The organism is Mesorhizobium shonense (genome assembly GCF_040545255.1).
GTDB classification, from domain to species: domain Bacteria; phylum Pseudomonadota; class Alphaproteobacteria; order Rhizobiales; family Rhizobiaceae; genus Mesorhizobium; species Mesorhizobium shonense.
Map to the genome: position 1 here is coordinate 1 of NZ_JBEPLM010000005.1, position 112,606 is coordinate 112,606.

The window sequence follows — 112,606 nt, forward strand, 5'->3', positions numbered from 1 at the left end:
AGCCGCAAAAGCCAAAATCCAGCCCGATCAGACAAAACCAATCCGATAAATGTCATCAAAATCGAAAAGGGCGCGACTTTTGCAGCGGCCTGTTAGAGGGGAGTTTGGTGCGGTCGAGAAGACTCGAACTTCCACGGGTTGCCCCACAGCGACCTCAACGCTGCGCGTCTACCAATTCCGCCACGACCGCACGTGGTAGGAGCCGGAACCGTCCGGCCCGGGGCCTGTAGCAAATCGTTTCCGGCGAAACAAGTGCGCCGTGCGGAATATTCGCTAATGCGTGTCGCCCAAAAGTGCGTGGCGGTTTTGCAAGAACGACATGCATCAGATAAAGGCGCTGCCACTAGGGTCCACAGCCTCGCCGCGAGCTGGCGGAACTGGACGTTTTTGTCGATTGCCGCCATATGAAGGGCAATTGCATGTCGCCCGAAGCCGTTGACGGATTTTTGGGGCACAATACACATCTGAGCCCGCCTGGATCCGGTTCCGGTCATGGCGCGCCTCAGGAGAGACGCGCCATGACAGAACGCAGCCAGATCGCCACGTCGTTCCTGCCCCTTCCCGGTTCGGCGCCGGTCGAATGGGTGATCGAGCCAGGCCTCACCTCCTATCCCGACGCGCTTGCCTTCATGGAGGCGCGCGCCGAGGCGATCCGCAGCGGTGCCGCCGGCGAGATGGTCTGGCTGGTCGAGCATCCGCCGCTCTATACCGCCGGCACCAGCGCGCGTATCGAGGACCTGATCGAGCCAGACCGTTTCCCGGTCTTTGCCGCCGGCCGCGGCGGCGAATACACCTATCACGGCCCCGGCCAGCGTGTGGCCTATGTGATGCTCGACTTGAAGCGCCGGGGCGAGGATGTCCGCGCCTTCGTCGCCGCGCTCGAGCAATGGATCATCGAAACACTCGCCGCCTTCAACGTGCGCGGCGAGCGGCGCGAGGACCGCGTCGGCGTCTGGGTGGTGCGGCCGGATCGCCCTGCCCTGCCCGACGGCTCGCCCGCCGAGGACAAGATCGCGGCAATAGGCATCAGGCTCAGGCGCTGGGTGAGTTTTCACGGCATCGCCATCAACGTCGAGCCGGAGCTTTCCCATTTCAGCGGCATCGTGCCGTGCGGCGTCTCGGACCACGGCGTCACCAGCCTCGTCGACCTCGGCCTGCCGGTCACCATGGCCGACCTCGACCTTGCGCTGAAATCCGCCTTCGAGGATGTGTTCGGACCGGCCGCCGTCCCGGTCGCCGAACTGGCCCGAAAGGCAGGCTGACACCCTAGGGTGTGCTGAGATTCAGGTCAGGCCGAGTCGGAGTCGAAGACGGGCGCGAAGCGACCAAACAAGTTGGGTTCCGAGAACCGGAGCGGAGCGTACTTAAGTACGTGAGCACCGGCCTACGCCGGCCGTAGCCTCAACTGTGATGCCACTCATGAGTGCTTCGGCCGGCGAAGGCCGGAAGCGCAGGAACCCCAGCGTTTGCAGGCCGGCATCACCTGAATCTCAACACGCCCTACATCAGCTTCGCCGAAGCCCAGAGCACGCCATAGCCATGAATGGAAAAGACCGCGAGCAGCGCGCCGGCCATGGCCAGGCGATCGAAGGCTCGGATCGGCTTCAGCTCATGACGCGGCTTCACGCCGTTTCCCACGGTGAGCAAGCTGAGGATCGAGAACACCGCGCCGGCGATGAGCAGGAAGCTGGGCGGGAAACCGGTACGCCAGCCGAGCGCCAGCAGGGCCGACAGCAGCAGGAAGGAGGCCAGCGCCAGCGCAATCGGCCCCGGGCAGATCTGGCGCAGCACCTGGCCGCCGTCGAACTTCCATACCGGCACCAGATTGGCGATGTTGAACAGTGAGGCGCAGCCGGCAAGCGTCGCCAGCAGCATTGCCGCAAGGCGATGGCCCTCGCTGCCGGCAAGGCCGCTGGCGGCGATCAGGAGAGGCACCAGGAAGGCGGAGAAGCCCGCGCCCATCAGCGCCACGAAGGCGACCTCGAAACGGCTGTCATAGGGCCTGCCGCCCATGGCGATGCCGCCGAGCAGCGGGATGAAGATCATGCGCGCCCGGCGATGCCCCGTCAGCCGGAAGGCTGCCATATGCCCAAGCTCGTGCAACGCCACCACCGAGGTCAGGATGGCGGCCAGCGCCAGCCCGCCGAGGTTCAGCCCGAAGAACGGCCACAGGATGAAGGCCGAAAGCACGGCAAAGCCGATCTGGCTCACCGGATGCTCGAACCAACCGCCCTTGCGATAGGTTCCGGTTCTCGCCCAGACCTGCAGCTTGGCGAGCTCGCGGCGCATGGCGAAGTAGCGGAAGATCAGGAAAGCGACGCCGCGATAACGGTCGGTCTGCCTGAACGTGACCCGCGTCGCGCCGCCTTCGGGCGCGAGTTCGGTGGTTTCGCGATAATCGGCCCAGAACGAAGGATCGAGCGCCGTGTCCTCGATGACGCGCATCGAGAAGCGGCTGCCTTCCACCACATCGTCGAACCGCGCCTTGCGTTCGATCGGCCGGCCATCCCGCCCTTCCCAGGACAGTCTGATCAGCGCCGCCCCCTCGCCGTCCAGCGGTTCGGCTGACAGGATTTCGCCCGACCAGCCGGCGTCGCCGCCGAATGGCCAGAGCGCCTGCCAGAGGCGTTTGCGATCGGCCTCTATCACACGGCTGACCGTAACCGTGCGCGACCCGAGCGGCACAGTCATCAGCAAAAAAATCAGTCCGAGATTTCCGGCCACGAGGGTGACCGTGGCGATGACCGACACTGCCTTTTGCTCCCTTCTTCGGGAAGCAGCCTAGCGGCGGCGCGGCCAAGAAAGACTTAACAATGGGCGGGGCCTTGCCCGTCCCAAACAGAGGGCGGGCCTTTTGCCCACCCGAGGAAGCGGCGGCGAACCGCCTGATCACATGGCGCCAATCCAGATCGCCATGGAAATGAGAAAGGTGCTCATGCAAACCAGCGAGACGACATCCTGAACCAGATCGGCCATAACTCTCTCCTGTTGTTGGTATGTTCGTAATTTGTTCTAATTTTGTTCGAATGTCAACGGATCAGGGAGCGGCGCGCCAGGCGAATCCGGACGGTCCGTTTGAGCACGGTTAAGGAAAGGTTGACGGGCGAAAAACTGCGACGGCCAAATGCCGAAGGCGACCAGACAATCGCAGGCCGGGGTGTACCGAGATTCAGGTCAGGCCGAGTCGAAAATGGTGGTTTCCGAGAACCGGAGCGGAGCGTACTTAAAGTACGTGAGCACCGGAAGCGCAGGAAGCCGCCATTTGCAGGCCGGCCTCATCTGAATCTCGGTACACCCTACAGCGGCACCACCTTGCCCTCGGCCAACGTCACACGTCGGTCCATACGGGCGGCCAGCTCGTGATTGTGGGTGGCGATCAACGCCGCCAGCCCCGACTGCCTGACAAGCGCTTCGAGCGCGTCGAAGACGTAGTGAGCCGTCGCGGGATCGAGATTGCCGGTCGGCTCGTCGGCCAGAAGCACCAGCGGCGCATTGGCGACGGCGCGTGCGATTGCCACGCGCTGCTGCTCGCCGCCGGAAAGCTCCGATGGCCGATGCTGCGCGCGCTTGCCGATCTGCATGTAGTCGAGAAGCTGCGCCGCCCGTTCGGACGCCTCCTTGGCGGGAAGCCCCTTGATCAGCTGCGGCATCATGATGTTTTCGAGTGCGGAAAACTCCGGCAGCAGATGATGGAATTGATAGACGAAGCCGACATCGTTGCGGCGGATCGCGGTGCGTTCATCATCCGAGAGCCGGCCGCAGGCGCGGCCGTTAAGAACGACGTCGCCGGCGTCCGGCCGCTCGAGCAGGCCAGCCGTATGCAGCAGTGTCGACTTGCCGGTGCCAGACGGCGCCACCAGCGCCACCATCTCGCCACGACGAAGCGAGAAGTCGGCGCCGTTCAGGATGGTGAGCTTGCGCGGCCCCTGGACATAATGCCGCTCGACGCCCTTCAGCTCGATAATGGCGTCGGCCATCACTCGTACCTCAAGGCTTCGACCGGATCGAGCCGGGCCGCCCGCCAGGCCGGAAACACCGTCGCCAGGAAGGACAGGGCCAGCGCCATGATGACGACATAGGTGGTCTCGCGCGGATCCATTTTCGCCGGCAGCTGGCTAAGGAAATAGAGCTCGGGATTGAACAGGATCCTGCCTGTCATCCAGGAGAAGAACTGGCGGATCGATTCGATGTTGAGGCAGATGACGACTCCGAGCAGCACGCCGGCGATGGTGCCGGTGACGCCGATCGCGGCCCCGGTCATCAGGAAGATGCGCAGGATTGCGCCGCGCGACGCGCCCATGGTGCGCAGGATGGCGATGTCGTGGCCCTTGTCCTTCACCAGCATGATGAGGCCGGAAATGATATTGAGCGCCGCCACCAGCACGATCAGCGTCAGGATCATGAACATGACGTTGCGCTCGACCTGCAGCGCCGAGAAGAAGGTTTCGTTGCGCTGGCGCCAGTCGACGAGATCGACCGGCCGTTGTGCCGCCTGCTCGACCAGCGGCTTCAGCGCATCGACATTGTCGGGATTGTCGACATAGATCTCGATGGTCTGCGCCCGCCCGTCCATGTTGAAATAGAGCTGCGCCTCGGAAAACGGCATGTAGACGATCGAGCTGTCATATTCCGACATGCCGACCTCGAAGATCGCCGCCACCTTGTAGCCCTTCATGCGCGGCGTCGTGCCGAGCGGAGTGACATCGCCTTCGGGCGAGATCAGCGTGATGGTGTCGCCGAGGACGAGGCCGAGATTCTCGGCCATGCGCTTGCCGATCGCCACGCCCTCGCCGGCATCGAAGCCGTCAAGCGTTCCCTGCTTGATGTTGCTGGAGACGATTGCGATCTTGGCAAGGTCCTCGCCGCGGATGCCGCGCACCAGCGCGCCGGTTCCGCCGCCGACATTGCCTTGCGCCAGCACCTGGCCGTCGATCAGCGGTATGGCGTATTTGACGCCGGCAACGCCATTGATGCGGCTCGCTACCTGCGCATAGTCCTCCAGCGGCGAATCCAGCGGCTGCGCGATGAGATGGCCGTTGACGCCGAGGATGCGGGTCAGCAGCTCGGCGCGAAAACCGTTCATCACCGCCATGACGACGATCAGCGTCGCGACGCCCAGCATGATGCCGAGGAAGGAGATCGAGGCGATCACCGAGATCACCGTCTCCTTGCGCCGCGAACGCAGGTAGCGCCACGCCACCATGCGCTCGAAGCCTGAAAAGGCGCCCGCCGGCGATCTGGCCGCTGCCGCCGCTTCGCTCATCAGGCGATACCCAAGCGTTTCCTGGCCTCCGCGATCGGCAGCGTCTCGCGTTCGCCCGACTTGCGGTTCTTGATCTCGACCTCGCCGGCGGCAACGCCCCGCGGTCCGACGATCACCTGCCAGGGCAGGCCGATCAGGTCAGCGGTGGCGAACTTGCCGCCCGGCCGCTGGTCGGTGTCGTCATAGAGCACGTCCTTGCCGGCTGAACTCAGCGCCGCGTAGAGCTCGTCGCAGACGCGGTCGCACTCGGCGTCGCCCACCTTCATGTTGATCAAGCCGACATCGAACGGCGCCACTGCTTCCGGCCAGATGATGCCGTTCTCGTCATGGCTGGCCTCGATGATCGCCGCGACCAGCCGCGACGGGCCGATGCCGTAGGAGCCGCCCGAGGCGAAATGGTCCTTGCCGTCGGGCCCGGTCACCTTGGCGCCCATCGGCTTCGAATACTTCTCGCCGAAATGGAAGATGTGGCCGACCTCGATGCCGCGCGCCGAGAGCCTGTCGCCTTCAGCGACATTCGCCCAGGCCGCTTCGTCATGCATCTCGTCGGTGGCGGCGTAAGGCGTCGTCCATTTCTTCACGATGCCGCCGATCTCGCCATCGTTGGAAAAGTTCGTGTCCGCGCCGGGCACGTCGAGCGACAGATAGGCGCGGTCGCAGAACACCTGGCTCTCGCCGGTTTCGGCCAGGATGATGAACTCATGGCTGAGGTCGCCGCCGATCGGGCCGGTGTCGGCGCGCATCGGGATGGCCTGCAGGCCCATGCGCGTGAACGTCCTGAGATAGGAGACGAACATGCGGTTGTAGGCGGCTCTCGCGCCTTCGAAATCGAGGTCGAAGGAGTAAGCGTCCTTCATCAGGAATTCTCGGCTGCGCATGACGCCGAAGCGGGGGCGCACCTCGTCGCGGAACTTCCACTGGATGTGGTAGAGGTTGAGCGGCAGGTCCTTGTAGGATTTGACGTAGGCGCGGAAGATCTCGGTGACCATTTCCTCGTTGGTCGGGCCGTAGAGCATGTCGCGGTCCTGGCGATCCTTGATGCGCAGCATCTCCTTGCCGTAGTCGTTGTAACGGCCGCTCTCGCGCCAGAGGTCCGCCGACTGGATGGTCGGCATCAGGATTTCCAGCGCGCCTGCCCGGTTCTGCTCCTCGCGGATGATCTGGCAGACCTTGTCCAGCACGCGCTTGCCGAGCGGCAGCCAGGAGAAGCTGCCCTGCCCCTGCTGGCGGATCATGCCGGCGCGCAGCATCAGCCGGTGCGAGACGATTTCGGCCTCGCGAGGGTTTTCTTTGAGAATGGGCAGGAAGTAGCGCGACAAACGCATGGACTGGTCCGTGACTGAAAAATGGCGGCGCGGGAATCGGCGCAACCGAGGCTGCTTGCCCGGGCTTCATAGCCATTTCATGACCGAATGGAAACCCGAGCGCCCCAAAGTATCGGGGCCTTCTGCACCTTACCAAAAACGCCGTTTTTGATCACAAAGTGCCGCATCCGGCTTTTTGATCGATTCACAAGCAAGCCCTGCCGCACTATTGTGCAGTGCAGCACGATATTGCCCGTTTGAAGGCAAAATTCTTCGTGACATTTTCACCTGCCTTGGTCTAGTGTGCGCCGATAACCGAGAGGGCGGAGAAAAATCTGCTCTCCTACGCGGTCAAAGTCTTGGGAGGATGCGATCTAGGCGCGGTAACTCGCTGCCGCCGGACACCGGAAACGGATCGGACGCGTTTAAATTGCAAGGCCTCGTGCCTTGCATTTTTTTTGTGCAATCATCTGCTTAGCACGACAAGCTGCCAAACGGCATTACGCTGCGTCGGCCGTTGAAATCGGAAGCCGGGTTCCGATTTCAACCACCGCGCGTGGCTGCTGCTTAATACTTGCAGAAACCTCGCCAGGGACTTTAGTTTTAGATTTAGTGGCCGTCGATATGACTAAAGTCCGGTACGATGTGCGGAATGTCGTCGAAGCCGAGGCCGAGCCCCCTCGTCAGGCCGTAGAAAATACCGATCACGATGGCGGTGACGATGGTCGTGCGGATCGCCGCGCGCAGCATATGCGGCCCGCGTGGCGCGCTCGAAACCGTTCCCAGCGTCACGTCCTTGTCCTCGTCCTGCGTGCGCAGGCTGAACGGCAGCACGGCAAACAGCACCAGCCACCAGGTGACGAAGAACAGCGCTATAAACGAAACCCAGTTCATGCCTGCTCCAGTTCGACCAGCGTGCCGAAGAAGTCCTTGGGGTGCAGGAACAGCACCGGCTTGCCGTGCGCGCCGATCTTTGGATTGCCGTCGCCGAGCACGCGCGCGCCGCTCGCCTTCAGATGATCGCGCGCGGCGAGGATATCGTCGACCTCGTAGCAGACGTGATGCATGCCGCCCGACGGATTCTTCTCCAGGAAGGCGGCGATCGGCGAGGCATCGCCCAGCGGCTCCAGCAGCTCGATCTTGGTGTTGCCGACATCGACGAACACCACCGTCACGCCATGTTCCGGCAGCGCCCGCGGTTCGCTCAACCGCGCGCCCAGCGTATCGCGATAGGCCACGGTCGCCGCCGCCAGATCCGGCACGGCAAGCGCGACATGGTTCAGGCGTCCAAGCATGTCATTTTCCTCAAGGCAGTAGGCAATAGGCAGTAGGCATTAGGGAAGAACAAAGTGGGCGAGTTACAAAGCCATCACCTTTCCCTACTGCCTACCTCCTACTCCCTCATCTGGTGACGAATACAGTCACCAGCGGCTTCTTGCCCCAGGCTTCGTTGGCGGCGCCACGCACGGCACGGCGTACGGCCTCCTGCACCAGGTCGAGGTCTTTTCGGCGCTGGCGGGGGATCGAGTCCACCGCGCCGATTGCCGCATCGAGCATCAGGTCTTCCAGCGTCTCGCCGCTGGCATCCGCCTCGGCGACGCCGATCGCCACCAGGTCGGGGTCGCCGGCAAGCTCGTATTTGTCGTCGAGCACGACATTGACCGCGACATGGCCGGCGAAGGACAGCTTGCGCCGGTCGCGTATTCCCATCGCCTGGTCGGTGCCGATCAGAAAGCCGTCCTTGTAGAGACGGCCGAACGGCACCTGGTCGATGATCGTGGCGGGACCGGGCCAGAGCCTCAGCATGTCGCCGTCGCGCACCTGCGCCACCTGCCCGATGCCCGACATCGACATAAGCGAACCCTGCGCCACCAGATGCGCCGCCTCGCCATGCACCGGCACGCCGATTTGCGGCCGCACCCACTGATACATCTTGCGCAATTCGCTGCGGCGCGGATGGCCGGAGACATGCACCAGCGCGTCGCCGTCCTCGATGATCTTCATGCCGAGGTCGATCAGCCGGTTCTTGATCTCGAGGATCGCCTTTTCGTTGCCGGGAATGGTGCGCGAGGAAAACACGACCGTGTCGCCGGCCGTCAGCGCCACCGACTTCATCTCGTCGCGCGACAGCTTCGCCAATGCTGCCAGCGGCTCGCCCTGACTGCCGGTGCAGATGATCACCAGGTTTTCCCGTGGGATGAAGCCGTAATCCTCTTCGGTGATGAATTCCGGCAACCCGTCCATATAGCCGAGCTCGCCCGCGACATCGATGACGCGCTTCAGCGAGCGGCCGAGCACCAGGCATTGGCGGCCCGCATCGCGCGCCGCCCTGGCGATCGAGACGATGCGCCCGACATTGGAGGAAAACGTGGTGACCGCGACCCGGCCCTTGGCGTTCTCGATGACGCCCTTGAGGCCCTCGCCGACCGCCACTTCCGAGGGCGAGTCCCCTTCCCTCAGCGCATTGGTGGAATCGCAGACCAGCGCCAGCACGCCCTTGTCGCCATAGGCGCGGAAGCGCGCCTCGTCGGTCTTCGGCCCGATCGTCGGCGCCGGGTCGATCTTCCAGTCGCCAGTGTGGATCACCGTGCCGGCCGCCGTGGTGATCGCCAGCGACATCGGCTCGGGGATCGAGTGCGCGACCGGGATGGCCTCGATCTCGAACGGCCCGATGGTGAACTTCTCGCCCGCCCGATAGATCGACGCCGGGATCTTCGGCGCGCCCTGCTCGCCCTGCCGCTTGGCCTCGAGCAGGCCGGCTGTGAACGGCGTCATCCAGACCGGCACCTTGAGCCTCGGCCAGATGTCGAGCAGCGCCCCGTAATGGTCCTCATGCGCGTGGGTGATGACGATGCCGCGCAAACCGTCGATATTCTCCTCGATGAAGCGCGTGTCGGGCAGGATGAGATCGACGCCCGGATGCGCGGTGTCGGGAAAGGTGACGCCGACATCGACGACGATCCACTCGCGCGCGTTTGCCGGCCCGTAGCCGTAGAGGGCGAAGTTCATGCCGATCTCGCCGACACCGCCGAGCGGCGCGAACACAAGTTCGGCGTTTTCTCTATCCGCCATGAATTCTTTCCTTCCTGGCCGGTCAGGCCAAGCCGTTAGAGCAATTCCAGGAAAAGTGTGTCACCGTTCTCCGTCCGGAATAGCGCAAAAACAAAACTATATCCGCGCCGACGCGACCGCGCCGAAATGCACGTCGCCGGCCGCGATCGTCAAAACAGATCCGTCATCGTCGCGGATCACGAAACGGCAGTCCTCGTCAATGGTCTCGAAGACGCCGCGCACCACATTGCCGTCAATTCTGACAGCAACCTCGCCGCCGAGCCCGGCCGCGCGCGCCAGCCAGCGCTTCCTGATTGCGGTGAGCCCGCGACCGTCATCCCACAATCTGAAATTCTCGCTCCAGGCATCCGAAAGCGCCAGGAACAGCGTCTCGGCATCGCAACTGGCACCCAGTGCCTTGAGCGATGTCGCCGGATACGGCAAATCCTGCGGGTAAGCCACGACATTGACGCCGATGCCGACAGCGACGGCAAAGCGGCCGCCTTCGAGCATCGCCGATTCCAGCAAGATGCCGGCAAGCTTGGCGCCGGAGGCAAGAACGTCGTTCGGCCATTTCAGCTCGAAGCGGTTACGGCCTTCGCTGCCGCCGTCCAAGCCGACGGCAATCCGCCCTTTCGGGACTATGGCGTCGAGCGCGTCCGCCAGGGCGAGCCCGGCGACGAAGCTGAGCGTCGCGGCGAGCCGTAGCTCGCCGCCAGGAACCAGGAGCAGCGTTGCCGCCAGGTTGCCTTCAGGCGTCGCCCAGGCGCGGCCACGCCGCCCGCGCCCGCTTTCCTGCTTCTTCGAGACCACCCAGAGTTTCCCCGGATCGCCGGCCCGCGCATGCTCCAGCGCCAGCGCGTTGGTCGAGCCGACGCTGTCATGGGCCTCGAGCCGGAACCCTTCCGAAGCCGCGGTTGGAGCCAGCCGAAATGCCATCCGGTCAGAAGAAGGTTTTTGCGGCGGCTTCGGCATAGCTGCCGATCGGGCCGCCGATCAGCACGTAGAACAGCACGAAGGCGCCGCTGACGCCGAGCACGAGGCGCAACTCGCTCGCCATCGGCACAAAGCCGCCGACAGGTTCGTCGAACCACATGATCTTGATGATGCGCAGGTAATAATAGGCGCCCACCACCGAAGCCAGCACGCCGATGATCGCCAGCGCATAGAGATGCGCGTTGATGGCGGCGAGGAACACGTACCACTTCCCCCAGAAGCCCGCGAGCGGCGGAATGCCGGCCAGCGAGAACATCAGGATGGTGAGGATGGTGGCCATGATCGGGTTGGTCGAGGCAAGGCCGGCGAGGTCGCCGATCTGTTCGACATTGCCTTCCTTGCGCCGCATGGCGAGGATGAAGGCGAAGGTGCCGAGCGTCATCACCAGATAGATCAGCATGTAGATCGCGACGCCGCGCACGCCGGCCTGGCTGTTCGCGGCAAGGCCGACCAGTGCGTATCCCATATGGCCGATCGAGGAATAGGCCATCAGGCGCTTGATGTTGGTCTGGCCGATGGCCGCGAAGGCGCCGAGCGCCATCGAGGCGATCGAGATGAAGACGACGATCTGCTGCCAGTCGGCGGCGATCGGCTTGAAGGCGCCCATGGTGACGCGCACGATCAGCGCCATCGCCGCCATTTTCGGCGCCGCCGCCAGGAAGGCGGTGATCGGCGTCGGCGCGCCTTCGTAGACGTCCGGCGTCCACATGTGGAACGGCACGGCCGAGATTTTGAAGGCAAGCCCGGCGAGCACGAAGACCAGGCCGAAGACGAGGCCGAGCTGGCGCTCGCCGCCGCCCAGTGCCGTCGCGATCTCGTGGAAACCGGTATTGCCGGTGTAACCGTAGACTAGGCTGATGCCGTAAAGCAGCATGCCCGACGACAGCGCGCCGAGGACGAAATACTTCAGGCCCGCTTCGGTCGAGCGGAGATTGTCGCGATTGATCGCCGCCAGCACATAGATCGCCAGCGACTGCAGCTCGAGCCCGAGATAGAGCCCGATCATGCCGTTGGCCGAGATCATCAGCATCATCCCGAGCGTGCAGAGCACGATCAGCACCGGATATTCGAACTTGTCGAAATGCTCCTGCCTGGCGAAGCGCATCGACATGACGAGCGTCACCGCCGAGCCGATCAGCGCCAGCATCTTCATGAAGCGGCCGAAGGAATCCTGAACGAAGGCGCTGCCATAGGCGGTCCCTTGGCCAGCGGAGAAGGCCAGCCACAGGCCGGCGATCACAAGCACCGCGACCGCGAGGCCGGTTACCGTCATGGTGTTGTTGGAGCGCGAATAGGCGCCAACCATCAAAAGCGCCAGCGCGCCGATAGCGAGGATCAGCTCCGGTGTCGAGAGCGAAAGGCTGGAGAGAAGGTCCGGCGTCATGGTATTTCCCCAGTCAGTTCGCCGCCGCGGTCTGCGCGGAATTGATGGATGCGGTGACGTTGGTGACGAGCGCCTTCACCGACTGCGTCGTGACGTCGAACACCGGCGCCGGATAGACGCCGAAGAAGATGACCAGCGCCACCAGCGGGTAGATGATGACCTTCTCGCGGGTCGAGAGATCGAGCAGGTTCTTCAGGCTCTCCTTGGTCAGCGCGCCGAAGATCACCCGGCGGTAGAGCCAGAGCGCGTAAGCCGCCGACAGGATCACGCCGGTGGCTGCGAAGAAGGCCACCCAGGTGTTGACCCGGAACACGCCGAGCATGGTCAGGAACTCGCCGACGAAGCCGCTGGTGCCCGGCAGGCCGACATTGGCCATTGTGAAGATCATGAACACGGTGGCGTATTTCGGCATGTTGTTGACCAGCCCGCCATAGGCGTCGATCTCACGCGTATGCATGCGGTCGTAGATGACGCCGACGCACAGGAACAGCGCTCCGGAGACGAGGCCGTGGCTGAGCATCTGGTAGATCGCCCCCTGCACGCCTTCCTGGTTCATCGCGAAGGTGCCCATGGTGACGAAGCCCATGTGGGCCACCGACGAATAGGCGATCAGCTTCTTCATGTCCTCCTGCATCAGCGCCACCAGCGAGGTGTAGATGATGGCGACGACCGAGAGCGTGAAGATCAGCGGCGCGAACATCTCGGACGCCAGCGGGAACATCGGCAGCGAGAAGCGCAGGAAGCCATACCCGCCCATCTTCAGGAGGATGGCGGCCAGGATGACCGAGCCCGCCGTCGGCGCCTCCACGTGCGCATCGGGCAGCCAGGTGTGCACCGGCCACATCGGCATCTTCACCGCGAAGGAGGCGAAGAAGGCGAGCCACAGCCAGGTCTGCATGCTGGCCGGGAAGTTGTGCGTCAGAAGCGTGGTGATGTCGGTCGTGCCGGACTGGAAGAACATCGCCATGATGGCGAGCAGCATCAGCACCGAGCCGGCGAGCGTATAGAGGAAGAATTTGAACGAGGCATAGACGCGCCGCTTGCCGCCCCAGACGCCGATGATGATGAACATCGGGATCAGGCCCGCCTCGAAGAAGACGTAGAACAGCACGATGTCGAGCGCACAGAACACGCCGATCATCAGCGTCTCGAGGATCAGGAAGGCGATCATGTAGGCCTTGACCCGCTTCTCGATCGCATCCCAGGAGGCGAGGATGCAAAGCGGCATCAGGAACGTGGTCAGGATGACGAACAGCATCGAGATGCCGTCGACGCCCATGTGGTAGGAGATGCCCGAATCCAGCCAGGCGAATTTCTCGACGAACTGGAAGCCGGCTTGCGAATTGTCAAAACCCTTCCAGATGAACAGCGACACCACGAAGGTGAACGCCGTGGTGATGAAGGCGATCGAGCGGATGTTGCGGCGCGCGTTTTCGCTGTCGTCGCTGATCGGCAGAATGAGCAGAACACCAACCAGCGGCAGGAAGGTGACCAGCGAGAGGATTGGCCAGTCGGTCATCAGAGCATCATCCAGGTGACGAGAGCGGCCACGCCGATCAGCATGGCGAAAGCATAGTGATAGAGATAGCCGGTCTGCAGCTTGACGACCCGGTTGGTGACGTCGACGACGCGCGCCGAGATGCCGTCGGGGCCGAGCCCGTCGATGACGGCGCCGTCACCGGTCTTCCACAGGAACCGGCCGAGGCGTTTCGCCGGCCGCACGAACAGGAAGTCGTAGAGCTCGTCGAAATACCACTTGTTGAGCAGGAAGCCGTAGAGCAGGCGGTGGTTGGCGGCGACGCTCCGTGGCAGTTCCGGCGAGCGGATGTAGAACTTCCAGGCAACCGCGAAGCCGATGACCATGGCGATGAACGGCGCCAGTTCCACCCATAGCGGCAGTTCGTGGATCTCGTGCAGGATATGGTTGTCCTGCAGCGTGAACAGCGAAGCCTTCCAGAACTCGGCATAGCCCTCGCCGATGAAGGCGCCGTGGAAGAGGATGCCGGCAAACAGCGCGCCGGCGGCCAGCAGATAGAGCGGCACCAGCATCACCGGCGGCGATTCATGCACGTGATGCATGATCTCGTGGCTCGCCCGCGGCTCGCCATGGAAGGTCATGAAGATCAGCCGCCAGGAATAGAAGCTGGTGAAGCAGGCGGCGATGACGAGCAGCACGAAGGCGAAGACCGCGACCGCGTTGTGGCTGGCAAAGGATGCCTCGATGATGGCGTCCTTGGAGAAGAAGCCGGCGGTGCCGATCACCGTCGCCGGGATACCGACGCCGGTCAGCGCCAGCGTGCCGATCACCATCATCCAGTAGGTCTTGGGAACGAGCGTCCTCAACCCGCCCATCTGGCGCATGTCCTGCTCGTCGGAAACGGCATGGATGACCGAGCCCGAGCCGAGGAACAGCAGCGCCTTGAAGAAGGCATGCGTGAACAGGTGGAAGATCGCCGCGCCATAGGCGCCGACGCCGAGCGCCACGAACATGTAGCCGAGCTGCGAGCAGGTCGAATAGGCGATGACGCGCTTGATGTCGTTCTGCACCAGGCCGACGGTCGCCGCGAAGAAGGCGGTGAAGGCGCCGATGAAGGTGACGACGGTCAGCGCCGAATGCGACAGCTCGAACAGCGGCGAGAGCCTCGCCAGCATGAACACGCCGGCCGTCACCATGGTCGCGGCATGGATCAGCGCCGAGACGGGCGTCGGACCTTCCATGGCGTCGGGCAGCCAGGTGTGCAGCGGCACCTGCGCCGACTTGCCCATGGCGCCCATGAAGAGCAGCAGGCAGACCACCGTCAGCGCGATATGCTTGTCCAGCGCATGGCCGAGGAAGTTGAGCACCGCGGCGCCTTCCGGCGCGCCTTCGGCCGGCAGGAAGGAGGCTGCGTTGGCAAAGACTGTGCCGAGATTGACCGAGCCGAACAGCACGAAGACGCCGAAGATGCCGAGTGCGAAGCCGAAGTCGCCGACGCGATTGACGACGAAGGCCTTGATTGCGGCGGCGTTGGCGGACGGCTTCTTGTACCAGAAGCCGATCAGCAGGTAGGAGGCGAGGCCGACGCCTTCCCAGCCGAAGTACATCTGCACCAGGTTGTCCGCCGTCACCAGCATCAGCATCGCGAAGGTGAACAGCGACAGATAGGCGAAGAAGCGCGGCCGGTTCGGATCGTGGTGCATGTAGCCGATCGAATAGATATGGACCAGCGCCGACACCGTGTTGACGACGACCAGCATCACGACCGTGAGGGTGTCGATCCTGAGCGCCCAGGCGGCGTCGAGCCCGCCGGCCTGGATCCAGCGCAGCACCGGCACGGTAAACACCTCGCCATGGCCGAAGCCGACGGTGAAGAAGACGATCCAAGACAGCACCGCCGAGATGACCAGGAAGCCGGAGGTGATGTATTCGGAAGCCTTGGCGCCGAGCGAATTGCCGAACAGGCCGACAATCAGGAAGCCAAGCAGCGGAAGGAAGACGATGGCCTGGTACATGGTTGTTCCCGTCAACCCTTCATCTGGTTCACGTCTTCGACCGCGATCGAGCCCCGGTTGCGGAAGAAGACGACAAGAATGGCAAGTCCGATCGCGGCCTCGGCCGCGGCGACCGTCAGCACGAAGAGCGCGAACACCTGTCCGACGAGGTCATGCAGCGCCGCCGAGAAGGCGACGAAATTGATGTTGACCGCAAGTAGGATCAGCTCGATCGACATCAGGATGACGATGATGTTGCGGCGGTTCAAGAAGATGCCGAACACGCCGAGCGTGAACAGGACCGCCGATACGGTCAGATAATGCGCGATGCCGACGACCATCTCAGATACCCTCGCCCGACTTGACCTTGCGGATTTCCATGCCCGTCGCAGCCGTGCGGCCGACCTGGGCGGCGATTGACTGCCGCTTGACGCCTTCCTTGTGGCGCAGCGTCAAGACGATGGCGCCAATCATGGCGACCAGCAGCACGAGGCCGGCGATCTGGAAGTAATAGAGGTAGTCCGTGTAGAGGATGTCGCCGAGCGCTGCCGTGTTGGAGCGCGTGGCGATATCCGGCGTTGCCTTCGCCACCGTCGAGGCAAGCTGCGGCGCGAAGCTGTAGCCGCCGAGCACGACGATCAGTTCCGCCGCCAGGACCAGCCCGACCAGCGCGCCGATCGGCGCGTATTGCAACGCGCCCTGCTTCATCTCGGCAAAGTCGACGTCGAGCATCATGACGACGAACAGGAACAGCACCATCACCGCGCCGACATAGACCACGAGCAGAATCAGTGCCAGGAATTCGGCGCCGGTCAGCAGGAAGAGCCCTGCGGCGTTGAAGAAGGTCAGGATCAGGAACAGCACGGAATGCACGGGGTTGCGTGACGAAATGACCATGAAGGCCGACGCCACGGCAATAAAGGCGAAGAGGTAGAAAAAGACCGCCTCTAGTCCACTCAGCATGGGGTTCCCCCGGGTTCCTGTCCGAACACTGGGCTCAGCGCCCCTGCTCGATATCGCCGCCGCCTCCGGCTGGCAAAGTTGGTGTTCCATTAGACGAGGCTCTTCGCCCCGTCCATGCGTCAAATGTCAGCGATAGGGCGCGTCCAGCGCGATGTTGCGCGCCAGTTCACGTTCCCAGCGATCGCCGTTCGCGAGCAGCTTTTCCTTGTTGTAGTAAAGCTCCTCGCGCGTTTCGGTCGCGAATTCGAAGTTCGGCCCCTCGACGATGGCGTCGACCGGGCAGGCTTCCTGGCAGAAGCCGCAATAGATGCACTTCACCATGTCGATGTCGTAGCGCACCGTGCGGCGTGTGCCGTCATTGCGGCGCGGGCCGGCCTCGATGGTGATCGCCTGAGCCGGGCAGATCGCTTCGCAGAGCTTGCAGGCAATGCAGCGCTCCTCGCCGTTGGGATAGCGGCGCAGCGCATGCTCGCCACGGAAGCGCGGGCTGATCGGCCCCTTCTCGTGCGGATAATTGATCGTCTCCTTCGGCGCGAAGAACTGGCGCATCGACAGGAAAAAGGCGCTGACGAAATCCTTCAGCAGCAGGGCCTTTGCGGCTTGGGCAAGAGCAGACATCACGCAAATCCCGTGATCTTGAGGAAGGCCGCGGTGGCGACGACCATGAACAGCGAGATCGGCAGGAAGACCTTCCAGCCCAACCGCATCAACTGGTCGTAGCGGTAGCGCGGCACGAACGCCTTCACCATCGAGAACATGAAGAACACCAGGCAGACCTTGAGCACGAACCAGATCAGCCCCGGCACCCAGGTGAAGGGCGCGAAGTCGAACGGTGGCAACCAGCCGCCGAGGAAAAGGATGGTGGCCAACGCGCACATCAAGACGACGGCGACATACTCACCAAGGAAGAAGAGCAGGAACGGCGTCGACGAGTATTCAACCATATGGCCGGCGACGAGTTCCGATTCCGCTTCCACCAGGTCGAACGGCGGGCGGTTCGTCTCGGCCAGCGCCGAGATGAAGAACACGATGAACATCGGGAACAGCGACAGCCAGTGCCAGTCGAGGAAGGTGTTGGGCAGGCCGAGCCGCGTACCCAGGCCATCCTGCTGCGCGAGCACGATGTCGGAGAGGTTGAGCGAGCCGACGGTGAGCAGAACGGTGACGATGACGAAGCCGATCGAGACCTCGTAGGACACCATCTGCGCCGCCGAGCGCAGCGCGCCGAGGAACGGATATTTCGAGTTCGATGCCCAGCCGCCCATGATCACGCCATAGACCTCGAGCGAGGAGATGGCGAAGACATAGAGGATGCCGACATTGATGTTGGCGATCGCCCAGCCTTGACTGACCGGGATGACGGCCCAGGCCGAGATCGCCAGCACCGCCGACACCAGTGGCGCGAGCAGGAAGACGCCCTTGTTGGCGCCGGACGGGATCACCGGTTCCTTGAAGACGAATTTCAACAGGTCGGCGAAGGCCTGCAGCGTGCCCCACGGACCGACGACGTTCGGACCGCGACGCAATTGCACCGCCGCCCAGATCTTGCGGTCGGCATAGAGCACATAAGCCACGAAGATCAGAAGAACGACGATCAGCACGACCGACTTCAACAGGATCAGCAGCGCCGGCAGCACGTAGAAGGAGAAGAAGGTGTCCATGCTTATTCCGCCGCCTGCTTGAAGCCGCTCTTGGCCAACGCCGAGCATTCGGCCATCACGGCCGAGGCCCGCGCGATCGGGTTGGTCAGATAGAAGTCCTTCACCGGCGAGGTGAAGGTGCCCTTGTTCAACCGCCCGCCGAGCTTCGCCGCCTTGGCGACGTCGTCGGCGCTGCCGGCCAGGACCTGGTCGATACGGGCCAGATGCGGATATTCGCCATAGAGCTTGGCGCGCAGTTGCGCCAGCGAATCGAAGGGCAGTTTCTTGCCGAGCACATCCGACAGCGCCCGCAGGATCGCCCAGTCCTCGCGCGCCTCGCCTGGAGCGAAACCGGCGCGGTTTGTCTGTTGGACACGGCCTTCCGTGTTGACATAGGTGCCGGACTTTTCGGTGTAGGCGGCGGCCGGCAGGATGACGTTGGCGCGGTGCGCGCCGGCATCGCCATGCGTGCCGATATAGACGACGAAGGCGCCGCCGGTCTTGGCCATGTCGATCTCGTCGGCGCCAAGCAGGAACAGCAGATCCGTCTCGCCCAGCATGCCGGCGACATTCTTGCCGCCCTCGCCCGGCACGAAGCCGACGTCGAGGCCGCCGACGCGGCCGGCGGCGTTGTGTAGCACCGCAAAGCCGTTCCAGTCGGCCGTCACGGCATCGACGGCCGTGGCGAGTTTGGCCGCCTGGCCGAGCACCGCCGCGCCGTCCGCACGCGCCAGCGCGCCCTGGCCGACGATGATCAGCGGATGCGTCGCCTTCTTCAGCACCTCGAAGAACTTGCCGTTGCCGTCGGCGAGGTCCTTCAAGGATTCGGGGCCGGCGCCGATGAGCTCATAGTCGTAACGCGTGTCGCCGATCTCGCCGATGACGCCGACCGGCAGGTTGCCGACGCGCCAGCGCTTGCGGATGCGGGCGTTGAGCACCGAGGCCTCGAAGCGCGGATTGGCGCCGATGATCAGCACCGCATCGGCCTGCTCGATGCCCTCGATAGTCGGGTTGAAGATGTAGCTCGCGCGGCCGAGCGACGGATCGAGCGCTGCGCCATCCTGGCGGCAGTCGATGTTCTTCGAGCCGAGCGCGCCCATCAGAAGCTTGAGCGCATAGATCTCCTCGACCGCGGCGAGGTCGCCGGCGATGGCGCCGATGCGCTCAGGCGCGGTCTTGCCCACCTCGTCCTTGATCGCCGCGAAGGCCTCCGCCCAGCTTGCCGGGGCGAGCTTGCCGTTCTTGCGAACGTAAGGGCGATCGAGGCGCTGCGTGCGCAGGCCGTCCCAGATGAAGCGGGTTTTGTCGGAAATCCACTCCTCGTTCACCGCTTCGTTGACGCGCGGCAGGATACGCATCACCTCACGGCCTCTCGAATCGACGCGGATCGCCGAGCCGACAGCGTCCATGACGTCGATCGATTCCGTCTTGGTCAGTTCCCACGGCCGCGCCTGGAAGGCGAACGGCTTGGAGGTCAGCGCGCCGACCGGGCAAAGGTCGATGACGTTGCCCTGGAGCTCCGACGTCATCGCCTGTTCGAGATAGGTGGTGATCTCGGCGTCCTCGCCACGGCCGATCAGGCCGAGCTCGGAAATGCCGGCGACCTCGGTGGTGAAGCGGACGCAGCGCGTGCAATGGATGCAGCGGTTCATCACCGTCTTCACCAACGGGCCGATATACTTGTCTTCGACCGCGCGCTTGTTCTCGTGATAGCGCGAGGAGTCGACGCCGAAGGCCATCGCCTGGTCCTGCAGGTCGCATTCGCCGCCCTGGTCGCAGATCGGGCAGTCGAGCGGATGGTTGATCAGCAGGAACTCCATCACGCCTTCGCGCGCCTTCTTGACCATCGGCGTGTTGGTGAAGATCTCCGGCGGCTCGCCGTTCGGGCCGGGGCGCAGGTCGCGCACGCCCATGGCGCAGGAAGCCTGCGGCTTGGGCGGACCGCCCTTCACCTCGATCAGGCACATGCGGCAGTTGCCGGCGATCGACAGCCGCTCGTGGAAGCAGAAGCGCGGCACTTCCGCGCCGGCGTCCTCAGCCGCCTGCAGCAGCGTGTAATGGTCGGGTACCGTGATCTCTTTCCCGTCGACCTTGAGCTTTGCCATTCGCCTCAAACCCTCGCGGATTTCCCGCAATCTCTCATTCCGGGCGCGACTGGTGCCGCGCCCGGCATTTCATCTCACTACTTGGCGGCCAGCGCCGCCGCCTGACCGGTCCAGTCGTCGCGGCCGATGCGGCCGGCGAGCGACAGGTAATCCTCGACCCAGGCGATCTCTTCCGACGTCCAGGCAGCGATCTGGCCATAAGTCCAGATGCCAAGACCGTTCAGCACTTTCTCGAGCTTCGGCCCGATGCCCGAGATCGCCTTCAGGTCGGAAGGCTTCCCCGGCTTGTCGATCGCCTTGGGCTGCCTGAAATCCTCCGGCATCAGCCCGGTCGCGGCCGTTCCGGCAACCGTGTCGGCGCCTGAAGTGTCGAGCGCCTTCTCGGTGGCGTTGGCCGCGATGTCGGTCACGTCCCTGGCGAAGGTCTGCGCCTCGGCGATCAGCGTCTCGGTCGCCTTGCGCGCCTTGGACGAATTGTTGGCGGCTTCGGTCCGCGCCTCGAGATCGTCGAGGAACGGTTGGAACATGCGCTGCGAGGCTTCGACCGCGCCGGAGAGCGCGCCCATCCAGACGCCCATTGCCTGATTGGCAAATCCGATGCCCAGCGCCGACATCGCGGCTGCGCCCGCGACAGGATGCGCCATGAGGTTGACGGCGCTAGCCATCTCCCTCGGCATCATCTTTGTCAGGTCCTGGTTCATCTTCTCGAGTTGGTCCCAATAAGGCATCAGCGGGTAGGCTATCGAATACGGCGCCATAGACATCTCCTGGTCGTTTCTTCGTACGCCCCGCCCCTGCTTTTCCGTCCCGGGCAATGCCCGTCTTACAAATCTTATTCCGCCGCCACCATCACCGGCTCGACCCGGTGGGCGTTGCGCGAAAACTCGTCGATGCGGCGCTCCACCTCGCCGCGGAAGTGTCGCATCAGGCCCTGGATCGGCCAGGCCGCCGCGTCGCCCAGCGCGCAGATCGTGTGGCCCTCGACCTGCTTGGTGACGTCGAGCAGCATGTCGATCTCGCGCTTCTGCGCTTCGCCGCGCACCAAGCGCTCCATGACCCGCCACATCCAGCCGGTGCCTTCACGGCACGGCGTGCACTGGCCGCAGCTCTCGTGCTTATAGAAGTAGGACAGCCTGGCGATCGCCTTCACGACATCGGTCGACTTGTCCATGACGATGACAGCCGCCGTGCCGAGGCCGGATTTGAGGTCGCGCAGCGCGTCGAAGTCCATCGGCGCGTCGATGATCTGCTCCGCAGGCACCAGCGGCACCGAGGCGCCGCCAGGGATGACCGCGAGCAGATTGTCCCAGCCGCCGCGAATGCCGCCGCAATGCGTCTCGATCAGCTCGCGGAACGGGATCGACATCGCTTCTTCGAAAGTGCACGGATTGTTGACGTGGCCGGAGACGCAGAACAGCTTGGTGCCGGCATTGTTCGGCCGGCCGAAGGACGAGAACCAGGCAGCGCCTCGGCGCAGAATGGTCGGCGCCACCGCGATCGACTCGACGTTGTTGACCGTCGTCGGGCAGCCGTAAAGGCCGACATTGGCCGGGAATGGCGGCTTCAGCCGCGGCTGGCCCTTCTTGCCTTCGAGGCTTTCGAGCAGCGCCGTCTCCTCGCCGCAGATATAGGCGCCGGCGCCATGGTGCATATAGACGTCGAAGTCGTAGCCGGACGTGTTGTTCTTGCCGATGAGCTTGGCTGCGTAAGCCTCGTCGATGGCGCGCTGCAGCGCCTCGCGCTCGCGGATGAACTCGCCGCGCACATATATGTAGGCCGCGACCGCGCCCATGGCGAAGCCGGCGACCAGCGCGCCCTCGACCAGCGTGTGCGGATCGTTGCGCAGGATGTCGCGGTCCTTGCAGGTGCCGGGCTCGGATTCGTCGGCATTGATGACCAGATAGCTCGGCCGGCCGTCGCTCTGCTTGGGCATGAACGACCATTTCAGGCCGGTCGGGAAGCCGGCGCCGCCGCGGCCGCGCAGGCCGCTTGCCTTCATCTCGTTGACGATCCAGTCGCGCCCCTTGGCGATGAGGCCGGGCGTGTCGTCCCAGATGCCGCGCGCCTGCGCTCCGGCCAGCGACTTGTCGAACAGGCCGTAGATGTTGGTGAAGATGCGGTCTTTGTCCTGGAGCATGGTTCGTCCCTCAGACCGGCTTCTTGCCGAAGACGCGGATGTATTCGGCGACGCCGCCCTTGGCGAGCGCCTTGGCCTGCTTCACCCAGTCGTCGCGCTCGATGCGGCCGCGGAAATTGAGATAGCCGTCGACCCATTCACGCTCGGCCCTCTTCCACGCGGCGATCTGGACGAAGGTGTAGATGCCCAATGAATGCAAGGTGCTCTCGATCTTCGGTCCGACGCCCGAGATCAGCTTGAGATCGTCGACCGTTGCCGGGCGCTCGATGCCGGCCGGGCGGTTCTTATCCTCGAGCGAAGGTTTCGCCGTTTTGGCGGCGGGCTGCTTGGTCTCGGGTGACTTGAAGGCGGAAGCGGGTTCGGCCTTGATCGTCGGCCCGCTGCGCGGCTTTGAAACCCCTTCGACTTCCGGAGAAGCCTGGTTGGCGTTGGCGGCGGAGTGACGCGGCGCCCTGACGCTGGCCGCCTTCTCGGTGGCCGGCGAAACCTTTACCGGCGACGGCGTCTTCAGGGCCGGGCTGGTCTCGGGCGCATCCGTCTTCGGCTTGCTGGATTTCGACGGCCCGACCGGAGCCGATGGCGCCGGCGCGGCGGGTGCCTGCGAGACGACGGCGGCTGGCGCGGCTGCCGGTGCGGCAGCGGCGGCCTCTCTGGCCGCCTTCGCCGCAGCCTTGGCTTCCTTGTCGCGGGTCGACTTCAGAATTGCCTTCTCGCTCTTCAGCGTCGTCAGCCCAGTCGCCGGCTCGGAGCCGGTGCGGCCATTCTGGGGGCCGGGCTTTACAGTGGCGCCTTTGCCGGCCTCATAGAGATCGATGATCTCGGCCAGCCGCTCCGGCGTCAGGTCTTCAAAAGTGTCCTTGAAGATCATGACCATCGGCGCGTTGACGCAGGCGCCGAGGCACTCGACCTCCTCCCACGACAGCGTGCCCTTGTCATTGGTGTGGAACTGGTCGTGATGGATCTTCGAGCGGCAGACATCCATCAGCGCTTCCGAGCCGCGCAGCATGCAGGGCGTAGTACCGCAAACCTGGATATGGGCGCGCGTGCCGACCGGATTGAGCTGGTATTGCGTGTAGAAGGTCGCGACCTCGAGGCCGCGGATGCGCGGCATGCCGAGCATGTCGGAGATCGTCTCGATCGCCGCCTTCGTGACCCAGCCTTCTTGTTCCTGCGCGATCATCAGCAACGGGATGATGGCCGACTGCTCGCGTCCCTTGGGATATTTGGCGATCCACTGCTTGGCCGCCGCCGTGTTCGCCTTGTTGAAGGCGAAGGAGGCTGGCTGGACGCTGGCTTCTGCGAGACGGCGGACTGACATTTTAGCGATCGACCTCACCAAACACGATGTCGAGGGAGCCAAGCACGGCGGTGACGTCGGCCAGCATGTGGCCACGGCACAGGAAATCCATGGCCTGCAGATGCGCGAAGCCTGGCGCGCGCAGCTTGCAGCGATAGGGCTTGTTGGTGCCGTCGGAGACGAGATAGACGCCGAACTCGCCCTTCGGAGCTTCCACTGCCGCATAGACCTCGCCGGCCGGCACGCGATAACCCTCGGTGTAGAGCTTGAAGTGATGGATCAGCGCTTCCATCGAGCGCTTCATCGCCGCGCGCTTCGGCGGCACCACCTTGCCGTCGAGGTTCGACACCGGACCGCTGCTCTCCTTGCCGAGCAGAAGATCGACGCACTGGCGCATGATCTTCGCCGACTGACGCATCTCTTCCATGCGCACGAGATAACGGTCGAAGCAGTCGCCGTTCTTGCCGATCGGGATGTCGAAATCCATCTCGGAGTAGCATTCATAAGGCTGCGCCTTGCGCAGGTCCCAGGCAGCGCCCGAGCCGCGCACCATCACGCCCGAGAAACCCCAGGCCCAGGCGTCCGCCAGCGACACCGTGCCGATGTCGACGTTACGCTGCTTGAAGATGCGGTTGGGCGTGAGCAGCGCGTCGAGATCGTCGATCGACTTCAGGAACGGGTCGATCCACTCGCCGATGTCCTCGACCAGCTTCTGCGGCAGGTCCTGGTGCACGCCGCCCGGCCGGAAATAGGCCGCGTGCATGCGCGAGCCGGAGGCGCGCTCATAGAACACCATCAACTTCTCGCGCTCGACGAAGCCCCACAGCGGCGGGGTCAGCGCGCCGACGTCCATCGCCTGCGTCGTCACATTGAGGATGTGCGACATGATGCGGCCCATCTCGGAATAGAGCACGCGGATCAGCTGGCCGCGCTTCGGCACCTCGATGCCAAGCAGCCGCTCGGCTGCGAGCGCGAAGGCATGCTCCTGGTTCATAGGCGCGCAATAGTCGAGCCGGTCGAGATAAGGCACGGCCTGCAGGTAGGTCTTGGCCTCGATCAGCTTCTCGGTGCCGCGATGGAGCAGGCCGATATGCGGATCGACGCGGTCGACCACCTCGCCGTCCAGCTCGAGAACCAACCTCAAAACACCGTGCGCCGCAGGGTGTTGAGGCCCAAAGTTAATGTTGAAATTGCGGACGGAGGTTTCAGCCATTCTGGCGCCTCAATTTGCCTTCGCTTTCTCGTCGCCCGGCAGCACGTAGTCGGTGCCTTCCCAGGGCGAGAGGAAATCGAAATTGCGGAATTCCTGCTTGAGCTCGACCGGCTCGTAGATCACGCGCTTGGCCTCGTCGTCGTAACGCACCTCAACGAAGCCAGTCAGGGGGAAATCCTTACGCAGCGGATGCCCATCGAAACCGTAGTCGGTCAAAATGCGCCGCAGATCCGGATGGTCGGAGAACAGCACGCCGTAGAGGTCGTAGGTCTCGCGCTCGTACCAGTCGGCGCCGGGATAGACGGCGGTCAGCGACGGCACCAGCGTTTCCTCGTCGGCCTGAACCTTGAGCCGGATGCGGACATTCTGCTTCGGCGACAGCAAGTGGTAGACGACGTCGAAGCGCCTGGCGCGCGACGGGTAGTCGGCACCGCAGATGTCGATGATCGAGATGAACTGGCAGCGCGGATCGTCGCGCAGGAAGGTCGCCACCGCGATCAAATTGTCCGGCTCGACGGAAACCGTCAGTTCGCCATAGGCAAGCACGGCTTCGCCGATGCGGCCGGAGAGCTTCTCGCCCAGATAGATGGAGAGTTCGTTCAACGCCAGGGTCATCGGCTCACCGTTCGATTGTGCCGGTGCGGCGGATCTTCTTCTGCAAGAGAAGAATGCCGTAGAGCAGCGCTTCCGCGCTCGGCGGGCAGCCGGGCACATAGATGTCGACCGGCACGATGCGGTCGCAGCCGCGCACCACCGAATAGGAATAGTGGTAGTAACCACCACCATTGGCGCAAGAGCCCATCGAGATGACGTAGCGCGGCTCCGGCATCTGGTCGTAGACCTTGCGCAGCGCCGGCGCCATCTTGTTGGTCAGCGTGCCGGCGACGATCATGATGTCGGACTGGCGCGGAGACGCGCGCGGGGCGACGCCGAAACGCTCGCTGTCATAGCGCGGCATCGAGGTGTGGATCATCTCGACCGCGCAGCAGGCGAGGCCGAAGGTCATGAACATCAGCGAGCCGCTGCGCGCCCAGGTAATCAGCGCTTCAGTCGAGGTGACGAGGAAACCCTTGTCTGCCAGCTCATTGTTGATTTCGAGGAAGAAGGGATCGTCCTCCCCCACCGGCCTGCCGGTGTTGGGATCGATGATGCCCTTGGGCTTCGGCGCGACGAGGGTGCCTGAACTGTCGTTCAATCCCATTCCAGCGCTCCTTTTTTCCATTCATAGGCAAAGCCGATGGTCAGCACCGCCAGGAACACCATCATCGACCAGAAGCCGAGCATGCCGACCTTCGAAAAGGACACCGCCCACGGGAACAGGAAGGCGACCTCGAGATCGAAAATGATGAACAGGATCGACACCAGGTAGAAGCGGATGTCGAATTTCATGCGGGCGTCGTCGAACGAGTTGAACCCGCATTCATAGGCGGAAAGCTTTTCGGGGTCGGGATTGCGGTAGGCCACCAGGAACGGCGCGACGATAAGCGCAAGACCGACGACCATCGCCACCGCGATGAAGAGGACGATGGGCAGATACGAACTCAGGAGTGCGCTCATGCGGCGACTTTCCTTTGGCGGGCCAGTTCACTTTGATTACAGCAACGGACTCTAATGCGGAAGCGTGACAGTTTAACCTGCTGAACCGTTTTAAGGGCCCTATGCTGCGACGCGGCGAGGGTTAGCGCAGCGGTTTCGGCGAAGCAAGTCAAACCTTGTTCAAAATCCGGCCCTGGACGCCATATCGGAAGAAACTGGTCCGATCCGCTCCTGTTTGATTTCCTTCACTTTTTACTCCACTTTTCTCTCCTGACATATCTCCCGCCATTTGCCTGCTAGCATGGCTGGAATCACCGGCTGGAAATCAGGTAAACGGATCGAGGCAAAGGCTCCTTGATGAAGGAAAAAATCTCGCTTCGCATGGCCAGGCGCATCGCGCTCGGTGCGCAGGGTTTCACGGACCCCCGCCCCGGCGGCGAGCCCAACCGCCGGCACCTCGCCCGCGTGCTCTTCCGAACCGGGCTGCTGCAGATCGATTCCGTCAGCGCGGTGGTGCGCGCCCACTACATGCCGCTTTATTCGCGTCTCGGCCCCTACCCGCTTGCGCTGCTCGACAACGCCGCGGTCACCCGCAAACGCGCCGTCTTTGAATATTGGGCGCACGAGGCGTCCTTCTTGCCGGTCGAGACCTACCCGCTGATGCGCTGGCGCATGCAGCGCGCCGAACGCGGCGAGGAAATGTATCTCGGCCTCGCCAAATGGGGCCGTGAACGCAAGGAGATGATCGACGAGATATACGGCCAGGTCGCCGAACGCGGGCCGATCGCCGCTTCCGACATCGAAGGCCACAAGGGCAATGGCGGCTGGTGGGGCTGGAGCGAGGCCAAGCACGCCTTCGAATGGCTGTTCTGGGCCGGGCGCATCACCACCGCCTACCGGCGCGGCTTCGAACGCTACTACGACCTGCCGGCGCGTGTTCTGCCGCAGGCTATCCTGGACCTGCCTGTACCTTCGGTCGAGGACTCGCATCGCGAATTGCTGCGCATTTCCGCCCGCGCCCACGGCATCGCCACTTATGGCGACCTGCGCGATTATTTTCGCCTGGCGCCGGGCGACACGAAGGATCGCATCGAAGAGCTTGTTGAAATGGGCGAATTGCTGCCGGTTAAGGTCGAGAGCTGGGATAAGGCCGCTTATCTGCACAAGGACGCCCGCATTCCGCGCCGGATCGAGGCGCGCGCCCTGCTAGCGCCGTTCGATCCCGTGGTCTTCGAGCGCACTCGCACCGAAAAGCTCTTCGGCTTCCGTTACCGCATCGAGATCTACACGCCGGCCGAAAAGCGCCAATACGGCTACTATGTGCTGCCCTTCCTGCTCGGCGACCGGATCGTCGCTCGCGTCGACCTGAGGGCCGATCGCCCAGCAAGCATCTTGCGCGTCCACGCAGCCTATGCCGAGGCCGACGCCCCGTCCGAAACGGTCGCGCAGCTCTTCGAGGAATTGAAGCAGATGCAGGCGTGGCTCGGACTGGAGGCTATCGAAGTGACGCCGGCCGGCGACCTCGGGCCGGCGCTGGCCGACATCTCGGCGTCGCACCCTGCGTTGACAGGCGCATAGCCGTAAGCCTAAATCCGAGCCAGACGGTCTTCTCCCGGCAAAGGGAGGAGCTGAGAGGGAATGCGGTGCGGGATAATTTCCCAAATCCGCGGCTGTCCCCGCAACTGTAAGCGACGAGCCTCAGCCGAAAACCACTGGGATGTTCCCGGGAAGGCGGCATTCAAGGCGATGACCCGCGAGCCAGGAGACCTGCCGTCTGAGACTTTAAGTATCCGAATGCCTGGCGGGTTTTCCGGGCAAGGAGCCTGGTTTTGGATCGTAACGGCAGTTTCCCGGCAAACATCGCGGACATTTCGTCCGAGCCCGACGCGTTGGCGGACGTGACGGTCATCGTCTGCTCGTCCTGCCGCGACGAAACCGGTTCGGATGCCAACCCGCGCGCCGGCGCCCTGCTTGCTGAAGACACGCGCCGCGCCGCATCGGGCGAAAACATCCGCATCCGTACCGTCGAATGCCTTGGCAATTGCAAGCGCCGCTTGAGCGCGGCGCTTCTGCGCGACGGCTGCTGGAGCTACGTCTTCGGCGATCTGGATGCGACCAGCGGCGCCGACCTCGTCGCCGGCGCAAAGCTCTTTGCAACTTCCACTGACGGCCTCATCCCCTGGCGCGGCCGGCCCGATTCCCTCAAGCGCGGCCTGGTTGCCCGCATCCCTCCCCTCGACCTCCTGAAGGACCGATCATGAACGCCTCCGTTTCTCGTGTTCCCTGCACCGTCGTCACCGGCTTTCTCGGCGCCGGGAAGACGACGCTGATCCGCAACCTGCTCGAAAACGCCAAGGGCAAGCGGCTGGCGATCATCGTCAACGAGTTCGGCGATGTCGGCATCGACGGCGAGATCCTGAAAGGCTGCGGCATCGACACCTGCCCGGAGGAAAACATCGTCGAGCTCGCCAATGGCTGCATCTGCTGCACCGTCGCCGACGACTTCGTGCCGGCGCTCGACCAGATCCTGTCGCGCACGCCGAAGGTCGACCACATCCTGATCGAGACCTCCGGCCTCGCTTTGCCGAAGCCGCTCGTCCAAGCCTTCCAGTGGCCGACGGTGAAGAGCCGCGTAACGGTCGACGGCGTCATCGCCGTGGTCGATGGCCCGGCTTTGGCCGATGGCCGCGTCGCTTCCGACATGGATGCGCTGCAGGCGCAGCGCGCCGCGGACGATTCGCTCGACCACGACGATCCGGTCGAGGAGGTGTTCGAGGACCAGATCGCCTGTGCCGACCTGATCATCCTGTCGAAGAGCGACCTGATGGATGCGGCCGGCTCGGCCCGCGCCAATGCCGTGATCGGCGAGCATGTGGCGCGCGCCGTGAAAGTCGTGCCGACCGCGCAGGGCAAGGTCGATGCGTCGGTGCTGCTCGGCCTCGGCCTCGCCGTCGAGGACGACATCGAGAACCGCAAGACCCACCACGACGACGAGCTCGACCATGAGCACGACGATTTTGACTCCTTCGTCATCGATATCCCGTCGATCGCCAATCCGGATGAGCTGGCCAAGCGCGTCGCTCTCGCTGCCGAGCATGAAAACGTGCTGCGCGTCAAAGGCTTCGTCGAGGTCGGCGGCAAGCCGATGCGGCTCTTGCTCCAGGCCGTCGGCCCGCGCGTCAATCATTATTATGACCGATCCTGGACGGCGGAGGACGACCGCCGCTCGCGGTTGGTCGTCATCGGCCTCAAAGGGCTGAATCGCCCGGCGATCGAGCGTATCCTCGCCGGCTGAGGCAACACGAAAAGCCCAAACACGAAAAGCAATGCATATCCTCACCACGACATCCGCCTCGCTCGACGATCTCGCCGAGCCGATCGACCTCAGGCAGACGCCTGCGGATGTCGTGGCCCTGTCCTTCACCGACAGCGATCTTTCGGGACTGGCTACCGCCTGGAAAGCCGACACAGAGCGGCTGCCATCGATGCGGCTCGCCGCACTTCGCGACCTTCGCCACCCGATGTCGGTCGACCTCTGGGTCGATAGCGTCGCGCGCCATGCCAAAGTAATCCTCGTCCGCATCCTCGGCGGCTATGACTGGTGGCGCTATGGCTGCGACCAGCTCGTGGCGGTCGCGCGCGAGCGCGGCATCAAGCTGGCGCTGCTGCCGGGCGAAAGCCATGACGAGGACCAGCGCCTGATCGAAGGCTCGACCCTGCCGCGCACCGAGCTCGACGCCCTGCTCGGCTATTTCCGCGAGGGCGGCCCGGCCAATATGAGCGCGCTGGTGAAAAGGTTGGCGAGGCTTGCGGGGTCGGACGCGGCGGTTGCTGAGCCTGTGGGCGTGCCGAAGGTGGGTTATTATCAACCTAGAATTGGAGTCGTAGAGAAGCCTGGACTTTCAAAGGTCGGCGATCCTTCACACCCCCCTCTGTCCTGCCGGACATCTCCCCCGCAAGGGGGGAGATCAGCTATCACCAACCCCGGCGCCAATTCTTCCACGTCAGCAGCAGAGCCATCTGCAACATCTCCGATTGGCGAAATCGTCGGCGACAGCTCAATCTCCCCCCTTGCGGGGGAGATGTCCGGCAGGACAGAGGGGGGTGTGACGGGACTCGACGCCGACAATTTCGCCGCGCCCGTCATCCCTATCCTCTTCTACCGATCGATGCTGCTGGCAGCCGACGTGGCACCGATCGACGCGTTGGCCGAGGCGCTGCACTTGCAAGGCATTACGCCGGTGCCGATCTTCGTCTCCAGCCTCAAGGATCCGGCGTCTCTGACGTTCGTCGAAAACGCCATTGCTTCTCTGAACCCATCAGCCATCGCCACCGCCACCGCCTTTGCCTCCGGCGCAGAACCAGGCGCCGAGACGCTCTTTGACCGCGCCGGCGTACCCGTCTTCCAGGTCATCGTCGCGACGACGCGGCGCGAGGTCTGGGAAAAAAACCAGCGCGGCCTGGCGCCCGCCGATCTCGCCATGCATGTCGTGCTGCCGGAGCTCGACGGCCGCATCCTGGCCGGCGCGATTTCCTTCAAGGGCGAGGTCGAAACCGATCCGGCGCTGGCCTTCCGCGCCTTCGCCAACCGGCCAGAGCCCGACCGCGTCGCGCAGGTCGCCGCCCGCATCGCGGCGTTCGTTCGCCTGCAACAGACCGAGCGCGCTAAGCGCAAGCTGGCGATCCTGATCCCGGATTACCCGAGCGCGCCCGGCCGTACCGGCTACGCCGTCGGGCTTGATGTTCCGTCGAGCGTGCTCGCCATGCTGCACGACCTGAAGGAACAGGGCTATGCGGTTGAGAGGATTCCGCAATCGGCACGGGGGCTGCTGGATGCACTGGAGATGGGTGGGCATGGTCTGAGCCTTAACGACTATCGGCGCCTGTCGATGGAGCTGCCGGAAGGCGCGCGCGATGCGGTTGAGGCTGCGTGGGGTAAGGCCGGGAGCGAGATAGGGTTGCGCGAGGCACCCCCCTCTGTCCTGCCGGACATCTCCCCCTCAAGGGGGGAGATTGCCCCGTCACCACCGCTTTCGCCAATCGCCAGCGTTGTAGGTGGAGCGCCGTCGCCCGAACTGCCAATCTCCCCCCTAGAGGGGGAGATGTCCGGCAGGACAGAGGGGGGCGTGACAGAACGCCAGCATTCGCAAGTGGCGGGCGAAGGACTCTTCCCCTTCCGCGCCGCCACCTTCGGCAACATCACAGTGGCGCTGGCCCCCGATCGCGGCCGCTCGGCCGACCGCCGCGCCGACTACCACGATCCGACGCTGCCGCCGCGCCACGAACTCATCGCCTTCGGCCTCTGGCTGCAGAAATCCCTCGGCGTGCACGCCATTATCCATGTCGGTGCGCACGGCACGCTGGAATGGCTGCCGGGCAAGACGGTCGCCCTCTCGGATAACTGCTTCCCCGAGATCGTCACCGGCTCGCTGCCGGTCGTCTATCCCTTCATCGTCTCCAATCCCGGCGAGGCGGCGCAGGCCAAGCGCCGTATTGCGGCCGTGACACTCGGTCATCTGCCGCCGCCGCTGACCGGTGCCGGCCTGGACGAGGCACAGCAGAAGCTCGAGCGGCTGGTGGATGAATATGCGCAGGCCGACGGGCTCGACCGTCGCCGCCGCGACCGGCTGGCGAGGCTCATCGTCGAGACCGCGCAGAAGACCGGTCTTGCCGCAGAAGCCGGCCTTGCTGGCACCGATGCGCCGGACGAGGCGCTGCGCCGCATCGATGCCTGGCTTTGCGATCTCAAGGATTTCGCCGTCAAGGACGGTCTGCATGTCTACGGCCGCGCGCCGGAAAACGAGGCCGACTCGCTGCGCCGGCAAAGCGCCGAGGCCGAAAAAACTGCCCTCCTCGCCGCGCTCGACGGCCGCCACATCAAAGCCGGGCCGGCCGGCGCACCGGCGCGCGGCCGCTCCGACGTGCTGCCCACGGGGCGCAACCTCTTCACCTCGGATCCGCGCACCATGCCGACCCCGACCGCTTACGACCTCGGCCAGACGGCGGCGGAGGAAGTGGTGCGCAGCTACATGCAAAGCCATGGCGACTGGCCGCGTTCGCTGGTCATCGACCTTTGGGGCTCAGCCTCATTGCGCACCGGCGGAGAGGAGATCGCCCAAGGCCTGGCGCTGATGGGATGCCGGCCGCAATGGGATGCCGCGACGGGTCGCGTCACCGGCATCGAGGTGCTGCCGCCGGCAGCACTCGGCCGCCCGCGCGTCGACGTCACCTGGCGCATCTCGGGCCTGTTCCGCGACATGTTCCCGACCCAGATCGCGTTGATCGACGCCGCCGCCAGCGCCGTCGCCGGCCGTGACGAGGACGATTCGGAAAATCCCCTCGCAGCCGCGACTCGCGCCGCTGGCAAGGTCGGGCCCCGCATTTTCGGCACCTCGCCCGGCACCTATGGCGCTGGCGTCGAGGATCTGCTTTCGCGCGGCGAATGGGGCGCACGCGAGGAGATCGGCCGCGCCTATCTCGAGGCCACCTCGCACGCCTATGGCGGCGCAGAAGGAGAAGCGATCTCGGCGCCCGGCGCCTTCGAGGGCCGCATCGCCGAAGCCGATCTTCTCGTCCATACCGGCGACGATCCGGGCCGCGACATCCTCGAAGGCTCGGCCGACGTCGCCTTCATCGGCGGGTTCTCGGCGGCGCTTGCAGCACTTGGCCGGAATGCCGATGTCATCGTGCTCGACACGACCGATCCGAAGAAGCCGAAGCCGCGCTCGGTCGGCGAAGCCGTCGCCCGCGTGGTGCGGGCCCGCGCCGTCAACCCGCGCTTCATCGCCGGCCAGATGCGTCACGGCCCACGCGGTGCCTCGGAATTCGCCGAGACGGTCGACCGTCTCGTCGGCTTCGCCGAGACCACGCATGCCATATCCGGCGCGCTGATCGAGGCCGTGCATGATGCCTATGTTGGCGATCCGGACGTCCGCGCCTTCCTTCTGCGCGAGAATCCGGCCGCAGCAAAGGTTATCGCCGAGCGGTTTCTCTCCGCACGGCGGCGCGGACTTTGGCATCCGCTTCGCAACTCCATCGACGATGATCTCGCGGCTTTGATCGCCGAGGCGCAGAGGGTAGCGGCATGAACGCCTTCTCGCGCCGCGGCGCCTGTCCCGCTTTGTCCGCGCCGATGCAGACCGGCGACGGGCTGCTGGTGCGGCTCAACCCTATCGCTGGAGGACTTGCTCCCAAGTCGCTGATCGGACTCTGCGAATCCGCCTTGCGCCACGGCAATGGCATCATGGAGGTGACAGCGCGCGGCAGCCTGCAGATCCGCGGCCTGACAGCGGAGAGCGCACGGCTGTTGGCGGCTGAGGTGGATGCGCTGGGGATCGCGGTGCGCACCGGAGTGCCGGTTGAGACCGGGCCACTGGCGGGGATCGATCCGCAGGAGATTGCAGACCCCCGCCCGTTGGCTGAACGGATCAGGGCGGCGATTGAAGAGGCCGGGCTGACGGCGCGGCTGGGGCCGAAGGTGTCGGTGGTTATCGACGGCGGCGGGCAGTTGGCCATGGATGCGCTGACGGCTGACGTGCGGCTGAAGGCGGTGCGGGCCGGCGCAGCCATTCAATGGCGGGTGTCGATTGCAGGTGATGCGCGCAGTGCAAAGCCGCTCGCGACGGTCGATGGAGATGCTGCCCGCGACATTGCTGTGGCGGCACTACGGATGGTGGCCGAAAAAGGCCGCGAGGCGCACACGCGCGATTTGACCAAGCGACAGTTGGCCTCGCTCGCAGGCTGGCATTCCTTCGCGCCCCCCTCTGTCCTGCCGGACATCTCCCCCTCTAGGGGGGAGATTGAGCTGTCGCCATCGGTTTCGCCAATTTCCAACGCCGAAAGCGAAGAGCCGGCGCGCGAACTGCCAATCTCCCCCCTAGAGGGGGAGATGTCCGGCAGGACAGAGGGGGGCGCCGTAGAGCGCCCTCGCTCGACGCTTGGCCTTTTCAACCTTAACAACGGTCACGCCATCGGCATTGCCCTGCCCTTCGGCAGCATGCCGGCGCAAAACCTTATCGACTTGGCCTCGCAAGCCTCGAACCTCGACGTCATTGAAATCCGACTAGCTCCAGGGCGCGCCCTGCTCCTACTTGGCCTCTCCCCGTCCGCTTGCCTCTCGCTGCAAGCCACTGCGTCCACCCTCGGCTTCGTCACCTCCCCCGCCGACCCCCGCACCCGCATCGCCGCCTGCCCAGGCACGCCCGCCTGCGCTTCCGGCCGCATCGCCACCCGCGCCATCGCCGAGACAGTCGCTGCCGAGAGCGCCGAGCTTCTCGACGCCTCGCTGACCCTCCACATTTCCGGCTGCGCCAAGGGCTGCGCCCATCCCGGTCCGGCGGCGCTCACTTTGGTCGGCGACGAAAACGGAGCCGGACTTGTCGTGGACGGGACGGCAAAGGCCCTTCCTGCCGGATACAGGCCGGGCTATGACGCCGCGCGCGGCGTCGGCGGCGTCCTTGCCGCGATGCGCGCGCAAAGACATCCCGGCGAGACCGCCGCTGCCTGCCTCACAAGGCTTGGCACGGCCGGCATCGCCGAACTCTATCGACGGAACTAAAGAATGGCCGCCTACGACTATATTCATGACGGGATGGCGATCTACGAGCGCTCTTTCGCCATCATCCGCGCCGAGGCCGACCTGTCGCGCTTCTCCGAGGCGGAAGCCGATGTCGCGATCCGCATGATCCATGCCTGCGGCCAGGTGGAAGCCGCCGCCCATTTCGTCTTCTCCAGCGATTTCGTTGCCGCGGCCCGCGCCGCGCTTGCCGCCGGCGCGCCGATCTTCTGCGATGCTGAGATGGTCGCGCATGGCGTCACCCGCGCCCGACTGCCTGCCGGCAACGAGGTGATCTGCACGTTGCGCGACCCGCGCACCGCCGAGATTGCCAAGGCGATCGGCAACACGCGCTCGGCCGCGGCGATCGATCTCTGGGGCGAGCGCATGGCTGGCTCCGTTGTTGCGATCGGCAATGCGCCGACCGCGCTCTTCTATCTGCTCGAGAAGCTGCGCGACGGCGCGCCGAAGCCGGCGGCGATCATCGGCATGCCGGTCGGCTTCGTCGGTGCCGCCGAATCCAAGGATGCGCTGGCCAAGAATTCCTACGGCGTGCCTTACGCCATCGTGCGCGGCAGGCTGGGCGGCAGCGCCATGACTGCCGCCGCGCTCAACGCATTGGCGAGGCCGGGTCTGTGAACGCTCTTCTCAAAGGACGCCTGGTCGGCGTCGGCACCGGCCCCGGCGATCCGGAGCTTTTGACGCTGAAGGCTGCACGCGCGCTGGCCGAGGCCGACGTCATCGCCTATTTCGCCAAGCGCGGCAACAACAGCAATGCGCGCACCATCGTCGAGGCGCGTTTCCGGCCGGACATGATCGAGCTGCCGCTGCTCTATCCCGTGACGACGGAGATCGACAAGGATCACGACGACTACCGTTCGCAGATCACCGAATTCTATGAGCAGTCGGCCGAGCGGGTCGCCGAGCATCTCGGTGCCGGCAGGATGGTTGCGGTGCTGTCGGAGGGCGACCCTCTCTTCTATGGCTCCTACATGCACCTGCACGTCCGGCTGGCACATCGCTTCCCGACCGAGGTCATCCCTGGCATCACGGCCATGTCCGGCTGCTGGTCGGCGACCGGCCTGCCGATCGTCCAGGGCGATGACGTGCTGACCGTGCTGCCGGGCACGATGAGCGAGTTCGAGCTGACGCGCCGCCTCGCCGACACCGATGCCGCCGTCATCATGAAGGTCGGCCGCAACCTGCCGAAAATCCGCCGCGCGCTGGAGGCGACCGGCAAGCTGGCGAAGGCCGTCTATGTCGAGCGCGGCACCATGCCGGGCAGCGTTTCGATGCGGCTTGCCGAAAAACCGGACGACAAGGCACCCTATTTCGCCATCGTTCTGGTTGCCGGCTGGTCCGCTCGCCCCGGAGCCCCCGGAGCAAAGCCATGAGCGGCCACCTCACCGTCATCGGCCTCGGTCCCGGCAACGCCGACCAGGTCACGCCGCAAGCAAGCCGCGCCGTGGCCGAGGCTACCTTCTTCTATGGCTACAAGCCCTATCTCGACCGGCTCGAGCTGCGGGAGGACCAGACCCGCATCGCCTCCGACAACCGCGAGGAGCTCGCCCGTTCCAACGAGGCACTCGCCAAGGCGGCCGAAGGCTACAACGTCGCCGTCGTTTCCGGCGGCGATCCCGGTGTCTTCGCCATGGCGGCTGCCGTCTGCGAGGCGATCGAGGCCGGCCCACAAGAATGGCGGGCGATCGACCTTTCCGTGGTCCCCGGCGTCACCGCCATGCTCGCGGTCGCCGCCCGCATCGGCGCGCCGCTCGGTCACGACTTCTGCGCCATTTCGCTGTCCGACAATCTGAAGCCGTGGGACCTGATCGAGCTGCGTCTCTTGGCGGCGGCCGGGGCCGGCTTCGTCATCGCGCTCTACAACCCGATCAGCAAGGCCAGGCCCTGGCAGCTCGGCCGCGCCTTCGAATGCCTGAAAGCGATCCTGCCCGGCACCACGCCGGTGATCTTCGGCCGCGCCGCCGGCCGGCCGGACGAGCGCATCGAGGTGTACCTGCTGGCCGATGCAGATGCGTCGAAGGCGGATATGGCCACCTGCATCATCATCGGCTCGCCCGAGACCCGCATCATCAAGCGAGGCGACCAGCCTGCGCTGGTCTACACGCCGCGTTCGGCAACCGGTTCGAAAAAATGATCGACGATTGCCGCCAGCTGATCGACGGTTTCAGCCGAGCGAATGTCCGGCAAGGGCGGCCGGCGCACAATGATCACCTCGATGCCGAGCGCCCGAGCCGCAGCGATCTTGCCATAGGTCGCGTCGCCGCCGCTGTTCTTCGAAACGACGGCATCGATGCCGTATTTTTCGAGCAGAGCCCGTTCGTCCGCTTCCGGGAACGGCCCACGCGCAAGCAGATAGGCCGCGTCCAGAACTGCCAGCTCCGGCTCGACCGGATCCACGCTGCGGATGAGATAGCGATGCTGCGGCGCGGCTTCGAAGACGCCCGCCTCTTGCCGGCCGATGGCCAGGAAGACGCGGCGCGACGCGGCGCCGAGCGCTTGCGCCGCTTCAACAACACTGTCGACCAGCGTCCAGCGATCACCAGCCACAGGCTCCCAGCCCGGACGCCGCAGCGCAAGGATCGGCACACCGGCTTGCTGGGCCGCCTCGGCGGCGTTGGCGGAAATGCGCGCCGCGTAAGGGTGCGTGGCATCGATCAGCAAGTGGACGTGCTCTTCGCGGAGATAGGCAGCCAGCCCTCCAGCGCCGCCGAAGCCGCCGGTGCGCACCGGCACGCCTTGCGCGACGGGGCTTTCGGTGCGGCCGGCGAGCGACAGCGTGACCGAGAAGCCCTCGCGACGGGTAAGCTTTCCCGCCAGTTGCCGGGCTTCCGTGGTTCCGCCGAGGATCAGGATACGGTGGGTCATCATGCCTGCTAAGGATCTGCGCGACGCCAAGCTCACCCCAAAGTGGCTTACGGTGGTCGGCATCGGCGAGGACGGTGTAACGGGTCTCGGCGACGAGGCCAAGCGGCAGATTGCCGAGGCCGAAGTCGTCTTCGGCGGCAAGCGGCACCTCGCCCTTGTCGCATCCTTGGTCAAGGGCGATGCCCGCTCCTGGCCGACACCTTTCGACGCCGAAATGCGCGATGTGCTTGCGCTCAAGGGCAAAAACATCTGCGTGCTCGCCTCCGGCGACCCGTTCTTCCACGGCGTCGGCGTCACTCTGGCGCGCAAGGTCAAGCCGGATGAGATGCTCGTGCTGCCGGCGCCCTCGTCGCTTTCGCTGGCGGCCTCCCGCCTGGGCTGGGCGCTGCAGGATGTCGAAACCATATCCCTGCACGGCCATTCAATCGACCTGATCAGGCCTTTGCTCCACCCCGGCGCGCGTATCCTCGCGCTGACGTCCGACGGCGACAGCCCAGCCGCCATCGCCGGACTGCTCGACGAACTCGGCTTCGGCCCCTCACGACTGACGATCCTCGAAGCGCTCGGCGGCCCGGACGAAACGCGCCGCATTGCGCGCGCCGACGCCTTCGATCTCAAAAAAATCAATCCGCTCAACGTGCTGGCGCTCGAAATTGAGCAGACGGCGGATGCGCGCATATTGCCTTTCACTGTCGGCCTTTCAGACCACCTGTTCGAGCATGACGGCCAGATCACCAAGCGCGAGATCCGCGCCGTCACGCTGTCGGCGCTGGCGCCGCGGCGCGGCGAGCTGTTGTGGGACATCGGCGCCGGTTCCGGCTCGATCGGCATCGAATGGATGCTGGCGCACCCGTCCATGCGCGCCATCGCCATCGAGGCCGACAGCGAGCGCGCCGCCCGCATCCGCCGCAACGCCGCGCATTGCGGCGTTCCCGGCCTCACCGTGGTCGAAGGCTCGGCGCCGAAGGCGCTGGCAAAGCTGGAGACGCCCGACGCCATCTTCATCGGGGGCGGCGGCAGCGATGCCGGCGTGCTGGAGAAGGCAATCAAGGCGCTGCGTGCCGGCGGCCGGCTCGTTGCCAATGCGGTGACGCTGGAAATGGAAGCGCTGCTTCTCGACCAGCACACCAGGCTCGGCGGCGATCTTACCCGCATAGCGCTCTCGCGTGCGGCACCGGTCGGGTCTATGCAGGCCTGGCGTCCGGCAATGCCGGTCATGCAGTGGAGCTGGGTGAAACCATGATGGTCGCGGGCATCGGCAGCCGGAAGGGCGTGACGGCAAGCGATGTGCGCGCCGCTATCGAGACGGCGCTCGAAGCGCACGGGTTTGCGATGACCGCACTTTCGGCACTTGCCACAAGCGAAATCAAACGCGACGAGGAAGCGATCTTCCTCGCCGGTCGCGACCTCGCCCTTCCGGTGATCGTCGTCGCCGACGAAGCGTTGCATGTGGTGTCCGCGGACATAATCAGCCGATCCGAAGTATCGCAAGCGCATGCCGGAACGCCGTCGGTTTCGGAAGCCTCGGCGCTTGCCGCGGCTGGGAAAGGTGCAAAACTGCTCGGGCCGCGCACGGTACTTGGCGCGGTGACCTGCGCCATCGCTCTTGGCGGAGGTACTGAATGACCGTCCATTTCATCGGCGCCGGGCCGGGCGCGGCCGACCTCATCACCTTGCGCGGCAGCAGGCTGCTGGCGTCCTGTCCGGTCTGCCTCTATGCCGGCTCGATCGTGGCGCCGGAGTTGCTCGAGCATTGCGCGCCGGGAACGAAACTCATCGACACCGCGCCGATGTCGCTCGACGAGATCGAGGCCGAATATGTCGCCGCCCACAAGGCCGGCCAGGATGTCGCGCGCCTGCATTCCGGCGACCTCTCGGTCTGGAGCGCGGTGGCCGAGCAGATCAGGCGGCTGGAAAAGCACGACATCCCCTACACGCTGACCCCCGGCGTCCCCTCCTTCGCAGCCGCAGCTGCAACGCTGCGCCGCGAGCTCACCATCCCCGAGCTTGCGCAAAGCCTGGTGCTGACCCGCATCTCCGGCCGCGCCTCAAAAATGCCGCCCGGTGAGACGCTCGCCGGCTTCGGCCGCACCGGCGCCACGCTTGCCATTCATCTCGCCGTCCACGCCATCGACCGCATCGTCGCCGACCTCACGCCGCTCTATGGTGCCGAATGCCCGGTTGCGGTCGTCTTCCGCGCCTCCTGGCCGGATGAGCGCATCCTGACCGGTACGCTGGGCACCATCGAAACGCAGCTCGCGGAAAACCCGATGGAGCGAACGGCGATCATCTTCGTCGGCAGCGCCTTGGCCGCGCAGGATTTCGGCGAAAGCTCACTTTACGACGCCCACTACCAGCGGCGTTTTCGCGGACGGGACGGATTGTGAACGGCAGCGCCAACAGAAACGGACGGGCAACGGTGGAGCAGGCGCTGGCGCGGCTGAACTTCAGGCCGCGCGCGCTGGAGCCCGGCCAGGTCTGGCTGGCCGGCGCCGGCCCCGGCGATCCCGGCTGCCTGACGCTGGAGGTTCTGGCAGCGCTCGGGCAATGCGACGCGCTGGTCTATGACGCGCTGGTCTCGCCCGATGTCGTGGCCGTCGCTGAAAGCGCCGAACTTTTCTACGCCGGAAAACGCGGCGGCCAGCCCTCGATGAAGCAGGACGACATCAACGCTTTGCTCGTGCGACTGGCGCGCGAAGGCCGCCGCGTCGTGCGCCTCAAGGGCGGCGATCCCTATATTTTCGGTCGCGGCGGCGAAGAGGCGCTGGCACTCGCCCGAGAAGGCATTCCATTTCGAGTGCTCTCAGGCCTGACCTCCGGTCTCAGCGCGCTTGCCGCCACCGGAATCCCCGCCACCATGCGCGGCATCAACAAGGCGGTCATCCTCGCCACTGGCCACGCTGCCGGCACCGATGACGACATCGACTGGGCGGCGGTCGCGCGCACCGGACAACCCGTCGTCGTCTATATGGGCATGGCCAATCTGCCGCTGATCGCCGCAGCCCTGCTCAAAGGGGGCCTCGCGCCATCGACGCCGGCTGCGGTGATCGTCGCGGCGACCACGCCGCAGGAGCGCACCGTCGTCGCCACACTCGCCACGATTGCTGAAGAGGCCGCCGCCGCCGGGCTCGCCTCGCCGGCTTTGATCGTCGTCGGCGGCATCGTTGCCATGCGCGCGGCATTGGCGGGCGGGACATGACGGCGCGGGCGATCATCATCGGCGCGCCGCGCTCAGGCTCGGGCAAGACCAGTGTGACCATCGGCCTCTTGCGCGCGCTGGCCCGGCGCGGCCTGAAGGTCCGCGGCGCGAAGTCCGGGCCGGACTACATCGACCCCGGCTTCCACGCCGCAGCGACTGGGCTTTCCGGCGTGAATCTGGACAGTTGGGCGATGTCGCCCTCCCTGCTCAACGCGCTGGCAAGCCAGGCCGCGGACGATGCGGAGTACGTCATCCTCGAAAGCGCGATGGGTCTGTTCGACGGTATCCCCGCTCCGGCGGGCCGCTCGGGCTCGGCCGCCGACCTCGCCCGGCTCTACGGTCTGCCCGTGCTTCTGGTGCTCGACGTTTCCGGACAGTCGACCACGGCCGCCGCCATCGCCAAGGGTTTCGCCACCTACGATCCGGATGTGCGCATGGCTGGCGTCGTGCTCAACCGGCTCGGCAGCGAGCGGCACAGGCGGCTGTCGGGGGACGCGATCGAGGCGATTGGGCTGCCGGTGGTAGGCGCCATCATGCGCGATCCCACGCTCAACCTGCCCGAGCGCCATCTCGGCCTTGTGCAAGCCGGCGAGCACGAGAACTTGATGGCGCATCTCGACCGGCTGGCCGACATGGTGGAAAAATCGCTCGACATCGACGCCATCCTGGCGCTGGCAACCCCGCTGGAACCTGCGGCTGGCGACTTCGGCGATGCCTTGTCGCCGCCTGGACAGCGTATCGCGCTGGCCGGGGACGCTGCCTTCACCTTCCTCTACCCGCATGTCGCCACGCACTGGCGCATGGCCGGCGCCGAGATCGTCCCTTTCTCCCCGCTCGCCGACGAGGCGCCCGCCGAAGACTGCGACATCTGCTGGCTGCCCGGTGGCTATCCTGAGCTGCATGCCGGACGGCTGGCGGCCGCCAATAACTTCCGGGCGGGAATGGCGCGTTTCGCCACGACCAAGCCCGTGCATGGCGAGTGCGGCGGCTTCATGGTGCTGGGTGAGGTGCTGGAGGACGCCGACGGCCAAAGCCACAAAATGCTCGGTCTGCTCGGCCATTCGACCAGTTTCGCCAAACGCAAGATGAACCTCGGCTATCGCGAGGCCCGGCTGCGTGCCGGATGCCCGCTGGGAAGCGAAGGCACGCTGATCCGGGGTCATGAGTTCCACTACGCGCAGATGATTGCGACCGGCAATGACGAGCCGCTGGCCGACCTCGCCGACGGCCAAGGTAACCCGCTTGGGGCGTCAGGGTACCGGCGCAGCCATGTCAGCGGCACTTTCTTTCACGCGATTGCGAGGGGCGCATGAGCGGCCTCTCCGAACCCAGGCAGTTGCTGGACGATATCGGCCTCAGCCTTGTCTTCTTCACGCGGCTGAGGCTGCCTTCGGGCGATTTCGGCGGCCGCAATCTTGCCGACGCGATCTGGGCGGCACCCTTTGCCGGCCTCGCCGTGGCGATCATCGGCGCGCTCGCCTACGCCATTGCAGTCGCCCTGGGTCTTGCCGGCGGCCCGGCCGCGGCGCTCGCGCTTGCCGCGACGATGCTCGCCACCGGCTGCCTGCACGAGGACGGCTTCTCCGACATTGCCGACGGCTTCGGTGGTGGCAGGACGCGCGAAAGGAAACTGGAAATCATGCGCGACAGCCGCATCGGCGCCTATGGCGCCGCGGCGCTCGGCATCTCCCTGCTCATCCGCTGGAGCGCGCTTTCGGAACTGGCCGGTCCCGGCCACGTCTTCCTGGCTCTTTTGGCGGCGCATGCTTCCTCGCGTGGGCTTTTCGGCGCCTTCATGCGCCTTCTGCCGCCGGCTCGCGCCGACGGCCTGTCAGCAAATGCCGGCTCTGTGAGCGCCGAGACCGCTATTATCGGCGCGGCTCTCGGGGCCGTGGCGCTGCTGGCGCTCGGCCTTGGCGGCGCGATCGCCGCGCTCATCCTGCTCGGCCTGTTGTTTGCCGCGTTCCGCTCGCTTTGCCTCAGCCAGATCGGCGGCCAGACCGGCGACACGATCGGCGCGCTGCAACAGCTCGCCGAGATCGCAGTCCTCCTCGTTGCCTCAGTTTCCCTATCCCCCTGACTCTCAATTGGAGACATTGCCCCCATGTCGTTCAAATCGTTCGAAGACCTCCGCGCCGCCTGCCTCGATCTGCCTGGCGGCAGCGACGCTGCTGCCAACGCCGTCGCCCGCCGCCAGGACACGCTGACCAAGCCGCAGGGCAGCCTCGGCAGGCTTGAAACGATCGCCGCCTGGCTGGCCCGCTGGCAGGGCCGCGAGATGCCGAAGCTCGACGCGGTAAAGGTCTTCGTCTTTGCCGGCAATCACGGCGTCACCGCGCAGGGCGTGTCGGCCTACCCGTCGGAAGTCACCGTGCAGATGGTGGCCAACTTCGCCGGCGGCGGCGCGGCCATCAACCAGCTTGCCCGCGTTGCCGGCGCCGGGCTCGATGTCATCCCGCTCGATCTCGACCATTCGACCGGCGATTTCACGCAAGTGCCGGCGATGGACGAGAAGACTTTTCTCGCCGCCGTCTCGGCCGGCTACGACGCCGTGTCCAAGGATCTCGACCTCGTCTGCTTCGGCGAGATGGGCATCGGCAACACCACGCCGGCGGCGGCGATCTCGACCGCGCTGTTCGGCGGCGGCGCCGAGAAATGGACCGGCCGCGGCACCGGCGTCGATGACGCTGGAATGATCCGCAAGATCACGGCGATCGAGGCCGGCCTCAAGCGCCACGCCGATTCGCTCTCCGACCCGATTAAGATCGCAGCAGCGCTCGGCGGGCGCGAGCTCGCCGCCATCCTCGGCGCCACGCTCGCCGCGCGCCGCAACAATATCCCGGTGCTGCTCGACGGCTTCGTCTGCACCGCAGCCGTCGCACCGCTGGCAAGGCTGCACCCGACGGGGCTTGCGCACACAATCGCCGCCCATGTCTCGGCCGAGGCCGGCCACCGCCGCCTGCTCGAAGCGCTCGGCCTGCCGCCACTGCTCGATCTCGGCATGCGGCTCGGCGAGGGCTCCGGCGCCTGCCTTGCCGTCAACATCGTGCGTTCGGCGCTGGAGTGCCATGCGAAGATGGCGAGCTTTGCAGAGGCCGGTGTTTCAGAAAAATAAATCGGTCGAAATTTCAACACTGTTGAAACATCGAAATAACGCCATCTTGATTATTTCATGGGACAGAGATGTCTCACGGGAGATCGATCGATGTATTTGAGGTGCCTAATATCCGCTGCAATTCTTGTTGCAGTGGCTTCGCCAGCTTCGTCTCAAGAGCAATATGTTCGCCCGCTTCGCCCGGGCGACGATGGGTCGGCCAGGATCCAGTCTTCCTTCTCGATGACCCTTCCGGTCAAGGATGACGACGACGCCGGCGCTCAGCAGCAGGTAGCGCTTCGCTTCTTCTACAAGGTCGCGGCGGGCAGTTGCGCCATCGTGGTCGAGACCGTGGCCGACACATGCGAGATCACCGGCATGACGACCAACGTCAACGCCCGGGACCGCAACGTCGGCGGCTATGGCGGATCGCAGATCACGGTGACCGGCCAGATCACGATGAAGGTCAAGTTCAAGGCCAATCTCGGCAAGACGGCGTTGTAGCCCAATCAAGTCACCGGACCAGATCCGGGCCGCCCTGGTTCCGGCGGCGTTTCCCCTGAAACGGTGAACCGCTCTAACGGGATCACCTGGCGTGGGCGCCGTCATGCGGGACTTGGCCTCCGGGAGAAGGCCACTGGTGTCGAAAGCCTGCCGGCGACGGCCGCATCATTTGATCTTGATGGCGATGAGCCTGGGGCGGCGCAGTCCCAAAGAGCGGACGGCGATGGAAGCCAGCCTTTTGTAAATCCTTGCTGCCTCGCGCAACGCCGCGCCAGGAGCGCGGACACGTTTTGGCCTCTCATGGCGCACGATCACGGACGGAAAACGCGGGGCGGCGGTGAATCGGTCCTGTATGCAGAGCGCCGGACCGATTTTGTAGACCTTCAAGCCGGGCAGCCCCTCGTTGAAGAGGTGCTGATCGAACTCTTGATTGATTTCCGTGAAAGTGGCGTGCAGCTTCGCGGCGCATTCACGCGAAATGATATAGGCCGCCGTTCCGGCGAAGCCTGAGAGTGCCTGATACAGCTTTCTCCCCAATGCTCTCTGTCCGGTTTCGACGCCGACAAACCGTTTTCCGAGCTTTTCGAGATGAACGATGTCGGCATCGGCCGGTATCCACGACACATCATTCAAGAATGCGGGCAGATCCGCGCCAAGATGCGCATCGTCCTCGAAAATCGCGGCGAACCTGTCAGGCCCACTGGCGATTTCCTTCCAAATCGCGCGATGGCTGAAGAAGCAGGCGACCGCTTCCTTCGAGACATTGAACTGAGTGGCGACACTGTCCGCGATCGAAGCATTGCTCACCGCGTCAAATCGTTCGATATCCAAGCCTAGCCGGCTTGCTTGAGCGTCAAACCATTTCCGACGGTCAACGGAGACCGCCAAGTTGATGTAGAACGACCGCATTTTGAATACCCCCGAAGCCCGAAACCGTTCTAGCTAAGGAAAGGCAACAGCTCAATACATCCCTGATCAGGATTAGCGGTCGCGGATGCGCTTTTGCACAGAGTTACTCAGCTAGAGGACTTCCGTAGGCACTGAGCCTCGAATAGAATTGCCCGATGCTGAAGCTTCGTCCGTTTGCCGCTGCCTTCGCCATTGCCCTGCTCGTCGCCGGCGTGCTTCGCCGCAGCGGATATCATAGCTACGGCCTGATCGACACTGCGGTTCTTATTCTTTTCTTGATTTTTGTCTGGTGGCTTATCAGCGATTTTTCCGGGGGCAAGGAACCTGTCCTGACCGACGCCAAAGATGGCGTTGACAACAGCCTGGCCTTTCGATTCGGCAAGTTCCTGAACCGTGTTTTTCGACGCGGACGCAGCGTCTAATCTCGGCATATCGGAGAGTTGATTGGTGGGTGTGCACAGGATCGAACTGTGGACCCGCTGATTAAGAGTCAGCTGCTCTACCAACTGAGCTACACACCCACACCGCCGGGAAACCCAGCGTCGGCGGGCATATAGCCGCCGGATTCGGTGATGTCTAGCCCTGCCGGATCATTTCCCGACAAATCGACATGGCATGATCCCGAAAAGTGGATTCCGGTTTTCGGGAAAGATCATGTTCGCTCAAAAAAGCCGCACCGGTCAAACAAAGAGGCTGCCTTCCGCCACCTTGATGGCATGACCGCCGATGCGCGCGGAGGCCAATTTTCCGCCGTCGACATTGAGCTCGAGCCGGATGCGCGACGGCCTGCCCATCTCCAGCCCCTGCTCGATCCAAAGCTGCATGATTCCGTCGGTCGGGGCGTCGAAATGCATGATCGCGCCGGCAAAGGCAGCCGCGGCCGAGCCGGTCGCCGGGTCTTCGTAGGACGGGGTACCGGGCACGATCATGCGGACATGGAAGGCGCTGTCATGGTGCACCGTCTCGCGGCAATAGACATAGGGGCTGGCGAAAGCCCAGTCGCTCTTGCGAGGCGCCAGCTCCGACCAGGCCTGGTTGTCCAGCCTGACTTTTGCCGCCGCATCGAGGCCGGCGACCGGAATGGCGACGTAGGGCACGCCGGCCGACCAGAACGAGACGCGGTGATTCTCGAAGCCGAGCTCGTGCGGAGCAAGCCCTAGCGCCGCGCCGATCATTTCCGGGTCGGCGGCAAGTTCCAGCCGCTCCGGCAGTTTCGCCAAGTCGAACTCGGCAAAGATGGCGCCGTCATGCGTGCCGACCGCGCAGCGCACCGGGCCGATATTCTCCTCCAGCACGAAGATGCCCGCCGCCTCGCCACCAAGCTCCGCAAGCGCGATCGCCGAGCCGACCGTCGGATGTCCGGCGAACGGCATCTCATAGTCGGGGGTGAAGATGCGAATCCGATTGCGGTGCTTGGGATTGTCGGGCGGCAGCACGAAAACCGTTTCCGACAGGTTGAATTCACGCGCGATCGCCTGCATGGCGGCCGTGTCCAGCCCTTGGCTGTCGAGCACGACGGCGACCGGATTCCCGGCCAGCCGCTCGGTCGTGAATACATCGTAAAGCAAGTAGCTGCGTGCCATCGAGAAAACCTTCCGCCTCGTCCCGAATTTTCCGCCTCAATCCCAACATGAGGAAAATTTAATTTGAAATTCGAACCTTAAGGCATGATTTGTGCACCAATAGGGACAGCAAATTTTCGCTATAGGGGTCTGGGGTGGACCAGGTTGTCAATCCGCCAAACGCAGAATCCGACACTTCCATCGAAGCCGCTCTCGGGCTCGACCGCAAAGGCGTGAGCCGCAAGCGCCGGCGCGGCTGGCTCTATGCGCTGCTGGCGCTGGCGGTAGTGGCGGCCGCGATTGGCGCCTACCGGTGGAACGCCGCCGCGCCGCCCCGAATCGAATACACGACCGCTCCGGCGACGGTCGCTGACCTGACCGTCCAAGTGTCGGCGACCGGCACGCTGCAGCCGCTGACCCAGGTCGACATCTCCAGCGAGCTTTCCGGCATCGTCCGCTCCGTCGCGGTCAACGAGAACCAGCAGGTGAAGAAGGGCGACGTGCTTGCGACGCTCGACACCGCCAAGCTCGAAGTCCAGATCGAGCGCGCCACCGCCTCGGCCAAGGCGGCCGCAGCTAGCGTCGAGGACGCCAAGGTCACCTTGCAGGAAAACGAGAACGCCGTTGTCCGTGCGAGCACGCTCACCAAGCGCGGCATGGCGACGGACCAGTCGCTGGAGGCGGCGACCGCGACGCGCGACCGCTCCAAGGCTTCACTCGACAGCGCTGAGGCCAATCTCGCCATCGCTCAGGCCGATCTCAAGGCGCAGCAGACCGATCTTGCCAAGAGCACGATCTACGCGCCGATCGACGGCATCGTGCTCACGCGCTCGGTCGATCCCGGCCAGACGGTCGCCTCTTCACTGCAGGCGCCGGTGCTGTTCGTCATCGCTGCCGACTTGCGGAACATGGAACTGCAGGCGGCGGTCGACGAGGCCGATATCGGCCAGGTCAAACCCGGCCAGCATGCCCGCTTCACCGTCGACGCATTCCCGGAACGTCCGTTCGACGCTGAGATCCGCGACATCTCCTACGCCTCGGTCACCACCGATGGCGTCGTCACCTACAATGCACGGCTCGAAGTGGACAACAGCGAGCTTCTGCTCAGGCCCGGCATGACCGCCACGGTCGCGGTGGTGACCAGGCAGGCCAGGGACGTGCTCACCGTGCCGGCCATTGCCTTCCGCTACCGCCCGGCTCAACCGACGGCCCGCGGCTGGAGCCTGCGCGACTTGTTCACCGGCCGCATGGGCCGTCCCAACCGGCAGCGTGAGGCGACGAAGGCGCCGACCGACGGCTCGCGCACGCTCTATGTCCTGGAGAATGGCCGGCCGCATCCCGTCAACGTCAAGATCGGCTCGACCGACGGCGAGTTGACCGAGATCACGTCCGGCCTCGATCAAGGCGCCGAGGTCGTCACCGGCTCGCAGCAGCGGAGTTGACGCCATGTCGGCTCCCCTGCTCATTACTTTCGACCAGGTCTGGAAGAGCTATGGCGAGGGCGAGGCGCGCGTGCATGCGCTTGCCGGCGTCGATCTTGCCATCCGCCGCGGCGAGTTTGTCGCCATCATGGGCCCCTCCGGCTCGGGCAAGTCCACCGCCATGAACATCATCGGCTGCCTCGACACGCCGACCGCTGGGACCTACAGATTCGAGGGCATCGACGCCGGCCGGCTCGATCGCAACCGCCGCGCCCTGCTGCGCAACCTCTATGTCGGCTTCGTCTTCCAGGGCTACAATCTCCTGCCCCGCACCACGGCGGCGGAAAATGTCGAGCTGCCTCTCATCTATCGCGGCGTCTCCGCCCGCGAACGCCGCGATCTCGCCATGCAGGCGCTGGCCGAGGTCGGGCTTGTCGGACGGGAGCACCATACGCCTGCCGAGCTCTCGGGCGGCCAGCAGCAGCGCGTGGCGATCGCGCGCGCCATCGTCACCAAGCCTACGCTGCTCGTCGCCGACGAGCCGACCGGCAATCTGGACACCGCGCGCACGCACGAGATCATGGAATTGCTGACCAGGCTGAACGCCGAGCTCGGACTCACCATCGTCATGGTCACGCACGAAGCCGATGTCGCGGACTATGCCGAGCGCACCGTGCGCTTCCTCGACGGCCATGTTGCCTCTGACACAGCGAAAGCCGAGGCCGCATGATCTGGGAGACCGTCCGCCTTTCGCTCATTTCCATCCGCAGGAACGTGCTGCGCTCGTTCCTGACGCTGCTCGGCATCGTCATCGGCGTTGCCGCCGTCATCGCCATGCTGACCATCGGCTCGGGCACCACCGAGAAGGTCAAGGCCGATATCTCGAAGCTCGGCAGCAATCTTCTCGTCGTCCGCGCCGGCCGCCCCGCCGGGCCCGGCGGACCGGGCGGTCTCGATCAGGTCACCCGTCCCCTCGCGGCCAAGGACCTTGAGGCGCTTGTTGCCCATCTCAGCGGCGCCCGCGCCATCGCGCCGGCCTCGCAGAAGCAGGTGCGCGTCATCTTCGGCACGGAGAGCCTGACGTCGGGCGTCACCGGCACCGACAGCGCCTATCTCGACGCGCGCGACTGGAAGCTGGTTTCCGGCCGCACCTTCAGCGATTCCGAGACGCGCGCCGGCGCCGGCGTTTGCCTGATCGGCGAGACGGTGCGTCAGCAATTCTTCGGCGCCGGCGATCCGGAGGGCGAGACCATCCGCGTCAATCGCACCTCCTGCAGGATCATTGGCCTTTTGGAGCCGAAGGGCTACACCGGCTTCGGCCAGGATCAGGACAATGTCGTGCTGATGCCTTTAGCCGCCTACCAGCGGCGCATCGCCGGCAATCGCGACATCGATTCCATCTACATCGCCGCCGACGATCGGACGCCGACCACTGAGCTGCAGCCGCGTGTCGAGGATATCCTGCGCGACACACGCCGCATCACGCCGGACCGCGATCCCGATTTTTCGATCCGCGACATGACCCAGATCGCCGACGCCATGGCCAGCGCGACCACGACCATGACCGGAATGCTCGGCGCCGTCGCCGGCGTCAGCCTTCTGGTCGGCGGCATCGGCATCATGAACATCATGCTGGTGTCGGTCACCGAACGCACGCGCGAGATCGGCATCAGGCTGGCGATCGGCGCGCATGAGAAGCACATCCTCATCCAGTTCCTGGTCGAGGCGACGGTGCTGTCGCTGCTCGGCGGCATCATCGGCATCCTGATCGGCCTGGCGCTCGCCGGCCTCGCTTCGGCGACGCTGATGATACCTTTTGCGCCGAGCCCGGCGGTCATCCTGCTCGCGGTCGGCTTCTCGGCGCTGATCGGCATGGTGTTCGGCTTCTTCCCCGCGCTGCGCGGCGCAAGGCTCGATCCGATCGACGCGCTGAGGCACGAGTAGGCCCACGCGGCTTTTGCCGCGCCTCTGGCCTGCAGGAGCTGTTAAAACGGAAGCCGCGCATTCTCCTTGACCTCCTTCATGACGAAGAAGGTCCGGGTTTGCCGGACGCCCGGCAGCGCGATCAGCTTCTGCCCATGCAGCTTGTTGAAATCCGCCATGTCCCGCACCCTTATCTTCAAGAGATAGTCGAAGTCGCCGGCCACGAGGTTGCAATCAAGCACCTCCTTGAGTTTGAGCACGGCCTCCTCGAAAGCGGCGAAGCTTTCCGGTGTCGAACGGTCGAGCACGACGCCGACCATCACCAGCGCGCCAAGCGCTACGGCGGCGGGCGCGATCTCCGCCCTGACCCCGGTGATGTGGCCCTCTTCAAACAGGCGTTGCGTGCGCCTATGGCATGTGGCGGCGCTGACATTCACGCGCGCCGCCAGTTCCGCATTGGTCAGCCGTCCCTCGGACTGAAGGGCCCGCAGGATCTTGATGTCAATGCGATCGAAGGCTGGTTCGGAAGATTCTTCCATTTTTACGGTTCCAAATGGATGATTGGAGCCAACCTTAGCGCATTTTCTTATGAGAGTGGAAAAATCCTGGAGAACCTTCGAGAGCACCTTTCGCCCTTATTCGTCTATCATCTGTCTATCGAAAACGACCACGGCGGAGGCAGATCGATGTCACTTCTCGACAAGTTTGAACGCTATCCGCTGACCTTCGGCCCGACGCCGATCGAGCATCTGCCCCGGCTGAGCGCGGCCTTGGGCGGCAAGGTGCAAATCTACGCAAAGCGTGACGATTGCAATTCCGGTCTCGCCATGGGCGGGAACAAATTACGAAAGCTCGAATACATCGTGCCGGACGCTATTCGCTCCGGCGCCGACACGCTGGTGTCGATCGGCGGCGTCCAGTCGAACCACACCCGCATGGTCGCCGCGACAGCGGCCAAGATCGGCATGAAGTGCGTGGTGATCCAGGAGAAATGGGTGCCCCACTATGATGCGGTCTACGACCGGGTCGGAAACATCCTGCTGACCCGCCTGATGGGCGCTGACAGCCGGCTTGTAGACGACAGCTTCGATATCGGCATTCGTAAGAGCTGGGAGGACGCGATCCAGTCGGTGAAGGACGCGGGCGGCAAGCCCTATCCGATCCCCGCTGGCGCCTCGGTGCACAAGTACGGCGGGTTGGGCTATGTCGGCTTCGCAGAGGAGGTCGCCAGGCAGGAGGCCGAGCTCGGCTTCACCTTCGACTATATCATCGTGTGCGTCGTGACCGGGTCGACGCAGGGCGGCATGATCGTCGGCTTTGCCGCGCAAGACCGCGCCGACCGGGTGATCGGCATCGACGCCTCCGCGACGCTCGAACAGACCCGCGCTCAGGTCCGCCGCATCGTCGACGACACCGCAGCCCTCGTCGGGCTGGGTCGAGCCGTCCGCGACGACGAAATCGTGATCAATCCCGACTATGCCTATCCGGCTTATGGCGTTCCGTCTGAGGCGACGAATGACGCGATCCGGCTGGCAGCCCGCACGGAGGCTATGATCACCGATCCGGTCTATGAGGGAAAGTCGATGCAGGGCCTGATCGATCTGACCAGGAAAGGCTTCTTCCCCGAGGGTTCAAGAATCCTTTACGCGCATCTCGGCGGCGCGCCGGCCATCAACGGCTACAGCTACTATTACAAGGACGATCGCCCGGCGACTAACCTCGTGAGCGAGCTCGGCGCCCAGGAACGCGTGCCTGAGGACACGTTACCTCCAATCTTTCCATGATCGAGCTTCCGTCCAGCTGGCTGCCTGGTACATGTCGCCCAAAAGTGTGCAGCGGTTTTGGGATAACGACATGCATAAAAACAAAGACGTAAAGCGCGTCACCCCTTTCAGCGCGACGCGCTTCAGTGACGGGTTGCCGGGTCGCGGAAGACGTTCCGCTTGCTCGCAAAGGCGACATCAAGGATCAGAGGTCCTCGTCACTGCCAGCAAAATGCCATTCGATGAGCGGCTTCATATGCCCCATCAGACCGTCTGGCAGGTCATCAGCATGGCGGATGATGACCGGGCCCTCGATCTCCGGCTCGTTTTCAGCGGCAACGAAGGCACCGATGCGCCGCGAGATTTCGTCGGCCGGCTCGGCCACCCGGTAGCGGCGGAAAATCACCGTGCCGCTCGCTGTCGATAGCGCGTGGTAGCGCCGTCCGCGCCGGGCCGCCGACAGGTCGATGCCGGTCTCCTCGCCCACCTCGCGGATCATGTTGAAATCGACATCGACGAGGCCGTCGCGGAAATCGATCGGCTCGAAGGAGCCGGCGGCGAAATAGACGCGGCCGGCATTGACTGTATGCGAACCCATGCGGATCGCCACCAGCGCATTGTCGCCGGCGACCAGCACGGCATGCGCATAGGCATGTTCGGCGCCGCTCAGCTCGCGGTTTTTGCGCCAAAGCATGAAGGTAGAGTACTTCACGGCATGGCAGCGGCCCACGAGCCGGCTATCGCGATAGGCGAGCGCCGAAAGCAGCACCACCGTGCCGTCATAGAGCGCCGGCTTCGCCTCCATCTCGCGCCGCCAGTTTTCGGCGATCGCTGCCTGGTTGTCGCGTTCGAAAGGATGAAGGCTTGGGTCGAGCAGTACGTCGACTGCGTCGACCGGCAAAATGACGTTGCGCGGCAGGTCGAAACTCACGGGCTCAGGCCATGTCCAGCGTGATCACCACCGGGCAGTGGTCGGATGCCTTCGGCCTGTCCCAGCCGGCGCGCGGGAAACGTTCGACTTCCTGGCCCGATGGAAAGATGGTGCGCCAGGGCTGGCCGCTGCGGATGATGTCCGGAACCGCCGTCGCGTTCTTCGCGGCGAGCGCTTTCGACAGCAGGATATAGTCGAGCTGGCACAGATGCCGCTCCTCCGGCCCGCGTGTGTGATAGAAACTCCAGCGGTCCATCTCCGGACGCCGCTCGACGACATTTTCGCAAAAGCCGCCGGCAGTCAGAACATTGATCGCGGACTGGGCCTCGTCTACCACCTCGAAACGATAGCCGTCGAAGCTGTCGCCTTCGATCTTCACGCGCTGCCGATAGTCGTTCATGTCGCCGCAGATCGCCCAGCGCTTGTCGGCGGCATGGTCCTTGCCGAAACGCTCCTCGATGATGCGGCGCACGGCCTGCGCCTCGGCGATGCGCAGCGGCATCGTCGCTTGGCGGCCGTCGAGCCCGTTGCGCGGCGAGCCCATCGACTTGAAATGCACCAGATAGAGCGTCAGCGGCACGCCGCCCACCGTCACGTCGATTTCCAGGCAGTCGCGCCGGAAGATGCGGTCGTTGGCCAGATGTCCAAGCGCTGCCAGCTCCGGCGTGAACAGGCCGAACTGCTCGAACGTGACATAGGCATGGCTGGCCATGCGCACGAATTCGATCGGCTGGCCCTGGGCCGTCTCGCTGCGCATCATCACGGCGACGTCGATGCCGCGGGAGTCGTTGCCGGCGGTGGTGTATTTCTGCCGGTAGCCCTGTCCGATCATCTTGAAGAGGTAGCCATATTCGAAGGCCTTCAGCGCCTCGATGTTATCGACCTCCTGCATGCAGATGATGTCCGCTCGGGTCGCCGCTATGGCGAGCGCGGTCAACTGGCGGGTATCGTCGGACTGGGCGATGGTGCGCGCCTGTTCGAGCAGCCTGTACTCGGCCTCGCTCTGGATATCGAACAGCGCCAGCGTCCGGTCCTCGTTGAGCTGGTTGCGATAGCCGGAGAAGTCGAACCTGTTCATCAGATTCTCGACGTTGAAGGTGGCGAGGCGCAGCGACATGGCCGAGACCTTTGCCCGCAAGCAAGAGCGAAAACAAGGGCCAGGCGACACCAGTCATGGTTGACGGAACCTTTCCGTTCATCCTCCGTTCAGACGGAAAGTCCCATCAATAGGCCTCTTCCCGGGGTATTTCTGGGCGTGGGGCCTTTACTCCTTGGAGAGTGAAATGAAACCGCTCTTGTCTTCCCTCGGCTCTGGGCTGATGGCCCTGGGCCTCATGGCGGGCCTGACGGCGCCGTCGATCGCCGGCCCGATCCTGCAGCCCGATCTCTCGACCGCCACCAGCGCGGTGGCACCCACGATCATCCCCGTCCGCGACAGTTGGGCTGGCGGCAACAACTACTCGCCGCAGATGTATGACTGGCGCTGGCGGCGCGGTGGCGACTGGCGCGGCCGCGACTTCAGATGGCGCGGCGGCGACTTCCGCGGCCGTCATTTCTCCCGCAACTGGGATGGCGGCAGATGGGATGGAGACTGGCGCTGGCGCCACCATCGCCATCATCGGCATTTCGGTGGTGGCGACGCGGCCCTTCTTGGGTTAGGCCTCGGCTTGGGTCTAGGCGCCCTAGCCTACGACAACTACTATGATCCCTATCCGCGCTACTATCAGCCGCGGCGCATTTACCGGACGGAGCGGCTTTCCAGCGCCCATGTCCAGTGGTGCTATGATCGCTACCGGTCCTATCGGGCCTGGGACAACACGTTCCAGCCCAATTACGGCCCGCGCCGGCAGTGCATTTCGCCCTATATCTGAGCCGGTCCGCAGGAAGAATGAGACGGCGCCCATCGCGGCGCCGTTTCTTTTTCGGCAAGAAAGAAACCGCCTGCGGAGGCAATAACCTTAAATTTAGCGGGAACGTCTATTGGTGATGCGATGCCCCGCATGACGATCGCGGTGCCGCGATCCGCTAGGACATGCCCGCCATGGCTGAGAACGAGTTGAGAGGCAAGCACAGGCAACGCGTATTGAAAGGCGCGGCGATCCTGACCGGCATCAACAATTCCGAGGTCAAGTGCACGGTGCGCAACATGCATCCCGGCGGCGCCGAGCTGAAGGTGCCGATCGATGCGCGCGTGCCCGACGAATTCCTGCTCTACGTGGCGACCGACGGCGTCGGCTACAAGGCGATCGTCCGCTGGCGCCGCGAGGACCGCATCGGCGTCGAATTCACCGGCACCGAGCCGAAGCCGCATTGGCATTACGGCTGAGCATGAAAAGCCGGCGGATCGCTCCGCCGGCCTGTGATTCACAGTCTAAAGACCGACAATCAGTTCTTCGCTTTGTCGACCAGCTTGTTCCTGGCGATCACTCCGCGCGACCGCAGAGGCGAAGCCCGAGGACGCGCAAGGCAGAAGAACGTGGATCGCCTTAGTTCTTGGCCTTGTCGACCAGCTTGTTCCTGGCGATCACTCCGCGCGACCGCAGGGCGAAGCCCGAGGACGCGCAAGGCAGGAGAACGTGGATCGCCTTAGTTCTTCGCTTTGTCGACCAGCTTGTTCTTGGCGATCCACGGCATCATCGCGCGCAGCTTCGCGCCGACTTCCTCGATCTGGTGGTTGTCGTTGTTGCGGCGGATGCCCTTGAAGCGCGACAGGCCGGCGCGGTATTCCTGCATCCATTCCGAGGTGAACTTGCCGGTCTGGATGTCCTTCAGGATGCGCTTCATCTCAGCCTTGGTGTCGGCGGTGATGATGCGCGGGCCCGAGACATACTCGCCCCATTCGGCGGTGTTCGAGATCGAGTAGTTCATGTTGGCGATGCCACCCTCATAGATCAGGTCGACGATCAGCTTGACCTCGTGCAGGCACTCGAAATAGGCCATTTCCGGCGCGTAGCCGGCTTCCACCAGCGTCTCGAAACCGGCGCGGATCAGCTCGACCAGGCCACCGCACAGCACCACCTGCTCGCCGAACAGGTCGGTCTCGCATTCCTCGCGGAAGTTGGTCTCGATGATGCCGGAGCGGCCGCCGCCGACCCCGCAGGCGTAGGAGAGCGCAAGGTCGAGCGCGTTGCCCGAGGCATCCTGGTTGACGGCGACCAGGCACGGCACGCCGCCGCCCTTCTGGTATTCGCCGCGCACCGTGTGGCCCGGGCCCTTCGGCGCGATCATGACGACGTCGACCGAAGCCTTCGGCTCGATCAGGCCGAAATGCACGTTGAGGCCGTGCGCGAAGGCGATCGCGGCGCCGTCGCGGATGTTCGGCGCGATCTCGTTCTTATAGATGTCGGCCTGCAATTCGTCGGGCGTCGCCATCATCATCAGGTCGGCCCACTTGGCGGCATCCGCCACGCTCATCACCTTGAGCCCGTCGGCCTCGACCTTCTTGGCGGTCGCCGAGCCGGCCTTGAGACCGATGGCGATCTCCTTGACGCCGGAATCCTTGAGGTTGAGCGCATGCGCCCGGCCCTGGCTGCCATAGCCGATAATGGCGACCTTCTTGCCCTTGATCAGATTGAGATCGGCGTCACGATCGTAATAGACACGCATTTCGTCTTCCTTCCCGTTTTGAAGATCAGAGCATGATGCCGAAAAGTGTGAAGCGGTTTTCGGGCGACATCATGCTCTATCTCTTTGCTTTAGAGCCGGATTCAGATTTCAGGTCGACTTGACCTGAAATCATCCGGCTCCAGGGCCTTGCGGCCCGGTTTTTGCTCCGTAAAGAGCGAGAAACTGCTGCGTCGCCCGCACGGCATCGCCGCCGATCGCCGCTTCAGTCAATTCCAGCCGGTCGCCGAGCAGAAGCCGGATCTGCACATCGCGGCCGACCAATCCGAAAAAGCTGCGGAATGCCGTCTCGGCATCGTCGAAGCCAAGCAACCCGGCCTCTTTGCCTGCTTCCAGCACCGGCTTCAGGCGCCTGGCCAGCGCGAAACGCCCATTCTGCAGCACAATAGCGCCAAGATCGTCCTTGCCGGAACCAGCATGGCCGACAGCCACGCGGTTGAGCGCGACGGACGTATCGCTGGAAATCACCCTCAGCCAGTCGGAGGCGAAGCGTTCGAGGCTTGCCGTCAGCGAAGCAAGGTCGAGACCCTTCCGGTCGACCGGCGCCACACGTACTTTCGAGGCCTGCCATTGCACCGTCGCGGTCAGCAGCCCGTCGCGGTCGCCGAACCATTTGTAGAGCGTTTCCTTGGAACAGCTTGCCCGCCGCGCCACCGCTGTCATGGTCAGGTTGTCGCCCTCCTCGACCAGCAGGCGAAGCGCGGCGTCCAGAACGGCTTGCTGCCGCTCGGTGAGCGCTTCGCTGGCATCGATGTCCGGCACGCTGTGCAACACGTTTCCCTCGGCTCACGCCCACCAGTCCAGGGCGTACCGTACGTTACGGTTCGGTTCTATGCCGTATTGTCCGAAGCCATGCAAGCGCTATTTTCCATTCCTTGCCGGAGGAACAAGATGCTGGCCGGTCTGCTTGCCTTGGCAGTTGCAGCCGCCTTCACCGGCGCCGCTGTCTATGTCAGCGTCGCGGAGCAACCGGCGCGGCTTACCCTCGACGACAAGGCGCTGCTGCTGGAGTGGCAACCCTCCTACAAGCGCGGCGCCGCCATGCAGGCCTCGATTGCCGCTATTGCCTGTCTTCTTGGCCTCGTTGCTTGGTGGCAGGCCGGCAGTCTTGCCTATCTGGTCGGGGCGGTGCTGATCATCTTGCCCTGGCCATGGACATTGATCGTGATGATGGCGACAAACAAGGCGCTGTCGGCGATGGATGCTGCTGCCATCAATCCACAAGCCAGGGCCTTGATCGTCAGATGGGGGAACATGCACCTGGTTCGCGCAGCCCTCGGCGTGCTGGCGACGCTGGCATTTCTGTGGGGCAGCCACCTGACCTGAATCCGCGCGATCCCACCGGGCCGGCTCAGGCGGCAAGTCACTCCATGACCGGCGGATCGCGCAGCCGCCCGAGCAAACGGGCCAGCGTCTCCAACTCCTCGGACGAAAGCCTGTCGCCCATCAGCTCCGATATGGCTTTTCCGTAGACTGCCCATAGGCGGCGGCGCGTCTCCCGGCCGCTTGGCGTGATGCGTACCGTCTGGCCGCGGCCGTCATCCGAGACGGGCAGCTTTTCCACCAGGCCATCCGCTTCCAGCCGGGCGAGCAGCCGTGAGACGTTGTACTGCGCCAGCAGGACGCGATCGATCAGCTCGAACGGTCGCAAGCCGCCCTCGCCCGCCTCGGCAAGTTCGTGCAGCACGTCGTACCAGGCAAGCGGCGGCAGACCCTCGGTCTTCAAAGCATCCTCGGTCTTTTCGACCAACTGGCGCGATACGCGCATCAGCCGGCCCCAGGCTTTGATGGCGTCGGGCGAAGGAGATTTTTTCGTCATCGGCGGGACTCTATTCGATAGATGCAATTGCATCAAGCTTGACGATCGATGCAAGTGCATCCATATAGATGCAATTGCATCAATAGGGAGTACTCCGATGAAACATGAAATCTGTAAAGTGGCCGATATCCCTGAGACCGGCAGTCTGGTCGCGCCCTTCTTCGGCCGCGAGGTCCATGTCTGGCGCAGCGGCGAGCGCATCCGCGCCGCGGCCAATGCCTGCCTGCATTTCGGCGGGCCGCTCGACTGCAAGGACGGCACATTTGTTTGCCAGTGGCACGGCGCCCGCTTCGACATGGAAAGCGGCGAGCGTCTCGAAGGCCCGGCGCCAAAAGGCTCGCGCCTGATGTTCCTGTCGACCCGCGTCGAGGACGGCGCGCTGAACTATGTCTGGGGAGAGTGAGATGACCGCAAGGCTAACCCTCGTCAGCCATCACCTTTGCCCCTACGTCCAGCGCGCGGCGATTGCGCTTGCCGAGAAAGGCGTGCCGTTCGAGCGGGTCAATGTCGACCTTGCCAACAAGCCGGACTGGTTCAAGGCCATCTCGCCGCTCGGCAAGGTGCCCTTGCTTCGCGTCAGGCGAGATGACGCGGAAGAAGTCATTTTCGAATCCGCCGTCATCCTCGAATTCCTCGAGGACACCGAGGCCAATCCCTTGCATCCGGCCGATCCGCTCATGCGGGCCCGGCACCGCGCCTGGATCGAATTCGGCTCGGCTATCCTCAACGCCATCGGCCGCTTCTATTCTGCTGGCGACGAGGCCGCTTTTGCCAATGAAAGCAAAGCTCTGTCGCAAATGTTTGCGCGCGTGGAGGCGGAATTGTCGGCGAGGCAGAGCGGTCCATGGTTCGACGGCGACCGCTTCTCGCTGGTAGATGCCGTCTACGGGCCGATCTTCCGCTATTTCGACACCTTCGACCGCATCGGCGATTTCGGCGTTCTCGACGGAAAGCCTCTGCTCCAAACTTGGCGTGAGGCCTTGAGCAAACGGCAATCGGTCAGGGAAGCGGTCGGCGCCGACTATCCGCGGCGGCTGCACGCCTTCCTGCGGGCAAAGGGATCTTATCTTTCCGAGATCATCCGGCTGCAGGCCATTGAAACTCCGCAAGCCCGATCGGCCTGAACGGGTCGATCACCGTTCCGGCGACCATGGCGGCGAGGAATTGCGGTCCCGGTGGGATCCTCGCCGCTACCGCCACCAATCGGTCGCGCACGAACGGCAAGACGACAGAGTCCGACTGGTAGAACGGCGTCAACGTCAACGACAGCGCCTGGAAGACCCGCACATGCCAGCGGCGCGCCCGTGCATAAGCCTCCAGCGCCTCGTCGATCCCGTTCGTCCGCGCCAGCGCGTGGCTGAGTGCCGCCGCGTCGAGCAGGGCCATATTGGCGCCTTGCCCGAGCTGCGGGCTGGCCGAATGCGCGGCGTCGCCGATCACCGCCAGCCGTCGGCCCGCCGGCAGCGTCATCGTGTGGTGGCCGTAACGGGCGAGCGAGAGCTGCTCGAAACTGTCGATCTGGTTGGTGAACGCCTCGCATTCCGGCCAAACGGAAACCACCCTCTCCTTCCAGGCGTCGAGGCCCTCTGCCCGCACCTGTTCGACGTCGGCGGGCTTCAGGCTCCAGAAGAACGCGGCCATGCCTTCCGCGCCAGGTTCCGGCCGGCCGACCGGCAGCACACCGAGCATGATGCTTGCCTTGTTGTAGCGCTGCAGCAGCGCCCTTTCGTCAAAGCCGTCACGCCAGCCGAGGGACGCCCAAAAGGCGCCATAAGTGAGTGGGCGCAGCACAGTCATGTCGCCAAGGCATTGCCGCAGCCTGGAGCGCGCGCCGCTGGCATCGACGACCAGATCGAAGGGCCCCAGCCGCTTTCCATTGGCACAGACCGGCCTCGCACGCTCTCCCGTATCCAGCGCATCGATCTCGACATTGGTTTCAATGGGAATTTCCGCGCGTCGGGCGGCGCGATAGAGCACACCGAAAAGGGCAGCGCGATGCACGGCGAGGCCGAAGCGGCGGCCGCGCCGAGCGTCGTAGCGCACGTCGAGCACTGTTCTCCCGCTTTTCGCATCCGTGCCGTGCAGCCGCTCGATGCGGCTTCCCCGCGAAAGAATCTCGTCGAGCAGGCCGAGATCGGCGAGCACCGTCAGCCCGGTCGGCTGCAGCATAAGGCCAGAGCCGACAGGCTTCGGCTCGTCGAAGCGCTCGAAAATGGTGACCTTGTGCCCTGCCCGCTTGAGGTAGAGTGCCGCGGCCAGTCCGGCCGGACCGGCGCCGGCAATCGCGATCTCGTAAGACTTGCTCATTGCCCCCAACCCGAACCGGCGGGGAACAATCCCGCACAGAAAGCGCCAGATCAAGCGGCGCTTTGACGCTTATCCCGCGGGAGGAAAAGCTCAGGCCTGCGCGTTGTCGAAGGCGGCGCGCGCTTCGCGCACCGCATCATGGTTGAGTTCGGCCCATTGGATGAGCAGTTGCAGTGGCGCGAACATCGAGCGGCCGAGATCGGTGAGGCTGTATTCGACGCTCGGCGGCTTGGTCGGAAAGACTTCGCGATGCACATAGCCGTCGCGCTGCAGGTCGTAGAGCGTCTGCGTCAGCATACGCTGCGAGATATCGGGCACCAGGCGGCGCAACTCCCCGAACCGGTAAGGCCTCTCGGCCAAAGCCATGACCAGCAGCGAGCTCCATTTGCCGTTGATGCCCTGGATCACGTCGCGAACCGGGCAATCGCCGAAATTGCCGCCACCGGTCATGGCCTTGTAGACCTCGAGCTTCGATTTCAGGTTGAAGATCTTGCTGTCCATGGCGACGTTCCGATGAGCGAATGACGGCCAGCCTGGTGGTTCCCCGGCTGTGCCTACCTCCCGAAAAACTGCCTTCTTTACGGCCTCGAGTCAATTCCTATTTTAGCGCTGGTCTCTTTTTGAGACCATAAACCACAGACGCCCTTCGACACAATTTCAGGAACCTCCCATGACCGAAACCCTTCTCGTCACCGGCGCCTCCGGCCATCTCGGCCGCGCCGTCGTCAACCATCTGCTGAACGCGCAGAAGGTTGCGCCGGCCAGCATCATCGCCACCACCCGCAATCCTGAAAACCTTGCCGATCTGGCGGCCTTGGGGATCACCGTCAGGCCGGCCGATTTCGACAACCAAGCCTCGCTGGAGAAGGCATTCAAGGGCGCCGACCGGGTGCTGATCATTTCGACCGGCGAGCTCGACCTGAAGAGCGACCGGCGCCTCAAGCAGCATCAGGCGGCGGTGGCCGCGGCCAAGGCGGCCGGCGTCTCGCATCTGCTCTACACCTCGATGCCAAATCCCGAGCCGGTTTCGCCGGTGCTGTTTGCCGGCGACCACTACGGCACCGAGCAGGCGATCAAGGCAAGCGGGATTCCCCACACCATCTTCCGCAATGGCTGGTATCAGGAGAACCTGTTCATGTCGCTGCCGCATGCCATTTCGTCGGGCAAGTGGTACACCTCGGCCGCCGATGGGCGCATCGCCCATGGCGCGCGCGACGACATGGCGGCCGCGATCGCCGCGAGCCTGGCGTCCGGCTCGACGGAGAGCCAAATCTACACGCTGACCGGCCCGCAGGCCTACACGACGAACGAAATCGCCGCCCTGGTGACCGAAGTCACCGGCAAGCCGCTGGAAGTCATCCAATTGCCTGACGAGGCTCTGACCGAGGGCGTCAAGGCGGCCGGCCTTCCCGAGGACTTTGCCCGCATCATCGTCTCCTTCGACGCCAACACGCGCTCCGGCCGTATCGGCATGGTGACCGACGCGGTCGAGACGCTGTCGGGCCGCAAGCCGCGGACGTTGAAGCAGTTCCTCGAGGCAAACAAGGCCGCGCTGACCGGACCAGCCCACGCACATCACTGATCGTCGCTGAATTTGGGACCGTGCCCGTCTGGGCATGGTCTCAATCTCAGATCGCCACTTGCGTGCCGATCTCGACGACGCGCCCCGTGGGAATCTGGAAATATTCTGTCGCATCCGCCGCCGTTTTCGCAAGGCCGATGAACAGCCTGTCCTGCCAGATCGGCATGCCGGAATTGGGCGAAGCCTTCAACGAGCGCCGCGACAGGAAGAAGGACGTCGTCATGATGTCGAACTTCCAGCCCTGCTTGCGGCAGATGGCCAAAGCGCGCGGGATATTCGGCTGCTCCATATAGCCGAAGGTCAGCGTCACCCGCATGAACAGCTCGTTGACCGTCTCCATCTTCACCCGCTCGCTGTCGGGTACCACGGGCTGCGGCGCAGTCACCACCGAGAGGATGACGTTCTGTTCGTGCAGCACCTTGTAGTGCTTGAGACTGTGCATCAGCGCGGTCGGCGCGCTCAGCGGATCGCTGGTCAGGAACACGGCGGTCCCCGACACCAGTTGCGGCTTCTTCTTCAGAAGATTTGCCGCCAGGAAGTCGAGCGGGATTTCGTTGCGGCGGGTCTTCTCGAACAGATAACGGCTGCCGCGCACCCAGGTCCACATGCCAAGGATAATGGCGAAAGCCACGGCGAGCGACGCCCAGCCGCCCTCGAACACCTTGACGATGTTGGAGGCAAAGAAGCCGATGTCGATAAGCGCGAACACGGCCGTCAGCGCGATCGCCGGCCAGAGGTTCCACTTCCAGATGCGCGTCATGACAACGAAGAGCAGCGTCGTCGTCACCAGCATGTTGCCGGTCACCGAGATGCCGTAAGCGGAGGCAAGCCTGCTGGACTCGCCGAAGCCGACCACCAGCAGCATCACCACAAGCGCCAAGAGCATGTTGACGCGCGGCATGTAGACCTGTCCGGACTGTTTTTCCGACGTGTGCAGGATTTCGAGCCGCGGCAGCATGTTGAGCTGCACCGCTTGCCTGGTCAGTGAGTAGGCGCCGGAAATCACCGCCTGGCTGGCGATGACGGTCGCCGCCGTCGCCAGCGCCACCATGGGGATGAGCGCCCAGCCCTCGTTCATCTCGAAGAACGGGTGCCCAACCGTACCGTTCTGGGCAAGCACGAAGGCGCCCTGCCCGGCATAGTTCAAAAGCAGGCAAGGAAACACGATCGCCAGCCACGCCAGCACGATCGGCTTGCGGCCGAAATGCCCGAGGTCGGCATAGAGCGCCTCGGCCCCGGTTACCGCCAGGAACACCGCGCCGATGGTGACGAAGGAGACGTCGGGCGAATTGATCAGGAAGGCGACGATGTAATGGGGACTGATCGCCCACAGTATTTCGGGGTCGTCGATGATGTGCTTGAGCCCGGAAAGGCCGATGGCGAAGAACCAGACGGCGGTCACCGGGCCGAATACGAGGCCGACGCCGCCCGTGCCGAACCGCTGCACGGCAAAAAGAACGGCAAGGATGAGCAGCGTCAGCGGCACGACATAAGGCTGGAAAGTGGGCGTTACGACATTCATGCCTTCGACCGCCGAGAGCACGGAGATGGCGGGTGTGATGACAGCGTCGCCGAAGAACAGCGACGCGCCGATAATGCCGATGCCGAGAATGATCGCGGAGCGCGTCGGGAAGCTGCCGCGCGCCAGCGCCATCAGCGACAGCACGCCGCCCTCGCCACGGTTGTCGGCGCGCAGCACGAACATGATGTATTTTATGGTGACCGTGATGGTGAGCGACCAGATGATCAGCGACAACACGCCGAGAATGTCGGCGCGGTTGGCGACGTCGCCGCCCGACGAGGCATGCAACGCCTCGCGGAACGCGTAGATCGGGCTGGTTCCGATATCGCCATAGACGATACCAAGCGCGCCCAGCATCAGCACCTTGGTGCTATGCTGCTCTGTTTCCGGATGCCCCGTTTGGTCGACGGGTTCTGCCTCTGCACCATTGGCAAGGGCCATGGACGACACTCCGATAAAATGCGCGGTGCTCTACGCTTGCTGCAGTGCAATATCAAGTGCCCTTGCGTTAGGGCTCCCATGCCACCAGTGCAGGGCTCGGCCTGCCCTGGTCCATTCAAATCTATCGCACAAAGTGTCGGCTTGAAGGGTCAGATCGCGACCTGTGTGCCGATCTCGACCACGCGGCCGGTGGGGATCTGGAAATACTCCGTCGCATCCGCCGCCGTGCGCGCAAGGCCGATGAACAGCCGGTCCTGCCAGACCGGCATGCCGGAATTGGGCGAAGCCTTTAGCGAGCGCCGCGACAGGAAGAAGGACGTCGTCATGATGTCGAACTTCCAGCCCTGCTTGCGGCAGATGGCCAAAGCGCGCGGAATGTTCGGCTGCTCCATGTAGCCGAAGGTCAGCGACACCCGCATGAACAGCTCGTTGACGCTCTCCAGCTTCACCCGCTCGCTGTCCGGCACCACCGGCTGCGGCGCCGTCACCACCGACAGGATGACGTTTTTCTCGTGCAGCACCTTGTAGTGCTTGAGACTGTGCATCAGGGCCGTCGGCGCGCTGAGTGGATCGCTGGTCAGAAAAACCGCCGTGCCGGACACCAGTTGCGGCTTCTTCTTCATGAGATTTGTCGCCAGGAAGTCGAGCGGGATTTCGTTGCGGCGGGTCTTGTCGAAGAGATAGCGGCTGCCGCGTATCCAGGTCCACATGATCAGTCCCATGATCGACGCCACCGTGATCGACACCCAGCCGCCTTCGACGATCTTGACGACATTGGCCGAGAAGAAGCCGAGGTCGATGACGCCGAAGAGCAGCGCCAGCGCGACGGCGACAGCCAGTTGCCACTTCCAGAGCCAACGCATGACGACAAACAGCAGCACCGTCGTCATCAGCATCTCGCCGGTCACCGAAATGCCATAGGCGGCGGCCAGCGCGCTCGAACTGCCGAAGCCGACGACCAGAAGCATCACACCGAGCGCGACCAGCAGATTGACCCTGGGCATGTAGATCTGTCCGCTCTGCATCTCGGATGTGTGCTGCACCTCGATGCGCGGCAGAAGGTTGAGCTGCACAGCCTGCCTGGTCAGCGAGAAGGCGCCTGAAATGACCGCCTGGCTGGCGATCACCGTCGCCGCCGTCGCCAGTCCGACCATCGGCATCAGCGCCCATTCGGGCAACATCTGGAAGAACGGGTTGGTCGGCTTGCCGCCATGCGAGAGCACGAAGGCGCCCTGCCCGAAATAGTTGAGGAGCAGGCAAGGGAAAACCACCGAAAACCAGGCCAGCACGATCGGTTTGCGGCCGAAATGGCCGAGGTCGACATAGAGCGCCTCGGCGCCGGTAACCGCCAGGAAAACGGCGCCGACGGTGACGAAGGCTCCGGTCGGCGTGGTCGCCAGATAATAGATGGCATAGTACGGATTGATCGCCAGCAGGACGGACCAATCGTCGACGATATGATAGAGGCCGGCAACGCCGATAGCCACGAACCACGTCGCCGTCACCGGCCCGAAGACAGTCGCCACCTTGCCGGTGCCGAAGCGCTGCACGGTAAAAAGCACCGCCAGGATGACCAGCGTGATCGGAACGACATAAGCGTCGAGCGCCGGCGTGACGACTTCCAGGCCTTCCACCGCGGAAAGCACGGAAATGGCTGGAGTGATGATCGAATCGCCGAAGAACAGCGCCGCGCCGCAAAGGCCGATCGTGAGGATAAGCCCGGATCCGTTGGGATAGGCGCTGCGTGCAAGCGACATCAGCGACAGCGTACCGCCTTCGCCCTTGTTGTCGGCCCTCAGCACGAAAGCAACATATTTGATCGTGACGATGATCGTCAGCGCCCAGACGATCAGCGACAGCACGCCAAGCACATCGTCCCGGGCGACTGCGCCCCCGGAGGCGTGCAACGCCTCCCGAAAGGCGTAGATTGGGCTGGTGCCGATATCGCCGTAGACGACGCCGAGTGCGCCAAGCATGAGAACCTTGGTGCTGTGGTGGCGTTCGGTGTCGGCATAGGCCGAGTGTTCGAGGGTTTCCGACTCGCTGCTGGCGTTGGCTAGCACCATGGACCCCACTTTGTCAGATGCCCGATGTTTTCCGGTCGCTGCAATGCACGCGATACGCGATAACCGCCGGAACTACGCAAGGCTTCCTTGCCCTACCATCCACAGGCCTTCAAGAACCGTCCCACCGTGCCGGCCATGCCATACTCCAGCGCATCGGCTGTCAACCCATGTCCGATCGACACTTCGGCCAATGCCGGGATACGCTTGGCGAGCGCCGGCAGGTTGTTCACGGTCAGATCGTGACCGGCATTGACCTGGAGCCCCGCCGCAATTGCCGCATCTGCGGTTTTTCCCAGCTTTTCCAATACTTTCGCCGCCTTGGCGGAATCGGAATGGCAGCTGCCGTACGGGCCGGTATAGAGTTCGATCCGGTCGGCGCCGGTGTCGCGGGCGGCATTCACGCCGGCCGGATCGGCGTCGGAAAACAGCGACACACGAAAACCCCCCTTCTTCAGCCGCTTGACGATCGGCGTCAGGAACGCCGCCTGGGCGACGAAGTTCCAGCCATGGTCGGATGTCGCCTGGGCCGGGTCGTCGGGCACCAGCGTCACCTGCTCGGGCTGGTTCTTCTCGACAAGCGCCAGGAAATCCTCATTCGGATAGCCTTCGATGTTGAATTCCGCTGCCGGAAACTCGTCGTCGATCAGCGCCCTGATCTCCGGCAGGTCGGAATGCCTGGTGTGCCGCTCGTCGGGGCGTGGATGGACAGTCAGTCCATGCGCCCCGGCGGCCAGCGCGATGCGGCCGAGCCCCGTGACGCTCGGCCACGGCAGGTCGCGGCGGTTGCGCAACATGGCGACGGCGTTGAGGTTGACCGAAAGCTTTGCGGGCATGATCCAGCGTCCAGTTGGAGCAATTCCAGGAAAAGTGCGTAGCGGCTTTCCGTCTGGAATTGCGTAAGAACAAATACTCACAGCGGCTCAGCAGCTCTGTCAAACGCTGAACCACCCTGGCATTTGGCGGGCATCTATAGCGCCTTTGCAGGGAACAGATAGAGGGTTTCCGGTGTTCCAGATGGCGAGATGGTGGCCAACGCAAGGATTTGCCAGTGAATTTTCTCGAAGCCGTGCCAGCGATACGCCGCATCGAGACCAATCGCGACGCGCTTTTTGCCATCGACGTCGTTGGAGATGTTTCGCCGGCGGACGCGGAAAACCTGTTCGGCCTGCTCGAAGCGGCCTATGCCCTGCATCCGAGGATCGACGTGCTGGTCAGATTGACCGACGAGGAGAGCGTCGATTGGGCCAATATTTCGGAAAAGACGATCCGACAAGGTTTGGCCGATGCTTTGGAACATGTCGTCCGCTGCGCGGCTATCGGCGAACCGCGCTGGGCATCCTTTGTCGGAGGCCTCTTTCCGAAGGCTTTGCCATTCGAGTTCAGGCATTTCGACAGTGATGACGAAGCCGCCGCCTGGCGATGGCTCGGCGCGAGGCCAGAAGGGTAAGCGGACTAGCGCACGATCGTCAGCCGCTCGGCCGCGCGGGTGATGGCGGTGTAGAGCCAGCGCTGCCGCGTCTCCTTGAACGCCCAGCTCTCGTCGAACAGCACGACGTCGTTCCACTGCGAACCTTGCGCCTTGTGTACCGTCAGCGCATAGCCATAGTCGAAATCGTCGAAACGCTTCTTCTGCTGCCACGGAATCTCGGCGTCCGGATCCTCGAACGCCGCCTTCAGCAGCTTGATCTTGGCGACGCCGCGGTCGGGATCGTCCTCTTCCGGCGAGACCAAGAGGTTGATGCCGGGCTTAACCGTCTCCCGCGACGAGGTCATCACCTTCCAGAGCGAGCCGTTGAGCAGCCCCTTGGCCGGATCGTTGCGTAGGCAAACCAGCTTGTCGCCGGCCTGCGGATAGTCGGCATTGAACCCTTTGAGTTCGCGCAGGCGCTGGTTATAGCGCCGCCGGGTGCGGTTGGTGCCGACCAGCACCTGGTCGGCCTTCAGCACGAGTTCCTGGTTGACGCCTTCCCTGCCGATCACCTGCGCCGTGCCGTAGTCGCCATGCATGAATTCGCGGCCCTCGCGCACGTCGAGGGCGAGGCGGATGATCGGATTGTCGCGCGCCTGGCGGTGGATCTCGGTCAACAGCACATCAGGCTCATGCTCGGTGAAGAAGCCGCCGCCCGAGATTGGCGGCAGCTGGGCCGGATCGCCAAGCACCAGGATCGGCGTCCCAAAACTCATCAGGTCGCGGCCAAGCTGCTCGTCGACCATCGAGCATTCGTCGATCACGACCAGCTTGGCGCGGGCGATCGGGCTTTGCCGGTTGAGCGCGAAGGTCGGCGACATCGAGGTCTTGCCGGTCACCTCGTCCTCGACCGATTCCTCGCCGCGCGGCCGGTAGATCAGCGAATGGATGGTGCGGGCGTTGGTCGCTCCCTTCGAGCGCAGCACCTGCGCCGCCTTGCCGGTGAAGGCTGCGAACTGCACCTGCCCGTCGACATGTTCGGCGAAATAGCGCGCCAGCGTCGTCTTGCCGGTGCCGGCATAGCCGAACAGGCGAAAGACCTGCGGCCGGCCGTCCTTCAGCCAGCGGCCGACCGCCTTCAAAGCCTCGTCCTGTTGGGGAGAGAATTCCATCAGCGCGACAGACCGGATTCGCGAGCGAAATACAAGATTGGCCGTCCCATCGCCAGCCTCGCCGGTGACGATCTCATTTACTACAGGCTTGGCACGCTATCAGGCGGACGCAGGAACGTAAAGGGAACAAAACCCTGAGCTACCGGCCGGATCCAGGATCGTTCTCCAGCAGGATCGGCTTGCCGTGCGGGGTGGCATGCGCGGCACGCTCCCAGGCGGCCGCGAGCGCATCGACCTCGCCTTTGCCGGCAACACCCTTTGACAACAGCAGCTTTTCCAGCGCCGCAAGCCAGTGCTCGTAATAGTCGTGGCCGTCGCTCGCGGCGTCCGGCTGCTTCACCTCTGCGGACAGGACCTCCGCCCATTCGCTCCACGAGAACAGGCCCTTGTCGTGCAGCGCGACCGTCATGGCGAAAGCCTCCGCCTGCCATGGCTCGGCGAACACCGGTTCATCGAAAATGGCTGGAACTTCGCCCTCAGGCTGGCTCAAGATAGCTCTCCCAGGCATCGATCGAGACAGCAAGCGTCGGGTCGGCGCCCTCGCCCCAAATCTCGGCCCCATCGAAGACCACGGTGTAGACCCATTGCGGGTTCTCGCCCTTGCCATGCGCATTGCTGTCGGGAAAGACGAAGCCGTCGCGCACGGCCTCGATCGTCCCGTTCTTGCCGCGCGCATAGCGCGGCAGGCGCGTGTGGCCGGTGGGGTTGAAATTCTTAGTCCGTACCCGGTCGCCCGTCCGGAAGCGTGCCGGCGCGGCGACCGGCCGGTCGCACGGCCCACCCTTGGCGAGCACGGCCGGCACGTCCGCCGCCTTCAGCAAGCGCTTGGGTGTCGCCGCCGGATCAACCGCTTTGCCGGCCGTGAGGTCGCTCTGCGTGATGAAGCCATGGCGCTTCAGAAGCACTTCCAGCGCCTTGATCCAGATCTGATAGTAGCTCGACGCGTAATAGTCGGCCGGATGCAGGGATTCCCGCGCATGCCGGCTCTCGTCGATGTTCCAGGCGCCCATGGCGCCGGCGGCAAGCGTCACGCCGAGCGCGCGCTTCTCCCACTCGGCGTGGAAATAGGGCTCGTCCATTTCGGGCGCGACCGGTCCGAAACCCATCTGCCCGCCGAGATCCTGCGGCCCGTTCATTCAGGCTCCTTCGCCAGCGCCGTGCCGATCATCGCGTCGCGGCTGACCAGGCCGGCGAGCTGCTCCTCGCTCCAGCCCTCGGTGCCTTTCGGTCGCATCGGCACCACCAGGTAGCGAAGCTCGGCGGTCGAATCCCAGACGCGGATATTCTTGTCCGCCGGCAGCGTCAGTCCGAATTCCTGGAGCACGCCGCGAGGGTCGATCACCGCGCGTGAGCGGTAGGGCGGCGCCTTGTACCAGACCGGCGGCAGGCCGAGCACCGACCACGGATAGCAGGAGCAGAGCGTGCAGACGATCAGGTTGTGCGTGTCCTTGGTGTTGAAGACGGCCTGCATGTGCTCGCCCTGGCGGCCGGTATAGCCGAGCGATCCGATCGCCGCCGTCGCGTCGCGTTTCAGCCACTCGGCATAAGCCGGATCGTTCCAGGCCTTCGCCACCACTCGAGCGCCGTTGCGCGGACCGACCTTCGTCTCGTAGGTGTCGACGATGACGTCGATGGCCGTCGGGTCGATCAGGCCTTTTTCGGTGAGGATCGTCTCCAGCGCGCGCACGCGCGCCGCAAACGGATCGAGCTCGTTGTCGTGGTCATGATCGTGGGACATCACACCAGACTAGGATCGCCGGCACGATGCCGCAAGCACGAGACCTTGGGCCAAGCGGCGGCGGCCTGGATTTTTGTTTTTGAAGCACGGTCTTCTCCGAAAAGTCTGCAACTTTTCGGAATCATGCTCTTTGTCTTGAAGCATGATCTTCTCCGAAAAGTCTGCAACTTTTCGGGATCATGCTCTATTCGGCGGCCACCTTTTTCGGTTCGGCTTCTTCCTCGGAATCGAACAGCGAGGGCTGATCGGCAGGCTCGACCGCGTGCAACGCCGGCCGGCTCTTCTTCGACGAGAAGCCGAGCAGCCAGCCGGAGAAGTTTTCGAAGTAGACGTAAATCACAGGCGTGACGAACAGCGTGAGCGCCTGCGAGGCGAGCAGGCCGCCGACCACGGCGACGCCGAGCGGCTGGCGCAGTTCGGCGCTGGCGCCGGTGCCGAGCGCGATCGGGAACGTGCCCATCAGCGCTGCCAGCGTCGTCATCATGATCGGCCGGAAGCGCATCAGGCAGGCTTTATGGATAGAATCTTTGGCTGACATGCCCTGTCGCCTGAGCTCCAGCGCTACGTCGACCATCATGATGCCGTTCTTCTTGACGATGCCGATCAGCATCAGGATGCCGATCACCGCGATGACCGAGAGGTCCATGCCGGCGAAGCGCAGCGCCAGCACCGCGCCCAGCACCGCCGACGGCAGGCCGGTGAGGATGGTGAGCGGATGGATGAAGCTCTCATAGAGCATGCCGAGCACGATGTAGATCGTCAGGATCGCGCCGCCGATCAGCAGGCCCTGGTTGGCGAGCGAATCCTGGAAGGTCTTGGCGGTGCCGGCGAAGCTGGTCGAGATCGCCTTCGGCATGCCGATCTGCTCTTTCAACTGGTCGATGCGTGTCACGGTGTCGCCGAGCGACACGCCCTGCGGCAGGTTGTAGGAGATCGTCACCGCCGGCAACTGGCCGAGTTGGTTGACGGTCAGCGCGCCTGCCGTGCGATCGACATGGGCGAAAGCGCCGAGCGGCACGAGGCTGCCGCTCGCCGTCCTCACCTGGATGGCCAGCATCCGCTCGGGCGACCATGCAATCTTCGGGTCGAGCTCTGTGATGACTTCATAGCTGTCGGCCGAGCCAAAAATGGTTGAGACCTGATCGGTGCCGAAACCGCCATAGAGGGCCGAGCGCAGCGTGCTGGTGTCGATACCGAGCTGAGCGGCCTTGTCGCGGTCGACGACCAGGCTCGCCTGCAGGGCATTGTTCTGCAGATCGCTGGTGACGTCGGTAAAGGTCGTGTGGTCCGCCGCCATCGCGTCATCGAGCTTCTGCGCCCAGATATCGGTCTGGCCGGTATCGAGGCCCTGGACCACGAGCTGGTAGGCGCTGGCGGACGAGCGCGAGCCGAGCCGCAGATTCTGCACCGGCTGCATATAGGTCTCGATGCCCGCGACGCCCGCCAGCTGCCGCCGCAGGTCCGAAAGCACCTTCTCGATGTTGGGCCTCTGATCCTTGGCCTTCAGCTGCACGTAGAGCTGGCCCTGGTTCAGCGCGTTGTTGCCGCTACCGGCCGACCAGGCCACATGCGCAACGTAAGGCGAATGCGCGAAGACGTTCGCCACCTGGCCCTGCAGCTTCACCATGGCGTCGAAGGAGATGTCCTGCCGGGCCATCGTCGTCACCGAAATCTGGCCGATGTCCTCCTGCGGGAAGAAGCCCTTCGGCGAGGCTTGGATCAGCCAGACCGACGCCGCGGCCGTGCCGATGAAGACGAGGAACACGAAGAAGGTGTGCCGCAGGCAGAAGCTGAGCAGCCAGTTGTAGCCGCGCGTGAAGAGGTCATGGCCGTGGCCTTCGCTATGCGCCTCGCGGTCGGCCTTGGTCACCGACAGCAGCCGCGAGCACAGCATCGGCGTCAGCGTCAGCGACACGAACATGGAGGCCAGTATGGCGACCGTCACCACGACGGCGAATTCGTTGAAGATGCGGCCGATGACGCCACCCATCAGAAGCACGGGGATGAACACCGCCACTAGCGAGATCGAGATCGAGATGATGGTGAAGCCGATCTCGCGCGCACCCTTGAGCGAAGCGTCGAAGGCCGACAGCCCGTCCTCCTCCATGTGGCGGAAGATGTTTTCGAGCATGACGATCGCATCGTCGACGACCAGGCCGACCGCAAGCGTCAATCCCATCAGCGAGATGTTGTCGATCGAGAAGCCGAACAGGAACATCGCGCCGAGCGTGGCGATCAGCGAGATCGGCACCGCCACCGCCGGGATGATCGTCGCCGTTACCCTGCGCAGGAATACGAAGATCACCATCACCACCAGGGCGATGGTCAACAACAGCGTGAACTGCACGTCGTCGACGGCCTGGCGGATCGAGGTCGAGCGGTCGTTGAGCAGCTTGATGCTGGCGGCGCCCGGCATCTGGTCCTGGAAGGACGGCAGCATCGCCTTGACCTTGTCGACGACGTCGACGGTGTTGGCATCAGGCTGGCGCTGCACGGCCATGATGATCGCGCGGGTACCATCGTACCAACTTGCGGTGGTCGTGGTCTGCACCGAATCGACGACGCGCGTCACCTCGCCCAGCCGCACCGGGTGGCCATTCTTGGTGGCGATGATCAGGTCGGAGAACCCGGCGGCGTTGTCGAGCTGGGTATTGGCGGTGATGGTGAGCTGCTGCTTGTTGTTCTGCAGCACGCCGAGCGGTGTGTTGCTGTTGGCCGACGCGATGGCCGCCTGCAGCTGATCGATCGAGATGCCGCGCGCGGCGAGCGCGGTCGGATCGATCTGGATACGCACCGCATATTTCTGCTGGCCGAAGATCGACACCTGCGCCACGCCGTCGATGGTCGACAGCGATGGCGAGATGACGTTCTCGGCGAATGCGTCGAGGTCGGTCAGCGGAACCGTGTCGCTGACCAGCGACATCAGCAGGATCGGCGCGTCGGCCGGATTGACCTTTCGATAACTCGGCGGCGCGGTCATCTCCGGCGGCAGCGATCTTTGCGTGCGCGCGATCGCGGCCTGCACGTCCGCAGCCGCCGCGTCGATGTCCCGGTTGAGCACGAACTGGATGGCGATCGAGGTCTGGCCGAGCGAGTTTGTGGTCGAGATCGAATCGATGCCGGCGATGGTGGAGAACTGCTTGATCAGCGGTGTCGCCACCGACGTCGCCATGGTTTCCGGCGAAGCGCCGGGCAGCTGGGCTGAGACGTTGACCACCGGGAATTCGGCGCTCGGCAGCGCCGCCACCGGCAGGAACTTGTAGGCAAAGATACCGCCCAATACGAGGGCGAACGACATCAGCAGCGTGGCGACGGGCCTGCGTATGCAGAATTCGGAGATCATGGCCGCGCCTGGCCCGCCTTGTCGGCTTCCGCGACCTTGGGGGCGACCTGACCGCCGTTGCCGGCGGCCTTGCCTTCGTGGACGGCGGCGCCGTCCTTCAGCCTGGTCTGGCCTTCGACGACGACCTTTTCACCGCTCTTCAGCCCCTGGCTGATGGCGCTGTTTTCGCCCTCCGTCAGCGCGACCTCGACCGGCCGCATCTCGACGGTGTTGTCGGGCTTGACCACATAGACGAAGGAGCCCTTCTGGCTGGGCTGCACAGCGACCGTCGGGACCGACGTCATTTGCGGCATCGTTCCGGCGTCGAGCACGACGTTCACATACTGGCCGGGCCAAAGCGAAAGATCGGAATTCGGTATGCTCGCCCGTGTGGCGATGGTGCCGGATGCGGTGTCGACGCTGGAATCGACGAAGTCGAGCGTGCCCTTGCCGATCGGCGTCGGGTCGCCGTCCTTGATCAAGGTGACGGCGCCCTGCTGCGGGTTCGCCAGCGCCTTGTGCAGCAGCGCCAGATTGCTCTCCGGCAAAGTGAAATTCACCTGCAGCGGGTCCATCTGCGTGATGGTGACAAGCGGCGTCGTGCTGCTTGAGTTGCCGTTGCTGGTGGTGACGAGATCGCCGACTGATACGTTGACCGCTCCCAGCCTGCCGGAGATCGGCGCGGTGATGGTCGCATAGCTCAACTGCACGGTGTCGGAATCGATCGTCGCCTTGTCGGCGTCAATGGTCGCGGCAGCAGCCTTTTGCGCCGCCAGCGCCTGATCGTAGGTCTGCTGCGTGCCGGCCTGCTTGGCGACGAGGTCCTTGGCGCGCTGGAGGTCGGCCGCGGCGCTGACCAGCATCGCCTGGTCCTTGACGAGCGTCGCCTGGTCCTTGGCGAGTTGGGCTTTCAGCGCGCGGTCATCGAGCGAGAAGAGAAGATCGCCGGCCTTGACCATCTGGCCGTCCTTGACGGCGATCGACACGATCTGGCTGGAGACACGGGCATTCACGCTGACCACCGATGGCGAGGAGACGAAGCCGATGGCGTAGCGGCGGATCGGAAAATCGGCGGTCGTCGCGGTTGCAGAAAGGATCGAGGCCGAACGCGCGCCGCCACTGCCGCCGCCCTTCGGATTGTCCGATGCCTTTGCCGTCTTGTCCGCACTGGCCGCGCCGGCCTGCTGGCCCGAAATTAATTGCTGGACCTTGCCCAAGATCGCAGGCGAAAAGTAGAGGCCGCCACCTGCCAGGCAGGCCAGCGCAACGACTGCAAGAGCGATTTTTCCGCGCATCGACACCATGCCCTCTACCAGACACGCCGAACCCGGTGGTCTTATTCTAGCTCGATTCACGGCGCCTTGCCGCGATTTTCGCCGAATAGATAGGGCAAGGCTTTGGCGGAAAAGGGCCAAAACGCGCCATTACGAAGATTTAATGTGCACTGCACAATCGCTGTGCAGCCAGCTAACGTGCCGTGCCGGCCCCTCGCATCAGGTTGAAAATGACCTTAGCGGAGCATCGGCCAGAGCGTCGCCGCCAGCAGCACACCCATGGCGATGTTGAACCATTTCAGGCGCACGGGATCCGACAGGAAGCCGCGCAGCGCCGTGCCGAACCCGGCCCAGACGGAGACGCTGGGCAGGTTGACGATGGTGAAGGCGATCGAGATCAACGCCACCGAGACGAAGGGGTGGTCGGGGTTGGTATAGACGGCCATGGCGGTGATCGCCATCACCCAGGCCTTGGGATTGACCCATTGGAACGCCGCGGCGTCGATGAAGCGCATCGGCCGCGCCTCCGCTCCTTTTCTGTCGCTCATCGAGCGCGACATGGCGATCTTCCAGGCGAGGTAGAGCAGATAGGCGGCGCCGGCGATCTTCAGCGCCGTGTGCAGCGTCGGAACCGCCGTCAGCACCGCGCCGAGCCCGAAGCCGACGGCCAGCAGCAGGACCAGAAAGCCGATGCTGATGCCCAGCATGTGCGGAACCGTCCTGACGATGCCGAAATTGACGCCTGAGGCGAGCAGCATGAGGTTGTTCGGCCCCGGCGTGATCGAAGTCACGAGGGCATAGACCAACAGGGCAAGGAATGCGTCGAGCGACATGTTATCCTCCCAGATATGTCAGTCTTATTGTCCTTTTTTGGCGGACACGCAAAAGCCACCGACGGGCGACTGCCGGACCAGAGAGAAGATTGAGACGGTGCGAGCGATGCTCGCCGGGCTCACATGCCCTGCGGGCCGCGGTTCATCGCCGCCACACCGGTGCGGCAGATCTCGACCAGGCCGAGCGGCTTCATGATGGCGATGAACTGATCGAGCTTCGAACCCTTGCCGGTGATCTCGAAGATGAAATGCTCGGTGTTGGCGTCGATGACGCTGGCGCGGAACGCGTCTGCGAGCCGCAGCGCCTCGACCCGGGCGTCGCCGGTTCCGGCGACCTTGACCAGCGCCAGCTCGCGCTCCAGCGGCCGCTCCTGGCCAAGCTCGTGCGAGCGGACGGTCAAATCGACCACGCGGTGCACCGGCACGATGCGCTCGAGCTGGTGTTTGATCTGTTCGAGCACATGCGGCGTGCCGCGCGTCACGATGGTGATGCGCGACAGATGCTTCTCGTGCTCGGTCTCGGAGACGGTAAGGCTCTCGATGTTGTAGCCGCGTCCCGAGAAAAGGCCGATGACGCGGGCAAGCACGCCCGGTTCGTTGTCGACCAGCACGGAAAGCGTGTGCGTTTCCGGCTTCTCGGTTTCCTTGGCGATGAAATAGGCGGAGCCGGTCGGCTGAAGCTGTGCGTTCATGACGTAAATCTCGATTTCAAACTCTTGATCTAAAACTCTGTTTCCACACGGCTTCCAGCCGCAAATCGCCGCCAGCGGCTACACCAGTTCCCTGCCCTTGGCGTCGATGGCGTTGGCCACCGCCTCGTCGGTCGCCTCGTCCGGCAGGAGCATCTCGTTATGCGCCTTGCCGGAAGGGATCATCGGGAAGCAGTTGGCTAAAGTCGCCACGCGGCAGTCGAACAGCACCGGCTTCTTGACCGAGATCATTTCCTTGATCGCGTCGTCCAGTTCGTCCGGCTTGTCGCAGCGGATGCCGTGGCCGCCATAGGCTTCCGCCAGCTTGACGAAATCAGGCATCGCCTCGGTGTAGGAATGCGACAGCCGGTTGCCGTGCAGCAGCTGCTGCCACTGCCGCACCATGCCCATATACTGGTTGTTGAGGATGAAGATCTTGATCGGCGCCTCGTACTGCACCGCCGAGCTCATCTCCTGCATCGTCATCTGCACGGAAGCATCGCCTGCAATGTCGATGACCAGCGCATCCGGATGCGCGATCTGCACACCGAGCGCGGCCGGCAGCCCGTAGCCCATGGTGCCCAACCCGCCCGACGTCATCCAGCGGTTCGGCTTGTCGAAATGATAGTGCTGCGCCGCCCACATCTGGTGCTGGCCAACCTCGGTGGTGATGTAGGTGTCGAGGTCCTTGGTCAGCGCATAGAGCCGCTGGATGGCGTATTGCGGCATGATCACGTCGTTGTTCATCTTGTAGGCGAGCGAATCCCGCGCGCGCCATTTCGCGATCTGCTCCCACCACGGATAGAGCGCCTTCTTGTCGGCCTTGGCGGTCGCCCGCCACAGCCGCACCAGATCCTCCAGCACGCGACCGACATCGCCCAGGATCGGCACGTCCGTATGGACGTTCTTGTTGATGGAGGACGGGTCAATATCGATGTGGATCTTCTTCGAATTCGGCGAAAACGCGTTGAGCCGGCCGGTGATGCGGTCGTCGAAACGCGCGCCGATGCAGAGCATCACGTCGCAGTCATGCATGGCCATGTTGGCTTCATAGGTCCCGTGCATGCCCAGCATGCCGACCCAGTTCTTGCCCGAAGCCGGATAAGCGCCGAGGCCCATCAGCGTCGAGGTGATCGGGAAGCCGGTGAGATCGACCAGTTCGCGCAGCAGATGGCTCGCCTCCGGGCCGGAATTGATGACACCGCCGCCGCTGTAGATGATCGGCTTCTTGGCGCCAGCCATCAGCTCGACGGCAGCCTTCACCTTCTCCAGATCGCCCTGGACCTTCGGCTGGTAGCTGGTGCGCGGCGCCGTCTGCGGCGGCACGTAGATGCCCTTGGCGAACTGCACGTCCTTCGGAATGTCGACCACGACCGGACCGGGCCGCCCGGTGGTCGCCACATGGAACGCCTCATGGATCGTGGCGGCGAGATCGTTGACGTCCTTCACCAGCCAATTGTGCTTTGTGCAGGGCCGCGTGATGCCGACCGTGTCGCATTCCTGGAACGCGTCGGAGCCGATCAGCGAGGTCGGCACCTGGCCGGTGAGACACACCAGCGGAATGGAATCCATCAGTGCGTCCTGCAGCGGCGTCACCGCATTGGTGGCGCCGGGGCCGGACGTCACCAGGAGAACGCCGGCCTTGCCGGTCGAGCGGGCGTAGCCTTCGGCGGCATGGCCGGCGCCCTGCTCGTGCCTGACCAGGATGTGCTCGACCTCGTCTTGTTGGAAAATTTCATCGTAGATCGGGAGAACGGCGCCGCCCGGATAGCCGAAGACATGCTTGACGCCGTTGTCCTTCAGCGCCTGCACCACCATTTCGGCACCTGTCATTTCGCGCCGCTCGTTCTGTCCGTTGCTCATCGGTCTGGTCCCGTACTGTCCGCCGTCTGGCGATTTGCTGGTCGTTTAGTTGGGTTTTGGGCAATAAAAAAGGCCCCCGAGGGAGCCTGTGGGATGCGCATGGGAGGTTTTCGCCCGGCGGTTACACCGCCTTGCCCACGCGCCAGCCTACGAGAATGAGTGCTGTTTTCATGGCCGCGGACACTAGAGGCGGGTACGGCAGCCTGTCAACGGCAAAAATGACACCTCTGGGCCCCTTGCCGGTTCAAGCCATTGAAAACGCGCCAAACTATTGGAGGGCGTGACGCCTCGCAGCTTTTGCCGAAATACTTTGCGGGTGCCGGAAACCCAATCCGGCGGCGCGCTCACCCAAGAAGCGATCCAAACCCGGAGGAAACTGATGCTCGAGAGGACACCCACCACCAAGGCGCAGGCGCTGCTCGATAAATTCGGCAAGGCGCTGGAGGCCGGCGACATCGATGCTGCCGTCAACTGCTTCCAGGAGGACTGCTACTGGCGCGACCTCGTCACGTTCACCTGGAACCTGAAGACGATGGAGGGACGCGGCCAGGTCCGCGACATGCTGCAGGCGATGCTGGCCGACATCAAACCGACCGGCTGGACGGTGGCCGAAGGCGAGGAAGCCACGGAGGACGGCGGCATCACAACGGCCTGGGTCACTTTCGAGACCGGCGTGGCGCGCGGCTTTGGCCTTGTGCGGTTTAAGGGCGACCTGATCTGGACTCTGCTGACCACCATCGCCGAGTTGAAAGGCCACGAGGAGAAGGCGGGCTTCACCCGCCCGCTCGGCGCCAAGCATGGCCACGGCAAGGGCCGCAAGACATGGCGCGAGGAGCGCGAAGATGAAATCGCCGAACTCGGCAACACTCGGCAGCCCTATGTCGTCATCATCGGCGGCGGCCAGGGCGGGATTGCCCTTGGTGCTCGGCTGAAGCAGCTCGGCGTGCCGACCATCATCGTCGAGAAGAACGAGCGTCCAGGCGACTCCTGGCGCAAACGCTACAAGTCGCTCTGCCTGCACGATCCGGTCTGGTACGATCACCTGCCCTATATCGACTTTCCGAAGAACTGGCCGGTCTTTGCGCCGAAGGACAAGATCGGCGACTGGCTGGAGATGTACACCAAGGTAATGGAGCTGAATTATTGGAGCTCCACCACCGCGAAATCCGCCGCATATGACGAGAAGGCCAAGGAATGGACCGTCGTCGTAGAGCGGGACGGCAGGGAGATCGTGCTCAAGCCGAAGCAGCTGGTGCTGGCGACTGGCATGTCCGGCAAGGCGAACTGGCCGAAATACAAGGGCCAGGACATTTTCAAGGGCGAGCAGCAGCATTCCTCGACCCATCCCGGCCCGGACAAATACCGCGGCAAGAAGGTTGTCGTCATCGGCTCCAACAACTCCGCGCACGACATCTGCGCGGCGCTGTGGGAAGCAGGCGTGGACGTGACCATGGTTCAGCGCTCGTCCACGCACATCGTCAGGTCCGACACGCTGATGGATATCGGCCTCGGCGCCCTCTATTCCGAGCAGGCGGTCGAGAACGGCATGACGACCCGAAAGGCGGACATGATCTTCGCCTCCCTGCCCTACCGCATCCTGCACGAGTTCCAGATTCCGCTCTACCAGCAGATGAAGGAGCGCGACGCCAAGTTCTACGCGGATCTGGAAAAGGCCGGCTTCATGCTCGATTGGGGCGATGACGATTCGGGTCTGTTCATGAAGTATCTGCGCCGCGGCTCCGGCTATTACATCGACGTCGGCGCGTGCGACCTCGTCATCGACGGCTCGATCAAGCTCAAAAGCGGTCCAGGTGCTGGAGTGCAGGAACTCACCGAAACCGCTGTGAAATTCGTCGACGGCACCGAACTGCCGGCCGATCTGGTGATCTACGCCACCGGCTACGGCTCGATGAACGGATGGGCCGCCGACCTCATCTCACAGGAAGTGGCGGACAAGGTCGGCAAGGTCTGGGGTCTCGGCTCCAACACCACCAAGGATCCCGGCCCGTGGGAAGGCGAGCAGCGCAACATGTGGAAGCCGACGCAGCAGGAAGCGCTGTGGTTCCACGGCGGCAACCTGCACCAGTCGCGCCACTACTCGCAGTATCTGTCGCTGCAGCTGAAGGCCAGGCAGGTCGGCGTGCCGACGCCCGTTTACGGATTGCAGGAGGTCTACCACCGGGCTTGAGGCCGGACGCTTTCCACACAGGGTGGAAGCCCGGCCGCGGGCTTCCATCTATCCTGCCTTGAGCTTCGGGCAGGCCCATATTGTCGCGACTTGATGGCTATCGATCTTTGCCTATCCGCTTCCAGTAGATGAGCGTGCCGGTAAGGCCGCCATGCGGCCTGAGCGCATAGTCCGGGATCTCGCCGGTCAGCGTGAAGCCGAGTTTTTGGTAAAGCCCGGCAGCCCCCTCCTCGCGCGCGGTGTCCAGCACCAGCAGGGTACGTCCCTTCTCGACGGCAAAGTCCTCGGCGGCTCGCATCAGGCCGGTCGCGGTGCCTTTGCCGCGATAGTCGAGGCGAGTCATCAGCTTGGCGATCTCGGCACGGTGCGGCTGGTTGGGCGGGCAATCGAGAAGCAGCGTGACGGTGCCGACAAGCGTCTCGCCATCCCATGCGCCGAGCACCGCCCTTTCTCCACGTGCGGCGGCATCCAGCGATTTGCGCCAGAACGCATGGGCCGCATCGGGCGACAGCGGATGCAAGAAGCTCACCGATCCGCCGGCGGCGACCGTCTCGATCAGCAGACCGGCCAGCATCCCGCGGGTTTTCGCGTCGTTGCTCAACGCCCGGATTTCAAGGGAGTTCATGTCGGTATTCTCCAGGTGGTGAGGTGTCGAGCCGCGGTCATTCGAAATGACTGGTCCGTCTTCGGCGGCGCGCCCGGCGGATTTCCGCGATGCGCTCGGCGTCGTCCTCGCTGAGGTGCCGCCCGCGCTCCAGGATCTCGAGCGTGTATTCCTCGTAGGTGAGGCCAAGCCGCTCGGCCCGCTCCAGCCGCATCAGCATGATGGTCTGGCTCGGCGCCTTCCAGGCCTTGTCATGGGCGTCGCGCCAGGCAAGGAAGATGTAGGCGCCGCCCTTGCCCCATGGCGGGCCTTCGTAATCGTCGAGAGGCGGCCCGCGATTGTGCGAGCGTCTCAGTCGGCGCGCCATGCGATCAGCCCCTGGCCAGCGCCACCAGATACTCGGCGGCTTCCGGTCCTGGCGCATGGAAGATGCAATCCGACGGCGCGCCGAGCGCCAGGCAGTCGCCTGGTTCGAGCTTGTGCACAACATCGCCTTCCGTGAAGTCGAGGCGACCGCCGATCAGCCAGATCTGCTGCTTGATGAAGGCATAGGACGCTGCTGGGAAACTCACCTTTGCGCCGGCCGGCAGACTGACCCGGATCAGTTCGAGCGGCATTTGCGAGGCCGGCGACAGATGGCGTCTTACATAACCGGTCGCAGGATCTCGCCAGACCGGCTGCTCGTCCTTGCGGGAAACGCCGCCGCCCTGCATTTCGGCGCGGGCGATCAGCGTCGACAGCGTCATGCCGAAGGCGGACGCAACGCGCACCAGGAGCGCCGCGGTCGGGCTTGTCATGCCGCGCTCCATGGCGCTCAGCATCGCCTTGGAAACAGCCGACCGGTCGGCCAGTTCGCCCAGCGACCATCCCCGCAAATCCCGCTCGGAGCGTATCCGCCTGCCGATGGTGGATGTGATGTCGTTCGATATATCAGCCATTTTTCCAATATATCGAAATCTCAACGCGACGAAAGAGGCTTTTCGATCGAATTTTCCCGGCCGGCTTAACAGGCTCTACACCATCCGACCTCACGCGACTTTAACTCCAATCCGATAGGGTCGACGCTCAGGGGAATGGGATCAGAGTCACCGATGTTTGTTGAACGCGAAGCCTCCGTTGGGGAACCGACCTCGCAGGAGCGCCGCAACATCCAACAAAACGACAAGCGCATTCTGGGCAACGTCGTGCAGTGCGACGGCGCGCGTGCCACCATCAGCGCCTATGCCGAGGATGCCGAAGGCACGGTCACCGGCCTGTGGACGGTCGGCAAGATGATCTCCATCAACCTTGGCGCGACGCGCACGGTTGGCCTTGTCTATGCGATCGGCAAGTCTGACCGTGCCTGGAGCAACGAGGGTCAGAACGCAATCGAGGTCAGCATCGAACTGATCGGCGAGGTGCGCGACGGTGCCGAGCCTGGCGCCAAGCCGGTCTTCGACCGCGGCATCACCACCTATCCGCATATCGGCGCCATTGCCCACCGCATCCGCAGCCGTGACCTGCAGGCTGTTTACGATCTCGCCGGCCGCCACTCGATCACCATCGGCACGCTGTCCCAGGACGAGGCGATCGATGCCAACATCGCCATCGACGACACGCTGGCGCGCCATTTCGCCATTGTCGGCACGACGGGCGTCGGCAAGTCCACGGCAGTCTCGCTGCTTTTGCGCAAATCGATCGAGGCGCGGCCGGATCTGCGCGTGCTGATCCTCGATCCCCACAACGAGTTTGCGGCCTCGCTTCCGGAATATTGCGTGAAGGTCGATTCCAAGACGCTCGACCTGCCGTTCTGGATGTTCAGGCTGGACGAATTCGCCGAAGTTCTGTTTCGCGGACGCGAGACCGAGCCGGAGGAAGTCGACGTCCTGCGCGACCTCATCCCAGCCGCCAAGAACCTCTACCGCAACCCTAGTTCCGGCAGCTACATCAGGCGCGGCAGCGACGCGCTGACGGCGGACACGCCGGTGCCTTACCGCATCGCCGATCTCCTCAAGCAGATCGACGAGCGCATGGGTCTCCTGGAAAGCAAGAACGACCGGCCGACCCTGAAGTCGCTGAGGACGCGCATCGAATCAGCTGCCTCCGACCCGCGCTACCGCTTCATGTTCAATTCGCGGCTGATCGAGGACACCATCCACGAGACGATCGGCAACATCTTCCGCGTGCCGAACCACGGGCGTCCGGTAACCTGTTTCGAGATGGCGGGCATGCCGTCAGAGGTCGTCAACTCCGTCTGCTCGGTGCTGGCGCGCCTCGCCTTCGATCTTGCCCTATGGAGCGAGGGCCGGCTGCGGCTGCTCCTGCTCTGCGAGGAGGCGCATCGCTACATGCCGGCCGATCCGCGGCTCGGCTTCGCGCCGACCAGGCACGCTTTGTCGCGCATCGCCAAGGAAGGCCGCAAATATGGCTGCTATCTCGGCGTCGTCACCCAGCGTCCGGGCGAGCTCGATCCGACCATCCTGTCGCAATGCTCGACCTTCTTCGCCATGCGGCTCGCCAACGAGCAGGACCAGGCGATCATCCGCTCGGCGATCGCCGATTCCTCGGCCTCGACGCTGGCCTTCCTGTCTTCGATGGGCCAGCGCGAGGCGATCGCCTTCGGTGAAGGCGTGGCGACGACCATGCGGCTCAAATTCGAGAAGCTGTCGCGTGAATTCATCCCGGGAACGGCCAAGCGCGAGCAGACCATGCCCGCGGAAGCCGGCGACGATGTCGACCTCGCCGGCATCGTCGAGCGGCTGCGCAACGTGCCGAAACCGCAGCAGGCCATGGCTTTCGCCGAGGTGGTCGACACCGGTCGCCAGGCCGGTGATCCCGACTACCGCAAGCCGCCCACGCCCCGCGTGCAGCCGGACGACGATTTCGACCTGCGCTACGGCCTGAAGCCCTCGACCTTCGGCATGCGCCAGCAGAACGACTGATCGGGCAACGGCGCAGGCACTGCCAAATTCCAAAAGAGAATTCATCAGGCTGAGCCGGATGGTGCCGTTTGCGAGAACCGGAGCGGACATTCAGTCCGTGAGCACCGGAAGCGCAGCAAACGGTGGCATGCGGCCGGCCTCATGAATTCATCTTCGGAATTTTAGGCGCAGACGCGGTTGCGGCCTTGCTTCTTCGCCTCGTAGAGCTGGCGATCGGCGCGGCGATAGAAGTCCTCCGCGCTCTCCTTGCGGTCCCAGACGGCCAGGCCGACGCTGGTGGTCACCTTCAGCCGCACATTGCCCGACAGGATCGACATGCTGGCGATAGCCTTGCGGATGCGCTCGGCGAACCGGGCGAGCAGCTCCGCGTCCATGTTGGGGGTGACCACGGCAAACTCCTCGCCGCCAAGCCGCGCCACCACGTCGTGATAGCGTGTCATGCCCCGCACGCATTGTGCGACGGCCCGCAGGACCTCATCACCGACATCGTGTCCATGTGTATCGTTGACCTGCTTGAAATGATCGAGGTCGAGGATCATCAGCCCCACCGGCTTGTCGATGCGGCCGAACTCGTCGAGATACTCCCGCAGCGCATCGTCGAAGTAGCGACGGTTCTGCATGCCGGTCAGGCCGTCGGTGAGAGCCGCCTGCTCGAGCGTTTGCGAGCGGGCGCTCAGCGAAACCGTCATGGCGCGCAGCTTGCCCTCTTCCCTCACCTGGCCGCGGATCAGCGGGTAGATGAAGAAGGTCCCGAAGAACAAGGCGGCGGCGAGCAGCGCACCGGTCAGGAATAGCAATTTGTTGAGATAGATGATCCTTTGGAGTCGCGACGCGGTGTCGAGGTCGGTCGCGATGTCCTGCAATTGGCCATAGGCGTGGAAGGTCACCAGGCCCGCGGCCAGGATCACGAAAATGAAGACAAAGAATGCGGATTCCGCCTTGTGAAAACGCATAACTCCCCGCGGGACCACGACCCATTGTCGTTATGGCATGCCCGGCCTTACGGACGGTTAACCCGGACAACCGTGGCGAGAAGCTGCGTTCACGATTCCAAGCCTCTGATTGAGATCGCGATCTACCGGTCCGGAGTTGCCGGTTCCTCGCCGGGGCGGAGCCTTTGCCACTCCGGTCCCAGTTGGTGCCTGAACCATGTCGCCTGACGCTTGGCATATTGGCGCGTGGCGACCTTGGCGCGCTCGATCGCTTCGGGGAAGCTCATTTGTCCGGCCAACGCGGCCTGCAGCTCCCGAACCCCGATCGCTTTCATCGCCGGCAGGTCCGGAGCGAGGTCAAGCGCCATCAATTGCCTGACCTCGTCCAGTGCGCCCTTGTCGAGCATCTGGTCGAACCGCGCCTCGATGCGCGCGACGAGTTCGCCGCGATCCGGCTCGATCACCAGGAAGCGCGCACTGCCGCGATCGATCAGCGGTTGGCCGCGCGCTGCCTGCCAATCAAGGATCGACCGTCCCGACGCGTCGAGCACCTCGAGCGCCCGCACGATGCGTTGGCTGTCGGTCGGCCTGAGCTGCATGGCGACAGCCGAATCCTCGCGCATCAGAATGCGATGCAGCCGTTCGGCCCCTTGTTCCTTGAGCTCATAGCGCCAGCGCTCGCGCACCGACGGCGGAATGTCGGGCATCTCCGAGATGCCTTCGGCTAAAGCGCGAAAATAGAGCCCCGTGCCGCCGACGAAGACGACCGGCCGCCCCGACAAAACACCTTCCGCAATAAGCCCGGTGACGTCGCGCAGCCAGGCGCCGGTGGAGTAGGCTGTCGAAGGATGCACATGGCCGTAGAGGAAATGCGGCACGCGCGCCATTTCCGCCGCACTTGGGCGCGCCGTCAGCACGTCGAGCACCGAATAGCCCTGCATGGAATCGGTGTTGACGATCACGCCGCCTTTGCGTTCGGCAAGATCGAGCGCCAGCGCCGACTTGCCGCTGGCCGTCGGCCCGGCTATCAGGATCGCGTTCTTCACGCGGCCCTCGCCCGCCTGTCTGCCGGAATTTTCGATGCCGCTGATCGCCACGCTTGTATCCCGTCCCGAAGACCGAAGAGTGTCGGCCTCGCTTGCGAATATGGCCTCGCGGGCGGCCGGCGCAAGCTCCGTTCATTGGCTAGCCGAAGGCGTTGCCTGCGATCTGGTTTTGCCGGAGACGCGCGACGTCGGCGTATTGACGGCCGATCTCCGCGCGGCATTGGCCTCCGAGCCGATCGATATCATCGTTCAACCGGCCGAAGGCAGGAGGAAGAAGATCCTGCTTGCCGACATGGATTCGACGATGATCGACCAGGAATGCATCGACGAGCTTGCCGACGAGATCGGCGTCAAGGAGCACGTCGCGGCCATCACGGCGCGATCGATGAATGGCGAGATCGCCTTCGAGCCTGCCTTGCGCGAGCGCGTCGCCTTGCTGAAGGGCCTCGACACGGCGGTGGTCGACCGCATCATTGCCGGCCGCATAACGCTGGCCGCCGGCGGCCGCGCGCTGGTGCGGACCATGCGCGCCAACGGCGCCTGGACCGCGCTCATCTCCGGCGGCTTCGACGTCTTCACCAGCCGCATCGCCGCGCTGCTCGGCTTCCAGGAAAACCGCGCCAACCGGCTGATCGAGGAAGATGGCCGATTCACCGGCACGGTGGCCGAACCGATCCTCGGCCGCGCCGCCAAGGCGGAGGCGCTGCTCGATATTGCGGCAAGGCTTGGCCTGGCGACGGCCGACGCGATCGCCGTCGGCGACGGCGCCAACGACCTCGACATGATCCGCCTTGCCGGCACCGGCGTCGCACTTCACGCCAAGCCGATCGTGGCGGAACAGGCAGGGTTCCGCATCGATCATGGCGACCTGACCGCGCTGCTTTATCTCCAGGGCTACCTGAGAGAGGAGTTCGTGCAGTGAAGCCGATCCGCACCGAGCGCCTCATCCTGCGCAACTGGGAAGAACGCGACCGCCCTCTCTTCCATCGCATCAACTCCGACGAGCGCGTTATGGAGTTCTTTCCGTTCCGTCGCGACCGCGCTACCGCCGACGCCATGATGGATGAGTTCCGGTCCTGGATCGCCGAGGATGGCTACGGCTTCGCCGCGGCCGAGATTGCAGAAACCGGCGAATGCATCGGCTTCATCGGATTGCTCGAAACGGAGGACATCGACACCCTCCCGGCCGGCACGATCGAGATCGGCTGGCGGCTGGCGCCGGAATTCTGGGGCAATGGCTATGTCACCGAGGCTGCCGAAGCCTGGCTCGACTACGGGTTCGAAACGCTTGGGCTGGACGAGATCGTCTCCTTCGCCGTCGCCGAGAACCATCGCTCCATCGCGGTCATGAAGCGGCTCGGCATGCGCGCCGATGCGGGCGCCAACTTCGATCATCCCGCCGTGCCGGACAGCCACCCTCATCTGAAGCGACATGTCCTCTACCGGCTGTCGCGCGAAGATTGGCAGGCGCGACGGCGCTGATCAGCGCCTCTCGGAAGGCCGCTCGTCGCCTGCCTGCGGCGGGCCGGCTGCGACCCGATCAGGAATTCTTGCAAAATCCTCACCGGATGCGTCCCGCGCCCGCTGGCGCAGGAAATCAGCCGCGGTCTCCATGGCGCCGACCTTTTGAGCCACTGCCGGACTCAGTCCATCCGGATCGTCACGAAGCGCAACTCGCCGCTCTTCGAGGCCAGCATCAGCAGCGCGTTCTTGCGACCCTGCTCCTTCAGCGCGCCGATCCGGTCCATGACGTCCTTCGGCGTGCCGACCGATTCCTGCGCGATCTCGGTGATCACCTCGCCCGGCTGGATGCCGCGCTCGGAGGCGGCCGAATCCTTGGCTACATCGGTGATGACCACGCCCGACACATCGGCTGCGATGCCGAACTTCTGCCGGGTCTGGTCGTTGAGCTCACCGACGGTCATGCCGAGCACGGAGGCCGTGGACACCGGAGGCGCCTTGTCGCCTTTGTCCTGATCGGTATTGCCGTTTTCGCCGCTGGCAAGCTTCTCGCCGTCCTCGAGCCGGCCGAGCGTCACCTTCACCGTCTGTTCGACGCCCTTGCGTACGATCACGACGTCGACTGCCTTGCCGACCGGGCTTTCGGCGACGACGCGCGGCAGGTCGCGCATTTCGTGAATGTCCTTGCCATCGAACTTGATGATGACGTCGCCGGCCTGCACCGAACCGTTGTCGACCGGACCGCCCTTGATGACGCCGGCCACCAGCGCGCCCTTGGCGGTCGCCATACCGAGGCTCTCGGCGATGTCGTCCGTCACCGGCTGGATGCGCACGCCAAGCCAGCCGCGCCTTGTCTCGCCGAATTGGCGAAGCTGGTCGACGACGCCCGCCGCAAGCTGCGCCGGGATGGAGAAGCCGATGCCGATCGAGCCGCCCGACGGCGAGATGATCGCCGTGTTGATGCCGATGACCTCGCCGTCGCTGTTGAACAGCGGGCCGCCGGAATTACCGCGATTGATGGCGGCATCGGTCTGGATGAAGTCGTCATAGGGGCCGGAGTTGATGTCGCGATTGCGCGCCGAGATAATGCCGACCGTCACCGTGCCGCCGAGGCCGAACGGGTTGCCGATCGCCATCACCCAGTCGCCGACGCGCATCTTGGTCGAATCGCCGAACTTCACGGCCGTGAGCTTGTGGCCCTTTGGATCGACCTTCAGCACCGCGACGTCGGTCTTGGTGTCGGTGCCGATAAGCGTCGCCTTCAGCGTCGCGCCGTCGGAAAAGTTCACCTCGATATCGTCGGCGTCGGCGATGACGTGGTTGTTGGTCACCACGATGCCCTGGTCGGCGTCGATGACGAAGCCGGAGCCCAGCGATTGCACCTTCTGCCCGCCGCCGCCCTTGTCGCCGCCGCGGTTCTTGAAGAAGTCGTCGAAAAAGTCCTGGAAGGGCGAGCCTTCGGGAAGCTGCGGCATCGGCACCGCGCCCGGCCCTTCGGTGCCTTTCACCGTCTGCGAGGTCGAGATGTTGACCACCGCGCCGAGCAGGCGGTCGGCGAGATCGGCGACGGAAGGCGGTCCGTCGGATGCGATCGTCGGCGTGACGAAGGACGGGACGGCAATCATGCCGACGACGAATGCGGTGGCGCCGGCGAAAAACGTGCGCCGTGCCGCGCGCAACAGGGTGTCGGATATCATCGTGGCCTCCCGGCGTTTCTAGAAAAGGAAAAGCGCTTCCGCAAAAGCGCCTGCCCAATCCATGTTGGCAAGAAATAAGGCACGTTTGCGGCTATAGCTATCGGCGAAACATAAATCGTCAATCGCCTCGGCACCAAGGAATTTCATCAGCCGCGGACCAGCCAGACGATGCCGACGCCGATGGCGATTGCAACCAATCCGCCGATCCGCAGCACATTTTCCGGCATCGACAGCACTTCCGTCGCGAGTTTCCGGGCCAGAGCGGGAAACCCGCCATAGACCAGGCCCTCGATGACGAGGACCAAGCCGATTGCCGCGAGAAAATCCTGCACCGCCCTACTGGGCGGTGCTGGGTTGCGTCGCAGGCGCGGCAGGTGCCGTCGCAGGCGCGGCAGGTGCCGTCGCAGGCGCGGCAGGTGCCGGGCCGGGGGCGGGCTTGCTTTCCGGATCGCGGAAGTAGCGGAAGAATTCCGACTCGGGCGACAGCACCATGGTCGTTCCGGTGCTGTCCAACGCCGTGCCGTAAGCGTTCATCGAGCGATAGAAATCGAAGAAGGCCGGATCGCGCTGGTAGGCTTCCGCGAAGGTGGCGCTGCGCTGTGCTTCGCCTTCACCGCGCAGGATCTCCGATTCTTTCTGCGCCTCGGCGATGATCTCGACGACCTCGCGGTCGGCCCGGGCCCTGATGCGCTGCGCAGCCTCGTTGCCGCGAGCTCGCAGCCGCTCGGCTTCCGCCAGGCGCTCGGCCTTCATGCGGTCGTATGTCTGCTGCGAGACTTCCGCCGTCAGATCCGTCCGGCGGATACGCACGTCCTCGATGTCGAGGCCGAGCGACGTCGCATCCGGGCGGAGCTGATCGCGCACCTCGCGCATCATGACACCACGCTCTTCGGAAAGTGCCGCCTCGAAGTCGCGCAGACCGTAGACGCGGCGGAGCGCTGCATCGAGGCGCGTCTTCAGCCGGGCTTCGGCGAGTTCCACCTGGCCCGACACGGCCGCGCGGAAGGTCCGCGGATCCGAAATGCGATAGGCGATGAAGGCGTCGACCTCGTAGAACTTGCCGCCGGAGACCTGGACGCGGATGTTGTCGAGGTCGAAGCGCATCACTTTTTTCTCGATCGTCTGAACGCTGTCGGCATCGAAGAAGGCGAATGGCGCTTTGAAGTAGATGCCCGGCTCGGTCTTGACGTCGATGATCTCGCCGAATCTCAGCACGATGGCCTGCTCGCCCGCCTTGACGACGAACACCGACGAATAGAGCAGGAACAGAAGGACGGCCGCGATGACGGCGACGATGGGAAGACGATTGGCCATCACTGGTTACCTCCCGTCATGGTGCCCATGGGGGCCGGCGCCGGCTGCGCCTTCGGCTGCAGTGCCGGCAGCGGCAGATAGGGAAGCACGCCCTGCCCGTTTCTTTGCTCGACGACGACCTTGTTCGAGTCCTTCAGGATCCTCTCCATCGTTTCCAGGTAAAGGCGCTTGCGCGTCACGTCGGGCGCCTTGGCGTATTCGTTGTAGACGGAGATGAAGCGCTGCGCCTCGCCTTCCGCCTCCTGCACGACACGGTTCTTGTAGGCGGCCGCGTCCTCGCGGACCTGGGCCGCCTCGCCACGCGCCTGGCCGAGCTTCTGGTTGGAATATTGGTTGGCCTGCTCGACGAACTTGTCCTCGTCCTGCTCGGCCCGCTGCACCTCGTCGAAGGCGTCGGCTACCTCGCGCGGCGGTGCTGCGTCCTCGATGGAGATCGCGTTGACTTGCAGGCCGGTCTTGTAGCCGTCGAGCGTGTTCTGGACGATCTCACGCACCGAAGTGGCGATACCCTGGCGATCGTCGCGGAAAATATCCTGCGCCGGGCGCCGGCCGACGACTTCGCGCATGGCGCTTTCGGCTACCTGCGTCAGCATGCCGTCGGGATCGGAGACATCGAACAGGTAGGCCCTTGGATCGGAAACCTGATAGGCGACCGAGAACTGCACATTGACGATATTCTGGTCGCCGGAGAGCATCAGCCCGGAGCCGCTGCTCGCTCCGCCACCGATGCTCACGAGTTGCTCGGAGATCTTGGCCGTCTCGACCGTTTCGATCGGCCACCAGTGGAAATGCAGGCCGGGTTGCGAAAGCTCCGCTTTCGGCTGGCCGAAGCGCAGTTCGACCGCAACTTCGTCAGGCTGCACGGTGTAGATTGCCTTGAAGGCCCAAAGCACGACGAGCGCCAGCGCGATCAGCCCTAAAACAGCTGGACTGGCGCCGCCGCCTCCCGGAAGAGCACGCCGCAACCTGTCCTGGCCGCGGCGGATGATGTCTTCGAGGTCGGGAGGCGAGCCCTGCGGGCCACTCGGCCCTCTCGGTCCCTGCCCCCAGGGTCCCTGATTGCCGCCGCCGCCCCATGGGCCGCCGCCACCGCTCTTGTCGTTCCAGGGCATGAATGTCCTTTCGCTTCGGTTCCCTCGGGCCTTGCGGCGCAATCCTAGCGCATGACCCCGAAAACCGATATCGGTTTTCGGAAAGGAATCACGCGCCAAATCAAAGTTTTACAGCAGCCTTTTGCGGGTCCGGTTGGACACGCGGCGCTGTAATATGTCGTTCTTCTATAGGGACGCCGTGACGCGCTTTCAACGCGGTCTGCCGCCCGCGCCGTCCGATTTGGGCCGGCAGCGACCCTTTGTCGTCGTCACCGACCGTCGCGCCGTCGCCCGTAGACGGTGTAACGCGTCGCGTGGCTGTCCTTTTCGCCTGCCGGGAAATCCTCGGATCGGACGATCCGCCAGATAGCCGGATCGATCGGCGGGAAATGCGCGTCGCCATCGACTTTGGCCAGTACATGGGTGACATGGAGGCAGTCGGCAAGCGGCAGGGCCTGGGCGTAGATCTCGCCGCCGCCGACCACGCAGATCTCCTCGGCGCCTGTCATGCAGCGGCCGCGCACCCTGGCCAGCGTGATCGCTTCGTCGAGCGAATGCGCCACCTCGATGCCGTCGGCGCGCCAGGTCTTGTCTCGCGTCACCACGATGTTCAGCCTGCCGGGCAACGGCCGGCCGATGCCTTCATAGGTCTTGCGGCCCATGATGATCGGCTTGCCCATCGTGTCGGCCTTGAAGCGCTTGAGATCGCTGGAAAGCCGCCAAGGCAGTCCGCCTTCGCGTCCGATCACGCCGTTCTCAGCAATGGCAACGTAGATCGCGATGTCCATCAGCCGCCGTTCCCGCCATTGTCCGAGGGCCCGAGCAGCAGGATGTCGATGTCGTGCTCCGGATAAAAATCCTTGGCCGTCATCTCGAACGTCGTCGGGCCGACCTTGCGGACATTGTCGCCGCAGAAGGAAACCAGGTTTTTGGGACTGCCCTTGTCGATGGTGAGCTTGAAATTGCCGATATTGCCTGACGCCCAGTTGCCGCCCGTGGTCAGGATATAAGCGATGCGGCTTTCGAAATATTTCGGATAACCGTCGGGATTTTCCTTCGCTGCCTTGCGCACCGCGTTCTCGAACGCGCCGTCCATGCAGTAGCGGGTCTTGTAGGTGCCGTACTGCCCCTGGAACTTGCCTTCATAATAGAAGCTGACCGAGGACGTGCCGCCGACGCTCGGCTTGTAGCGGTGCGAGACATGGACGGCCTTGTTGGCCGGGAAGGTCGAGCGCCACCAATAGGTCGAGCGCAATTGCCAGAACGGCGCGTAGGCGGTTTGCATGCCCGACCCGTCATCGGCAGTATCCTCGATGACGATGCCTCGGTTTTCCCAATCCTCGGCGACGGCCTTGGGCAGCTTCGCCAGCGCCGCCTTGGCGGCATCGCCGAACGGATAGAGCGGCACGTTCTGCGCCTTGAGGTCGGCGGTGATGTCGATGCCAAGCGCGAACGCCTTTTGTTCGAGCTGCGGCTTCGCGTCGGCGCCGTCGATCGTCACCTCGAAACCGAGGAAATTGTCCCTTTGCGCTTCCGGGATCGCCGGCATCTCGTTCGGGTCGCCTTCGATGTCCGGCATCGGAAACGCAACGATGGCGCTGACGTCCTTGTCCGTGTTGTTGCGGAAGACGTAGTCGACCGTCACTTTCTGTGGCGAGATGAAAAGGTCCTCGCTTTCCATGGCGACGGCATCGCTGCGCGACAGGATCAGCCCGCCGGTGCCGAGTTCGGCAACGGAATCGTTGGCAAGGGCCGGCGCGGCCAGCAATACCAACGCTGTGGTTAGGAAAGTGCGGAGCATGGATCCCCCTTTCGACGGCAATACCGGGACCATCCGGATGCGCTTCCATCTAGAGCAATTCCAGGAGAAGCAGGTAACGGTTTTCCGTCCGAAATTACCTAAAACAGATAGCTAGAGCAGTTCAGCGTTTCTACCAACCGCTGAACTGCTCTAGCCGTTTCAATGTAGTGTTTCAAAGCCCTCTGCGTTCGCACTCAGCTGCCTGCGCTGTCTGGACACCGGCCGCCCGATCAGGCAGGAGATCGCCTTATGCGCAAGCTTCTCGTCATCGGCATCGGCGCCGGCAATCCCGAACACATGACCATTCAGGCCATCAACGGCCTGAACCGGGCCGACGTGCTGTTCATTCCCGACAAGGGCGTGAGCAAGAACGAACTCGCGGAACTCCGCCGGCAGATTTGCGACCGCTTCGTCACCAATCCGAAATCGCGCCGGGTCGAATTCGATGTGCCGGTGCGGGCCGAGCCGACGTCGTCCTATCGGGTGACCGTCGACGACTGGCACGAGGCGATCGCCGAGATCTATGAGGGGCTGATCCGCGACGAGCTCGTAGAGGACGGCTGCGGCGCCTTTCTGATCTGGGGCGACCCTTCGCTTTATGACAGTGCGCTGCGCATCCTCGAGCGCGTGCGCCAACGGGGCAATGTCGGTTTTGAGCTGGAGGTTATCCCGGGCATCACCGCCATCCAGGCGCTTGCCGCGAGCCACGCCAGCGCGCTCAACCGCATTGGCGATTCGATCCTCGTCACCACCGGCCGCCGCCTCACCGAGGAAGGCCTGCCGACAAATGCCGGCTCCACGGTGGTCATGCTCGACGGCAAATGCGCCTTCAACACGCTGGCCGACAAGGATGTCTTCATCCAGTGGGGCGCCTATCTCGGCACGTCGGACGAGATCATCGTGTCCGGACGCCTTGGCGATGTCGGCGCCGAAATCGAGAAGGTCCGTGAGGAAGCCCGGCGGAAAAAGGGTTGGATCATGGACACCTATCTGCTGAGGAAGCCAGGGGAATAGGCAGTAGGCAGTAGGGAATAGGCAGTAGGCAGTGGAGATCGGGCAGTAGGGCGATCGAGAGTCGTCGATTATGTGCGCGTCGAGCAACTCCAGGACATCAATCTACTGCCTACTGCCTACTGCCTACTGCCTACTGCCTAATCCCTACCCAGCGTCGATCTCCGCCTGCAAAGCCTCCATATGGACCGCGGCTGCCGAAGCGGCTGCGCGCTCTATCGCCCTGAACCGGCTGACCACAGCAAGGCCTACCGCGGTCAATTGCGCGCCGCCACCTTTCCTGCCGCCGGTCTGCGCTGCGACCAGCGGCTTGCCGAACACCCGGTTCATGTCCTCGACGAGATCCCAGGCATGCTTGTAGGACATCTCCATGCCGCGCGCCGCGGCCGAGATCGAGCCGAAGGCAGCGATCTGCTCGAGGAGCTCGATCTTGCCGGGACCTATACGCCCCTCGGGGTCGAGATTTATCCTCAGGCTCAACGATGGCATCTCTTGTCCTTTGCAGTCACGCAGACTAACCCTTTTGCAGCCAAATCGCTATTCCAATTGAACATAGCGGTATGCTCTTCGTCATCCATCGGCCTCGGCCGGCAACCCTGGACCGGTCGTCGTAGCGTCGAAGCTGACCGTCTTGATCACCGCGAAGACCTTGCGGCCGAGCGCGAGGCGCAGGCTTTGTTTCGACTGCTCGGTGATGCGCGCCAGCACGGTCGCGCCATTGCAATCGATGGCGATTTCCACCGTGGGCCCTATGCCCGGCCTGACCGCGGCGATCGTCCCCGCCAGTATGTTGAGCGCGCTCAGGCCCGCCGGCTGCTCGGTCGCGATCATCACGTCACGGGCCCGGATGCGGAGCCGCACCGGAGCTCCCGCCGGCCGAGCAATGCGCGGTATGCGGATCTCTCCGCCCCGCGAGCCGAGCACCGTCATGCCGAAAGCCTCGTCGTGACGCAGCACCCTGGTGTCGAGCACCGCGCCGCCCTCGCCGCGCTCCTCCGCCGGCAAGAGATCCAGCCGCTGCATGATCGCATCGGTCTGACCGAAGGCCGCGACCTTGCCCTGCGACAGCACCACCACGTCGCTCGCCAGCCGCGCCACCTCGGCGATCGAATGGCTGACATAGACGATTGGGATCTTCGTTTCGTCGCGCAGCCGCTCGATATAGGGCAGGATCTCGGCCTTGCGCGCCTCGTCGAGCGAGGCGAGCGGCTCGTCCATCAGCAAGAGTTTGGGGCTGGCAAGCAGGGCACGGCCGATCGCCACGCGCTGCTTTTCGCCGCCTGACAGTTTCGCCGGGCGCCGGTCGAGCAGGTGGCCGATGCCGAGCAGGTCGACCACCGCATCCATATCGGCGTAGCGCTCGGAAGACGGCGTGAACCAGCGGCCATAGCGCAGGTTGCCGGCAACGCTCATATGCGGGAAGAGCCGAGCATCCTGGAAAACCATGCCGATCCGCCGCTTATGCATCGGCACGAAGATGCCGGCGGCGGTGTCGACCAGCACGCGGCCATCGACGGCGATGCGCCCCTTCTGCGGCCGGATCAGCCCCGCGATCAGATTGATCAGCGTCGACTTGCCGGAACCCGACGGCCCGAACAGCGCCGTCAGCCGGCCGGCGCTCTCGAAATTCGCTTCGATGGCGAAATCGCCTAGTCGATGGCTGATGTCGACCACGATCGTCATTCGATGTCCATCCGCCGACCGACCCTTCTCGCCAGCACTTCCGAAGCGATCAGCGCGACCATCGAGATGACGACCGAGATCAGCGTCAGCCTGAGCGCGCCCTCGTCGCCGCCCGGCACCTGGGTGAAGGTGTAGATCGCCGAGGGCAACGTCTGCGTCTCGTTGGGGATGTTGGAGACGAAGGTGATCGTGGCGCCGAACTCGCCCATCGCCTTGGCGAAGGAAAGGATCGCCCCCGCGATCAGGCCGGGCAGGATCAGCGGCAGCGTGATGGTGGCGAACACCCAAACCCGATTGGCGCCGAGCGTGCCGGCTGCGGCCTCCATCTTGCGATCGACCGCCTCGATCGACAGCCTTATTGCCCGCACCATCAGCGGAAAACCCATGACGCCGCAGGCGAGCGCGGCGCCTGTCCAGCGGAACGAAAAGACGATGCCGAAATGCTCTGCAAGGAAGGCGCCGGCCGGCCCGCGCCGGCCGAAGGTGAGCAAGAGCAGATAGCCGGTCACCACCGGCGGCAGGATCAGCGGCAGATGCACCAGCCCGTTGAGCAGGGTCTTGCCCCAGAAACGGCCGCGCGCCAGAAGCAGCGCGATCAGGATGCCAGGCGGCAAGCTCACGAGCATCGCCACCGTCGCCACCTTGATCGACAGCCGGACCGCATTCCATTCGTCGGGAGTGAGGTCCAGCAGCCAGTTCATATGCGGTCTAAGGTCTTTCTCAGTTGCTCGGCGCGAGCACCGTAAAACCCTGTTCCTTGAAGAGCGCCGCAGCCTTGGCCGACTCGACGCACTTCAGGAAGGCAGCCGTATCCTTGTCTTTCGAATCCGTCGTCTGGGCAATCGGGTAGATGATCGGCGGGTGCGAATCCTCGGGGAAAGTGCCCACAACCTTCACGCCCTTTTCGGCACGCGCATCGGTGGCGTAGACGACGCCGAGCGGGGCCTCGCCCGTCGACACCAGCTTGAGCGCGGCGCGGACGTTCTCGGCCTGCGCGACCTTGCCTTCGACGGAGGACCAGACGCCCAGCGATTCCAGCGCCGCCTTGCCGTATTTGCCGGCCGGCACCGCCTTGACATCGCCGATGGCGAGCCTGCCGTCGCCGATGAGCTTGGCGAGGTCGAAGCCTTTTTCGACCTTGGTCTCGATCATGGAATCCTTCGGCGCCACCAGTACGATCTGGTTGCCGAGCAGCTTCACTTCGGTATCGGGCTTGGTCAGCTTCTTGTCGGAGAGATATTTCATCCAGTCGAGATCGGCCGAGACGAAGACATCCGCCGGCGCACCGCCCTCGATCTGCTTGGCCAGCGCCGAGCTTGCCGCATAGGAGATGGTCGCCGCTTCGCCGACTTCGGGTTCGCAGGCCTTGTTGACCGCATCGAGCGCATCCTTGAGGCTCGCCGCCGCGAACACGATCACCTTGTCGTCGGCATGAGCCGCCGGCACGGCGGCCATCAGCAGCGCCGCCAGTCCGCCGATGGCGATGGGCTTCAATCCAAAATCTCTGCCGGTCATGAAACCTCTCCCTGCTCGAAAATCCGTTCGGCTCAAAGCCCTGAACCGATATATCCGGATGAACATAACAAGGAAAGGCATTTTACCTTCGGTGGCATCATATGGCAGGGTCTTCCCGGCCTACGATGGAGCCAACTCGATACAGCGAAGCCAAGGATATGAAGATCAGCGGCCGCAAACTGCAAGGGCAAGGACTGCGATCGGTTCCGAAAGTCCAAACGCAGCGCCCGGTGTGTTGAGATTCAGGTCAGGCAGAGCCGAAAATGGTGGATTTCGAGAACCGGCCTACGCCGGCCGTAGCCTTCATAGAGCGGAGACACTTATGAGGGCTTCGGCCGGCGAAGGCCGGAGCGGAGCGTACTTAAAGTACGTGAGCACCGAAAGCGCAGGAAGCCGCCGTTTGCAGGCCTGCCTCACCTGAATATCAACACACCTTAGACGGCGATCGGCGCCTTGATGCTCGCGTCCGCAAAATAGTTCTCGAGGCGGAAATCCTCGAAACGGAAGGCAAAAATATCCTTCACCTCCGGGTTGATCCACATCTTCGGCAGCGATTTCGGCGCGCGCCGCATCTGCTCGCGCGCCTGCTCGAAATGGTTCGAGTAGAGATGCGCGTCGCCGAGCGTGTGGATGAAGTCGCCCGGCTTCAGCCCGGTGGCCTGCGCCACCATCATGGTCAGCAGGGCGTAGGATGCGATGTTGAACGGCACGCCGAGGAAGATATCGCCGGAGCGCTGGTAGAGCTGGCAGGAGAGCCGGCCTTCCGAGACGTAGAACTGGAACAGGCAGTGGCAGGGCGGCAACGCCATCGCCTCCACTTCGGCCGGGTTCCAGGCCGAGACGATCAGCCGGCGCGAATTAGGATTCTTGCGTATCTCCTTGAGAAGACCCGCGATCTGGTCGATCTCGCCGCCATGCCCGTCCGGCCACGAGCGCCATTGCTTGCCGTAGACGGGGCCGAGATCGCCATTCTCGTCGGCCCACTCGTCCCAGATGGTGACGCCGTTGTCGTTGAGATATTTGATGTTGGTGTCGCCGGCCAGAAACCACAGAAGCTCGTGGATGATCGACTTCAGATGCAGCTTCTTGGTGGTGGTGACGGGGAAACCGCGCGAAAGGTCGAAGCGCATCTGGTAACCGAACACCGAGCGCGTGCCGGTGCCGGTGCGATCGCCGCGATCGGCGCCGTTTTCCAGTACATGCTTCAACAGGTCGAGATATTGGCGCATCGGCTCCGCCTCGATTCGGGTGACAGGTGATCATAGCCGACTGGCCGTCGGTCGAATACCGCAAAGCCCGTAACAGATGTGAATCGTACGCCAGAAAGTCCAGGGTGCCGGCACGATGTCGTGCCGGCTGCCGAAGGCTATGCCTCAAAGCGCGCCGAGTTTGCCCAGATCCTTCGCCACCAGATAGTAGAAGGTCACGCGGCTCTTGATGTTGTCTGCGGCCATCGCCTTGCAGACCTTCTGGATCGAGGCGTCGGCCTTGGCGGCATCGGCGATGCCGAGCTTCTTGGCCGCCCAGTTCTCCCGGACGCGCTCGAGCTCCTTCGGGTCCGTGCAGGACACCAGCGAGGAATCGCGGTTCCTGAGCGCGATGCCCAGATGCTTGACGATCTTCTCGACCGCGTCGGCGCTGGCGCCGGCATCGTATTTCTTCACATCCGCAAGATAGTCGGCCATCAAACTTCCCCTCGTCGGCGCCACGGATCCGATCGATGAGGCTTGTGGCGCGCCGCGCAACCTATGCGCCAGGTCCGAGATTCCTCACCGCCGGCGAGCTTCGATTGAGTAAGCGCGCAAGTCAACCCTCGGCTGTTGAGTTTGGCGCCGGGGACAAGTGCCGGTTTGGCCTTTCATTTTTCATGATCGCTCCCTATATTCGCTTCGTCGGCTTGACCGACTATGGCGATAAACAGGCGATGAAATAAGCCGTTCGGACCCGGGGGCGGTACCCGGCGCCTCCACCAAAAACCGCTCTGGACCACGGAGCGGCTTTTGCTGGGGGCGAAATAGGATCGACGAAGGTGTAAAGATCGTACTTTTGCCCGGCATTGTACCACCGTCATCGGGCTAAACTTATAGTTGCCAACGACAACTATGCGGAAGCTCGTCTCGCTGCTTAATGCAGTGCGAACGCTTCAAATCAAGCCCTAGAGGTTCGCACTTCTAGGCGGGGTTCGGAGGTACCTGGCAACAGAAACCTCCACCTTCCCCCCTCTTTTTCTCCTTTCCAAATCAACTGAACGGCCAAGGTTCGTCCGGCGCGCGGGCCGTTCCGTCTTGCCGTTCATCATCCATGGGCAAGTTCATGCAAAACGATTCCGGCCGGTTCTTCGTGCTGACCGGTGGTCCCGGTTCCGGCAAGACCACGCTGGTCGAAGCGTTGAAAGCGGCAGGCTTCGCGACAGCGCCGGAGGCAGGACGCGGCATCATCCGCGACCAGGTGTCAGTCGGCGGCCCTGCCCTTCCCTGGCGGGACCGGGCGCTTTTTGCCGAGCTGATGCTGTCCTGGGAGCTGCGCTCCTGGCACGCGGCGCATGCCGAGCCCGGTCCAGTCTTCTTCGATCGCGGCGTGCCCGACACGATCGGCTATCTCATGCTCTGCGGCCTGCCGGTGCCGGATCACATCAAAAGCGCCGCAACCGAATTCCGCTATGCGCGCCGCGTCTTCATTGCACCGCCATGGCCGGAAATCTTTGCGCACGACGAGGAGCGGAAACAGACATTCGATGAGGCCGAGCGCACCTTTCAATCGGTTACGAGCGTCTATGCCGAACTCGGCTACGAACTGGTGCCTTTACCGCTTGCACCGGTCGAAGAGCGCATGCGCTTCGTCCTCGATACAGCCGGCTTGACGCAGGCGTGAAAAAGGCCGGGGCAAACCCGGCCTTTTCCGATCTTTTGTGAGTTGCTTACTCGGCAGGCGCTTCCACCGCTTCCCGCGCGCGGCCAAGCGTGAGCTTGGCCAGCGAGAACGAAATCACCGCGCAAAGCGTGATGCCGGCAACCATCGGCAGCAGCGTGCCGTCGAAGAAGATGCCGGCGACGCCCATCGCCAGCGCGCCGATCGCGAAGTGCAGCGTGCCCATCAACGCCGAGGCCGTGCCGGCGATCTCGCCATGCTCTTCCATGGCCAGCACCGAGGTGGTCGGGATGACCAGGCCGAGGAAGCCGTAGCCGACGAAGAGCAGCGCCGCCATCACGTCGAGCCGGTCGACGCCCGAAGCCATGATCGCGAACAGCGCCACCATAACCGTGGCGTAGCCGGTGACCGCCACCCAGACGACACGCTTCAGTCCGAACCGATCGGCCAGCATCCCGGTCAGCTGCGACATGCCGATGAAGGCGACCGCGTTGATCGAGAAGAACACGCTGTAGACCGACGGCGACAGGCCGTAATGATCGATCAGGATGAAGGACGAGCTCGACAGATAGACGAAGAAGCTCGCAATACCGAAGCCGGCGATCGCCGTCAGGCCGAGGAAGTTGCGATCGCCCATCAGGTAGCGGTAGCCGGCCAGCGCCGTGCCGAAGGACGAGCTGGCGCGCTCCTCCACCGACCGCGTCTCCTTCAGCGAGGTGGCGAGCAGGATGGTGGCTAAAGCCGCGGCGCCCGTCACCGTCCAGAACACAGCGCGCCAGCCAAAACTCTCGATGATCTGGCTGCCGGTGAGCGGCGCAAGGATCGGCGACACCGAGAACACCAGCATCAGAAGCGACATCAGCTTGGCGGCCTCGTTGCCGGTGTGCAGGTCGCGCACGATGGCGCGCGGCACCGCCATGCCGGCGCTGGCGCCGAGCCCCTGCAGGAAGCGGAAGGCGATCAGCCACTCAATGTTGGGCGCCATCGCCGAGCCGACGCCGCCGACCATGAACAGCGCGAGGCCGGCATAAAGCGGTAGCTTGCGCCCGACCATATCGGAGATCGGGCCGACGACGATCTGGCCGAAACCCATCGACAGGAAGAAGATCAACAGGCTCATCTGCACGGCAGCTGTACCAGCGTGCAGATCCTCACCGATCGAGGGCAGCGCGGGAAGATACATATCGATGGCGAAAGGGCCGATTGCGGACAACAAGCCGAGCACGACCGCGATGCGGAGGAATTTGGGACTCATGATAGGGCTTCTTTCGGATCTGGTTGCCGCCGCGAAAAATCGGCGTCTAACCCCAGGACGTTCCATCCCGCGGAATTCCGACACCCAAGAGCGAACTTCTTCGTCTTCTCAAAACGAAATTGTTCGTCTCGCAGGGAGCGAACTTCCCTTTGTTATGTCCACAAATTTAGACAGGCTTGTCCAATTCGTCAATCACCGCTATATAGATTTTTATGAAGCCCGGCGTTTCTCCTGACACTTTCCCGCCACGCAGCCATGAGGCCAAGCGCATATCGGTGGTTGATGCTGCCGCTTCGGTTTTCTGCCGGGAGGGTTATGCCGGCGCCAACATCGACCTGATCGCGGCCGAGGCCGGCGTTTCGCGCCAGACGGTCTACAATCACCACGGCGACAAGGAAAAGCTCTTCATGGCCGTCGTGCGCGACCTGACGGAGCGTTGCAACGCCGGCATCTTCGCCACCATCGCCACCTTCCCCGACCAGCCCGCCGATCTCGAATCCGATCTTGTCGCTTTTGCCGTGCGCATGAACCGCAACTGCATCTGCAACCGCGACGGCCGCTTCCTGCGCAAGCTGATCCAGGCCGAAGGCGAGCGCTATCCGGAGCTTTTCGCCGAGTGGCGCGAACAGGGCCCCGGCCGCACCTGGTCGGCGCTTGCCGCCCGCTTCGCGCGGCTTGCCTATGCCGGGCACCTGTCGATCGACGATCCGGACGTGGCGGCGCGCCAGTTCCTCGCTCTCGTCAATGCCGAGCTTCAAATCACCTTCATGCTCGGCGGCATGCCTACCGAGGAGGAGGTCCTGCGCTCGGCCACCAACGGCGTGCGCACCTTCCTCCGCGCCTTCGGCTCGCGCAAAGCCGCATCCGTCAAGCCGGCCGCCCTCGCCGCCCACGCCTGAGCAATCAAATCGCCGCCACCCCCTCTTGGCCTCAGCGTTAGGCGCCTATATGCGGTTTACGCCGCGCTCAAGCTTGATTACAGCTATGCGGACGATTCAACGGAACCCGACCGTCACATGGCCGACGACCACATCCGCTACGACATTCTGGCCCAGGAGGCATTGCGCGGCGTCATGCGCAAGGTCCTGGCCGAAGTCGCGCGCACCGGTCTTCCGGGCAACCACCATTTCTTCATCACCTTCCTGACCGGCGCGCCGGGCGTGCGCATTTCCTCGCGGCTGCGCGAGCGTTATCCCGAGCAGATGACGATCGTCATCCAGTTCCAGTACTGGGACCTGAAGGTCACGGATGCCGGTTTCGAGGTGGGGCTCTCCTTCTCCGACGTGCCTGAAAAGCTCGAGATCCCCTTCTCCGCCGTGCGCGGTTTCTACGATCCTTCGGTGAATTTCGAACTCGAATTCGACGTCAAGGCGGAAGGCGCGGCGGAGGACGACGATGCCGCGCCGGCGCCGGAGCCGATTGCGGTCGTGGCCGAAAAGAAACCGGAATCGAAGAAAAAGTCCCCTGAGGCCGAGAAGAAGCCGGCTGTCGCCGACAGTGGCGGCAAGAGCGCCGACGTCGTTTCGCTCGACGCCTTCCGCAAGAAGTGAGCCGGGAAAATGGGCGAGGTCGTCAATCTCCGCCAGGCCCGCAAGCAGAAAGCGCGCATCGAGAAGGAACGCCTGGCCGGCGAGAACCGGGCATTGCACGGTCGTTCCAAGGCCGAACGCGAGCGTGACCGGCTGACGTCCGATAGGACCGAAAAATTCATGGACGGCCATCGCCGCGAAAAGCCCGGCGATCCGGACCGGCACTGAGCGCCTCCGATGGCCGCGGTCGAAAAACGCTCGGTCACGATCCGAGGCCACCGCACCAGCTTTTCCCTGGAGCAACCCTTCTACGACGATTTGCTCGCGATCGCGGCGGAGCGCTCGGTGTCGCTCGCGGCTCTCGTCGCCGAGATCGACGAGACGCGGACCCGTGATGCCAACCTGTCCTCCGCGCTGAGACTTTACGTGTTGGCCTGGGCAAAGCGCAGCGGCAAATCGTCTTGAGTTGCCTCAGACGGGGTCGCCGATGCCTTGCTCAGCTTTCCGCCTGGCTCCGAAGCTGAGCAAGGCGGCACGGTCGCGTTCCTCCGCCTGCTTTTTCGACCGCACCCGCATCAGGTCTTTCCAGCCGACATAGCCGACGAGCCGCGCATCCTCGCGTGAGACGACAGGCAGATGCGAGACGTTGGCGGTGAGCAGCTTGTCGGACAGTCCTTCCAGATATTCGTCAGGATAGGCGAGCGTGACCTTGCTGCCGGCGAGCAGCTCGCCAAGCGTCGTCTTGCGGTGCTTGCCGGCGCGGCGCCAGCGCAGGATCGCCGGCGGATCGATGACGCCGAGCACATGGCCCTCCTCGTTGATCACCGGGAAGCTTGGATGCCGCGTGTCCGGCGCGGTGAGGAATGCGGCCGCGCCATGCAGCGTCATTGCCGCAGGCACGCTTTCGACCCTGTTCGTCATCACTTCGCGCACCCTGGTCAGCGCGAAGGGATCAACGCGGTATTCGCGAACGAGGTGATGGCCGCGCCGCGCCACCTTTTCGGTCAGGATCGAGCGCTTCATCAACAGCACGGTGACCGCATGGGCGGTGGCGCAAGCCGCGATCAGCGGCACCAGCATATGGGTGTTGCCGGTGAGCTCCACCGCGAAGAAGGTCGCGGTCAGCGGCGCGCGCATGGTGCCGCCCATGGTCGCGGCCATCGCCAGCAGCGGCCAGAAGCCCGGCGTCGCTTCCGGCAGGATGCCGGCCAGCACCGCCCCCATCGCGCCGCCCATGATCAAGAGCGGCGCCAGCACACCGCCCGACGTTCCCGAACCCAGCGCCACCGACCAGACAATGGCTTTCACCACCAGCAGCGTAAGCGCCGCGGCCGCGACGACGCGGCCATCGAGCATGTTGGCGATGTTGTCGTAGCCGACGCCGAGCGCCTGCGGCTCGATGAGGCCGCCTATGCCGACCACAAGGCCGCCGATCATCGGCCACCACATCCAGTGTATCGGCAGCTTCTGGAAAGCGTCCTCGCAGGCATAGACCAATTGCGTCAGCAGACCCGAAAGAAGGCCGGAAGCAATGCCGACGAGCACCCAGCCGCCCAATCCGGCGATCGATGCCTCCATGCTGCCCGAAAAGGGAAAGATCGGACCCGGCAGATGCAGCAAGGTGCGTTCGACTTCCGCGACGATAGCGGCCACTGCGACCGGGATGAAGCTGCGTGGCGTCCATTCGAACAGCAGCAGCTCGACGGCAAGCATGATCGCCGCGATCGGCGTGCCGAAGACGGTCGTCATGCCGGCCGCGGCACCCGCCACCAGCAGCGTCTTGCGCTCATTGTCGCTGACCGGCAGCATCTGCGCGATCAGCGAGCCGATCGCGCCGCCGGTCATGATGATCGGGCCTTCGGCGCCGAACGGCCCGCCCGAACCGATGGAGATCGCCGACGACAATGGCTTCAGCACCGCCACCTTGGCGTCGAGCCGCGAGCGGCCGAGAAGGATCGCCTCGATGGCCTCAGGAATGCCGTGGCCGCGGATCTTTTCGCTGCCGAAGCGGGCCATCAGGCCGATGATCAGCGCGCCGATCACCGGCACGATCACCGCGGCAAGCCCAAGCGGCGTGTCCTCGAGCCTCAGCTCGGCCAGCGTGAACTGGCCGAAATAGGCGATGTTGGTGGCAAGCCGGATGAGCTTCAACAACACGATGCCGGCAAACAGCCCGGCAGTCGCGACCACGACCGCGATGGCCGCGATGACGAGCACCCTGGGATCGGTGGTGAAGTCGCGGAGGTGGCCGTTTCCGGCATGGGCGGATTTCATTGTGGAGCCTGGGCTTTCTGGCGGCGCAAATGCCGTCCGGTTGTCGGGCGGCTACATATCGTACTACGATATATTTCTTCAAGACCGTTTTCGACCGCTGCTCCGCGTCATTTGGTCATGGATTGCGCCAGGTCCCAAGCCTTCGTGGGAGTTGAGCTTTGGCAGGAAAGGGCCATAAGTCGTGGAATGACGCAGCCGAAGAAATCACGTCCCGCCATCAGCCAGGCCGACTACGAGCGGCTGTCGGAATTCCGCTATCTGATCCGCCGCTTTCTGGAATTCAGCCAGATCCAGGCGAACGAGGCGGGCTTGACCCCGCGCCAGCATCAGGCGCTGCTGGCGATCAAGGGTTACCCCGGCGGCGGACCGGTGGCGGTCGGCGATCTGGCGGAGCGGTTGCGCATCCGACACCACAGCGCCGTCGAACTGGTGAACCGTCTTGCCGAGGCCGGATTGGTCACAAGGGATCAGGACAAGGCCGACCACCGCCGCGTTCTACTCCAGCTCACACCTCTCGCCGACGATCGCCTGGCCGAATTGTCGGCCGCTCACCTCGACGAGCTTTCGCGGATCGAGCCTATGCTGCGGCGCCTGCTTTCGCGGCGGGAGCCGGTTTGAGCCACAGCCAAAGCGCCGAACTCGCGGTGTCTTGACCGGATGAGCCTCAGCCGCCGTCCAGCGACTTCAGGAGATTGTCGATCGTGAACGGATTGGGCTTTGGTTTCGCCGGCTCTGAAGCGGAACCGTCGTTGACGCCGGGAAGCGACCGGTCGATCTTTGGCGCCTGCTCAGCCGCCTTGCGTTGGGCTTCCAGCTTCGCCTGCTCGGCCTTCCTGCGCTCCGCCTCGGCCCGCGCTTTGACCGCCTTGTCGGCCGCCTGTTGCTCCGCCCTGGCCTTCGCTTCGGCTTCAGCCTGCGCCTGCGCCCGCGCCTCGGCCTCGGCTTGAGCTTTGGCGTCGGCCTCAGCCTTGGCCCTGGCATCCGCCTCTGCTTTCGCGCGCGCATCCGCCTCGGCCTGGGCCTTCGCGTCGGCCTCTGCTTTGGCCCTCGCCTCTTCTTCCGCCTTGGCTTCCGCTTCCGCCTTTGCCTGCGCCTCTGCCTCGGCTTTCGCCCTGGCCTCGGCTTCGGCCTTCTGCCGCGCCTCTTCCTCTTGCCGGCGCAGTTCTTCGGCCGCTCGGTCGCGCTCGGTCTGCAGCGCCGCGTAATAGCGAACCTCGCGCCGCAGCCGCTGCTTCTCGAGCAGTTCCGCCTGCATTGCCTCGACCCGCTGCTGTTCCTTCTCCAGCGCGCGCTGGGTGAGGAACTGGGCCAGCGGCTCGCTGTCGAACTGGCGTGTCGTCGCGCCGACAGGGCCGGCGAGGCTGAAGTTTACAGCAGGCGCGGAGCCGACCAGCGCCTCGTCGCCGGGACGATAGGTGACCGCCCCCTTTGCCGTGACGGTGCTTGTGTTGATGTCGGCGGTCACATCGGCCGTCAGCACCGCCGCAGGATTGTCGAGGCTGATCGGCGGCGCCCGCAGCGTGCCATTGGCAACGGTGAAGGCAATGTCGCTGTCACCCGCCGCGAAACTGCCCTCCCCAGCGATCCCAGGCGCGAAGCCGGCGGTCTTGGCGGCGTCGATGTCGCGCCCTATTGCGTCGGCCCTGGCGATGATGGCGGCAAAGGCGTCGGGATTGATGCCGGCGATATTCAAACCTTTCACCGCCGCGGTGCCGGACCCGGACAGAGCGGCGATCATCGCGTCGACCGACTTGCCGCTGGTCGACAGCGCCGCCGAAATATCGCCGCTGCCGCTGACACCCGAACCGGGCAGCAGCGCGGAAAGGTCGCTGCCCGCCAACTTCAACTGACCTGAAAACAGGCCCGTGCCTTCCGTATTCTTAAGCTCGAACAGGCCGGTCAGCGCGCCGCCATGGAGCTTGGCCTTGAGGTCCGAGACATGGATGCCTTCCCGGTCGAGCTTCAGCGACAGGGCCGCATCATGCGCGATGGCGAACGGTCCGGCGGCCAGCGCCGCCGCGTTGAGGTCGAGATCGGCGCTGAATGGCAGGGTCGACTTCTGGCTGAACGGCGCCGTCGGCCAGCCACCGCCTTTCGCGGCGAGGAAAGACTGATCGCCGAACAGCGACACAGCCAACGGATCGAGATCGAGTTCGTCGAGCGCCAGCGCGCCGGCGAGATGCGGCAGCCCATCTTTCATGTCGACGTTGACGTCACCGGACACCGCGGCCCTGTTGATCGCGCCGACGAACCCGCTCAGCACCAGCAGCCCATTGCCGAAATCGGCGTCGGCGGCAAGCGATGCCGACGTGCCGGTGCCCATGCCCGGCAACCCGACGCCTGTCGTCATGAGCCACGGTTCGATATCGGCTGCATCGAGGTTGACCTTGCCCTTGGCGGTCGCGCCTTGCTGCGTCTCGGCGACGGTCCCGTCAAAGCTCGCCCTGAAATCGTCGGCCGTCAGGTTGAAGCTGGTCGCCAGACCGCCGCCGAGCGAGCCTTTTGCCGAGAGATCGGTTGCCGCCTGTCCAAGCATGCCGAGCGGCAGCGCCGGCAGGCCGTAAAGCGCCAGCAGCGTGGCGGCGTTCTCGTTCCTGGCGTTGAAGGTGAGCGACACAGGCGCATCGAGAAGCCAGTCCGCGGTGCCCTTGCCCGAAAGAGAGGCCGAAAAGGCCGAACCGCCGGCCTTGCCCTGCGCTGAAAGCGCGAGCCCCGTGGTGCCGTCGCCGTTGTCGGCCGCACTCGTCACCAGGTCGATACGAGCGTCCTGGAACAGTTCGGGATAAGCGGCTGCACGGTCGGCCAGACCCTTCAGAACCTGATTGTCCGGATAATGCTGCGCCGCGACGTCGATGAGCGGCCTCAGATCCACGGCCACGACCGAAGCGTCGAGCTTGCCGGTCGGGCTTTCCGGAAAATCCTTGACGCGCCCCGTGGCGCTGATCGAGGCGCCCGCAAGCCCGCCGACCGAAAGCCGGTCGATCTCAAGCAGGCCCTCGCGCAGCCGCAACGCCGTATCCACCGTGTCGGCGGTCAGCCCGCCGGCGCTGACCGGGCCTGCCTTGATCTGGAAATCGAGGTCGCGGTCGGCGAAGCGGTTGGCGCCCTTGTCGCTGACGAAGATCGAGGCAAAGGCCGCCAAGCCGTCGACATCGAGCTCGCCGCCCTCCAGCCGCATCAGCACCGAGGGCCTCGCGCCGTCGGGCTGGCTGGAATCAATGCTGCCGGAAAACTTCGCCTTGCCGAGGATGAGTTCGAGATCGCTGAAGGACTGCCGGTTCTCGCTGAGATCGACCTTGGCCTTGAAGCCCGCCGCCGGCAGCCGGCGGATCGCATCGTCGACATCCTTCGACAGCCAGGCGGCGAAACCGGAGGGCTGTCCGACAGCAAGCAGCAAGGAACCCGTAAAGCCGAACCGGTCTTCGACGCTCAGCATGCCGTCGGCTTCGAGCGTCGCCCGGCCGGGCAGAGTCGCGGCAAGCGACTTCACCGACCAGCCGCCCTTGACGGGCTCCGCCGAAAGCCGCACGTCGCGCACCGTCGTGTCGCCCGCCACCACCGCCGGCAGCCTGACCTCGACCGTGCCCGGCATCGTCGGCTTCGGCATGTGCAGCAGCGTCTGTTCGAGCGCCGCAATGCGCTGGTCGAGCGTCAGCCCGGTGCCCGCGGATGCGCCCACGGCCTCGTCGAACTGTACCTGCGCCCCGCTGGCTTCGATCGAGAAATGCGGCTTGAGGCCGAGATCGACCGACGCCTTGCCATCGGCAGTATAGGGATTGTCGAGCGGCCCGGTTTCGAAGCGGAATTCGTCTACGCCGAGCTTCTGGTGATCGAGCGCGAATTTGCCGTTCAGCCGGAAGCCCGGATCGGACTTGCTGGCGCTGACCTTGACCGGCTTGCCGTCGGTGCCCCGCAGTTCGGCCGGGTTCTTGTCGGCCCCATTCTTGTCGGAGGCCGAAACCTTGAACTGGCCGGAATAGACCGCAGCGCCCTTGACGATGCCGGCATTGCCGTCGGTCTCGACGACCAGCGGATAGGCATCCGGGTCTGCCTTCAGCCTGAGCCGCATCTGGCCGTCCGGCTCCAACTTGCCGGTGGAGGCCGAGACTTCCGTGCGCAGCCCGTCGAAGCGCAGCGTGCCATCCATGCGCCACGGGCCGGCGAGCGACTTGGCGGAAACGGTCGAGTTGATTTCGGAGATGAAATGGCTGCGTCCGCCGGCGGCATGGCGCAATTCGATCTGACCTTCGGTCACCGTCAGCTTCTCGATCGCGATTTGACCGGGATCGAAGGGTGTCGACGGCCGGATCGCCCAGTCGACCGTGCCGTCGCCGGCGACGTCGATGGTCGCCTTCGGATGCACCAGCCGCATGTCGAAGATCAGCAACTCGCCGCGCAGGAAAGGGGCGAGCTCGGCATCCATGGAGAAGGTCTCCATCGTCATTGCCGGCTGGCCGCCAGGACCGCCGGCGACCTCGACATTGGAGAAGGTCACCGAAGGGAATGGCAGCAACCGCGCGGTCGCATCGCCTTTCACCGTCACCTTGCGGCCGAGGATGGTGCTCGCCTCGCGCTCGAAATCGGCGCGGTAGCCGGTCCAGTCGATGAAATACGGCACCACCAGCGCCGCGCACAGCACCAGCACGAACAGCCCACCGAAGATCACGAACAGGCGTGCGAGCATTTTCTCCCCGGATTGAAAGTCAGCCGCACTCTACCCGCATCCGCGTGTCGATAAAGAGGCAATTCGCCGGTGTCGGCGCGCAATCAAGGCAGCGTCCGCTGTTGCGCGGTCGCTCGCGATCGCGATATCTTTTTGGAATGCACTCTGCCTCAAGTGGCCACGCCCGGTCGCGATCACCCGAGCCAAATAGCGAAACGTGGAGCATTCCCGATGTCAGGCAAGAACTGGGACAGGGTGCCGATCGATGCGCAGAGCGTCGATGCCCCGCTGTCGCTCGCCGCGGTTTTCCTCGTCGTCACGGTCGGCAGCGACAAGGCAGCCCTCTCGAAGGTGGCCTCGGTGCTCGGCGCACTTGACGATCTCGTCAAGAATGTCGGTTTCCGCGACCTGTCCGGCCGACTGTCGTGCATCGCCGGTATCGGCGCCGACCTCTGGGCCCGTCTCTCGCCGGACCGGCGACCGCGCGAACTGAAAGCCTTTGCGCCGGTCAAGGGACCGGTCCATTCGGCGCCGTCCACGCCGGGCGACCTTCTCTTCCACATCCGCGCCGAACGCACCGACATGTGCTTCGAGTTCGAGCGCATCCTGCTGGACAGTCTGCGCGGCAGCGTCACGGTCGTCGACGAGGTCACCGGCTTTCGCTATTTCGACGCGCGCGACCTACTCGGTTTCGTCGACGGCACCGCCAACCCGACCGGTCTCGATTTGCCCGCCTCGGCCCTTGTCGGCGACGAGGACGCCGAGTTTGCCGGCGGCAGCTATGTCGTCGTCCAGAAATATCTGCACGATCTTGGCGCCTGGGCGGAAACGCCGACGCGCCTCCAGGAAGAGATCATCGGCCGCACCAAGATCGACAACATCGAGATCGATGACGACGACAAGCCACGCAAGTCGCACAAGTCGCTGGCCACCATCGAGGACGACGCCGGCAACGAATACGACATCCTACGCGACAACATGCCTTTCGGCCGGCCGGGCCAGAAGGAGTTCGGAACCTACTTTATCGGCTACACCCGCTATCTGTGGGTGATCGAAAAAATGCTGCAGCGCATGTATGTCGGTGAGCCGCCAGGCGCCTACGACCGGCTGCTCGACTTCTCCACGCCACATACCGGCACGACCTTTTTCGCGCCCACCCGGCCCATGCTGCAGAAGCTGGCCGACGGCGCGCAGGGGTAATCCGCGGCGACTCGATCATCCAGCCGCCGGCAAGATCTTACCCGGGTTCATGATGTTCAGCGGATCGAGCGCCTGCTTGATCGTGCGCATGACGTCGACACCGTGACCGAGCTCATGGCGCAGGAAGCCGACCTTGCCCTGGCCGATGCCGTGCTCGCCGGTGCAGGTCCCGTCCATAGCGATCGCGCGCATGTTGAGCCTGGCGACGAATTTCTCCGCGAGCGCGATCTCTTCGGGGTTATCGAGGTCCATCAGCACCAGCACATGGAAATTGCCGTCGCCGGCATGGCCGACGATGGGTGCTACCAGCCCCATATCCGCGATGTCGGCTTCGGTTTCGGTGACGCATTCGGCGAGCCGTGAGATCGGCACGCAGACGTCCGTGGACAGGCCCTTGGCCCCCGGGCGCAGCGTCAGCGACGACCAATAGGCATCGTGCCGCGCCTTCCAGAGCTTTGTCCGTTCCTCGGCGACGCTGGTCCACAGGAACGGTCCGCCGCCCTGTTCCTCCGCGATCATGCCGAACATCTCGGCCTGCTCGGCGACGCCCGCGTCGCTGCCGTGGAACTCGACGAACAGGCACGGGCTTTCCGGGTAATCGAGCTTCGAATAATTCTTCATCGCCCGCATCTGCAGCGCGTTGACCAGTTCGATGCGCGCCACCGGAATGCCCATCTGGATGGTCGCGATCACCGTGTTGCAGGCGGCCTCCAGGCTGGGGAACGGGCAGACGCCGCCGGAGATCGCCTGCGGAATGCCTTGCAGGCGGAGCGTCAGCGCCGTGATG

108 protein-coding genes, 2 tRNA genes, 1 other RNA gene and 1 riboswitch (1 of these 112 cut by a window edge) are annotated in these 112,606 nt (G+C 64.2%); of the genes, 42 read left to right on the top strand and 69 right to left on the bottom strand.

The features are described 5' to 3' along the window. Positions 1-105: 105 nt before the first annotated feature. Positions 106-190: transfer RNA gene (locus ABID26_RS14745), tRNA-Leu, on the bottom strand. 328 nt (positions 191-518) lie between these two features. Here ABID26_RS14745 and lipB point away from each other — a divergent pair. Beyond that, positions 519-1,262 carry a lipoyl(octanoyl) transferase LipB gene (gene lipB, locus ABID26_RS14750; protein WP_354415908.1) on the top strand — a complete coding sequence of 248 codons (744 nt, stop codon included), beginning with the start codon at positions 519-521 and terminating at the stop codon, positions 1,260-1,262. A 238-nt stretch (positions 1,263-1,500) separates the two neighbouring features. Here lipB and ABID26_RS14755 read toward each other — a convergent pair whose 3' ends face one another. The 23 genes from ABID26_RS14755 to ABID26_RS14865 form a co-directional block, all read right to left on the bottom strand. Beyond that, entirely contained in the window at positions 1,501-2,751 is a 1,251-nt protein-coding gene (locus ABID26_RS14755) for an SRPBCC family protein (RefSeq protein ID WP_354415909.1), read from the bottom strand. A 545-nt stretch (positions 2,752-3,296) separates the two neighbouring features. Then, complete coding sequence (locus ABID26_RS14760) at positions 3,297-3,977, bottom strand: ABC transporter ATP-binding protein (protein WP_126099560.1); 681 nt, start codon at positions 3,975-3,977, stop codon at positions 3,297-3,299. Beyond that, positions 3,977-5,263 carry a lipoprotein-releasing ABC transporter permease subunit gene (locus ABID26_RS14765; RefSeq protein WP_292304668.1) on the bottom strand — a complete coding sequence of 429 codons (1,287 nt, stop codon included), beginning with the start codon at positions 5,261-5,263 and terminating at the stop codon, positions 3,977-3,979. Before ABID26_RS14765 ends, ABID26_RS14760 begins: the two co-directional genes overlap by 1 nt. Continuing rightward, complete coding sequence (proS, locus tag ABID26_RS14770) at positions 5,263-6,588, bottom strand: proline--tRNA ligase (RefSeq protein ID WP_126099558.1); 1,326 nt, start codon at positions 6,586-6,588, stop codon at positions 5,263-5,265. Before proS ends, ABID26_RS14765 begins: the two co-directional genes overlap by 1 nt. 588 nt (positions 6,589-7,176) lie before the next feature. Further along, on the bottom strand, positions 7,177-7,461 hold the full coding sequence (locus tag ABID26_RS14775) for a DUF1467 family protein (RefSeq protein WP_126099557.1): 285 nt from the start codon (positions 7,459-7,461) through the stop codon (positions 7,177-7,179). Continuing rightward, entirely contained in the window at positions 7,458-7,862 is a 405-nt protein-coding gene (mce, locus tag ABID26_RS14780; protein WP_354415910.1) for a methylmalonyl-CoA epimerase, read from the bottom strand. Before mce ends, ABID26_RS14775 begins: the two co-directional genes overlap by 4 nt. Before the next feature lie 106 nt (positions 7,863-7,968). Further along, on the bottom strand, positions 7,969-9,639 hold the full coding sequence (locus ABID26_RS14785) for a ribonuclease J (RefSeq protein WP_354415911.1): 1,671 nt from the start codon (positions 9,637-9,639) through the stop codon (positions 7,969-7,971). Positions 9,640-9,735: 96 nt separating this feature from the next. Then, the gene (locus ABID26_RS14790) at positions 9,736-10,557 is read right to left on the bottom strand and encodes a biotin--[acetyl-CoA-carboxylase] ligase (RefSeq protein ID WP_126099554.1); all 822 of its coding nucleotides are present in this window, start codon (positions 10,555-10,557) and stop codon (positions 9,736-9,738) included. A 4-nt stretch (positions 10,558-10,561) separates the two neighbouring features. After that, a complete protein-coding gene (gene nuoN / locus ABID26_RS14795; RefSeq protein ID WP_126099553.1) occupies positions 10,562-11,998 on the bottom strand; it encodes an NADH-quinone oxidoreductase subunit NuoN in 1,437 nt (478 codons plus the stop codon). A 13-nt stretch (positions 11,999-12,011) separates the two neighbouring features. Next, positions 12,012-13,517 carry an NADH-quinone oxidoreductase subunit M gene (locus ABID26_RS14800; RefSeq protein ID WP_126099552.1) on the bottom strand — a complete coding sequence of 502 codons (1,506 nt, stop codon included), beginning with the start codon at positions 13,515-13,517 and terminating at the stop codon, positions 12,012-12,014. Beyond that, positions 13,517-15,490 (bottom strand): NADH-quinone oxidoreductase subunit L, encoded by a 1,974-nt coding sequence (gene nuoL / locus ABID26_RS14805; RefSeq protein ID WP_126099551.1) that lies wholly within the window; start codon positions 15,488-15,490, stop codon positions 13,517-13,519. The genes ABID26_RS14800 and nuoL overlap by 1 nt, the downstream gene beginning before the upstream one ends. An 11-nt stretch (positions 15,491-15,501) precedes the next feature. Then, the gene (nuoK, locus tag ABID26_RS14810) at positions 15,502-15,810 is read right to left on the bottom strand and encodes an NADH-quinone oxidoreductase subunit NuoK (RefSeq protein WP_126099550.1); all 309 of its coding nucleotides are present in this window, start codon (positions 15,808-15,810) and stop codon (positions 15,502-15,504) included. Between the two features lies 1 nt (position 15,811). Beyond that, positions 15,812-16,432, bottom strand: a complete 621-nt coding sequence (locus ABID26_RS14815; RefSeq protein WP_126099549.1) for an NADH-quinone oxidoreductase subunit J — start codon at positions 16,430-16,432, stop codon at positions 15,812-15,814. A gap of 126 nt (positions 16,433-16,558) precedes the next feature. Continuing rightward, on the bottom strand, positions 16,559-17,050 hold the full coding sequence (nuoI, locus tag ABID26_RS14820) for an NADH-quinone oxidoreductase subunit NuoI (RefSeq protein ID WP_126099548.1): 492 nt from the start codon (positions 17,048-17,050) through the stop codon (positions 16,559-16,561). Further along, the gene (gene nuoH, locus ABID26_RS14825; RefSeq protein ID WP_126099547.1) at positions 17,050-18,093 is read right to left on the bottom strand and encodes an NADH-quinone oxidoreductase subunit NuoH; all 1,044 of its coding nucleotides are present in this window, start codon (positions 18,091-18,093) and stop codon (positions 17,050-17,052) included. The genes nuoI and nuoH overlap by 1 nt, the downstream gene beginning before the upstream one ends. Before the next feature lie 2 nt (positions 18,094-18,095). Further along, a complete protein-coding gene (nuoG, locus tag ABID26_RS14830; RefSeq protein WP_292303656.1) occupies positions 18,096-20,177 on the bottom strand; it encodes an NADH-quinone oxidoreductase subunit NuoG in 2,082 nt (693 codons plus the stop codon). 77 nt (positions 20,178-20,254) lie between these two features. After that, on the bottom strand, positions 20,255-20,935 hold the full coding sequence (locus ABID26_RS14835; RefSeq protein WP_126099545.1) for an NADH-ubiquinone dehydrogenase: 681 nt from the start codon (positions 20,933-20,935) through the stop codon (positions 20,255-20,257). Between the two features lie 74 nt (positions 20,936-21,009). Further along, positions 21,010-22,314, bottom strand: a complete 1,305-nt coding sequence (gene nuoF, locus ABID26_RS14840; protein WP_126099544.1) for an NADH-quinone oxidoreductase subunit NuoF — start codon at positions 22,312-22,314, stop codon at positions 21,010-21,012. Between the two features lie 10 nt (positions 22,315-22,324). Continuing rightward, positions 22,325-23,632, bottom strand: coding sequence for an NADH-quinone oxidoreductase subunit E (locus tag ABID26_RS14845; RefSeq protein WP_354415912.1), 1,308 nt, complete (start codon positions 23,630-23,632; stop codon positions 22,325-22,327). Position 23,633: 1 nt separating this feature from the next. Next, complete coding sequence (locus ABID26_RS14850; protein ID WP_126099542.1) at positions 23,634-24,824, bottom strand: NADH-quinone oxidoreductase subunit D; 1,191 nt, start codon at positions 24,822-24,824, stop codon at positions 23,634-23,636. 9 nt (positions 24,825-24,833) lie between these two features. After that, entirely contained in the window at positions 24,834-25,439 is a 606-nt protein-coding gene (locus ABID26_RS14855) for an NADH-quinone oxidoreductase subunit C (RefSeq protein WP_126099541.1), read from the bottom strand. Between the two features lie 4 nt (positions 25,440-25,443). After that, positions 25,444-26,025, bottom strand: coding sequence for a NuoB/complex I 20 kDa subunit family protein (locus tag ABID26_RS14860; protein ID WP_013531090.1), 582 nt, complete (start codon positions 26,023-26,025; stop codon positions 25,444-25,446). Beyond that, positions 26,016-26,381 carry an NADH-quinone oxidoreductase subunit A gene (locus tag ABID26_RS14865; RefSeq protein WP_126099540.1) on the bottom strand — a complete coding sequence of 122 codons (366 nt, stop codon included), beginning with the start codon at positions 26,379-26,381 and terminating at the stop codon, positions 26,016-26,018. The genes ABID26_RS14860 and ABID26_RS14865 overlap by 10 nt, the downstream gene beginning before the upstream one ends. A gap of 336 nt (positions 26,382-26,717) precedes the next feature. Here ABID26_RS14865 and ABID26_RS14870 point away from each other — a divergent pair, with 336 nt between their 5' ends. The 8 genes from ABID26_RS14870 (at position 26,718) to ABID26_RS14905 (ending at position 37,069) form a co-directional block, all read left to right on the top strand. Continuing rightward, positions 26,718-27,938: a winged helix-turn-helix domain-containing protein gene (locus ABID26_RS14870; RefSeq protein ID WP_126099539.1), complete on the top strand. Its 1,221-nt coding sequence runs from the start codon at positions 26,718-26,720 to the stop codon at positions 27,936-27,938. Between the two features lie 7 nt (positions 27,939-27,945). Beyond that, a riboswitch (cobalamin riboswitch) is annotated at positions 27,946-28,149 on the top strand. Between the two features lie 40 nt (positions 28,150-28,189). Next, positions 28,190-28,621, top strand: coding sequence for a DUF1636 family protein (locus ABID26_RS14875; RefSeq protein WP_126099538.1), 432 nt, complete (start codon positions 28,190-28,192; stop codon positions 28,619-28,621). Next, positions 28,618-29,655, top strand: coding sequence for a cobalamin biosynthesis protein CobW (cobW, locus tag ABID26_RS14880; protein ID WP_126099537.1), 1,038 nt, complete (start codon positions 28,618-28,620; stop codon positions 29,653-29,655). The genes ABID26_RS14875 and cobW overlap by 4 nt, the downstream gene beginning before the upstream one ends. Before the next feature lie 31 nt (positions 29,656-29,686). Next, positions 29,687-33,448 (top strand): cobaltochelatase subunit CobN, encoded by a 3,762-nt coding sequence (locus tag ABID26_RS14885; RefSeq protein WP_354415913.1) that lies wholly within the window; start codon positions 29,687-29,689, stop codon positions 33,446-33,448. Further along, positions 33,445-34,917 carry a precorrin-3B synthase gene (gene cobG, locus ABID26_RS14890; protein WP_354415914.1) on the top strand — a complete coding sequence of 491 codons (1,473 nt, stop codon included), beginning with the start codon at positions 33,445-33,447 and terminating at the stop codon, positions 34,915-34,917. Before ABID26_RS14885 ends, cobG begins: the two co-directional genes overlap by 4 nt. 3 nt (positions 34,918-34,920) lie before the next feature. After that, positions 34,921-35,553, top strand: coding sequence for a precorrin-8X methylmutase (locus tag ABID26_RS14895; protein ID WP_292343493.1), 633 nt, complete (start codon positions 34,921-34,923; stop codon positions 35,551-35,553). Beyond that, complete coding sequence (locus ABID26_RS14900) at positions 35,550-36,308, top strand: precorrin-2 C(20)-methyltransferase (RefSeq protein WP_292298716.1); 759 nt, start codon at positions 35,550-35,552, stop codon at positions 36,306-36,308. Before ABID26_RS14895 ends, ABID26_RS14900 begins: the two co-directional genes overlap by 4 nt. Further along, positions 36,305-37,069 carry a precorrin-3B C(17)-methyltransferase gene (locus ABID26_RS14905; protein WP_292298714.1) on the top strand — a complete coding sequence of 255 codons (765 nt, stop codon included), beginning with the start codon at positions 36,305-36,307 and terminating at the stop codon, positions 37,067-37,069. Before ABID26_RS14900 ends, ABID26_RS14905 begins: the two co-directional genes overlap by 4 nt. Here the strand turns inward: ABID26_RS14905 and ABID26_RS14910 are convergent. Continuing rightward, positions 37,033-37,800: a cobalt-precorrin-6A reductase gene (locus ABID26_RS14910; RefSeq protein WP_292298730.1), complete on the bottom strand. Its 768-nt coding sequence runs from the start codon at positions 37,798-37,800 to the stop codon at positions 37,033-37,035. The genes ABID26_RS14905 and ABID26_RS14910 overlap by 37 nt on opposite strands. Before the next feature lies 1 nt (position 37,801). Between ABID26_RS14910 and cbiE the strand changes: the two genes are divergently transcribed. The 8 genes from cbiE (at position 37,802) to ABID26_RS14950 (ending at position 44,597) form a co-directional block, all read left to right on the top strand. Further along, positions 37,802-39,043 carry a precorrin-6y C5,15-methyltransferase (decarboxylating) subunit CbiE gene (gene cbiE / locus ABID26_RS14915; RefSeq protein WP_292371209.1) on the top strand — a complete coding sequence of 414 codons (1,242 nt, stop codon included), beginning with the start codon at positions 37,802-37,804 and terminating at the stop codon, positions 39,041-39,043. Further along, positions 39,040-39,426 carry a cobalamin biosynthesis protein gene (locus tag ABID26_RS14920; protein WP_292298711.1) on the top strand — a complete coding sequence of 129 codons (387 nt, stop codon included), beginning with the start codon at positions 39,040-39,042 and terminating at the stop codon, positions 39,424-39,426. Before cbiE ends, ABID26_RS14920 begins: the two co-directional genes overlap by 4 nt. Continuing rightward, positions 39,423-40,187, top strand: coding sequence for a precorrin-4 C(11)-methyltransferase (gene cobM, locus ABID26_RS14925; RefSeq protein WP_292298710.1), 765 nt, complete (start codon positions 39,423-39,425; stop codon positions 40,185-40,187). The genes ABID26_RS14920 and cobM overlap by 4 nt, the downstream gene beginning before the upstream one ends. After that, the gene (gene cobA, locus ABID26_RS14930) at positions 40,184-40,999 is read left to right on the top strand and encodes a uroporphyrinogen-III C-methyltransferase (protein WP_292298708.1); all 816 of its coding nucleotides are present in this window, start codon (positions 40,184-40,186) and stop codon (positions 40,997-40,999) included. Before cobM ends, cobA begins: the two co-directional genes overlap by 4 nt. Then, positions 40,996-42,312: a cobyrinate a,c-diamide synthase gene (locus tag ABID26_RS14935; protein WP_292298706.1), complete on the top strand. Its 1,317-nt coding sequence runs from the start codon at positions 40,996-40,998 to the stop codon at positions 42,310-42,312. The genes cobA and ABID26_RS14935 overlap by 4 nt, the downstream gene beginning before the upstream one ends. Continuing rightward, positions 42,309-43,079 (top strand): adenosylcobinamide-GDP ribazoletransferase, encoded by a 771-nt coding sequence (locus tag ABID26_RS14940; RefSeq protein ID WP_292298705.1) that lies wholly within the window; start codon positions 42,309-42,311, stop codon positions 43,077-43,079. The genes ABID26_RS14935 and ABID26_RS14940 overlap by 4 nt, the downstream gene beginning before the upstream one ends. A gap of 24 nt (positions 43,080-43,103) precedes the next feature. After that, complete coding sequence (gene cobT / locus ABID26_RS14945) at positions 43,104-44,114, top strand: nicotinate-nucleotide--dimethylbenzimidazole phosphoribosyltransferase (RefSeq protein WP_354415915.1); 1,011 nt, start codon at positions 43,104-43,106, stop codon at positions 44,112-44,114. Between the two features lie 222 nt (positions 44,115-44,336). Continuing rightward, positions 44,337-44,597 carry a hypothetical protein gene (locus ABID26_RS14950; RefSeq protein ID WP_354415916.1) on the top strand — a complete coding sequence of 87 codons (261 nt, stop codon included), beginning with the start codon at positions 44,337-44,339 and terminating at the stop codon, positions 44,595-44,597. A 165-nt stretch (positions 44,598-44,762) separates the two neighbouring features. On the opposite strand, the gene ABID26_RS14955 is transcribed toward ABID26_RS14950, so the two are convergent. Next, on the bottom strand, positions 44,763-45,506 hold the full coding sequence (locus tag ABID26_RS14955; protein ID WP_292342389.1) for a glycosyltransferase family 25 protein: 744 nt from the start codon (positions 45,504-45,506) through the stop codon (positions 44,763-44,765). A gap of 155 nt (positions 45,507-45,661) precedes the next feature. Here ABID26_RS14955 and ABID26_RS14960 point away from each other — a divergent pair, with 155 nt between their 5' ends. After that, the gene (locus ABID26_RS14960) at positions 45,662-45,928 is read left to right on the top strand and encodes a hypothetical protein (RefSeq protein WP_292298700.1); all 267 of its coding nucleotides are present in this window, start codon (positions 45,662-45,664) and stop codon (positions 45,926-45,928) included. Between the two features lie 23 nt (positions 45,929-45,951). Here ABID26_RS14960 and ABID26_RS14965 read toward each other — a convergent pair. Together ABID26_RS14965 and ABID26_RS14970 are read right to left on the bottom strand one after the other, a co-directional pair. Next, a tRNA-Lys gene (locus ABID26_RS14965) sits at positions 45,952-46,027 on the bottom strand. Positions 46,028-46,186: 159 nt separating this feature from the next. Further along, a complete protein-coding gene (locus tag ABID26_RS14970) occupies positions 46,187-47,089 on the bottom strand; it encodes a PhzF family phenazine biosynthesis protein (RefSeq protein WP_354415917.1) in 903 nt (300 codons plus the stop codon). 134 nt (positions 47,090-47,223) lie between these two features. Here ABID26_RS14970 and ABID26_RS14975 point away from each other — a divergent pair, with 134 nt between their 5' ends. The 3 genes from ABID26_RS14975 to ABID26_RS14985 are packed head-to-tail and all read left to right on the top strand — an operon-like array spanning position 47,224 to position 50,433. After that, the gene (locus ABID26_RS14975) at positions 47,224-48,510 is read left to right on the top strand and encodes an efflux RND transporter periplasmic adaptor subunit (protein WP_354415918.1); all 1,287 of its coding nucleotides are present in this window, start codon (positions 47,224-47,226) and stop codon (positions 48,508-48,510) included. 4 nt (positions 48,511-48,514) lie between these two features. Then, positions 48,515-49,219, top strand: coding sequence for an ABC transporter ATP-binding protein (locus ABID26_RS14980; protein WP_292342386.1), 705 nt, complete (start codon positions 48,515-48,517; stop codon positions 49,217-49,219). Continuing rightward, entirely contained in the window at positions 49,216-50,433 is a 1,218-nt protein-coding gene (locus ABID26_RS14985; protein ID WP_354415919.1) for an ABC transporter permease, read from the top strand. The genes ABID26_RS14980 and ABID26_RS14985 overlap by 4 nt, the downstream gene beginning before the upstream one ends. Positions 50,434-50,474: 41 nt before the next feature. Here the strand turns inward: ABID26_RS14985 and ABID26_RS14990 are convergent, their stop codons facing one another. After that, positions 50,475-50,951, bottom strand: coding sequence for an Lrp/AsnC family transcriptional regulator (locus ABID26_RS14990; RefSeq protein ID WP_126099519.1), 477 nt, complete (start codon positions 50,949-50,951; stop codon positions 50,475-50,477). Between the two features lie 147 nt (positions 50,952-51,098). Here ABID26_RS14990 and ABID26_RS14995 point away from each other — a divergent pair, with 147 nt between their 5' ends. Further along, entirely contained in the window at positions 51,099-52,196 is a 1,098-nt protein-coding gene (locus ABID26_RS14995; protein WP_354415920.1) for a 1-aminocyclopropane-1-carboxylate deaminase, read from the top strand. A gap of 184 nt (positions 52,197-52,380) precedes the next feature. Here ABID26_RS14995 and ABID26_RS15000 read toward each other — a convergent pair whose 3' ends face one another. Beyond that, a complete protein-coding gene (locus ABID26_RS15000) occupies positions 52,381-53,106 on the bottom strand; it encodes a hypothetical protein (RefSeq protein WP_126099517.1) in 726 nt (241 codons plus the stop codon). A gap of 4 nt (positions 53,107-53,110) precedes the next feature. Beyond that, positions 53,111-54,223, bottom strand: coding sequence for an endonuclease/exonuclease/phosphatase family protein (locus tag ABID26_RS15005; protein ID WP_126099516.1), 1,113 nt, complete (start codon positions 54,221-54,223; stop codon positions 53,111-53,113). A 166-nt stretch (positions 54,224-54,389) separates the two neighbouring features. Between ABID26_RS15005 and ABID26_RS15010 the strand changes: the two genes are divergently transcribed. Both ABID26_RS15010 and ABID26_RS15015 read left to right on the top strand, forming a co-directional pair. Beyond that, on the top strand, positions 54,390-54,977 hold the full coding sequence (locus ABID26_RS15010) for a BA14K family protein (RefSeq protein WP_292298692.1): 588 nt from the start codon (positions 54,390-54,392) through the stop codon (positions 54,975-54,977). Between the two features lie 170 nt (positions 54,978-55,147). Then, on the top strand, positions 55,148-55,432 hold the full coding sequence (locus tag ABID26_RS15015; RefSeq protein WP_354415921.1) for a PilZ domain-containing protein: 285 nt from the start codon (positions 55,148-55,150) through the stop codon (positions 55,430-55,432). 260 nt (positions 55,433-55,692) lie between these two features. Here ABID26_RS15015 and ilvC read toward each other — a convergent pair whose 3' ends face one another. Beyond that, positions 55,693-56,712 carry a ketol-acid reductoisomerase gene (ilvC, locus tag ABID26_RS15020; RefSeq protein ID WP_059185284.1) on the bottom strand — a complete coding sequence of 340 codons (1,020 nt, stop codon included), beginning with the start codon at positions 56,710-56,712 and terminating at the stop codon, positions 55,693-55,695. Positions 56,713-56,841: 129 nt separating this feature from the next. Further along, positions 56,842-57,504, bottom strand: a complete 663-nt coding sequence (locus tag ABID26_RS15025; protein WP_292298690.1) for a TetR/AcrR family transcriptional regulator — start codon at positions 57,502-57,504, stop codon at positions 56,842-56,844. Between the two features lie 120 nt (positions 57,505-57,624). Here ABID26_RS15025 and ABID26_RS15030 point away from each other — a divergent pair, with 120 nt between their 5' ends. Beyond that, on the top strand, positions 57,625-58,056 hold the full coding sequence (locus tag ABID26_RS15030) for a DUF1772 domain-containing protein (RefSeq protein WP_189521556.1): 432 nt from the start codon (positions 57,625-57,627) through the stop codon (positions 58,054-58,056). Between the two features lie 37 nt (positions 58,057-58,093). Here ABID26_RS15030 and ABID26_RS15035 read toward each other — a convergent pair whose 3' ends face one another. Continuing rightward, complete coding sequence (locus ABID26_RS15035; protein WP_292342379.1) at positions 58,094-58,549, bottom strand: MarR family winged helix-turn-helix transcriptional regulator; 456 nt, start codon at positions 58,547-58,549, stop codon at positions 58,094-58,096. A gap of 97 nt (positions 58,550-58,646) precedes the next feature. Here ABID26_RS15035 and ABID26_RS15040 point away from each other — a divergent pair, with 97 nt between their 5' ends. Both ABID26_RS15040 and ABID26_RS15045 read left to right on the top strand, forming a co-directional pair. Further along, positions 58,647-58,952: a Rieske (2Fe-2S) protein gene (locus tag ABID26_RS15040; RefSeq protein WP_292298686.1), complete on the top strand. Its 306-nt coding sequence runs from the start codon at positions 58,647-58,649 to the stop codon at positions 58,950-58,952. Position 58,953: 1 nt separating this feature from the next. Further along, the gene (locus ABID26_RS15045) at positions 58,954-59,673 is read left to right on the top strand and encodes a glutathione S-transferase family protein (protein ID WP_292298684.1); all 720 of its coding nucleotides are present in this window, start codon (positions 58,954-58,956) and stop codon (positions 59,671-59,673) included. On the opposite strand, the gene ABID26_RS15050 is transcribed toward ABID26_RS15045, so the two are convergent. Continuing rightward, positions 59,627-60,856, bottom strand: coding sequence for an FAD-dependent oxidoreductase (locus ABID26_RS15050; RefSeq protein ID WP_354415922.1), 1,230 nt, complete (start codon positions 60,854-60,856; stop codon positions 59,627-59,629). The two genes, ABID26_RS15045 and ABID26_RS15050, sit on opposite strands and share 47 nt — an antisense overlap. Positions 60,857-60,946: 90 nt before the next feature. Continuing rightward, positions 60,947-61,357 carry a winged helix-turn-helix transcriptional regulator gene (locus tag ABID26_RS15055; protein ID WP_126099506.1) on the bottom strand — a complete coding sequence of 137 codons (411 nt, stop codon included), beginning with the start codon at positions 61,355-61,357 and terminating at the stop codon, positions 60,947-60,949. 169 nt (positions 61,358-61,526) lie between these two features. Between ABID26_RS15055 and ABID26_RS15060 the strand changes: the two genes are divergently transcribed. After that, positions 61,527-62,438: an SDR family oxidoreductase gene (locus ABID26_RS15060; RefSeq protein WP_292371219.1), complete on the top strand. Its 912-nt coding sequence runs from the start codon at positions 61,527-61,529 to the stop codon at positions 62,436-62,438. Between the two features lie 46 nt (positions 62,439-62,484). On the opposite strand, the gene ABID26_RS15065 is transcribed toward ABID26_RS15060, so the two are convergent. The 3 genes from ABID26_RS15065 to ABID26_RS15075 all read right to left on the bottom strand — a co-directional run bounded on the left by ABID26_RS15065 (position 62,485) and on the right by ABID26_RS15075 (position 67,300). Further along, complete coding sequence (locus ABID26_RS15065) at positions 62,485-64,401, bottom strand: potassium transporter Kup (protein WP_292298678.1); 1,917 nt, start codon at positions 64,399-64,401, stop codon at positions 62,485-62,487. Between the two features lie 149 nt (positions 64,402-64,550). Further along, positions 64,551-66,467: a potassium transporter Kup gene (locus tag ABID26_RS15070; protein ID WP_292298676.1), complete on the bottom strand. Its 1,917-nt coding sequence runs from the start codon at positions 66,465-66,467 to the stop codon at positions 64,551-64,553. 92 nt (positions 66,468-66,559) lie between these two features. After that, entirely contained in the window at positions 66,560-67,300 is a 741-nt protein-coding gene (locus ABID26_RS15075; protein WP_126099502.1) for a pyridoxine 5'-phosphate synthase, read from the bottom strand. 215 nt (positions 67,301-67,515) lie between these two features. Between ABID26_RS15075 and ABID26_RS15080 the strand changes: the two genes are divergently transcribed. After that, a complete protein-coding gene (locus tag ABID26_RS15080; RefSeq protein WP_292298670.1) occupies positions 67,516-67,914 on the top strand; it encodes a SpoIIAA family protein in 399 nt (132 codons plus the stop codon). 5 nt (positions 67,915-67,919) lie between these two features. Here the strand turns inward: ABID26_RS15080 and ABID26_RS15085 are convergent, their stop codons facing one another. From ABID26_RS15085 to ABID26_RS15125, 9 genes are all read right to left on the bottom strand, one after another. Beyond that, complete coding sequence (locus ABID26_RS15085) at positions 67,920-69,047, bottom strand: ATP-dependent DNA helicase (protein ID WP_292298668.1); 1,128 nt, start codon at positions 69,045-69,047, stop codon at positions 67,920-67,922. Between the two features lie 139 nt (positions 69,048-69,186). Next, positions 69,187-69,555, bottom strand: a complete 369-nt coding sequence (locus ABID26_RS15090; protein ID WP_435528576.1) for a nitrile hydratase accessory protein — start codon at positions 69,553-69,555, stop codon at positions 69,187-69,189. Then, on the bottom strand, positions 69,524-70,183 hold the full coding sequence (gene nthB / locus ABID26_RS15095) for a nitrile hydratase subunit beta (protein ID WP_292298664.1): 660 nt from the start codon (positions 70,181-70,183) through the stop codon (positions 69,524-69,526). The genes ABID26_RS15090 and nthB overlap by 32 nt, the downstream gene beginning before the upstream one ends. Continuing rightward, positions 70,180-70,785 (bottom strand): nitrile hydratase subunit alpha, encoded by a 606-nt coding sequence (nthA, locus tag ABID26_RS15100; protein ID WP_292298662.1) that lies wholly within the window; start codon positions 70,783-70,785, stop codon positions 70,180-70,182. The genes nthB and nthA overlap by 4 nt, the downstream gene beginning before the upstream one ends. A 184-nt stretch (positions 70,786-70,969) precedes the next feature. Beyond that, on the bottom strand, positions 70,970-74,128 hold the full coding sequence (locus ABID26_RS15105) for an efflux RND transporter permease subunit (protein WP_292298660.1): 3,159 nt from the start codon (positions 74,126-74,128) through the stop codon (positions 70,970-70,972). After that, a complete protein-coding gene (locus ABID26_RS15110; protein WP_292298658.1) occupies positions 74,125-75,402 on the bottom strand; it encodes an efflux RND transporter periplasmic adaptor subunit in 1,278 nt (425 codons plus the stop codon). The genes ABID26_RS15105 and ABID26_RS15110 overlap by 4 nt, the downstream gene beginning before the upstream one ends. A gap of 215 nt (positions 75,403-75,617) precedes the next feature. Beyond that, positions 75,618-76,214 (bottom strand): LysE family translocator, encoded by a 597-nt coding sequence (locus ABID26_RS15115; RefSeq protein ID WP_292298655.1) that lies wholly within the window; start codon positions 76,212-76,214, stop codon positions 75,618-75,620. A gap of 119 nt (positions 76,215-76,333) precedes the next feature. Then, positions 76,334-76,906, bottom strand: a complete 573-nt coding sequence (ilvN, locus tag ABID26_RS15120) for an acetolactate synthase small subunit (protein ID WP_059185300.1) — start codon at positions 76,904-76,906, stop codon at positions 76,334-76,336. Between the two features lie 78 nt (positions 76,907-76,984). Beyond that, entirely contained in the window at positions 76,985-78,766 is a 1,782-nt protein-coding gene (locus ABID26_RS15125; protein WP_126099493.1) for an acetolactate synthase 3 large subunit, read from the bottom strand. 379 nt (positions 78,767-79,145) lie between these two features. Here ABID26_RS15125 and ABID26_RS15130 point away from each other — a divergent pair, with 379 nt between their 5' ends. Then, the gene (locus tag ABID26_RS15130) at positions 79,146-80,954 is read left to right on the top strand and encodes an NAD(P)/FAD-dependent oxidoreductase (RefSeq protein WP_292343439.1); all 1,809 of its coding nucleotides are present in this window, start codon (positions 79,146-79,148) and stop codon (positions 80,952-80,954) included. 97 nt (positions 80,955-81,051) lie between these two features. On the opposite strand, the gene ABID26_RS15135 is transcribed toward ABID26_RS15130, so the two are convergent. The 3 genes from ABID26_RS15135 to ABID26_RS15145 are packed head-to-tail and all read right to left on the bottom strand — an operon-like array spanning position 81,052 to position 82,496. After that, positions 81,052-81,579 carry a GNAT family N-acetyltransferase gene (locus tag ABID26_RS15135; protein ID WP_126099491.1) on the bottom strand — a complete coding sequence of 176 codons (528 nt, stop codon included), beginning with the start codon at positions 81,577-81,579 and terminating at the stop codon, positions 81,052-81,054. Between the two features lie 37 nt (positions 81,580-81,616). After that, entirely contained in the window at positions 81,617-81,925 is a 309-nt protein-coding gene (locus tag ABID26_RS15140; RefSeq protein WP_126099490.1) for a hypothetical protein, read from the bottom strand. Between the two features lie 4 nt (positions 81,926-81,929). Then, positions 81,930-82,496 carry a helix-turn-helix domain-containing protein gene (locus ABID26_RS15145; protein ID WP_126099489.1) on the bottom strand — a complete coding sequence of 189 codons (567 nt, stop codon included), beginning with the start codon at positions 82,494-82,496 and terminating at the stop codon, positions 81,930-81,932. Between the two features lie 153 nt (positions 82,497-82,649). Between ABID26_RS15145 and ABID26_RS15150 the strand changes: the two genes are divergently transcribed. Beyond that, entirely contained in the window at positions 82,650-84,479 is a 1,830-nt protein-coding gene (locus ABID26_RS15150; RefSeq protein ID WP_126099488.1) for an ATP-binding protein, read from the top strand. 161 nt (positions 84,480-84,640) lie between these two features. On the opposite strand, the gene ABID26_RS15155 is transcribed toward ABID26_RS15150, so the two are convergent. Then, positions 84,641-85,432 (bottom strand): GGDEF domain-containing protein, encoded by a 792-nt coding sequence (locus ABID26_RS15155; protein WP_126099487.1) that lies wholly within the window; start codon positions 85,430-85,432, stop codon positions 84,641-84,643. A 122-nt stretch (positions 85,433-85,554) separates the two neighbouring features. Beyond that, on the bottom strand, positions 85,555-86,502 hold the full coding sequence (gene miaA, locus ABID26_RS15160; RefSeq protein WP_126102652.1) for a tRNA (adenosine(37)-N6)-dimethylallyltransferase MiaA: 948 nt from the start codon (positions 86,500-86,502) through the stop codon (positions 85,555-85,557). On the opposite strand from miaA, the gene serB reads away from it, so the two are divergent. Next, positions 86,492-87,379, top strand: coding sequence for a phosphoserine phosphatase SerB (gene serB / locus ABID26_RS15165; protein WP_126099486.1), 888 nt, complete (start codon positions 86,492-86,494; stop codon positions 87,377-87,379). The genes miaA and serB overlap by 11 nt on opposite strands. Next, positions 87,376-87,939: a GNAT family N-acetyltransferase gene (locus tag ABID26_RS15170; RefSeq protein WP_126099485.1), complete on the top strand. Its 564-nt coding sequence runs from the start codon at positions 87,376-87,378 to the stop codon at positions 87,937-87,939. Before serB ends, ABID26_RS15170 begins: the two co-directional genes overlap by 4 nt. 161 nt (positions 87,940-88,100) lie before the next feature. Here the strand turns inward: ABID26_RS15170 and ABID26_RS15175 are convergent, their stop codons facing one another. The 6 genes from ABID26_RS15175 to ABID26_RS15200 form a co-directional block, all read right to left on the bottom strand. Beyond that, positions 88,101-89,615 (bottom strand): DegQ family serine endoprotease, encoded by a 1,515-nt coding sequence (locus ABID26_RS15175; protein ID WP_126099484.1) that lies wholly within the window; start codon positions 89,613-89,615, stop codon positions 88,101-88,103. Between the two features lie 146 nt (positions 89,616-89,761). After that, positions 89,762-89,947, bottom strand: a complete 186-nt coding sequence (locus ABID26_RS15180) for a DUF2065 domain-containing protein (protein ID WP_278201846.1) — start codon at positions 89,945-89,947, stop codon at positions 89,762-89,764. Between the two features lie 4 nt (positions 89,948-89,951). Further along, a complete protein-coding gene (hflC, locus tag ABID26_RS15185; protein WP_292298648.1) occupies positions 89,952-90,929 on the bottom strand; it encodes a protease modulator HflC in 978 nt (325 codons plus the stop codon). After that, complete coding sequence (gene hflK / locus ABID26_RS15190; RefSeq protein WP_292298646.1) at positions 90,929-92,041, bottom strand: FtsH protease activity modulator HflK; 1,113 nt, start codon at positions 92,039-92,041, stop codon at positions 90,929-90,931. Before hflK ends, hflC begins: the two co-directional genes overlap by 1 nt. A gap of 248 nt (positions 92,042-92,289) precedes the next feature. Beyond that, on the bottom strand, positions 92,290-92,808 hold the full coding sequence (locus ABID26_RS15195) for a dihydrofolate reductase (RefSeq protein WP_292298644.1): 519 nt from the start codon (positions 92,806-92,808) through the stop codon (positions 92,290-92,292). Beyond that, positions 92,808-93,821 carry a DUF4424 domain-containing protein gene (locus ABID26_RS15200; RefSeq protein WP_292298642.1) on the bottom strand — a complete coding sequence of 338 codons (1,014 nt, stop codon included), beginning with the start codon at positions 93,819-93,821 and terminating at the stop codon, positions 92,808-92,810. Before ABID26_RS15200 ends, ABID26_RS15195 begins: the two co-directional genes overlap by 1 nt. 249 nt (positions 93,822-94,070) lie before the next feature. Here ABID26_RS15200 and cobF point away from each other — a divergent pair, with 249 nt between their 5' ends. Further along, the gene (gene cobF, locus ABID26_RS15205; RefSeq protein WP_292298640.1) at positions 94,071-94,835 is read left to right on the top strand and encodes a precorrin-6A synthase (deacetylating); all 765 of its coding nucleotides are present in this window, start codon (positions 94,071-94,073) and stop codon (positions 94,833-94,835) included. Positions 94,836-94,979: 144 nt separating this feature from the next. Here cobF and ABID26_RS15210 read toward each other — a convergent pair whose 3' ends face one another. The 6 genes from ABID26_RS15210 to ABID26_RS15235 all read right to left on the bottom strand — a co-directional run bounded on the left by ABID26_RS15210 (position 94,980) and on the right by ABID26_RS15235 (position 99,715). After that, on the bottom strand, positions 94,980-95,321 hold the full coding sequence (locus ABID26_RS15210; RefSeq protein WP_126099477.1) for a winged helix-turn-helix domain-containing protein: 342 nt from the start codon (positions 95,319-95,321) through the stop codon (positions 94,980-94,982). Positions 95,322-95,402: 81 nt separating this feature from the next. Next, on the bottom strand, positions 95,403-96,515 hold the full coding sequence (gene modC / locus ABID26_RS15215) for a molybdenum ABC transporter ATP-binding protein (protein ID WP_292298638.1): 1,113 nt from the start codon (positions 96,513-96,515) through the stop codon (positions 95,403-95,405). After that, entirely contained in the window at positions 96,512-97,216 is a 705-nt protein-coding gene (gene modB / locus ABID26_RS15220; protein WP_126099475.1) for a molybdate ABC transporter permease subunit, read from the bottom strand. Before modB ends, modC begins: the two co-directional genes overlap by 4 nt. A gap of 19 nt (positions 97,217-97,235) precedes the next feature. Beyond that, the gene (modA, locus tag ABID26_RS15225; protein ID WP_354415923.1) at positions 97,236-98,030 is read right to left on the bottom strand and encodes a molybdate ABC transporter substrate-binding protein; all 795 of its coding nucleotides are present in this window, start codon (positions 98,028-98,030) and stop codon (positions 97,236-97,238) included. A gap of 434 nt (positions 98,031-98,464) precedes the next feature. Continuing rightward, positions 98,465-99,259 (bottom strand): thymidylate synthase, encoded by a 795-nt coding sequence (locus tag ABID26_RS15230; RefSeq protein ID WP_354415924.1) that lies wholly within the window; start codon positions 99,257-99,259, stop codon positions 98,465-98,467. 144 nt (positions 99,260-99,403) lie between these two features. Further along, a complete protein-coding gene (locus ABID26_RS15235; RefSeq protein ID WP_354415925.1) occupies positions 99,404-99,715 on the bottom strand; it encodes a DUF2853 family protein in 312 nt (103 codons plus the stop codon). Between the two features lie 167 nt (positions 99,716-99,882). Here ABID26_RS15235 and ssrA point away from each other — a divergent pair. Together ssrA and ABID26_RS15245 are read left to right on the top strand one after the other, a co-directional pair. Beyond that, positions 99,883-100,243, top strand: a transfer-messenger RNA (tmRNA) gene (ssrA, locus tag ABID26_RS15240). 100 nt (positions 100,244-100,343) lie between these two features. Next, a complete protein-coding gene (locus ABID26_RS15245; protein WP_354415926.1) occupies positions 100,344-100,901 on the top strand; it encodes an AAA family ATPase in 558 nt (185 codons plus the stop codon). Positions 100,902-100,947: 46 nt separating this feature from the next. On the opposite strand, the gene ABID26_RS15250 is transcribed toward ABID26_RS15245, so the two are convergent. Next, the gene (locus ABID26_RS15250) at positions 100,948-102,153 is read right to left on the bottom strand and encodes a multidrug effflux MFS transporter (RefSeq protein ID WP_354415927.1); all 1,206 of its coding nucleotides are present in this window, start codon (positions 102,151-102,153) and stop codon (positions 100,948-100,950) included. 212 nt (positions 102,154-102,365) lie between these two features. On the opposite strand from ABID26_RS15250, the gene ABID26_RS15255 reads away from it, so the two are divergent. The 4 genes from ABID26_RS15255 to ABID26_RS15270 all read left to right on the top strand — a co-directional run bounded on the left by ABID26_RS15255 (position 102,366) and on the right by ABID26_RS15270 (position 104,147). After that, entirely contained in the window at positions 102,366-103,052 is a 687-nt protein-coding gene (locus tag ABID26_RS15255; RefSeq protein ID WP_354415928.1) for a TetR/AcrR family transcriptional regulator, read from the top strand. Positions 103,053-103,169: 117 nt separating this feature from the next. Further along, a complete protein-coding gene (locus ABID26_RS15260) occupies positions 103,170-103,703 on the top strand; it encodes an SspB family protein (protein ID WP_126099468.1) in 534 nt (177 codons plus the stop codon). Between the two features lie 9 nt (positions 103,704-103,712). After that, positions 103,713-103,910 (top strand): DUF4169 family protein, encoded by a 198-nt coding sequence (locus ABID26_RS15265; protein WP_292339845.1) that lies wholly within the window; start codon positions 103,713-103,715, stop codon positions 103,908-103,910. Between the two features lie 9 nt (positions 103,911-103,919). Next, the gene (locus ABID26_RS15270) at positions 103,920-104,147 is read left to right on the top strand and encodes a ribbon-helix-helix domain-containing protein (RefSeq protein WP_126099466.1); all 228 of its coding nucleotides are present in this window, start codon (positions 103,920-103,922) and stop codon (positions 104,145-104,147) included. A 6-nt stretch (positions 104,148-104,153) separates the two neighbouring features. On the opposite strand, the gene ABID26_RS15275 is transcribed toward ABID26_RS15270, so the two are convergent. After that, on the bottom strand, positions 104,154-105,956 hold the full coding sequence (locus ABID26_RS15275; RefSeq protein WP_354415929.1) for a chloride channel protein: 1,803 nt from the start codon (positions 105,954-105,956) through the stop codon (positions 104,154-104,156). A gap of 186 nt (positions 105,957-106,142) precedes the next feature. On the opposite strand from ABID26_RS15275, the gene ABID26_RS15280 reads away from it, so the two are divergent. Next, complete coding sequence (locus ABID26_RS15280) at positions 106,143-106,574, top strand: MarR family winged helix-turn-helix transcriptional regulator (protein WP_292339847.1); 432 nt, start codon at positions 106,143-106,145, stop codon at positions 106,572-106,574. Positions 106,575-106,620: 46 nt separating this feature from the next. On the opposite strand, the gene ABID26_RS15285 is transcribed toward ABID26_RS15280, so the two are convergent. Continuing rightward, positions 106,621-110,640, bottom strand: coding sequence for an AsmA family protein (locus ABID26_RS15285; protein ID WP_354415930.1), 4,020 nt, complete (start codon positions 110,638-110,640; stop codon positions 106,621-106,623). A gap of 210 nt (positions 110,641-110,850) precedes the next feature. Between ABID26_RS15285 and ABID26_RS15290 the strand changes: the two genes are divergently transcribed. Beyond that, positions 110,851-111,819: a Dyp-type peroxidase gene (locus ABID26_RS15290; RefSeq protein ID WP_354415931.1), complete on the top strand. Its 969-nt coding sequence runs from the start codon at positions 110,851-110,853 to the stop codon at positions 111,817-111,819. 15 nt (positions 111,820-111,834) lie between these two features. Here the strand turns inward: ABID26_RS15290 and ABID26_RS15295 are convergent, their stop codons facing one another. Beyond that, positions 111,835-112,606, bottom strand: the 3' portion of a protein-coding gene (locus ABID26_RS15295; RefSeq protein WP_354415932.1) for an FAD-binding oxidoreductase. It continues 644 nt past the right edge of the window; only the last 772 of its 1,416 coding nucleotides appear in the window; the start codon falls outside the window, past its right edge; its stop codon occupies positions 111,835-111,837.

Coding starts and splice junctions, on each gene's coding strand:
- ABID26_RS14870 (WP_126099539.1), top strand. CDS start 26,718: ATGAAGGAAAAAATCTCGCTTCGCATGGCCAGGCGCATCGCGCTCGGT.
- ABID26_RS15290 (WP_354415931.1), top strand. CDS start 110,851: ATGTCAGGCAAGAACTGGGACAGGGTGCCGATCGATGCGCAGAGCGTC.
- lipB (WP_354415908.1), top strand. CDS start 519: ATGACAGAACGCAGCCAGATCGCCACGTCGTTCCTGCCCCTTCCCGGT.
- ABID26_RS15010 (WP_292298692.1), top strand. CDS start 54,390: ATGAAACCGCTCTTGTCTTCCCTCGGCTCTGGGCTGATGGCCCTGGGC.
- ABID26_RS14835 (WP_126099545.1), bottom strand. CDS start 20,935: ATGGCGCCGTATTCGATAGCCTACCCGCTGATGCCTTATTGGGACCAA.
- ABID26_RS15245 (WP_354415926.1), top strand. CDS start 100,344: ATGCAAAACGATTCCGGCCGGTTCTTCGTGCTGACCGGTGGTCCCGGT.
- ABID26_RS14845 (WP_354415912.1), bottom strand. CDS start 23,632: ATGTCAGTCCGCCGTCTCGCAGAAGCCAGCGTCCAGCCAGCCTCCTTC.
- cobG (WP_354415914.1), top strand. CDS start 33,445: ATGAACGCCTTCTCGCGCCGCGGCGCCTGTCCCGCTTTGTCCGCGCCG.
- ABID26_RS15090 (WP_435528576.1), bottom strand. CDS start 69,555: ATGCCTGGGAGAGCTATCTTGAGCCAGCCTGAGGGCGAAGTTCCAGCC.
- ABID26_RS14855 (WP_126099541.1), bottom strand. CDS start 25,439: ATGACCCTGGCGTTGAACGAACTCTCCATCTATCTGGGCGAGAAGCTC.
- ABID26_RS15260 (WP_126099468.1), top strand. CDS start 103,170: ATGGCCGACGACCACATCCGCTACGACATTCTGGCCCAGGAGGCATTG.
- nthA (WP_292298662.1), bottom strand. CDS start 70,785: ATGTCCCACGATCATGACCACGACAACGAGCTCGATCCGTTTGCGGCG.
- ABID26_RS15125 (WP_126099493.1), bottom strand. CDS start 78,766: ATGAGCAACGGACAGAACGAGCGGCGCGAAATGACAGGTGCCGAAATG.
- ABID26_RS15105 (WP_292298660.1), bottom strand. CDS start 74,128: ATGATCTCCGAATTCTGCATACGCAGGCCCGTCGCCACGCTGCTGATG.
- ABID26_RS14885 (WP_354415913.1), top strand. CDS start 29,687: ATGCATATCCTCACCACGACATCCGCCTCGCTCGACGATCTCGCCGAG.
- ABID26_RS14850 (WP_126099542.1), bottom strand. CDS start 24,824: ATGGCTGAAACCTCCGTCCGCAATTTCAACATTAACTTTGGGCCTCAA.
- ABID26_RS15115 (WP_292298655.1), bottom strand. CDS start 76,214: ATGTCGCTCGACGCATTCCTTGCCCTGTTGGTCTATGCCCTCGTGACT.
- ABID26_RS14865 (WP_126099540.1), bottom strand. CDS start 26,381: ATGAGCGCACTCCTGAGTTCGTATCTGCCCATCGTCCTCTTCATCGCG.
- modB (WP_126099475.1), bottom strand. CDS start 97,216: ATGAACTGGCTGCTGGACCTCACTCCCGACGAATGGAATGCGGTCCGG.
- ABID26_RS15250 (WP_354415927.1), bottom strand. CDS start 102,153: ATGAGTCCCAAATTCCTCCGCATCGCGGTCGTGCTCGGCTTGTTGTCC.
- ABID26_RS15175 (WP_126099484.1), bottom strand. CDS start 89,615: ATGATATCCGACACCCTGTTGCGCGCGGCACGGCGCACGTTTTTCGCC.
- ABID26_RS15055 (WP_126099506.1), bottom strand. CDS start 61,357: ATGGACAGCAAGATCTTCAACCTGAAATCGAAGCTCGAGGTCTACAAG.
- ABID26_RS14785 (WP_354415911.1), bottom strand. CDS start 9,639: ATGGCGGATAGAGAAAACGCCGAACTTGTGTTCGCGCCGCTCGGCGGT.
- nuoI (WP_126099548.1), bottom strand. CDS start 17,050: ATGTCTGCTCTTGCCCAAGCCGCAAAGGCCCTGCTGCTGAAGGATTTC.
- ABID26_RS15195 (WP_292298644.1), bottom strand. CDS start 92,808: ATGGACATCGCGATCTACGTTGCCATTGCTGAGAACGGCGTGATCGGA.
- ABID26_RS15065 (WP_292298678.1), bottom strand. CDS start 64,401: ATGGCCCTTGCCAATGGTGCAGAGGCAGAACCCGTCGACCAAACGGGG.
- ilvC (WP_059185284.1), bottom strand. CDS start 56,712: ATGCGTGTCTATTACGATCGTGACGCCGATCTCAATCTGATCAAGGGC.
- ABID26_RS14905 (WP_292298714.1), top strand. CDS start 36,305: ATGAGCGGCCACCTCACCGTCATCGGCCTCGGTCCCGGCAACGCCGAC.
- ABID26_RS15135 (WP_126099491.1), bottom strand. CDS start 81,579: ATGAACTCCCTTGAAATCCGGGCGTTGAGCAACGACGCGAAAACCCGC.
- ABID26_RS15110 (WP_292298658.1), bottom strand. CDS start 75,402: ATGCGCGGAAAAATCGCTCTTGCAGTCGTTGCGCTGGCCTGCCTGGCA.
- cbiE (WP_292371209.1), top strand. CDS start 37,802: ATGCCTGCTAAGGATCTGCGCGACGCCAAGCTCACCCCAAAGTGGCTT.
- ABID26_RS14760 (WP_126099560.1), bottom strand. CDS start 3,977: ATGGCCGACGCCATTATCGAGCTGAAGGGCGTCGAGCGGCATTATGTC.
- ABID26_RS14895 (WP_292343493.1), top strand. CDS start 34,921: ATGGCCGCCTACGACTATATTCATGACGGGATGGCGATCTACGAGCGC.
- hflC (WP_292298648.1), bottom strand. CDS start 90,929: ATGGCCAATCGTCTTCCCATCGTCGCCGTCATCGCGGCCGTCCTTCTG.
- cobM (WP_292298710.1), top strand. CDS start 39,423: ATGACCGTCCATTTCATCGGCGCCGGGCCGGGCGCGGCCGACCTCATC.
- serB (WP_126099486.1), top strand. CDS start 86,492: ATGCCGCTGATCGCCACGCTTGTATCCCGTCCCGAAGACCGAAGAGTG.
- ABID26_RS15060 (WP_292371219.1), top strand. CDS start 61,527: ATGACCGAAACCCTTCTCGTCACCGGCGCCTCCGGCCATCTCGGCCGC.
- ABID26_RS14950 (WP_354415916.1), top strand. CDS start 44,337: ATGACCCTTCCGGTCAAGGATGACGACGACGCCGGCGCTCAGCAGCAG.
- ABID26_RS14990 (WP_126099519.1), bottom strand. CDS start 50,951: ATGGAAGAATCTTCCGAACCAGCCTTCGATCGCATTGACATCAAGATC.
- nuoN (WP_126099553.1), bottom strand. CDS start 11,998: ATGACGCCGGACCTTCTCTCCAGCCTTTCGCTCTCGACACCGGAGCTG.
- ABID26_RS15280 (WP_292339847.1), top strand. CDS start 106,143: ATGACGCAGCCGAAGAAATCACGTCCCGCCATCAGCCAGGCCGACTAC.
- ABID26_RS15200 (WP_292298642.1), bottom strand. CDS start 93,821: ATGCTCCGCACTTTCCTAACCACAGCGTTGGTATTGCTGGCCGCGCCG.
- proS (WP_126099558.1), bottom strand. CDS start 6,588: ATGCGTTTGTCGCGCTACTTCCTGCCCATTCTCAAAGAAAACCCTCGC.
- ABID26_RS14985 (WP_354415919.1), top strand. CDS start 49,216: ATGATCTGGGAGACCGTCCGCCTTTCGCTCATTTCCATCCGCAGGAAC.
- ABID26_RS14935 (WP_292298706.1), top strand. CDS start 40,996: ATGACGGCGCGGGCGATCATCATCGGCGCGCCGCGCTCAGGCTCGGGC.
- ABID26_RS14910 (WP_292298730.1), bottom strand. CDS start 37,800: ATGACCCACCGTATCCTGATCCTCGGCGGAACCACGGAAGCCCGGCAA.
- ABID26_RS14815 (WP_126099549.1), bottom strand. CDS start 16,432: ATGCTGAGTGGACTAGAGGCGGTCTTTTTCTACCTCTTCGCCTTTATT.
- ABID26_RS15155 (WP_126099487.1), bottom strand. CDS start 85,432: ATGCGTTTTCACAAGGCGGAATCCGCATTCTTTGTCTTCATTTTCGTG.
- ABID26_RS15210 (WP_126099477.1), bottom strand. CDS start 95,321: ATGCCATCGTTGAGCCTGAGGATAAATCTCGACCCCGAGGGGCGTATA.
- nuoF (WP_126099544.1), bottom strand. CDS start 22,314: ATGCTCCAGGACAAAGACCGCATCTTCACCAACATCTACGGCCTGTTC.
- ABID26_RS14995 (WP_354415920.1), top strand. CDS start 51,099: ATGTCACTTCTCGACAAGTTTGAACGCTATCCGCTGACCTTCGGCCCG.
- ABID26_RS14860 (WP_013531090.1), bottom strand. CDS start 26,025: ATGGGATTGAACGACAGTTCAGGCACCCTCGTCGCGCCGAAGCCCAAG.
- modC (WP_292298638.1), bottom strand. CDS start 96,515: ATGACGATCGTGGTCGACATCAGCCATCGACTAGGCGATTTCGCCATC.
- nthB (WP_292298664.1), bottom strand. CDS start 70,183: ATGAACGGGCCGCAGGATCTCGGCGGGCAGATGGGTTTCGGACCGGTC.
- ABID26_RS15015 (WP_354415921.1), top strand. CDS start 55,148: ATGGCTGAGAACGAGTTGAGAGGCAAGCACAGGCAACGCGTATTGAAA.
- cobW (WP_126099537.1), top strand. CDS start 28,618: ATGAACGCCTCCGTTTCTCGTGTTCCCTGCACCGTCGTCACCGGCTTT.
- ABID26_RS14920 (WP_292298711.1), top strand. CDS start 39,040: ATGATGGTCGCGGGCATCGGCAGCCGGAAGGGCGTGACGGCAAGCGAT.
- ABID26_RS15255 (WP_354415928.1), top strand. CDS start 102,366: ATGAAGCCCGGCGTTTCTCCTGACACTTTCCCGCCACGCAGCCATGAG.
- ABID26_RS14980 (WP_292342386.1), top strand. CDS start 48,515: ATGTCGGCTCCCCTGCTCATTACTTTCGACCAGGTCTGGAAGAGCTAT.
- ABID26_RS14775 (WP_126099557.1), bottom strand. CDS start 7,461: ATGAACTGGGTTTCGTTTATAGCGCTGTTCTTCGTCACCTGGTGGCTG.
- mce (WP_354415910.1), bottom strand. CDS start 7,862: ATGCTTGGACGCCTGAACCATGTCGCGCTTGCCGTGCCGGATCTGGCG.
- ABID26_RS15285 (WP_354415930.1), bottom strand. CDS start 110,640: ATGCTCGCACGCCTGTTCGTGATCTTCGGTGGGCTGTTCGTGCTGGTG.
- cobF (WP_292298640.1), top strand. CDS start 94,071: ATGCGCAAGCTTCTCGTCATCGGCATCGGCGCCGGCAATCCCGAACAC.
- ABID26_RS15230 (WP_354415924.1), bottom strand. CDS start 99,259: ATGCGCCAATATCTCGACCTGTTGAAGCATGTACTGGAAAACGGCGCC.
- ABID26_RS14955 (WP_292342389.1), bottom strand. CDS start 45,506: ATGCGGTCGTTCTACATCAACTTGGCGGTCTCCGTTGACCGTCGGAAA.
- nuoH (WP_126099547.1), bottom strand. CDS start 18,093: ATGGACACCTTCTTCTCCTTCTACGTGCTGCCGGCGCTGCTGATCCTG.
- ABID26_RS15270 (WP_126099466.1), top strand. CDS start 103,920: ATGGCCGCGGTCGAAAAACGCTCGGTCACGATCCGAGGCCACCGCACC.
- ABID26_RS15140 (WP_126099490.1), bottom strand. CDS start 81,925: ATGGCGCGCCGACTGAGACGCTCGCACAATCGCGGGCCGCCTCTCGAC.
- ABID26_RS15275 (WP_354415929.1), bottom strand. CDS start 105,956: ATGAAATCCGCCCATGCCGGAAACGGCCACCTCCGCGACTTCACCACC.
- ABID26_RS15150 (WP_126099488.1), top strand. CDS start 82,650: ATGTTTGTTGAACGCGAAGCCTCCGTTGGGGAACCGACCTCGCAGGAG.
- cobT (WP_354415915.1), top strand. CDS start 43,104: ATGTCGTTCAAATCGTTCGAAGACCTCCGCGCCGCCTGCCTCGATCTG.
- ABID26_RS15070 (WP_292298676.1), bottom strand. CDS start 66,467: ATGGTGCTAGCCAACGCCAGCAGCGAGTCGGAAACCCTCGAACACTCG.
- ABID26_RS14790 (WP_126099554.1), bottom strand. CDS start 10,557: ATGGCATTTCGGCTGGCTCCAACCGCGGCTTCGGAAGGGTTCCGGCTC.
- ABID26_RS15075 (WP_126099502.1), bottom strand. CDS start 67,300: ATGCCCGCAAAGCTTTCGGTCAACCTCAACGCCGTCGCCATGTTGCGC.
- ABID26_RS15005 (WP_126099516.1), bottom strand. CDS start 54,223: ATGTCGCTGCGCCTCGCCACCTTCAACGTCGAGAATCTGATGAACAGG.
- ilvN (WP_059185300.1), bottom strand. CDS start 76,906: ATGAACGCACAGCTTCAGCCGACCGGCTCCGCCTATTTCATCGCCAAG.
- nuoL (WP_126099551.1), bottom strand. CDS start 15,490: ATGTACCAGGCCATCGTCTTCCTTCCGCTGCTTGGCTTCCTGATTGTC.
- ABID26_RS15040 (WP_292298686.1), top strand. CDS start 58,647: ATGAAACATGAAATCTGTAAAGTGGCCGATATCCCTGAGACCGGCAGT.
- ABID26_RS15130 (WP_292343439.1), top strand. CDS start 79,146: ATGCTCGAGAGGACACCCACCACCAAGGCGCAGGCGCTGCTCGATAAA.
- ABID26_RS14960 (WP_292298700.1), top strand. CDS start 45,662: ATGCTGAAGCTTCGTCCGTTTGCCGCTGCCTTCGCCATTGCCCTGCTC.
- ABID26_RS14970 (WP_354415917.1), bottom strand. CDS start 47,089: ATGGCACGCAGCTACTTGCTTTACGATGTATTCACGACCGAGCGGCTG.
- ABID26_RS15045 (WP_292298684.1), top strand. CDS start 58,954: ATGACCGCAAGGCTAACCCTCGTCAGCCATCACCTTTGCCCCTACGTC.
- ABID26_RS15145 (WP_126099489.1), bottom strand. CDS start 82,496: ATGGCTGATATATCGAACGACATCACATCCACCATCGGCAGGCGGATA.
- ABID26_RS15085 (WP_292298668.1), bottom strand. CDS start 69,047: ATGGAATTCTCTCCCCAACAGGACGAGGCTTTGAAGGCGGTCGGCCGC.
- ABID26_RS14940 (WP_292298705.1), top strand. CDS start 42,309: ATGAGCGGCCTCTCCGAACCCAGGCAGTTGCTGGACGATATCGGCCTC.
- nuoK (WP_126099550.1), bottom strand. CDS start 15,810: ATGGTCGTCGGCATCGCGCATTATCTGACCGTATCGGCGGTCCTGTTC.
- ABID26_RS15035 (WP_292342379.1), bottom strand. CDS start 58,549: ATGACGAAAAAATCTCCTTCGCCCGACGCCATCAAAGCCTGGGGCCGG.
- nuoG (WP_292303656.1), bottom strand. CDS start 20,177: ATGGCAAAGCTCAAGGTCGACGGGAAAGAGATCACGGTACCCGACCAT.
- ABID26_RS15050 (WP_354415922.1), bottom strand. CDS start 60,856: ATGAGCAAGTCTTACGAGATCGCGATTGCCGGCGCCGGTCCGGCCGGA.
- ABID26_RS15235 (WP_354415925.1), bottom strand. CDS start 99,715: ATGGCCGACTATCTTGCGGATGTGAAGAAATACGATGCCGGCGCCAGC.
- ABID26_RS14800 (WP_126099552.1), bottom strand. CDS start 13,517: ATGACCGACTGGCCAATCCTCTCGCTGGTCACCTTCCTGCCGCTGGTT.
- ABID26_RS14765 (WP_292304668.1), bottom strand. CDS start 5,263: ATGAGCGAAGCGGCGGCAGCGGCCAGATCGCCGGCGGGCGCCTTTTCA.
- modA (WP_354415923.1), bottom strand. CDS start 98,030: ATGACCGGCAGAGATTTTGGATTGAAGCCCATCGCCATCGGCGGACTG.
- hflK (WP_292298646.1), bottom strand. CDS start 92,041: ATGCCCTGGAACGACAAGAGCGGTGGCGGCGGCCCATGGGGCGGCGGC.
- ABID26_RS15265 (WP_292339845.1), top strand. CDS start 103,713: ATGGGCGAGGTCGTCAATCTCCGCCAGGCCCGCAAGCAGAAAGCGCGC.